This window comes from Haladaptatus ordinarius, assembly GCF_054177595.1.
The window spans coordinates 105,710-218,628 of record NZ_JBPEHH010000001.1; the positions used below are offsets into that span (position 1 = coordinate 105,710).

Here is a 112,919-nt window from a genome sequence, read left to right on the forward strand (position 1 = left end):
GGGCGTTCGCGCCGAGTTTGACGTTCTCGCCGATTTGCGCACACGAGCCGACCGTATCACAGGAGTCCACCAGCGTTCCGTCGCCGACGTACGCGCCGACGTTGACGAAACTCGGACTCATCAGGATGCAGTTCGACCCCACGTGTGCGCCCCGGCGGAGCACGGTGCCGTCGGGCGTGTTGCGGGTACCCCTGCCGGGCAGGTCGTCCGTCTGCCGGAGCGGGAGCACGTCGTGGTAGGTCACGTCGCCGTACTCGCGCCCCTCGATGGTCCGGAGACCGAAGTTCAACAGGATGCCCTGTTTCACCCACTCGTTCGCTTCCCACGTCCCCGAACGCCGTTCGGCGGCGCGCACTTCGCCCGCCTCCAGCGCGTCGAGGAACGCTTCGAGGGTCGCGTGTTCGTCCGCTCCCGCGTGCTGTGCGTCCAGTTCGCCGGCGTCGTATCGTCGCCACAGCTCTCGTATCTCGTCTCTCATTCGGCAATCACCTCGCTGAAGTCGTACCATCCCGGAGCCCGTCCGGCGAGCCACACCGCTGCGTCGAGCGCGCCGTCAGCGAACACCGCCCTGTTTCCGGCCCGGTGGACGAGTCGCAGTTCCTCGTTGTCGTTCGCCAGCAGAACCTCGTGTTCACCGCTGATGCCACCCGCTCTGCGCGCGTGGACGCCGACTTCGCCCGGTCGACGCGGTTGGTCCCCCTCGCGCCCGTGAACCTGCTCGTCGGGGCCGCCCGCGGAGGCGATGCGGTCGAGGAGCGTCTTGGCCGTGCCACTCGGTGCGTCGCGCTTTCCGTTGTGGTGGGTCTCGGTCAGTTCGACGTCGTAGCCGGGGAGGTCGCCGACCGCGCCTTCGACCGCCCGCAGGAGCGCCTGGACGCCCCGGGAGAAGTTGCTTGCCTTGAGCACGGGGACGTGGTCGCTCACCCGCCGCAGAACGGACTCTCCCTGCTCGTCGAATCCGGTCGTTCCGACGACGCAGGCGACGCCCGCTTCCGCACAGACCGCGACGTAGTTCTGGCTGCTCGTCGGGGTCGAAAAGTCGACGAGTGCGTCGGGGTCGTGCTCTCTCAGCACGGCTCCGAACTCCTGTACCGGTTCGGTGGGGACGCCGTCGATTTCCGCAGGCGGGTCGCGGCTCACGCCAGCGACAACCTCGACGTCGTCGCAGTCGGCCGCCACGTCGAGGACGGTTCGGCCCATCCGACCGGTGACGCCCGTGACGACCACCCTCGTCATCTGGCTCCCTCCAGTGAATCGAGTACCGCCGCCAGTTCCTCGCGGTGTTCGGACGAGAGCGGCGACAGCGGCAGTCGGAGGTCGCCCGGTCCATAGCCCCGCAGTTCCATCGCGGCCTTCACTGGAATCGGGTTCGTCTCCACGAACAGTTCGCGGAAGAGCGGGCCGAGTTCGTACTGCAGTTCGCGCGCCCGGTCGTAGTCACCCGAGAGCGCCGATTCGACCAGTTCGCAGGTGCGTTCGGGTTCGACGTTCGCCGAGACGCTGATGGTGCCGGTCGCGCCGAGCGCGAGCATCGGAAGGGTGAGCGCATCGTCGCCCGACAGCACCGCGAACGCCTCGTCCTGCGTTCGTTCGATGATTTCGCTTATCTGCCCGAGGTCGCCACTCGCGGCCTTGTAGCCGGCGACGTTCTCGTGTTCGGCCAGCGAGACGGTCGTCTCCACGTCGATGTTCCGCCCCGTCCGCGACGGGACGTTGTAGACGATTTGCGGGAGGTCGACCGCGTCGGCGATCGTTCGGTAGTGTCGTTCCATCCCGGCCGGTTCGGGCTTGTTGTAGTACGGCGAGAGAAGGAGGAGTCCGTCGGCCCCGGCGTCCGCGGCACGCCGGGAGAGTTCGAGCGCCTCGTGGGTCGAGTTGCTCCCGGTGCCCGCAATCGTCGGCACGTCGACGGCGTCCACGACCGCCTCGACGACTTCGACGTGTTCGTCGTGCGTCAAGGTCGCGCTCTCGCCGGTCGAACCGACGGGAACGAGACCGTCGACGCCGGCGCGTTCTAGGCGTCCGGCGTCGTTGCGGAGTTGGTCGAAGTCGATACTGTCTCCCCTGAAGGGTGTCGTCATCGCGGGATAGACCCCGCGGAACGGTGATTCTGTGTTCGTCATTGGTTTTCGGTCGGAAGTCGGTCGTCGCGCGGTACAGAACGAAGATGGCTCGAAACGGGGACGCCACGCCCGCTACGAACCGGTTACGCCGCGCGTTTTGTGCGTTTTCCGACCGTGCTGTGGCTCACCGAACCAAAGTGGAGCGCGGTGAGCGTCACAGCACCTGGCATATGATACAGACCAGTTCCGTGAGGACTTATGTCTTGCGCCGTCGGCAGACGCTGCGAAACGCGCCGGGATAGATTCAAATACCTGTCAATCGTTCACCCATTCGTGGACTGGAATCTCATCGGCCGGTTTGGAGTGCGTTACTCGCTCGTCTACGCCGGGGTAGCGGTCGGACTCGTCTCCGTTTTCACGCAGTCTGGTCTCGCGTTTCTCTCGCTGTTCGGCGTCGGACTGGTCGTCTTACTGCTCGCGCTCGGGGGCACCGGAACGGTGCGGATGGGGGCGGCGATGACGAACGCGCAGGCGATGGGGTTCCGAAGCGCCGTCGTCGACCCGAAAGACCTGCAGGCAAAGCAGATGAGCCAGGACGTCAAACTCCTCTTTTTCGGTATCGGGCTGCTGGTGTTCGCCGCAATCGCGCTCGTCCTCGCCGGGTGACCGAAATCCGTCGGTCTTATCACGTCTCCGGAGATAATCACGGTCGATGCTCGTCCTCGGAGACGCCCACGCAGCCGACCCCGGAAACCGGCGCGCGCTCTTCGCGGCCTACCGCGAGGCCGATGCGGAGGTCGCACTGCAACTCGGCGACCTGATGTACTACGACCTGCCGATGCCGACGTGGTTCATCGCGGGCAACAACGAGGACTTCGATACCATCGCCGCACTGCGAAACGGGCTGGTTTCGAACTCGGACGTTCGAAACGCCAACCTCCTCGCGAGCACTGCCGTCGACATTCGCGGCGTTCGTGTCGCCGGCCTGTCGGGGAACTTCGCGCCGACGCAGTACGACCGCCCACGCGCGAATCTCGTCGGCGACCGTCGTCGCCACTTCACCCAGGAAGACGTAGAGCGTGCGATGGAACTGGCGTCCGTGGACGTACTCTTGACCCACGAGGCACCCCACGGGTTGCCGGTCGCCGAAGACTACGACGTCGGCTGTTCGCACGTCGACGACTTGCTCACGGCGCTGGACCCGGAGCTCTGTCTCGTGGGCCATCACCACCAGCACGCGGAGACGACCTTCGGCGACACCCGCGTCGTCAGTCTGGCCCCGACGTGGGAACGATATTACATACTCGACCCCGATTCCCTCTCGCTCACGTGGTTCGAAACGCCAGACAACTGATTCGTCCGGAGGAGGAACCTCTTTATGTGAGAAATTATCATACCTACGTATGACTGAGATTCATCCGGGACAGCGCGTCACGGTGCTCGCCGACGCGCAGAACCTCTACCACACGGCTCAAAGCGTCTACAGTCGGAACATAGATTACTCGAATCTGCTCTCGAAAGCGACACAGGACCGGGAACTGACACGCGCTATCGCCTACGTCATCCAGGCCGACAGTCCCGACGAGGACCGGTTTTTCGACGCGCTCATGGACATCGGCTTCGAGACGAAAATCAAGGCGCTGAAGACGTTCGGCGACGGGTCGAAGAAAGCCGACTGGGACGTGGGGATGTGTCTCGACGCCATCGCGCTCGCACCGAAAGTCGATACCGTGGTGCTCTGTACGGGCGACGGCGATTTCGCCCGCCTCGCCACGCACCTCCGACACGAAGGTGTTCGCGTGGAAGTGATGGGATTCGAAGAGTCGAGTGCGGAAGAACTCGTCACCGCCGCCGACGCGTTCATCGACCTCAGCGAACGGGCCGATACGTTCTTGCTCTAGACCGGGCGCCCGTCTTCGGCAGTGCCGAACATCAGCGCGCCGCCGGCGAGCACCAGCGTTGAGACGGCGGCGATGGCGTTCGCCATGAGCGACCCGGGCATCGTCGTGACGCCGACGATGAGGACGGTGCCGATGAGTAGTAACGCGATTCCGAGCAGTTCTTTCGAGTTCATGCACCTTCCTTGCACCTCATAACTAATAAATCGCTCTCAATTCGATAGCGTGTGAAACGGTACCGACCCACAATGCCACATGATAGCATGACAATCGGGACGATGTCGAAGGGCTTTCACACGACCACTGCGAATCCGACCCAATGACCGACGCCGAGGACCTGACCGCACTCCGCGTGACCGCCGACTACCAGTTCGGGGCGGGCGCTGGGAGTGCCCTCTTTCCTCCGGACGACGACCTCGAAATCCGACGGTCGTCGTCCGGACGGCCACAGCAGATACACGCCGACGGGTCACGTCTCGTCACCTACGCGACCGACGGTCGATTCACGCTCGGACTCGCCGGCGGACAGCGACTCGCCGACGCGCTCGACTCGCCGACGGGTCGCGTCGTCGTCGGCGACGAGAGCGAACCGTTCGTCCGCGACGGCAAGAACGTCTTCGCCAAGTTCGTCACCCAGGTCGGCGCCGACGTTCGCGCCGGCGACGAGGTGCTGGTGACCCACGAGAACGGCGACCTGCTCGCAGTGGGGCGGGCGGAACTCGACGCCGACGCCATCCTGAATTTCGACACCGGGATGGCGGTGAAGGTCCGCGACGGGAACAGCGAGTAAGTCGGCGCGGTTGCGTCACGTTTTTGCCCCTACGTTCCGACCATTCGCGTATGTTTGGAGGAGGCGGCGGCGGTGGACTCAATCCGCGCAAAATGCAGCAAATGATGAAGCAAATGGGCATCGACGTGGACGACGTCGATGCCGAAGAGGTGATTATCCGCACGGGCGACGGCGAGGAACTCGTCTTCAGCGACCCGGAAGTCACCCGGATGGACGCCCGCGGGCAACAGACCTATCAAATCGTCGGCGACGCCGAGACGCGCGAAGCGTCCGGCGATAGCGGTGCTGGCGGCGCTGACACGGACGACGCCGCGGCGAGCGACGTGCCGGACGCCGACGTGGAAATCGTCGCCCAGCGCACGGGCGCGAGCGAAGACGAAGCCCGCGAGGCGCTGGAGGCGACGGACGGCGACCTCGCGGCGGCGGTCGAGCGACTGGAGTGACGATACTGCTCGTTCACGGCGACCGGGAGTATCTACGCGACCCGGGCGAAGAGCTACAGACCGACCTCGGCGTTCTCATCGTTCCGGAAGACGTCGAACCCGGTGACGTCCTCTCGACGCACCTGGACGAGGAGTTCACGGTTCGCAGACTTCGCGGGCCGGACCTCTTTCATCACTTCGAGCGCACCGGTGCGCCGATGCTGCCACGCGACGTGGGGCTGGTCGTCGGCGAAACGGGTGTCGCCGCGGGTGATCGCGTGCTCGACGCAGGCACCGGAACCGGCGTGCTGGCGGGATATCTCGGCCGAATCGGCGCGGAGGTCGTCACGTTCGAGCGTAAACCGGAGTTCGCCGAGGTGGCCCGCGAGAACATGGTCATGGCCGACGTGACGGACGCGGTGGACGTTCGAACCGGCGACGTGACCGACCACCTCGCCGACCTCGGCGAGTTCGACGTGCTCACGCTCGACACGCCGGACGCCCCAGCGGTCGTCACGCACGCACCCGACCTGCTCGCCGACGGGGGGTCGCTCGGGGTCTACTCGCCGTTCGTGGAGACCGCCCGCGACGTCGCGGCGGCCGCACGCGAGGCGAATCTGGACGACGTTCGGACGATGGAGACCATCCAGCGCGAGATGGACTTCGACGAGCGGGGGACGCGCCCGACGACGACCGGCGTCGGACACACCGGCTACCTGACGTTCGCACGGTCGGTGTGAGAACGGCACTCGGCGTTCGATAGCGTTCGGTGGGCGTCTCTTTTTCTCCGTCGAGACGGTTGCGAGAACGAACGTTGAACTACCCCGACGTCCAACGAACGGCCGTGACACGTTTCCAGAACACGGGACAGCCAGACTGGGACTGGTGGGGACGGCTGTGGCCCGACGTGAACGAGTTACTGCAGACGCTCGGCGTCGAACCAGGCGAGACGGTCGCGGAGGTCGGCTGTGGAAACGGCTACTTCGTCGTCCCGGCAGCCGAACGCGCCGAGACGGTGTACGCCATCGACCTGGACGAGGACTTGCTCGAAGAACTCCGAGAGAACGCCAAGGAAAACGACGTCACCGACCGAATCGAAACGGTTCGTGGCGACGCGCGAAACCTCACCGAACTGCTTCCCGACCCGGTGTCGTTCGCGCTGGTCGCGAACATCTTCCACGGTGTCGCCGACCAGGAGGCGTTTCTGGGCGAAGTTCGCCACGCGCTTCGGCCGGACGGACGAGTCGCGGTCATCAACTGGCACGACCGGCCACGCACCGAGACGACGCTCGACGGCGAGCCTCGGGGACCACCCACCGACCTCCGGATGTCTCCCGCCGAAACGACGGCCGTGCTCGAAGACGCCGGCTTTTCCGTTCGAGAGACGGTCGAACTCCCGCCGTTTCACTACGCCATCGTCGCCGAGCGAACGCAGTGAGCGAAGCGGGCAGACTACCTGCCGGAAGTCGGCCGGTGAGACGAACTCCCAAACGCTATTTCGGAGTACGTTCGGCGTTCGGAAACGGGACGATAGGTCAGGCAAGTAAAGCGGACGGAGACCCGTCTTCGAACCGAGAATTAAACCCTCCCCCGGCCCACACTCCGGGTATGCGAACCGTCCGTACCCTTCTCGTGGACGCTTTCACCGACGAACCGCTGGCCGGAAACGCGGCGGGAGTCGTCCCCGAGGCCGACGACCTGACCGACGACCAGATGCAGGCCATCGCCCGCGAACTCGCCGTGAGCGAGACGGCCTTCCTGCAGACGAGCGAGGAGGCAGACCGCCGAGTGCGCTACTTCACGCCGACGACCGAGGTCGACCTCTGTGGCCACGCGACAATCGCATCGCACGTCCACCTGCTCGAAGACGGCGTCGTCGAATCTGGGACTCACACCCTCGAAACGAACGTCGGCGTGCTAGACGTCGAGGTCGGTGAGGACGGCACGGTCTGGATGACGCAGGACGACCCGGAAATCGAGGTCGTCGAACTGGACTACGACCGCGTGGGCGAGGCCCTCGGCATCGACTCGGCGACGCTCCGCGACGTGGGTGCCGACCTCCCACTCGCGGTCGCCTCGACGGGACTGCCCTTCCTCGTCGTCCCCGTCAACTTCCTCGAACACCTCGGCGGCGCGACGCCGGACATGGCGGCGATCGAAACGCTCTGCGAGGAGGTCGATGCGGTCGGCGTCTACGCCTTCACCTTCGACACCATCGACCGCGATTCGACGCTCCACGGACGGATGTTCGCGCCACTCGCGGGCGTACCAGAAGACCCGGTGACCGGGACGGCCAGCGGGGCGGTCGGAGCGTATCTCAAAGAGTCAGACGCCTTCGACGACAGCGAGGCGCGTTGCGCCTCGAAGACGAGCGAGGAGCGAAGCGACCCGCGAGATTTCCCCGACGAGATGCGCTTCGAACAGGGTCACTTCGTGGACAGGCCGGGGCACGTTCGCGTGCGCGTGGACGTCCGGGTTCGGGTCGGTGGGCGTGCGGCCACCGCACTGGACGGAAAGTTAGCCGTTCCCGAAGCGGAAGACGACGGCATCATCGAGATTTGACTGGCCGATAGTGAGCGTCGCGTTGCACCGTACCGGTGTCGCCCTCGCCGTTGGCCGGTGTCCGTTTCGAGTGCGTTCCGGGCGATATCGTGCCAGGTGATAACCGATGACGTGGCGCTGTCTGGCACTAATTCGAAGGGTATCCGGTTCTGAGTTAACTATTTTCGGGCCTTTGGTCGGAACATTCTTTATGGGTCTGCTTGTTTCCCACCATACGCACATGGTTGTACTCTGGCTGGAAGAAATCAGTGCAGACGACCTCGAACTGGTCGGTGGCAAGGGTGCGTCGCTCGGTGAACTCACCGGCGCGAACCTCCCCGTCCCGCCGGGATTCGTCGTGACCGCCAACAGCTATCGGCGGTTCATCGAGGAGACCGGCATCGCCGACGAGTTGTTCGAAGTCGTCGACGTTGATACCGAGGACTCCGCAGCGCTCGCAGAAGCCGAGTCGCGCGCGGAAGAACTCATCCTCGGAGCCGAAATTCCCGACGACATCAGAGAAGGAATCCTCGGGGCCTACGATAATCTGGACGACGGGGAAGCATTCGTCGCGGTTCGCTCGTCCGCGACCGCAGAGGACCTCCCCGACGCCTCTTTCGCTGGTCAACAGGAAACGTTTCTCAACATCACCCGCGACGACCTCGTAGAGCGCGTCAAAGAGTGCTGGGCCTCGCTTTTCACACAGCGTGCTATCTACTATCGACAGGAGAAGTCCTTCGACCACGAGAAGGTGGACATCGCGGTCGTCGTCCAGCGAATGGTTGACGCAGAAAAGAGCGGTGTCATGTTCACGAGTCACCCCTCGACCGGCGAGAAGAAAATAATCATCGAGGCTGCGTGGGGACTCGGTGAGGCGGTCGTCTCGGGGTCGGTCTCGCCCGACAACTACGTCGTCGACCGGTCGTCCGCGGCGACGGAGGACATCACCATCGCCGACAAGAAGGTGATGCACGCGAAAGACCCCGAGACGGGAGAGACCGTCGAGCAGGCGGTTCCGGAGGACAAGCGAAACGCTCGCGTTCTCACCGACGACGACATCGCTCGGCTCGTAGAACTCGGCGAAGAGGTCGAAGACCACTACGAGACGCCACAGGACGTCGAGTGGGCCATCCTCGACGACGAGGTCTACATGCTCCAATCGCGTCCCATCACGACCATCAAAGAGAGCGGCGACATCGCGGCCGAGACCACCGAGGGCGTCGCCGACGGGAGCGGAGCGGTCCAAACCAAATCCTCGGGCAGTCACGAAGTTCTCGTCGATGGCCTGGGTGCCAGTCCGGGCATCGCGAGCGGCGCGGTGCGTATCGTGACGAAACTCGACCAACTCGACAAGGTCGGCGAGGGGGACATCATCGTCACCGAGATGACGACGCCCGACATGGTGCCTGCGATGAAGCGCGCGGCGGGCATCATCACGGACGAAGGAGGGATGACCAGTCACGCTGCCATCGTCTCGCGCGAACTCGGCGTGCCGGCGGTCGTCGGCTGTACCAACGCTACCGACTCGCTCGAAGACGGCCAGGTCATCACGCTCGACGGCGACAAGGGCACCGTCCGCGAGGGCAAGCCCGAGCGGGAACAGGAACGCGAACCCATCGAGGAAGCCCGCCCGAAGACCCCCGTCAAGCCGATGACGGCGACGGAGGTCAAGGTGAACGTCTCCATTCCCGAGGCCGCAGAACGCGCCGCCGCCACGGGCGCCGACGGCGTCGGACTGCTCCGACTGGAGCACATGATACTCTCGACGAACAAGACGCCGGAGCGGTACATCGAAGACCACGGCGTCGACGCGTACGTCGAAGAGATCGTAGAAGGGGTTCGCGGCGTCGCAGAGGAGTTCTACCCGCGGCCCGTGCGCGTCCGTACGCTCGACGCACCGACGGACGAGTTCCGGCAACTCCAGGGCGGCGAGAACGAACCGAACGAACACAACCCGATGCTCGGCTGGCGCGGCATCCGACGCAGTCTCGACAAACAGGACGTGTTCCAGCACGAACTCGACGCGTTCAAAGAACTGTACGGGATGGGCTACGACAACGTCGAAATCATGTTCCCGCTCGTCAACGACGCAGAAGACGTGTTCCGTGCACGTCGCCTGATGACCGAGACGGGAATCGACCCCGACAAACGCTCGTGGGGTGTGATGATAGAGACGCCCGCCAGCGCACTGCAGATCGAAGAGATGGCCGAGGCGGGCATCAAGTTCGCCAGTTTCGGCACCAACGACCTCACCCAGTACACGCTTGCGGTAGACCGGAACAACGAGAACGTCGCCGGGCGGTTCGACGAACTGCATCCCGCCGTGCTCAAACTCATCGGCCAGACCATCGATTGCTGTCGTGAACACGACATCAACACCAGTATCTGTGGACAGGCCGGGTCGAAACCGGAGATGGTTCGTTTCCTCGTCAAACGCGGCATCTCGTCCATCTCGGCGAACATCGACGCAGTCCGCGACGTCCAACACGAAGTGAAGCGCGTCGAGCAGAAACTCATGCTCGATTCGGTTCGCTGATCTCGGCTTCTAGATTTTTCGGGGCGATTCGTGACCCATCCGAAAAGAGAGATTCGTCCGAGAACGGAACCAATAAACCCAACGGCCCGAATTTCAGGCTATGCAGGTGGCCGCGCCGCAGTCGTTTCGCCGGGTGCTCTCCTCGATGTGTACCGAACCTCATCCGGCGGCCCGTGACGCCGCCGAGCGATTTCTGGCGTCGAATCCAGGTGACCCGACGACGTATCCCACCGTCTCGGCACTCGAAGAAGAGACGGTCGAGGTACTGGGTGAGATTACCGGACTCCAGAATCCACACGGTTACGTCGCCAGTGGCGGGACAGAGGCGAACGTCCAGGCGGTTCGAGCAGCGAGGAATCTCGCGGAGACGGACGCTCCGAACGTCGTCGCACCCGAGAGTGCACACTTCAGTTTCCAGAAGGCCGCCGAGGTGCTAGACGTCGAACTCCGTCTCGCGGCGACCGACGACTATCGGGCCGACCCGGAGGGGATGGCCGAACTGGTGGACGAGGACACCGTTCTGGTCGTCGGTATCGCGGGGACGACCGAGTACGGGCGGGTCGACCCGATTCCGGCACTCGCCGAAATCGCCCACGACGCCGAGGCGCTGTTCCACGTCGACGCGGCGTGGGGCGGGTTCGTCCTCCCGTTCACCGACCACGAGTGGCACTTCGGAGACGCGGCGCTCGACACGATGACCATCGACCCGCACAAGATGGGACAGGCGGCGGTTCCGGCGGGTGGGTTCCTCGCGCGGGAAAAGCGGGTGCTCGACGCACTGGCGGTCGAGACGCCGTATCTCGAATCGACCTCGCAGGCGACGCTGACCGGAACGCGGAGCGGTGCGGGGGTCGCCAGTGCCTGGGCCGCGATGGACGCGCTGTGGCCGAAGGGCTACCGTGAGCAGTTCGAGCGGTCACAGGCCAACGCCGAGTGGGTCGCCGACGCCTTCGAGTCGAGCGGTTACGACGTGGTCGACCCCGTCTTACCGCTGGTCGCGGCCGACGTGCCTCGGGAGACGGTCGAGAAACTACAGACCCGAGGGTGGCGGGTCTCGCCGACGGGGTCGGGTGAACTCCGAATCGTCTGCATGCCACACGTCACTCGCTCGATGCTGGAGGAGTTCGTCGCCGACCTCGAATCGCTCTCCGACCGCGACGCGCTATAGATCTTCGACGGGGGCACCGAGGGCGTTCCGTTTGACGCTCTCGATACCGTTTTTTGCCGCCCGTTTCGAGGAGTAGCCCTCCCCACCGTCGGCGATGACGTTTCCGTTCCGGTGGACAAGTCGCCAGCGCCACTCGCCGCTCCCGTCTTCGTACACCTCGAAGGTGGCCTGGGTGGGCGGACGGAGTGCCTCAACGACGCTTCCGTCGGTCTGTGTCACCGCGATGGGCCAGGACTCGGGTTCCGGCGTTCCGGTTCGGTCGGTGAGTCGGTCGGTGGCGGCGGCGAGTTTCGTCCCGACTCGTTCGAGCAGTTCCAACGAGACGTCTCGTTCGAGAAGCGATTCGCCGTCGGACGAGACGCTGATTCGCCGTCCTCGGAGTTCGATTCCGTCGGTCGGGTCCGTCCACGTTCCGTCGCGTCGGTAGTCGACCGTGACGGTTATTCCCCCATCGTCTGCGTCGTAGACCACCCGTGCCCGAAGATTCGGATGGATGGCGACGCGATATTCGCTGTCCGGGTTCATATCCCCCGTTCGTCCTGTTTCCGTATGAGTCTGTTTGCCAACAGAAAATTCCATAGCGGGTGTTCGGATGTTAAAGCTTACATCGGTCTACCACTGAGAGACTCCTGTGCCAGGGTTTTTCGCGTCGTTGGTCTCGTTCGCCGACCCCCTCTCGAACGTCGTCGTCCTCGGGTCGTTCGGATGGCTCGCGGAAGCCGTCGAGAACGCCACGGGGTGGCCAGGACTCGTCCTGATTGCCATCTACTCGTTTCTCATCTCGTTCGTCCTCCCGCTTCCCAGCGAGGTCGTGTTGCTCGCACAACTCGAAATCGGGTTGGGTGAGGTCGGACAGTACACCCTCATCATCCTCGTCAGCGGACTCGGCAAGGCCGCCGGGAGCGTGTTCGCGTTCCACATCGGGCAGGAGGCGAAACACTCCGGACCGGTCATCAGAGCACTCCGCAACTCGCGGTTCAACATCGTTGAGTGGTCGGAGAAGAAGACGGTCGCGCTGGCCCGGAAGTGGGGGTATCTCGGCCTCGCGCTGGCGCTGTGCGTTCCGTTTTTCCCGGACACGCTCTCTATCTATGCGTTCTCGATTCTGGAGGAGGACTACGCGAAGTTCGCCGCCGCGACGTTCGCGGGGAGCGTCGGCCGACTGTTGCTCACGCTGGGACTCGGTGCCGGCGTCATTGCGTTGAACGTCTAGGGACGATACCACCTGCACCCTACCACTGTCAGTCGCCCGCAACGGCGTCTCTCTCGGCCGAGAGTTTATATACCGTCACGAACCAATCGTTCGACATGCGCCGGCCGGCCCACGCCGTCGTCCACGCTATGCGCGGTCAGCAGTAGCGCCGGGTGGATCCTTCTGGGCCCGATGGCAATCGGATTTTTCGGGGGTGAAACCCGGCAGTTCGGGTATCGTTTACGAGCACCTGCTGTCCCGCGACCGAAACACGACCACCATGACGAGACACCGAAACCGGCGGGTTTTACACCCGCACAGAAGGAGATGGTAGTATGAGCCACGACGACTATCCCACCGAAGAACCCGCGGTGGTGACCTGTGGACTCCCCTACGCGAACGGGGACCTCCACCTCGGTCACCTGCGGACGTACGTCAGCGGCGACGTTCTGGCACGGGCGTTCAGGCAACTCGGCCAGCAGACGGCCTTCGTCTCCGGGTCGGACATGCACGGCACGCCGGTCGCCGTCAACGCCGAGAAAGAGGGCGTCTCACCCCGCGAGTTCGCGCTTCGCCACCACGAAAAGTACGAAGCGACGTTCCCCAGGTTCGGCATCGAGTTCGACAACTACGGCCACACCGACGACGAAACCAACACCGAACTCACCCGCGACATCGTCCGGAAACTGGACGACGAGGGCTACGTCTACGAGAAGGAAATCAAGGTCGCGTGGGACCCCATCGAGGACGACCCGCTCCCCGACCGCTACGTCGAGGGGACCTGTCCCTACTGCGGCGCGAAGGCGCGCGGCGACGAGTGTGACGAAGGCTGTGGTCGCCACCTCGAACCCGGCGAAATCGAAGACCCGACCAGCGTCCTCACCGGCAATCCGGCGGAGTACCGCGAACGGACGCACAAGTTCTTCCGCGTCTCGGAGTTACAGGACTACCTCCAGGAGTTCATCGACCGCCTCGAAGGGACGAGCAACGCCAAAAACCAGCCCCGCGAGTGGATAGAGGGCGAACTCAAAGACTGGTGTATCACCCGCGACATGGACTGGGGTATCGACTATCCCGGAGCGGAGGGTGACGAAGCGAGCGACGACCTCGTCCTCTACGTCTGGGTGGACGCCCCCATCGAGTACATCGCCAGCACGAAACAGTACACCGAGCGCGTCGGTGCGGACACCTACGACTGGGAGGAGGTGTGGAAAGACGACGGGGAAATTGTCCACATCATCGGACGCGACATCATCCAGCACCACACCGTCTTCTGGCCCGCGATGCTCCGCGTCGCAGGGTACAACGAACCGCGCGCGGTCATGGCGAGTGGCTTCGTCAACCTGAACGGCGAGGGGTTCTCGACCAGCCGAAATCGCGCGGTCTGGGCGGACGACTATCTGGACGAGGGCTTCGACCCCGACCTCTTGCGCTACTACCTCACCACGACCGGCGGCTTCGAACGCGACGTGAACTTCTCGTGGGAACAGTTCCAGGAGCGCGTGAACGGCGAACTCGTCGGCACGGTCGGCAACTTCGTCTATCGAAGCCTGCTCTTCGCTGCACGGAACTACGACGGCGCGCCGGACGCCGAGGTGAGCGACGAGGTGCGCCACCGTATCGAGTCGGCCATCGACGACTTCGCTACGGCCCTCAACGACTATTCGCTCAAGCAGTTGGGCGACGCCGCGACCGCGCTCGCCGGGTTCGGCAACGAGTACATCCAGCGCAACGAACCGTGGAAACTCACCGACGACGACCCCGACCGAGCCAAGCAGGTCATCTACGACTGCGTGCAGGTGTCGAAGGCGCTCGCGGTGCTGTTCACTCCCGTCCTGCCCGGCACGGCCGAGAGGCTCTGGTCGCAACTCGGCGAGGACGGGTCGGTTCACGACACCACGCTGGACGACGCACTCGCCGCGCCGCGCGGCGAGTTCGAGGAACCGGACGGACTGTTCGAGAAGATAGAAGACGAGCGTGTCGAGGAACTGAACGATAAACTCGACGCGCGTATCGAAGCGGCTACGTCGGAGGACGACGAAGCCGATGACGAAACCGTGAGCGACGACATCGAATCCATCACCGACGACCGTATCAGCTTCGACGAGTTCAAAGACCTCGACATCCGCGTCGGGCGAATCGAAACCGCAGAACCGATAGAGGGTGCCGACGCGCTCGTTCGTCTCGAAGTGGACATCGGCGTCGAGACGCGTCAAATCGTCGCGGGCATAAAACAACTCCACGACGTAGAGGACCTGCCGGGGACGAAGATAATCGTCGTCGCGAATCTCGAGAAGGCCGAACTGTTCGGCGTCGAGAGCAACGGGATGCTGTTGGCGGCGGGCGAGCAAGCAGACCTCCTGACGACCTACGGCGACGCAGAACCCGGAACGAAGATAAAGTAGTGACCTCCTCCCCCACCCTAAATGGCGTGGCATCCCACCATGGGATATCGGCCAGCGGCCTTCGAGGTTTTAACCCGCACTCTCACAGGAACCGGCGGCACACCGGGGGAACCTCTCGGTTTGACTCCTGTGATAGGGCTATGGCCCGGTCACACAGGCCCCATCTCCGACCGAGTCATCGGCAGATGTATGTTCTCTGGTCTGACTCTCTCAGTCGGAGTAGCAGGCGAAATACGGAGTACAGCCGCTTAAACGTACTGCCAGTCGATATCCGGCCCAGCCACCGACCGCAGTGTGTCGGCCCGGCCGATCGTTCGACCCGCGCCTGAAGACGCGGGTATGCACTACAAACTACTATCAGAGGTCGTCGACGAGACCGGCGAACTCCGCCATCGGGATTATCTCCATCGTCTGCATGTCGAGACCGTAGCGCTCGATACACAACGAGGCCTGGTAGGCAGTGTCCCGGCTCTCGGCGTCGATGACGAGGAGGAAGTCGTACTCGCCGAGGATGGCGTATGTCTCCTCCAACACCGCGTCGTGTTGTTCGAGTTCGTTCCGAACGTCGCCCCAGATAGAAGCGAGCTCCTGGACGTTCTGATAGTTCTGTTCGACGTTGACGAGCGATGCGTACTTGGACATATTTTCCCGGTTTAGAGGGGACACAAATAGCGGTTGTGGCCAGCGCGTACAATCGTGAAACTCGCACACGAGTTAACTACAGGTTTTTTTGCAGGGACACGCGAACTTCCCGCCATGAGAAACGCGAAGATCGTCTGCACCCTCGGCCCTGCGTCGAATTCACAGAGCCGAGTTCGGGACCTGGCGGACGCCGGAATGACCGTCTCTCGGGTCAACGCGAGCCACGGGTCGCGCGCCGACAGAAGCGAACTCGTCGAGACGATTCGACGGGTGGACGAAGCGACCGAGAATCCACTCGCGGCGATGCTCGACCTCCAGGGGCCCGAGATTCGGACCGCCGAGGTCGACGAACCGATTACGCTCGAAACCGGTTCGACGGTTCGGTTCGTGGAAGGTGAGGACGCGACGCCCGAAGAAGTCGGCCTGTCGTATGAAATCACGGCCGTGGAACCGGGTGACGCTGTCCTCTTGGACGACGGGCGAATCGAGACGACGGTCGAACGAGTCGAGGACGGCGCCGTCGTCGCCCGCGTCGAGAGCGGCGGCGAACTCAGCAGTCGGAAAGGCGTCAACGTCCCCGGTGTCGAACTCGGAATCGACCCCGTCACCGAAAAGGACCGCGACGACCTGCAACTCGCCGCCGAGGAGTGTGTCGACTTCGTCGCCGCGAGTTTCGTCCGCGACGCCGACGACGTGTACGAGGTGAACAGGGTGCTCGAAGACCACGACGCCGACATCCCCATCATCGCCAAAATCGAACGTCGTGGTGCGGTCGACAATCTGGCAGAAATCGTTGACGCCGCCTACGGCGTGATGGTCGCTCGTGGCGACCTCGGCGTCGAGTGTCCGATGGAAGACGTGCCGATGATTCAAAAGCGCATCATCCACACCTGCCAGCAGGCAGGGGTCCCCGTCATCACCGCCACGGAGATGCTCGACTCGATGATGCACTCGCGCCGACCGACGCGGGCCGAAGCGTCCGACGTGGCGAATGCGGTGCTAGACGGAACCGACGCCGTGATGCTCTCCGGGGAAACCGCAGTCGGTGACCACCCCGTCCGCGTGGTCGAGACGATGGACAAAATCGTCCGCGAGGTCGAAGGGAGCGAGGAGTACGCCGAGACGCTCGAACAGCGCGTCCCCATCGCCGAAGACACCAGAACGGACGCCATCGCACGCTCGGCGCGCTATCTCGCCCGCGACATCGGTGCGAGTGCGGTCGTGGCGGCCAGCGAATCCGGTTACACCGCGTTGAAAGTAGCGAAGTTCCGTCCCGGCGTCCCCGTCGTGGCGACGACGCCGAACGACCGCGTCCGGCGAAAACTCGCCCTCTCGTGGGGTGTCAACGCCCAGTATACCGCCCTCGGCGACAGCGTCGAGACCATCATCGAAAACGGCGTACAGGCGGCACTCGACGGAGACGTCGCCCAGAGCGGGGATACGGTCGTCGTTCTGTCCGGCATGATGAGCGAACTCGACGGCTCCGACACGGCGAACATGCTCAAAATCCACGTCGCCGCCGAGACCATCGCGACCGGGCGAAGCGTCGTCCGGGGACAGGTCGCCGGCCCCGTCACGCGGAGTTCGACGGGTGACCTCTCCGACGTTCCCGACGGGACGGTTCTCGTGCTCGAACCGGACTTCGACGGCGAGTTCACGGGCGATACGTCCCGTCTCGCAGGTATCGTCGACGCTCGTCCGGGCATGACCGGCTATCCGGCGCTCGTCGCCCGCGAACTCGACATTCCGATGATAAGCGGCGCACCGCTCTCCCCGAGCATCGAGGATGGCGACAAGGTAACGATCGACGCGGAGCGCGGCGTCGTCTACGAGGGCGACGTTCGCTCAGGCGACCGGTCGTAGCCAGCCTTTTGTTACCGCGGGCCGTATCGGTGACTATGTCCGACTGGAAGTTCGACGTGGACGACGTCGGTGAGGACGGCGACGCGAGTGGAGAGGGTGACGACACACCGACGACGTTCGAGTCTATGGAGGAACCGGTCGAACCGGGCTCACCGTCGACGGAGAACGCGGTGTTCGTCCTCCTCGGTGTCGCCACGACCGTCTTCGTCTTCCTTCGTCTGCTCGGGGTCGCCTGACCCACAAACCCTTAATCGTTCGACACCAAGTCCTCAGCATGGCATCGCCCCTCGATTCGCTCCCGCTCTTGCTCGTCCTCGCGGGTGCGGGGCTCACGCTCGCGGAGGCGCTCATTCCCGGCGCACACTTCATCGTTCTCGGCGTCGCGCTCCTGTTCGCCGGACTGGTCGCGCTCGCCGTTCCGCCACTGGCAACGCCGTTCGTACTCGCCGCACTCGTCCTCGTGTTCGGCGGCGTCTCCCTATACGCGTACCGCGAACTCGACCTCTACGGTGGGAAGGGGACGGGTCGAACGAAAGACTCCGACTCCCTGAAAGGAGCGACGGGCCGTGTCACGGAACGCGTCTCTCCCTCGGAGGGACAGGTGAAACTGGAAGACGGCGGGTTCAACCCCTACTTCGCCGCCCGCTCGATGGACGGCGAGATTCCGGAAGGAACCGAAGTGATGGTCATCGACCCCGGCGGGGGTAACGTCGTCACCGTCGAACCCATCGGCCACATCGAAGACAGCATCGACCGCGAACTCGCACGCGAGCGAGCGAGACGCGAGCGAGAGACCGAAGAGTTCTGACCGAGAGCAACACGATTCGTGGGTTCGAATCTGTCCGAATCCACCATTCTGTGACCGACGACTCCGCGAATCACGAAGTCGTGTCGAGCGCAGTTTCCAACTGTGCAACGACAATTAGCAGAATACTTAACAAGTATCTCTCCTAACACTCAGATATGCTGCCCGCAGTACCACTACAAGTCGCCCCCGGAAGCGGATTTACGATAGTCGCACTGCTCTTTCTCGTTCTGGCTATCGTCACCATCTGGTCCGCGGTCGAAATCGTACAGGCGACCGAAAAACGTGCGCTGACGGTGTTCGGCGAGTACCGGAAACTGCTCGAACCGGGTATCAACTTCGTGCCCCCGTTCGTCAGCAAGACGTATCGCTTCGACATGCGGACACAGACGCTGGACGTGCCGCGACAGGAAGCGATCACGCGCGACAACTCCCCCGTGACTGCAGACGCCGTCGTCTACATCAAGGTGATGGACGCGAAGAAGGCGTTCCTCGAAGTCGAAGATTACAAGCGCGCCGTCTCGAATCTCGCCCAGACGACCCTCCGTGCCGTGCTCGGCGACATGGAACTGGACGATACGCTCAACAAGCGCCAGGAGATCAACGCGAAGATTCGACGTGAACTCGACGAACCCACCGACGAGTGGGGAATCCGCGTCGAGAGCGTCGAGGTCCGTGAGGTCAACCCCTCGAAGGACGTCCAGCAGGCGATGGAACAGCAGACCAGCGCAGAGCGCAAACGCCGTGCCATGATTCTCGAAGCGCAGGGTGAACGCCGGAGCGCCATCGAGAAAGCGGAAGGTGACAAGCAGTCCAACATCATCCGCGCACAGGGTGAGAAACAGAGCCAGATTCTCGAAGCGCAGGGTGATGCGGTTTCGACCGTGCTCCGCGCGAAATCCGCCGAATCGATGGGTGAACGCGCCATCATCGAGAAGGGGATGGAGACGCTCGAAACCATCGGCCAGGGCGAGTCCACGACGTTCGTCCTGCCACAGGAACTGTCCTCGCTGGTCGGTCGGTACGGCAAGCACCTGACCGGAAGCGACGTGTCCGTCGACGGCAAGCAGGACCTGGAGAGTCTGGAATTCGACGAGGAGACGCGCGAACTGCTCGGACTGGACGACATCGACGAGATTCTGGGCCAGATAGACGAGGAAGCAGAGATGGACGTCGAAGCGATGGAAAAAGAAGCGCAGGCGATAAAGGAAGGCGAGGACACGGCGAGCATCCGGAGTGCCGACGAGGTCATAGAGGAGATGGACGCCGAGATGGACGACGAGGAACTCGAAACCGAAGTCGAGTGACGACCGAGACCACTCGGTTGTACCTGTCGCCCTAAACGAAGCTATTTTACGTTGCCCAGTCGTATAGTCGTGCAGATGGTTGAACAAGGCAACGTGGATGAAAATAAGCGTGCTACGCTCCGACGCTTCGCGGTTCTCGGAGCAGCGACCCCGTTGACGAAGCTCGCGGACGGCAACCGCAAAGGCGAGGGAAGCGAAGCACGCGACGCGATTGCCGGATACGTCACGACCACGCCGGGTGCCCACTTCTCGAAGGTACGTGACGACCTCCAACTCGGGACTGGCGAGACACAACACCACCTCCGTCGACTGATCGAGCTAGGTGTCGTCGAGAGCCACCGAGACGGGGACTACCGGCGCTTTTTCCCCGCCGGGAAGTTCTCCGCGTTCGAGCAGGTGGCGCTCAGTTACCTCCGGCGTGACACCGCACGCGGGATGCTCATCGAACTGCTCCGCAACCCAGCGGCGACCGGTGGGGAACTGGCGACCACGCTCGACGTGTCACGGCCGACCGTGAGCAAGTACGCCGCGGATTTAGAGGAGAAGGGACTCCTCTCGCGCGACGACGGCTACGCGGTCAGACATCCCGAGACGCTCATCACCCTGCTCGTTCGCTACGCCGACTCGTTCGACGCGAACGCGGAGACGTTCGCGAGCGAGGCGGCCTCCCTGATTTCGTTCGACCCGTAAACCGCCGTCGATGCGAGGCGTAAACTGATTTTCTTCGAGTGCCAACGTGGAGACGATGCAACTCGACCACGCCGCCCGCTCGTTTCGCTACTATCGCAACGCCGTCGAACGACACTGGGACCCCCACGACGTGGACCTCACCGACGACGCGGGAGTCGTCGCCGAGATGGACGACGAGACGTTTTTCGGCCTCCGACAAGCGCTCGCCCGGTTCGGCGCGGGCGAGCAGGCGGTCACGGAAGACCTCGCACCGCTGGCCGTCGTGCTGGAGGGCGTCGAAGACCAGTTGTTTGTCACGACGCAGTTGTACGAGGAGGCAAAACACACGGATTTCTTCGACCGCTACTGGCACGACGTCGTCAACGTCGCGGAAGACGAACGGGGCGAGACGCGGTCGTCACCGACCGAAGACCGCTGGTTCAACGAAGAGTACCTCGACCTGTTCGAACGCAACGAGGCCGCGATGGCCCGACTGTTGGACGAGGACACGCCACAGAACCGGGCGACGGCGTACTGTCACTATCACCTCACTATCGAGGGGATACTCGCACAGACGGGCTACTACGGACTGACTCGCGCGTACGACGAGACGACGTATCCGGAGATTCCCACGCTCCCCGGACTGGTCGCCGGACTGACGAAGATTCGCGGTGACGAGGGGCGTCACGTCGGCTTCGGGATGGCGAAGCTGAAGGAACTCGTGGCGTCGGATGCGGTCGATTTCGAGCACGTGCAGGCGACCATTGGCGAACTCCTGCCGCTCGTGCAGGCGACCATTCCGGAACGCGAGGCGGACGACGTCGGACCGTCACCGAGCGAACTGGTCGCGTACGCGACCGAAAAACACAGCCAGCGGATGGAACAGATTACGACTGGGAACGTCCCCGCTGTCGAAGAGCTGACGAGTATCGACTAGGCGCTGACCTTCCACGTCGTCGATGAAGAGTAACCCCACTTCTCCACGTCCACGTCGAAGTTCCCGTCGGCGATGGCGGTCATGTTCGTCCCGACCTCTTTCGCGGTCAGTCCGAGCTCTTTGCCGATGAGTCGGGACTTGAAGTAGGTCTTCGTCTCTCCGTTCTCGCGCAGGTAGCGAAGGATGCGTTGTTGTTTGTCGGTGAGGGTGGTCGTGCCAGCAGTCGTGGTGCTCATATTACTCCAGAGAACCGACACACCCTTATTGAATTTGGTACGAGCGGTTAACGCAACGCCGTCTTGTGATTTCCCTCTAAATTTGTATGAATTTAATCCCCCCTGTGGGGTGGGTTGGTACGGTTGGTTAACGCGCTCTTTCGTGACAGCGATGGCCCAGAAGCTACTTACGCCGTGGCGGAGTGAGAATTTGATAATGAGCGGTGGTTCCGTAGAGGTTAGTGTCGTCCTCCCAGCGTACAACGAGGAGACGACCATCGAAAACACCGTCGAGACGACTCTCGACACGCTGGAATCGTTTCTCCCACCCGACAGTTTCGAGGTGATTGTGGCAGAAGACGGGTGTGACGACCGAACTCCGGAGATAGCAGACCGGATGGCCGAACGAGATAGTCGCGTCCGCCACTTCCACAGCGACGAGCGTCTGGGACGGGGTGGTGCACTCAATCGCGCGTTCGAGGCCGCAGACGGCGAGACGCTGGTCTACTTCGACACGGACCTGGCGACCGACATGAAACATCTGGAGGAACTCGTCGAGAGCGTCCGCTCCGGCGAGTACGACTTCGCTACCGGGTCGCGGTGGATGCCCGAAAACGTGGCCGACCGCCCGGCGAAGCGAGATTTCGCCAGTCGAGGATTCAACGGTCTGACGCGATTTTTCCTCAGTTCCGACCTGCGCGACCACCAGTGTGGGTTCAAGGCGTTCGACCGCCAGGCGCTGTTCGACGTGCTGGAGGGCGTCGAGGACAACCACTGGTTCTGGGACACCGAGGTGCTCGTGCGTGCCCAGCGCAAGGGCTACCGAATCAAGGAGTTCGCGGTCGACTGGACGCCGAAAGGCGATACGAAAGTTGACCTCGTGCGCGACGTGTTCGGCATGGGCGGCCAGATAGGACGCTGCTGGTGGGAGTTTTCGGTACAGCCACGCATCACCCGCCGGGTGTCCATGGCGGTCGGTGTTCTGCTGACGGTCATGGCCGTCGCGCTGATGAGCCTCTACCTCCCGATGGGCGAAGTGCTCGAACAGATGGGGAGAGCGAATCCGGCACTCGTCGGGGTCGCGGCACTCATCTACGTCCTCTCGTGGCCGGTTCGCGGTGCTCGGTACCGTGACATCCTCGAAGAACTCGGGTTCACCGAGCGTGTCGGCTTCCTCACCGGCGCGATATTCATCAGTCAGACCGGGAACCTCGTGTTCCCTGCTCGCGCCGGTGACGCGGTGCGCGCCTACGTCGTGAAGGCCCGCCGGGGGATTCCGTACCCCTCCGGATTCGCATCGCTCGCCGTAGAACGCGTCTTCGACCTGCTCACCATCACGGTCATGGCTGGCACCGTCCTCCTCGGCCTCACGGTGACGGGGCAGGCCGCAGACATCGTCTCTGCCATCACGGGTGCCGAACAGCGACAGGCCGCGCGCATGGCAGTCTACGTCGCAGCGGGTGTCGGTGGGGCCGCGATTGCGGCAGTCGCGGTCATCGTCGCCAGCGCGCGTTCGGACCGGAACCTCGTTCGGGAAGCCGTAACGAAAGTCAGTTCCGACTCCTACGCCGACCACGTGGCCGGTATCATCGAGCGGTTCACGGGCGACGTGCAGACGGTGGCGAGTGACCGCGACGCTTTCGTTCGCGTCGGTGGAAGTAGTCTCGCCATCTGGACGCTCGACGTGGTGACGGCCATCCTCGTGCTGACGGCGTTCGATGGCGTCTCACTCGACCCCGTGACGCTGATCGCCGTCGGGTTCTTCGCGGTGAGCGTCGGGAACCTCGCGAAGGTGCTCCCGCTCTCGCCCGGTGGCGTCGGCCTGTACGAGGCCGCGTTCACCGTCTTCGTCGCCGGACTGACCCCCGTCACGTGGCCAGTTGCGCTCGGCGCGGCCATCCTGGACCACGCGGTGAAGAACATCGTCACGCTCGTCGGCGGTGTCGGTTCGATGTTCTCGCTCAACGTCTCGCTCACGCAGGCGGTCGAAGAGGGACGCGATGTCTCGGTCGAGTCCAAAGAGGCCGCCTCGCTCGACGACTAGTAGAAATCGGTGACGAAGGGGGCGAGCGCCCCCGCGACTGCGTGTTCTAACGCTTCTTGTCGGTCGATGATACCGTCCGTGAGCGCGCCCGCTGCACCCTGTTTTTTCGCCACGTCGGACTCCCCCAGCACGTCGTCCATCACGGGGCCGAGTTCCTCGCCGTTCCGAATCCGGCGGGCGACCGACTCGGGGAGCAACAGTCGCGGGCCGCTCCCTCGCCCCATCGTCTCCCCGTCGGTCACGGCGGCCCACATGGTCAGGTAGAGTCCGTCCGTGTCGGGGACGTCGGTGACACCGCCTTCGAGTCCGACGCCCAGGTCGCGCCCCGACAGGGCGTGGCGGGCGCGATTCTCCGCACCAGTTATCGTCTCGCGTTCGCCGAACGGTTGCTCTGGGACGCCCGATTCGACCGCGACCGATTCGACCGCGACCGACTCTCGCCGTGTTTCGCGGGCGTCGAGCACCGTCTCGACGGCGGCGACTTTCACCGGATTTCGACTGCCGACACCGACTCGCATGTTCGTCTCCAGTTTCCGACTCGACTTGGAGATTTCTACTCGACGGCCTCCGGATGGAGCGTGGCGGCCATCGTCTCGATACCCGCTATCAGTCGCGGACTCGGCTGGTTGAGCGCGGAATCGTCCAGGACGTGAACCGCTCCGCGCTCTATCGCCGGAATCGACCAGTCACGCTCCAGTACCGTTTCGGGGTCGCTTCGCTCGCCACGGCCACAGACGTGGAGGAAGACGTGTTCCGGTCGAGCGTCTTCGACCGACGCCGAGTCCACCGCCCGCGAGCGCTCGCCCGGCACGAGAAACGGGTATCGACCACCGGCGACGGCCACCGCGTCGGGAACCCAGTTTCCGGCGGCGGTGGGCGGGTCGGACCACTCCTCGCAGTAGACCGTCGGTCTGTCGCATCCCGCGACCAGTCGGCGGACGCGCCGGATTCGGTTGCGGGCGCGCCACGCGAGGTCGTGGCCGGCACGCGCGCGCCCGACCGCCTGCCCGAGCGTGGCGAACGATTCGACGACCTCGTCGAGCGTTCGGGGTTCGACGTGGACGACTCGCCGCCCCCGTTCGCGGAGTTCGTCTCGGACGTCCGCCTGCAGTGGGTCTGCGGTGAGCACGAGGTCGGGGTCGCACGCCTCGACCGCTTCGAAGTCGGGGTTCAGCCACCCGCCGACGCGAGCGGCTTCGACCGAACAGTGGTGCGTGACGCCGACCAGTCCGTCGGTCGCACCGAGCGCTCGAAGGGTCTCGGTCGCACTCGGCGCGAGTGAGACGATACGGTTCTGAGCCATCGAAGAGTGCTCGATGCGGGACGGAGTAAACGTTCCCTTACCGGACGGTAATGCCTCCTTAAACATTTCGCTCGTCTGACGCTGGACGGCTATTTCACGGCGTGTGTGACTGGTTCACGAACACAAACTCCACCGAAAACGAAGCACTTAAGTACTTTTCGCCATAACGGCAGGTTAAGACTAGCTGCGTCCGGGGTTTTCAGGTTGTTCCCTGCCCGGTAGCTCACGCGCTCTCACACTGGAGTGTTCACTATGCCAAATACGTCGATCCGAACGAGAACCGAAGAAACGGAAGTAGAAAAGCACGGAAACGAAGGCCAGAGCTGTCCCGAGTGCAGCGGCAACCTCATCGCGGGGCAGGGCGAGACCATCTGTGAGGACTGTGGTCTCGTCGTCGAGGAGGACAACGTGGACCGCGGGCCGGAGTGGCGCGCGTTCGACGCCAAAGAAAAGAACGAGAAATCCCGCGTCGGCGCGCCGACGACGAACACGATGCACGACAAGGGGCTCTCGACCAACATCGACTGGCGGAACAAGGACGCCTACGGCAACTCGCTGGGGTCGCGCCAGCGCGAGAAGATGCAGCGTCTCCGCAAGTGGAACGAGCGCTTCCGCACCCGCGACTCCAAAGAGCGCAACCTTAAGCAGGCGCTCGGCGAAATCGACCGCATGGCGAGCGCGCTCGGACTGCCGGACAACGTCCGCGAGACGGCCAGCGTCATCTACCGCCGCGCACTGAACGAAGACCTGCTTCCGGGGCGTTCCATCGAGGGTGTCTCGACCGCCTGTGTCTACGCCGCCGCGCGACAGGCCGGCGTGCCGCGCAGTCTGGACGAGATTACCGACGTGAGCCGAGTCGACAAAAGCGAGGTGGCGCGCACCTACCGGTACGTCGTGCGCGAACTCAGCCTCGAAGTCAAGCCCGCCGACCCCGAGAGCTACGTCCCACGGTTCGCGTCCGGCCTCGACCTCTCCGACGAGTCCGAACACCGCGCTCGCGAACTGCTGCGAAACGCGAAAGAACAGGGCGTCCACAGCGGGAAGTCGCCGGTCGGGCTGGCGGCCGCCGCCGTCTACGCCGCCGCGCTCCTGACGAACGAGAAGACGACCCAGGCGGAAGTGAGTGAGGTTGCAGACATCAGCGAGGTCACCATCCGCAACCGCTACCACGAACTGCTCGAAGCCGAGGAAGGCACTGTCGCGCTGTAATTTTTTCCCGACGCGTTTGAAAAGAGGTTTTTGCGGTGCGCCGATACGTCTACACAGCAACTGCAATGGAGACCGAGCACGAGATAAACGTCGGCGACGCGCGCACGAGTTCGCTCCCGGACGATTCTATCGACCTCGTCGTCACCTCGCCGCCGTATCCGATGATAGAGATGTGGGACGACCTGTTCGCCAGGTCGAACCCCGACATCGAGTCGGCGCTGGCGCGAGGGGACGGCGACGCCGCGTTCGAGTCGATGCACGAGGAACTCGCGCCCGTCTGGAAAGAGATCGCCCGCGTCCTGAAACCCGGTGGGATAGCGGTGGTGAACGTCGGCGACGCGACGCGCAAAGTCGATGGCACCTTTCAGTTGTTCCCGAATCACGCGAGGGTCGTCGAGGAACTGCGGAACTGTGGTCTGTGCTCGCTCCCGGACATCCTCTGGCGCAAGCCTTCGAACCGCTTGACGAAGTTCATGGGGTCGGGAATGCTCCCGCCGAACGCCTACGCCGCGCTCGAACACGAGTACTTGCTCGTCTTTCGAAACGGTGACCCTCGTGAACTCGAACCGGGTTCGAATCGGCGCTACGAGTCGGCGTACTTCTGGGAGGAACGCAACGACTGGTTTTCGGACCTCTGGGAGGAGGTCCGCGGCGAGATACAGGAACTCGACCACGGCGACCTGCGCGAGCGGTCTGCGGCGTTCCCGTTCGAACTCCCTTACCGACTCATCTCGATGTTCTCGGTCTACGGCGACACCGTCCTCGACCCCTTCTGGGGGACGGGAACGACCTCGCTCGCGGCGATGGTCGCGGGACGAAACTCGGTGGGGTACGAACTCGAAGCCGAGTTCACGACCGTCTTCGAGGAGCGAATCGAGTCGGTTCCCGAACTCTCGCGTGACGTCGTTGGCAAGCGACTCGACGACCACCGCGAGTTCGTCCACGAACACGACGGAGCGCTGGCGTACGACGCCAACCACTACGAGTTCCCCGTCAAGACGGCACAGGAGCGTGACATTCGATTCTACGAAGTGGTCGACGTTTCCCGCGACGGGAATCGATTCTTCGCCACACACGAACCGTACGCCGAGTGACGGGTCGCTCTGGGCCCGGCTCGCGAGCATCTCCCGGAGACCGTCGTCCGAGTAGCCTTTTGGTCCGGCGGTCCGACCATCCGTCATGGAGTTCGACTCGTTCGTTCTCGCGGCGAGCGCGACGGCCCTCACACGAGAACCTCGTGCCCGCGACCACGCCGACGTCGTGGAGTTTCGCATGGATTTGGCGGACGACCCGCTCGACGCGCTTTCTACCTACGGCGGGAAGCTACCGATTCTCGCCACGAATCGAGCGTCGTGGGAAGGTGGCGAGGCACACGGCGACGACGAACGACTGGACGTCCTCGCCGCCGCCGCCGAGTACGACGCGGTCGCTGCGGTCGACGTCGAACTGGAGAGTCTGCTCACGGAACGGGGGGCGAGCGTGTCGGCCCACGCCCGCGAGAACGACACTGCGGTCGTCGCCTCGATACACGACTTCGAGGCGACGCCCGACCGAGAGGAGATGCGCGAACTGCTGGTAGACGCCACCGACCACGCCGACGTTGGGAAACTCGCCGTCACCGCAGAGACCCGCAGCGACGTCCTCGATTTGCTCGCGGTCACCGACACCCTCACCGAGCGTGGCCGACGCGTGGCGACCATGGCGATGGGCGAGGTCGGTAGACACTCCCGAGCGGTCGCGCCGCTCTACGGGTCGAAAATCGGCTACGCGCCGCTGGATTCGGCGGATGCGACCGCACCGGGGCAGTACGAGTTGGCGACGCTCTCGCGACTCGTTCGAGAACTGCGGGGGTGACGGAGAGCGGAAATCGGTTCCCAGCGACGACGTAGCTCGTGTTCCCGCCGGGTCGTCGAGGGAACGGCGTTCACGCTTCGCAGTCCGGTACGAAACGGAAAAAACGGTGCATCTGGGCGTACTGAAAGCAATCCGACTCGATTTCCCCTCCGGAACGAACCCCGTTAAAAAGCGTATCGGAAGAGTTTAACGGGACCCACCAACAATCCACGCATAGTGACGCGGAATCAAAAGCGCCCGTGGCTGGCGGCCCTGTTCGCCCTCGTCTACCCCGGTCTGGGGCACGCGTACCTCCGCCAGTGGCTTCGCGCGCTTCTCTGGTTCGCCTTCGCTATGGCGACGGCGATGGTGTTCATCCCAGAGAGCACGTTCCAGGGCCTCGAAACCGGCGGCTGGTCGGCCTACGTACAGGCCACGCAGAACCTGCCCATGAGCGTCGTCCTTCCGATTCTCGTCGTTCAGGCGTGTAACATCATCGACGCCTACTGGACTGCCCTGCGCGGCAATCGAGCAGCCGCGACTGGGGGGGACGGAGGGCAGCGCTGTCCGAACTGCGGTCGAGAAGTGGACGAAGAAATCGACTTCTGCCAGTGGTGTACCACGCCGCTCGACCACGACGCGCCCACGCAGTGAGACCGACCGTCTTCTATTACCATGCGGTGACTCGGCGTCGATTAACGCCGTAGTCCCATCTCGTCACTGTTCGATGATGCTCTCCTCGACGCGTTCGCCGAAGTGACGAGCGCCGCCTTCGAAGAAGAGTTTCACCTCGTCGCCGACTTCGAGGTCGGTCACCGCTTTGCGCCCGTCGCGCGTGGCGACCTTGATAGTCTCCGCGTTCTGCAGCAGCGTCTCCACCCGGTCGCCGTCCGGGGTCTCGACCTCGACGCGGAACATCGGGCGCTTTTCTATCTTCACCCGGCCGACGACCGCCTCGCGGGTGTTGCCGTCGGTATCGACGACCTGTACCTCGTCACCGCTCTGGAGTTCGGCGAGGTACTTCGTCCCGCCGTTGGGCGTCCGAACGTAGGCGTGAACCGCGCCCGCGTTCACCCGGAACGGGCGGGAAGCGACGTAGGGCGATTCGGCGGTCTCGGCGTGGACGAAAAAGAGGCCGCGCGACATCGACCCGACGAGCATCCCTTCGTCGTGGTCTAGCAACGACCCGGAGTCGACGCAGACGCGGTCGGCGCTCCCCGTCTGCTCGATGGTGCGCACCTCGCCCCACTCGAGGTCGAGCGTCTCGCGTTCGGCGGCGTCGCGAACGCCGACCGTCGCACGAATCTCGTCGGGGTCGTCGGTGTCCAGTAACACCGCATCTGCGCCGATTTCCAGCGTCTCGAACGCGGTTCGGGCTTCGTCCGCGTTCGTGACGCCAGCGACCAGCTCCGTCTCCTCGCCGATTCGCGCGATGAGGTTCTCCAGCGGGATGATAGTCCAGTCCTCGCCGACGACGATGGTGTAGTCCGCTTCCTGTGCTGCCGCCTCGGCGAACGCTTCGTACGACTCGCCGAGGATTCGGACGTAGGCTCCCTCTGCCGAGTCCTCGCGGCGAAGCGTCGAGAGGTCCGCAGAACCAGAGAAGTCCGTCGGGAGGTCGACCGTTCCATCACCTTCACCGTCCTTGCCGACGATTCGCGCGTCGGCTTCGGGCCGGTCGTCCTCTTCGGCGTCCAGGACGTGTACGTCACCGTCGGAGCGGAACGCTGCGACGTTGACCTCGCCGAGTTCGCAGACGCGCTCGACGTCGCGTTCGTCGACGAGCACCCAGTCGACGCCTGCTTCCAGTCCCGCCGTGATTCGTCTGCGCCGGTCGTCCCAGTCGCCGACTTCGGAGTCAGCTTTCAACCACACGGAGCGTGTCATATATTCACGGTCGAATCGGGATGGCTTCAACGTGGCGGATACGGCGACGCCTTCGAGGTGTCTTCAGTCAGAGTGTGGAACCGTAACCGAGGCGGGCGTCCTCAGACTTCCACGACGAGTCCGGCGTTTTTCATCGCGTCCTCGACGGAGAGGTCGTCGTGAACGACGCCGGCCACGGCCCGTGCGATGGCTTCCGGGTCGTCGTGCTGGAAGACAGATCGCCCGATGGAGACGCCCGCCCCACCGGCGTCCATCGCGCCGCGAACCGCTTCGAGCGTCGCCCGGTCGCCCTCCGGTTTGCCACCCGCGATGATGACGGGGAGGCGCGTCGATTCCACGACGTGTTCGAAGCTCTTGGCGTCGCCACTGTAGGCCGTCTTCACCACGTCGGCACCGACCTCCTCTGCGAGTCGAACTGCGTGACCGAGGCTCTCCGCGTCGTGTTCGTCAACCCCAGGCCCGCGGGCGTAGGACATCGCGAGAACGGGGATACCGAAGCGGTCTGCCTCCGAACACACCTGCGCGAGGTCCGTTATCTGCTTCGGTTCGTACTCGCTGCCGACGTTGATGTGAAACGAGACGGCGTCGGCACCGGCGCGGATGGCGTCTTCGACGGTTCCGGTCGTTCGTTTGTCGTTGGCGTCCGGGCCGATGGTCGTGGAGGCGTTCAGGTGAACGACGTACCCCGCGCCGTTCTTGTTCGAGTGGACGCGGGACGCGATACCCTTCTGCGTGAGGACGGCGTCTGCACCCCCCCGGGTGACGGCGTCGATGGTCGCTTCGATGTTCTTCAGTCCACGTACTGCTCCGAGCGTAATTCCGTGGTCCATCGGGACGACGACGTACCGTCCGTCGCGCCCGATGCGGTCGAGTCGTGCCGCAGTTCCTGTGTTCATAGTATGTGAATGTGTAGCAAGCGAGTTTCAAATCTGTTCCGATTCCAGTACTTCGTCTCTCCCTTCGCACGCCCCCAATTTGAGTTCCGCGGCTTTCGATTCGAGGCGGTCGGCGACGTTCTCGCCCGACGAGACTATGTCCACGAGGGCGCTACCGACGACGACGCCGTCAGCCCCCGCAGACACTATCTCTCGGGCGTGGTCGCCCTCGCTCACGCCGAAGCCGACCGCCTTCGGCAGGTCGCTATCGGCGAGGCGGGCGAGACTCTCGTGGGTCGCGGTACTCACGTCGGCCTGCGCACCCGTCGTCCCCAGTCGGGCTTGCACGTAGACGAACCCCGACGCCTGCGACAGGATTGTCGCCTCGCGCTCGTCCGTGGTCGTCGGGGCGACGATGAACACGAGCTCGAGTCCGTGCCGGTCACAGGCGTCCCTGAGAGGACCGCTCTCCTCGACGGGAAGGTCGGGAACGATGAGTCCAGCGACGCCGGCGTCCGCCGCCGCCTCCACGAACGGTTCGACGCCCTCCTCGCTTCCGTACTGATAGACGAGGTTGTAGTAGGTCATACAGACGATGGGCACGTCCACCTCGAGGTCGGCGACGAGTTCGAGATAGCGGTCGGGCGTCATCCCGGCGTCGAGCGCGCGCTGGATGGCGTTCTGGATGGTCGGTCCGTCGGCGATTGGTTCCGAAAAAGGGAGACCGAGTTCGACGACGTCCGCCCCGCCGCGCGCCAGTGCCCGGACGTGCGATTTCGTCGCCTCCGGGTTCGGGTCGCCCGCCACCAGGTACGGAATCAGGGCCGGGTCGTCGGCGAACGCCGCTTCCAACGTCATTCGAAGACCCCCATCTCGGGTGCACCCTCGATGTCGCGTCGCTCGCTCTCCTCGACGACCGTATCGAGGTCCTTGTCCCCCCGACCGGAGACGGTGACGACGACGAGGTCGCCCAGCTCTTCGGCGTCCTCTAGATACGCCAGCGCGTGACTCGATTCGAGTGCCGGGATGATTCCCTCCAGTTTCGAGAGGCGGTGGAACGCTTCGAGGGCGGCGTCGTCGCCGACGCTCACCGGCGTCACCCGCCCCGTCTCGACGAGGTGGGAGAGTTCCGGTCCGACACCGGAGTAGTCGAGTCCGGCGCTCACGCTGTGGGATTCGAGAATCTGTCCGTCGCGGCTCTGGAGCAGTTTTGTGCGGGCACCGTGGAGGACGCCGTCTTCTCCCGTCGAGAGCGAAGCCGAGTGGGGAGCGACGCCGTCGGCCTCGTCGATGGTCAGCCCGGACCCGCCCGACTCCACGGCGTAGAGGGCGACGTCTTCGTCGTCTTCTCGCGGGGCGTGCCCGCTCGAGTGGTCCGTGGAACTTCCATCCGCGCTACCGACGAAGTGGTAGAACGAGCCCATCGTGTTCGACCCGCCCCCGGCGCAGGCGACCACGCTGTCCGGCAGTCTTTCCGCCTGCGCTCGAATCTGCTCGCGGGCTTCCTCGCTGATGACCGCCTGGAAGTCTCGCACCATCCGGGGGAAGGGATGTGGGCCGACGACGCTCCCGATGACGTAGTGGGTGTCTTCGACGTTGGACGCCCAATCGCGCATCGTCTCGTTGATGGCCTCTTTCAGCGTCCCGGACCCGACGTCGACGGGATTCACCTCGGCGTCGTGGATGCGCATCCGGAAGACGTTCGGCCGCTGACGGTTGATGTCGGTGCGGCCCATGTACACCTCGCAGTCGACGTCGAGATAGGCGGCGGCCATCGCCGTGGCGGTGCCGTGTTGCCCTGCACCGGTTTCGGCGACGATTCGCTCTTTGCCCATGTACTTCGCCAGCAAGACCTGCCCGAGTGCGTTGTTCAGTTTGTGTGCGCCGCCGTGGAGCAAGTCCTCGCGTTTGAGGTATATTTCGCGGTCGTATCTATCGCTCAGTGCGTCGGCGCGCTGGAGTGGGGTCGGCCTCCCGCCGAAATCCCGCAGACGGCGGCGGAACTCGTCCATGAACCCGTCCTCGTTGTCGCGGACGTAGCGTTCGTAGGCAGACTCCAGTTCCTCGATGGCGGGCATCAGCACCTCGGGGACGTACTGGCCGCCGTACTCGCCGAACTTGGTCGCAGACCGCCTCTCGCCCGCTGGTTCACCCTCGCTCATGCTTCGACCAACCTCCGAGTGTTCTCGGTCACGTCCCCGTCCATTATCGCACTCCCGACGAGCAGGCCGTCTGCCCCTGCTTCTCGCATTCGACGAGCGTCGTCGGGAGTCGTGATTCCACTCTCCGCGATTAGCGTCACGTCGTCGGGGACGGCGGGGGCCACCGACTCGAAGGTGGCGAGAGTAACGTCGAGGTTCGTCAGGTCGCGGTTGTTCACGCCGACGATGTCTGCGCCGGCGTCTATGGCGTCGGCCAGTTCCTCGCGGGTGTGGACCTCCACGAGTGTCTGAAATCCCCGGTCGCGGGCGGCGGCGAGCAGTCCGTCGAGGTCGTCGACGAAACGGGCGATGAGGAGGACGACGTCCGCTCTCACTGCGTCCAGTTGCGCCTCGCAGAGAACGAAATCCTTGCGAAGGACCGGCACGTTCACTGCCGCTCGAACCCGACGGAGATTTTCGGGTGAGCCACCGAAGTGCGCCGGTTCGGTGAGCACCGACAGTGCGGCCGCCCCGCCGGCGACCATCGCTCGGGCCAGTTCGACCGGGTCGTCGGTTCGTTCCCCATCCGTCGTCGGACTGGTCGGTTTCACTTCTGCGACGAGGGGCACCTGCTCGTTTTCCTCCGCGCTCACGAGCGCGTCCGGAAGCGAGCGCACCGAACGTGCGTCCATGGAGACGCGCTCGGTGCGCGCGCCGTGTCCGCCCGGCGTATCGCGTTCTCGTGCGGCGCGAAGGATGGACTCGACCGCAGGTGCGAGTTCGCCTTCTGCGTTCATTACTGTACATTGACGGACTAGATTGTACATAAGACTTGCGTCCGGGTGACGAATCTTGAAGTTTCCGAGGGTCGTCTTGCTCGACATGGACGAGAGTGCTGGAATTTACGCGCAGGAATCGGCCTATCTCGACCGATTCGTACAGATAGGAGTCGCCAGCGGGCGCGTGCTTCGCGTGGCGTTCCCTCACGACGACGACGAGGACGCCGAGGAGAGCCACGCCGTGCTAGACCGAATCTTCGCGTATCTAGAGGGGGTAGAAGACGATTTCGAGGACGTGCAGGTCGCGTTGACGCTCCCGACCGACCAGCAGGGCGTCCTCGAATCGGTACGCAAGATACCCTACGGCGAACAGGTGAACGTCGAGACGCTGACCCGGATGACGTCCGGTCTCGACCACACGGAGGACGCGGACCTGCAACTCGCCCGGACTGCGCTGGACGCGAACCCGGCACCCATACTGATTCCCGACCATCGAGTGCGCGACGGGCCGAGTGCCGCGCCGCCGGAGACAGAACAGAAGTTGCGGTCGCTGGAAGGGCTGTAACCGGCTCTTCGAACGGCCTCACGTCCCGTTCGGCACGGCGGTTCGTCGGGCGAGCATGGTTTCGCTTTCGGGGACGGGCCGCCGGCGACGACCAGCGGGATGGATGACTTTTTGACGTTTGCGAGCGAATCGCTAGCCATGTACGTCCGGGATGCCAAAAACAGAGAGGAGGTCTGGTTGCTCGACAATATCGAGGCGATGGGACTGGACGAGACCGCCTTCCGGTCCCGGGACTACGTCGTCGCCATCGACGAGACGTCGGGCGAGAAGGCCGGATTCGGTCGGATTCGCATCCACAAACCCGACGACGCCCCCGACATCTGCGAGTTGACGAGCATCGGCGTCGTCCCCGAGTGGCGCGAACAGGGTGTCGGCGCGCACGTCATCGAGCGCCTCATCGACAAGGCGGGCGACGACGGGTTCGAGCGAGTGTACGCTCTCGTCGGCGTGCCCGATTACCTCGCGCAGTTCGGCTTCGAGGCCATCGACGTCGGCGACCTCCCGCCGAAACTCCGCGACCGCCTCGACACGAAGCGCGAGCAAACCGAACCCGACGCCGTGCCGATGATTCTCGCCGTCGGAGAGTTCGAGATGCCCGACCGGTTACGCGAACGGTTCAAAGACGCCCGGCCTCGTGAGACCGAATCCACGAATACCGACGACACCGACGAAATGGCCGAGGAGTTCGGCATCGACCCCGACAGTGCGACGTACAAGTACGACACGGGCCGGTGACCGCCATCGAGCGGTACGGAGACGTGATTTGCGATAACTCGCGAAGGGCGTTGGGACCCGAGCGACCTCCGGAACCGCTCTCCCAGCGTGTTCGTTTCAGAAGCGTGTTTTCTGTGACGCTGACGAACGGTTACCGTGTCATCCGTTCTCAATAGTTTTATGCCGATGGGGTGTTTCGATTCGTAATGATGATGTCGAAAACTGAGCGGGAGCAGATTGGTGATCTTCCTCCGAGCGCGAAACTCGTCTTCAAAGTACTCGAATACAAAGGAGCACTCACCCAGAAACAGATCGTCGACGAGTCGATGCTCTCGGCGCGGACGGTCCGGTACGCACTCGAACGACTCGAAGAAATCGGGGTGGTAGAAGAGGACATCTATTTCGCCGACGCCCGCCAGAATCTCTACGAAATCGCCGTTCAGACCGACGTCGATGCCGACCAGAGTGCGGACGCCCAGTGTGCAGAATAGCTGCAATCTCGGTGACACACGCGGCTCCTGATTTTCTATTATATTTCGACACTGCTCGACCTGTTGCGGTCGTCACCCCGCCGTTAGGCCGTGACGACCGTTATCTGTCGTTCTCGGTCGATGGCGCGCTCTAACTCTTCCGCGATGGCGCTGCCCCGCGAGACCTGGATGTCGCCGCCGCGCCCGACCGTCGCGGTAAAGAGGTACTCGCCGTCGGCTTGCACCTCCACCGTCTCTCCGGCGTGGCCGTCCAGCGGGATGACGACGTGGCGAGACGTGATTTCGGGGACGACGACGTCGCCGCGCGGTGTCGCCTTCGTCCCGCCGCCGCCGACCGAGGAGGGTTTCTCGTCGTGCGTTCGCACGTCGATGTCGATGCCGAGACGGTTCTCGATGTCGTCGATTCGCCCGCCGCCTTTGCCGATGACGTAGGAGATGTCGCTCTCGTCCACGTAGACGACGGCCTTGTTCTGGCCGTGGAGGTCCACGTCGACGTGACCGCGTGAGACCGACTGAATCTCGCGCTCTATCTCTTGTTTGGCGAGGCGGGAGACGCCGGTTTCGTCGCGGTCGTCCTCCTGGAGCGGGACCGTGACGACCTGCCGGTTGAAGGTGTAGATTTCGTACTCCGGCGTGCCGGTCTCGAACTCCTCGACGAGGATGACCGGCCGTGCGAGGTCCTCTTCGGTCATCCCTGCCGGCACCTTGACCTCCGTTCGGACGTCGTACACTTTCTCTATCTGGCCGGCTTCGATGTAGACGACGGTGTCCACGATTTGCGGAATCATGCCCAGTTCGACACGCCCGATGAGACGCTGGAGGGCGTCGATGGGTCGCGTGGCGTGAACGACGCCGACCATGCCGACGCCCGCGAGGCGCATGTCGGCGAACACCTCGAAGTCGTCGGTCTTGCGCACCTCGTCGTAGATGGTGTAGTCGGGACGAACCATCAAGAGGGAGTCGGCGGTCTTCTCCATCTCCCCGGCCAGGGCGGTGTACTGTGTGACCTCCGGCCCGACCTGCAAGTCGCGGGGTTTTTCCATCGTCTTCACCGCGAAATCGTTGTTCGCCAAAAACTCCGCGACGGCCTGTGCGAACGTCGATTTTCCGGCTCCTGGTGCACCCGAGATGAGAACGCCGCGCTGGCGTTCGAGCAGTCGACTTTTGAGTTCGTCGGAGTGCTCGTAATCCTCCATGTCCGTCTTGACGATGGGGCGGACGGCGGTAATCTCCCACGCGTCGGCGAAGGGCGGTTCCGCGATGGCGATACGGTAGTCGCGGAACTGCACGATGGTCATCCCCGGTTCGTCGATTTCGATGAACCCCTCGTTGCTCTGTTTCGCACTCTGGATGATCTCCTGGGCGTACTCTTTGAGCTGGGCGTCGGTCGACGGGTCGTCACGAATCTCCTGATAGTGCATCTCGCCGACCTCGCCTCGTTTCGCCATCGGCGGAACGCCCGCGCGGAGGTGGACGCTCATCGTCTGTTCGTCGAAGAAATCCTCGATGCTCAATCGTCCGACGTCGGGCGTCTTCGGTGCGATGTACTCCACGTCCAGGCCCTTCGCCTGTGCGACCTCGCTCTGCACGAGGTCGCTGGTGACGAAGGTAGCGTCGTGTTCGTCCGCGAGTTCGCGGATGAGGGCGTCGATTTCGCCGCGATGGGCGTACCCCTGCTCTTCGGGTTTGGGTCGCATCCCCACGTATTCGAGGTCGATGTCACCCGCGTCGGCGAAATCCGCGAGTCGCTGGAGCTCAGACAGCCCGTTCCACCCGCTCTCTTCGCCTCTGTTCGCTTGCGATTCGAGTTCACTGACGACGGCCTCGGGGATGAGTATTGTCGCCCCGGCAAAGTCGCCGTCATCGACTTTCTGCGAGATGCGCCCGTCGACGACGGCGCTCGTGTCCGGCACTACGTTCATGCGTGCTGATTCGGACGGTAGCCTGATAAGGGTTTCAGCGTCGGGGTCACGTTTTTGAGGCTCGGTATCGTATGCCATTCGATGCGACACGCCCATCTGGTACTCACCGTCGACGCCGACACCCGCGACCGAATCGAGGCCGACTGTGCGGACGAAACGATAGACGAGTGGGTGGTCGACGCCATCGAGCGGAAACTCGACCGACGCGGGGACTACGAGTTCGTCGACGACTGTTCGATATAGCATAGACCTTGCATTCTCAAGCGAGGTGGTTAGGCACCTCGTTCGATAACTCGTAGATAATGGTTTCCCCGGAGTCAGACACACTCGATACGGCGTTCAGCATCTTATCGAACCCGCACCGTCGGAGGCTTCTTTCGCACCTGGCCGACTCGTCAGACACCGCCACGACGGTCGAGGAACTCGCAGGACTGTTCGACGACCACGCCACCGAACTCCGTCTCAGGCACGTCCATCTCCCACTCCTCGACGCGACGAGCGCCGTCGATTACGACGACAGAACCGAAACCGTCCGCTATCGCGAGTCATCCCTCGTCGAGGAACTGCTAACACACTGTTCCGAAGACCAACGGGCGGCACAGTCCTGACGGCGGCGGCAAAGACGAACTGTCGAGACGCGAGCGACGAGTCGACGGCAGCGGTCGTCCGCTGGCGAGTGCGGAGAATTAAGCCACTGGGCGGATAGGGGGGTCGCATGGACGAACTGGTCGAAACGACCCGCGACCTCGTGTCGATTTCGAGTCACGAGGACGAGACGGCGGCGGGCGACTACATCGAAGACTGGATTCGAACGGAAACCGACGCCGACGTGACTCGCGACGGCGTCGGAAACGTCGTCGCTCGGAGAGCGGCCGATTCCCAGACACAGTCTGGGGGCGTCGGTCGCCGGGGGTCGGGGGCCTCGCTCGCACTGGTCGGCCACCACGACGTGGTGCCACCGGACGACTCGCAGGTCGAAGACGGCGAGTACGTCGTCGAAGAGCGCGACGGGCGACTCTACGGCAGGGGTACGGCGGACATGAAAGGCTCCGTCGTCGCGTCGATGCTCGCCTTTCGGGACGCGAACCCGACCGGCGAACTCGTCTTCGCCAGTTTCGTGGGCGAGGAGGTCGGTGGCACGGGCGCACGTCACGCCATCGGACACGGCTTCTCGCCGGACTACGCCATCGTCGCCGAAGGGTCGACGAACTACTCGAAACGGGACGTCACCGATGTCGTCGTCGCCCACCGGGGCAGGCGCGCGAGTACCATCACCGCACGCGGGACCGCGGCCCACGCCAGCGAACCGGAGGCCGGAGAGAACGCCATCTACCGGGCCTGCGACGCTGTCGACGTCGTGCGCGACTGTACGGTTCCGACGGTCTCCGTGCTCGGTCACGACCTCTCGGGAAGCGTCGTCGTCACCGAAATCGACGGTGGAAACGCGTGGAACGTCATCCCCGACAGCTGTGGCGTGACGGTAGACGAACGCACCGTCCCCGGCGAACGCGCCGACCTCGGGGCCGTCGAGGACATCGAGGGCGTCGAGTGGACGGTCGAGCAGGATTTGCCGCCCATGGAGTGCGACGACGCCGAGTTCGCCGAGACGGTGCTCGCAGCGGCCCACGACGCACAGCACGGTGAGCCCGAACACGTAACGAAGCCCCACGCGACCGACGCCGGGTGGCTCTCGCAGGCCGGAACCACGTGTGTCGTCTGCGGAGCGTCGGAACCCGGCGAGGCACACACGAAAGACGAGAGCGTCAGCGTCGACGTGCTGGAGCGCTGTTATCGAATCTATCGGAACGTCGCCGAGCGTCTGTAACGCGGCCGTCGAAAAAACCGCCGTCGGAGCGTTGGAGGCGTTTCGTTCCGAAACCCATTCATTGATGGTCGATGACACCAAACACGGACCAATGGCAACCGAAGCCGCCACAGAGAACGCCACGTACGAGGAGTTCCTCCAGAAGGTAAAGCGAATCTCGAACGTACAGAGTTCGGCGATGCTCTTGGGCTGGGATCAGGAAGTGATGATGCCGGAAGGGGGGACGCCCGCCCGATCACAACAGCGTTCTGCCCTGTCGGCAATCGCCCACGAACTGCTCACCGACGACGAGATGGGTGACCTCTTAGACGACCTCGAAGCACAGGAGTTGACCGACGAACAGGCCGCCGTCGTCCGCGAGGTGCGCCGCGAGTACGAGCGAGCGACTCGCGTCCCCGGGGAACTGGTCGAAGAGATTTCGCGAACCACGTCCGAAGCACTGCCGAAGTGGAAGGAGGCGAAAGCCGAAGACGACTTCTCTATCTTCGCGCCGATACTGGAGAAACTCGTCGAACAGAAACGCGAATACGCCGAACACATCGACCCCGACAAAGACCCCTACGAGGTGCTGTTCGAGGAGTACGAGCCCTACCTCGGTATCGAGACGGCGTCGGAGACGTTGGCGCGACTCCGCGACGAACTCGTGCCCCTCATCGACGCGATTCGAGAGAGCGACGTCGAACTCGCCACGCCGTTCGAGGGAACCTACGACACCGAAACGCAAGAAGAGCTCTCACGCGACGTGCTGGACACGCTGGGGTACGACTGGAATCGCGGCCGTCTCGACACGGCACCGCACCCCTTCTCCAGCGGGACGACGTTCGACGCGCGGGTGACGACGCGCTTCGACGAGGAAGACCCGCTCGGCGCGCTGATGAGCACCATCCACGAGTTCGGCCACGCGACCTACACGCAGGGACTGCCGGACGAACACTACGGAACGCCGCTCGGCCAGTCCCGCGACCTGACCGCCCACGAATCGCAGTCCCGCATCTGGGAGAACCACGTCGGGCGGTCGCGCGCCTTCTGGGAGCGGTTCCTCCCCGTCGTCGAGGAACGATTCCCGGACGTCCAAGACGCCACCGTCGAAGACGTGTACGAGGCCGTAAACCGCGTGTACGAGGACAATCTCATCCGCGTTGAGGCCGACGAGTTGACCTACCACATGCACATCGTGGTGCGGTTCGAAATCGAGAAGGCGCTCATCCGTGGCGAACTCGACGTCGAAGATGTCCCCGAACGCTGGAACGACAAGTACGAAGAGTACCTCGGTATTCGCCCCGACACCGACGCCGAGGGCTGTCTACAGGACATCCACTGGAGCCACGGGAGCTTCGGCTACTTCCCGACGTACTCGCTCGGCAGCGTCCTCGCGGCACAGCTCTACGACAGTGCCGAAGAGGAGATTCCGGACATAGAAGAGCAGATTCGAGCGGGCGAGTTCGAGGACTTCCACGACTGGCTCACTACGAACGTCCACCAGCACGGCAGTCTGTACACCACCGACGAACTCATCGAGCAGGCGACCGGCGAGTCGTTCACGGCGGATTACTTCCTCGACTACGTGAACGAGAAGTACGGCGCGCTGTACGACCTGGAGTAACGGGGTATCTCCCGTTCGCGTTTTCGTGATTTTCTTCGAAGGGTCGTGGAACCGAACTCGATAGCCGAGCGTCGTCTGTACATCCCAGAAGGTACAGACCGGTCCACAGGAAGATATACGCACGCACGTCGGTCCCGAAGAACGACACAGCAACCGAACCTCACCGCGTCTGTCGGAGCAGCGCTTGGATGTTGGCAGTGGAGAAAAACGACGTCGGCCTGTCCATGTGCACGCCAATCTCGCCCGACATCGCCCTGAGTCCGGCGGTCTGTACCGATTCCGGGAACGAGTACGCCCGTCGAACCCAGTGGCCCAGACGAATCTCGTTTTTCAACTCTTTTCGCCACGCACGTTCGTAGTCGGCAAGCGTTCCCGGGTCGTCGGGGTCGACGGTGCGAACCGCGTGGTCTGCCGAGGTCATCCCGTAGAGGATACCGCCGCCGGTGAAGGGTTTCGTCTGGGCGGCCGCGTCGCCGATGAGAAATCCGCGGTGGGCCGTGACGCTCGCCGGCGGACCGATGGGGATGATTCCGGCGCAGAAGTGGTCCGTCTCCACGTCGTACTCGGCGGTGAAACGGTCGAACAGGTCGCGGGCGCTCTCGCCAGGTGGGGCGGCCAGTCCGTACTCCACGCCCGCCGCACCGCGGGGAATCCGCCACGCGAAGAATCTCGGCGCGGTGAGATGGACGTCGACGAAGTTCCCGCTGTGGGCGTCGGGTGCGAACCCGAGGACACCCTGTAGCTTCTCGCCGGGTTCCGGCAGTCCGAGTTCGCGCCGGACGCGAGAGACCGGCCCGTCACATCCGACGACCATCTTCCCCCGGTACGTCTCCGTTCCGTCCGGAGTGGTCGCCGTCACGTCCACGTAGTCGCCGTGTTCGGCGACGTCCGTTACGCTGTGGTTTTCCCGCACGTCCGCACCCGCGTCGCGGGCGGCGTTCGCGAGCGTCCTGTCGAGACCGACGCGGTCGATGACGTTCGAAACGACGGTGTCCTTGTAGAAGGGATGTTCCCGAGAGTCGGGGCCGCCGACGTGGAAGCGCGCGCCGTAGATTTCGTTCTGGAGGAGGTGGTCGCGTGCGCCGTCGGGGGTAAACGACCAGATGTCAGTGCTCACGTGGCCAGAACACGCGAGCGGCGTCCCCACCCGTCCCCGTTCGAGAACGAGCACGTCGTAATCCGAATCAGCGGCCTGTCGGGCGAACCGCGACCCGGCAGGGCCTGCGCCGACAACCACGAAATCGTGCATTGTGACCGCTTACTGGTTCATAGGTCAAATACCTTCTTTCTCGTTTCAGAAAGTGAAGTCGCGACGAGCAGGGGTCGTTCGGACGAGAGACTGTGCGCCTATCGTGCCGACGGCGGCCGCTCCCCGGTTCCGAGTTGCCGCCGCCGGAGGTAGTGAACCAGCGCCGACAGCGCGAACGCGGCGACGATGAGCACGCCCCATATCTCGTCGGGAATCGCGGTAAATGGAGGAATACCGAGGAAATCCGCGAGGACGAGAACCGCGCTCGCGATGGCGAGTCCGAGGTAGTACCGAATCCACGGGAACTCGTCTTGCGGGCGCAGGTAGCCCTCCAGTTGTGCGGCGTTCTCCGACAGTTCGACGACGCCTCTGCTCTGGTTGTAATCTACGATTCCCGCGTCCGCGAGTTTCGGAAGATGCGTCTGATAGAGTGAGGTGTACACCGACTTCCGCTCGTTCGCGGAGAGTCCTTCCACCGTCGTATCGTGCTCCCACGCCGCCACCTGCTCTGCGAGTTCGCTCAACTCGACTGGGCGGCCCTGCTGCTTGAGGTAGTGGAGCGTGTATCGTCGTCGCCGATTTTTCAGAACGTCGAAGATGAGGTCTTCGGACAGTTCTTGTGGGGTTCCGTCAGTCGAACTCATACCACTCGTGGCCCGCAATCCGTTGTTGTACCGATGCACCGCCACCCTGGACGTAACACGAGTGCGAGATTACTGCGGACGGCACTTTGTTATCCAGTGCTTAGCTAATAGTAATTTTCAAATTATTTATGTGACGGCGATTTAAGCGGGCGATTCCTGGGGGTAACCCCGCCATTCTTTCGACGGAAATGCCACTCAGTCGTCAGTCGGTGCCGGTGCGGGTCTGTCGGCACGCGGGCCGTCGAGGTCGATGTCGGGAAGCTTATCCCGGAGGTAGCGTCCGGTGTACGAGTCCTCCGTTCGAGCGATTTCCTCGGGTGTTCCGCGGGCGACAATTTCGCCGCCGTGTTCGCCCCCTTCCGGACCGAGGTCGATGACGTGGTCTGCGTTCTTCACCAGGTCGAGTTCGTGTTCGATGACGACGACGGAGTTGCCCTTGTCTACCAGTCGCTGGAGCACCGAGATGAGTTTACGCTCGTCCTCGTGGTGAAGGCCGGTCGTCGGTTCGTCCAGTAGGTAGAGCGTGTCACCGGTATCTTTCTTGCCAAGTTCCTCGGCGAGTTTGATACGCTGGGCTTCACCGCCCGAGAGGGTGGTGGATGGCTGGCCGAGCGTCATGTAATCGAGTCCGACGTCTTTCAGCAGTTTCAGGCGACGACGGATGCGCGTGTCGTGTTCGAAGAAGTCGTGGGCTTCCTCGACGGACATATCGAGGACGTCGGAGATAGTCTTCCCGCGATAGGTCACGTCGAGCGTCTCGTCGTTGTACCGTGCACCGTCACACTCCTCACAGGGGACGTACACGTCCGAGAGGAAGTTCATCTCGATTTTCACAGTGCCCTGGCCGCCACACTCCTCGCAGCGTCCCCCTTTCACGTTGAACGAGAAGCGCCCTTTCTCGTAGCCGCGCTGTTTCGAGAGTTTCGTCTCGGCGAACAATTCGCGGACGTAGTCGAAGACGCCGGTGTACGTAGCGGGATTCGAACGCGGCGTTCGGCCGATGGGCGACTGGTCGATGAGTCGTACTTTCTCGATTTCGTCTACCTCTTCTATCGCGTCGTGGTCGCCGGGGTCGACCGAGGTGTTGTTGTTCATCTCGCGGGCCAGTCCCTTGTAGAGGATGTCGTGCATCAACGTGGACTTGCCCGACCCGGAGACCCCCGTGATGGCGGTGAACTGCCCGACCGGAATGTCCACGTCGAGGTCTTTCAGGTTGTGCTGGCGTGCACCCAGAATCGTGAGGTGGGTGTCGCTCTCCCGGCGGTCGCCCGGTACGGGGATTTTCTTTCGACCGGCGAGGTAATCGCCCGTGATGCTTCCCTCGTGGGCCATCACCTCGTCGACGTCACCCTGTACGACGACTTCGCCACCGCGCTTGCCGGGGCCGGGACCCATGTCGATGACGGTGTCCGCCCGACGCATTGTCTCCTCGTCGTGTTCGACGACGATGAGGGTGTTTCCTAAGTCTCTGAGTTCACAGAGCGTGTTCAGCAGACGGTCGTTGTCGCGCTGGTGGAGACCGATGGAGGGTTCGTCTAACACGTAGAGCACGCCGACCAGTCCCGACCCGATTTGCGTCGCCAGCCGAATCCGCTGGCTCTCGCCACCCGAGAGCGTCGAGGCTTCGCGGTCGAGCGTGAGATACTCCAGTCCGACCTCCTTCATGAAACCGAGTCGCGCACGAATCTCTTTTAGAATCTCTTCTGCGATTCGCTTCTCGCGCTCCGTGAGATTCGTTTCGAGATTCTCGAAGTGCTCCAGTGCGTCCCCGATGGACATCCGGTTGACCTCGGTGATGGCGGTGCCGTCGACGTACACCGACCGACTCTGGGGTCGGAGCCGGGTGCCGTCACACGCCGGACATTCGGTCACCGCCATGTAGTCCTCGATGTGGCCCCGGGCGCGGTCGCTGTCGGTTTCGACGTACCGCCGTTCGAGGTTCGGGATGACGCCTTCGAACGGTTCTTCTTTCCGCCGGATGCCGTTTTTCGTGTTCCACTTGAACAGCACGTCCTCGTCGGTGCCGGAGAGGAACGCCTCCCGTATCGCCGGATTGAGGTCTTCGAAGGGCGTGGTCAGGTCGACGTCGAAGTGTCTCGCGACCGAATCGAGCTGTCGGCGGTAGTACGTGCGCTGATAGCTCCACGGTTCGAAGACGTTCTTCAGCGGTTTCGAGGGGTCTTCAACGACGAGGGCTTCGTCTATCTCTTTCGTCTCGCCGATTCCTTCACACTCCGGACACGCACCGTGCGGGCTGTTGAACGAGAAACTGCGCGTTTCTATCTCGCGGAAGTCGATTCCACAGTGCGTGCAGGCGAGGTCTTCGGAGAACTCCACGACGAGTCGTTCGTCGCCCGTACCGCCCAGATCGCCCGTCGAGCGCGTCTCTACGCCCAGGTCCACGTCCTCCGGAGCGTCGGGGACGATGAGTTTCATCATCCCGTCTGCCTCTTCGAGTGCGGTCTCGACGCTGTCGGTGATGCGCGAACGAACCTCCTCGCTCACTTTCACCCTGTCGACGACGACGTCGATGGTGTGGTCGTAGTTCTTGTCCAGGTCCGGGCGATCGAGCGTCAGGTCGAACTCCTCGCCGTCGACTTCGACCCGGGAGTAGCCGTCCGAGACGAGGTCGTCGAACAGGTCGGCGAACGCGCCCTTCTGGTCGCGCACGACCGGTGCGGCGATCTTCGCTCGCGTTCCCTCGGGTAAGTCCAGCACCCGCCGAACCATGTTCTGGGCGCTCTGCTCGCCGACCTCCTGCCCACACTGCGGACAGTGTGGCGTGCCGACGCGGGCGTAGAGCAGTCGCAGGTAGTCATGGAGTTCCGTCACCGTCCCGACCGTCGAACGCGGGTTGTTCGCCGCGTTCTTCTGGTCGATGGAGATGGCGGGCGACAGCCCTTCGACGTTCTCGACCTTCGGTTTGTCCATCTGCCCGAGGAAGTTCCGGGCGTAGGCGGACAGACTCTCGATGTAGCGTCGCTGCCCCTCGGCGTACACCGTATCGAAGGCGAGCGAGGACTTTCCCGACCCCGACAGTCCGGTGACGACGTTGAACTGCTCGCGCGGAATCCGCACGTCGAGGTCTTTGAGGTTGTGTTCCTCGGCCCCCCGCACTTCGATGTAGTCCTTGCTCATCTATCAACAGACAGCGACTGAATGGGCGTATGCCTGTCGGTTGCAGATGAAAGCGGAGTGAAAGTGAAAACGAGGGTGGAAAGATGAGCCGTTATTCCCAGCCGGGTTCGGGTGATTCTCTCCCTACTGGAGAAGCAACGAGAGCTATATCTTTTTGCGAGACCTACACTATTAATGGTGGGGAACGATGACATCGGCACGACAGAGTAACGTCGAGATAGTGCAGAGTTTATACGAATCTTTCAACGAAGGGGACATCGAATCTGCCTTGGCCACGATGGGTGATGGTGTCGAGTGGATCGAGCCGGAGGGCTTCGTCTTCGACGGCACCTACCACAGTCCCGATGAAGTGCTGGAGAACGTCTTCATGCCGGCCAAAGAAGAGTTCGAAACGTTTCGGGTCGAACCCGACCGGTTCATTGACGGTGGCGACACGGTCGTTGCCTTGGGTACGTTCAGTGCCACGAACGAAGCGGGCGAGCTGATCGAAAGTCCTTTCGCACACGTCAATGACCTGCACGAGGGCCACATCACTCGTTTCGCGAACTACACGGATACCGCGCTGTGGCAGTAAACCGTCGACGTTCCGTACGGCGATGGTACGTCCCACACCCATCACCGTATTTCGATTATCGTATCGGCTCCAGGTACGACAACCACAACCACTCGATGATGTTTTCGACGTTCGAGGCTGTAGGCCTGACTCGACAGCTATCAAAGATTCTCGCCACCTAAACACACAAACCCACTGAACACCTAGAACCTTCGACCCAGGTGATACCATTCAGCCTCCGCAGCAGACTCCCTAACCTCTCGAACCCCACCGAAAATCCGATGTGGCGACTGTACGCAGAGTACGGTCGCACGCACGCAGGCGAGTTCTCACTGGGTATCGTCGCCACGACGCTCGGCAGGCTGTCGGGGTTGCTCCCGCCGTTCGTCCTCGGCCTCGCTATCGACGCGATATTCCTGAGTCGGCGTGCGTTTCGCCTCCCGCTGGTGCCGCCCGAGTGGATTCCCGAGACCCAGACCGGCCAGCTCTGGCTCTCTATCGCCGTCATCGCGGGGTCGTTTCTCGTCGGGGCGGTCTTCTCGTGGCTCTCGGGGTGGGGGTGGAACAGGTTCGCGCAAGGTGTCCAGCACGCGCTTCGGGTCGACACCTACGATACGATGCAACTGCTCGACATGGACTTCTTCGACGGCAAGCAGACCGGCGAGCTGATGTCCGTGCTCAACAACGACGTGAACCAACTGGAGACGTTCCTCAACGACGGGCTAAGTTCGGCGCTTCGAATCGGCGTGATGGTGGTCGGCATCGGGGCGCTCCTGTTCTCGCTGAACCCCTCGCTCGCGCTCGTCGCGCTCCTGCCGGTGCCGCTGCTCGCAGGCTTCACCTACCTTTTCGTGCGAACCATCCAGCCGAAGTACGCCGCCATGCGAGCGAGCGTCGGGGCGCTCAACTCCCGTCTGGAGAATAACCTCGGCGGCGTCCGCGTCATCAAGACCGAGACGGCAGAGGGGTACGAATCCGAGCGCGTCGCGGACGCCTCACGGGAGTACTACGACGCGAACTGGGACGCCATCAGGACGCGAATCACGTTCTTTCCGGGTCTGAGCGTCGTTACCGGTATCGGGTTCGCGGTGACGTTCACGGTGGGGGGATTCTGGTTGCTCTCCGGGCCGCCCGGCCCGTTTTCGGGCACACTCGAACCGGGCGAGTTCGTCACGTTCATCGTTCTCAGCCAGCAGTTCATCTGGCCGATGGCGCAGTTCGGACAGATAATCAACATGTACCAGCGAGCGAAAGCGTCGAGCGTACGGGTGTTCGGCCTGATGAACGAACGGGAGTCGCTCGAAGCGAGCGCCGACGAACCGAACCTGGTGATCACCGAGGGGAACGTCGAGTACGACGACGTGAGTTTCGGCTACGGCGACGAACGGGTCGTCTCGAACGTCGACCTCGGGGTCGAACGAGGTAACACTCTCGCCCTCGTCGGCCCGACCGGTGCGGGCAAGTCCACCGTGCTCAAACTCCTGTTACGGATGTACGACGTAGACGAGGGGGCCATCCACATCGACGGCACCGACGTTCGGGACGTGAACCTTCGGAGTCTCAGACGGGCTATCGGCTACGTCAGTCAGGAACCGTTTCTCTTCTACGGGTCGGTGAAAGAGAACGTCGCCTACGGGACCTTCGACGCGAGCGACGAAGAAATCGTGGCGGCCGCGAAAGCCGCCGAAGCCCACGAGTTCATCGAGAATTTGCCGGACGGCTACGACACGATGGTCGGCGAGCGCGGGGTGAAACTCTCGGGTGGGCAGCGCCAGCGACTCTCCATCGCGCGGACGATTCTCAAAGACCCCGCCATCCTCGTCCTGGACGAAGCGACGAGCCACGTCGATACGGAAACCGAGGCGCTCATCCAGCGCAGTCTCGCCCGACTCGTGCGCGAGAAGACGACGTTCGCCATCGCCCATCGCCTCTCGACCATCAGGGACGCGGACGAAATCGTCGTCCTAGACGAAGGGCGCGTGGTCGAACGCGGTACCCACACCGAACTCCTCGCGCTCGACGGTCTCTACGCCAACCTCTGGCGGGTGCAGGCGGGCGAAATCGAGTCGCTTCCCCGAGAGTTCATCGAGCGGGCGATTCGGCGTCGTTCCGAGGTGGACGGCGGGGATGTCTCCGCCGAGGGAGTCGAGTGAATATCGTCCGAAGTACGCTCAATTTTAAATACGATTCGGAGACAAAAGGGGGTGATGGAAGACCCAGCGCAAAAGAGCGGTGGCATCGGCGACATCGTACTATCGGGTGACCGATACACCATAAAGCAGAGTCTCGTCCGAAGCAAGTACAAGGTGTACGACGACACCGGAAACCTCGTCCTGAAATCGAAGAAAAACGCTTCAAGATGAAAGAGGAGTTCCCTTTCTTCGACGCGGATGGGAACGTCGCCTTCCGGGTCAAAGCGAAGAATCTCCTCGACGTGGCGGGCGATTACGTACTCACCGAAGCGGGTTCGGACGAACCGGTGTTAGTGCTCAGCAAGAACTTCACGTTCTTCCACCATCGCTGGACGCTCAAACGGCCCGACGGAACCGTCCTGGCCGAAATCGCGTCCCGAAGTGCCGTGCTAGAGGCACTGCGGTCGGTCGTCGACGTCCTCTCGTTCGTTCCGCACAAGTATTCGATTACGACGCCGGAGGGAGACGCCGTCGGTGAAATCGCAGGCCAGTTCTCGTTCCGTGACACGTACGACATCCGCATCGACGAACCCGGAGCGATACCGAACACGGCACTCGTCGTGGGCGCGGTCGCGATCGACGCACTGGAAGGGAACTAGACCCGTCGGAGCGAACCCCACCGTTCAAACCGTCTCGGGCACCCAGCCACCGTCTACTTCGACGTTTACGCCACTTAGGTAGTCACTGTCCTCGTCCAGAAAGAAGCGCATTGCCTGCCCAACGTCCTCGAAACGGGCGGGGCGACCACGCGGCAGGTCGTCGGGGAACACCTCGGAATTCTCGACCACGTAGGGAGAGACTGCGTTGACGGTAATCCCGTCATTCTGCGTGTCGGCGGCGAGCATCCGGGTGAACATCAGAACGCCCGCCTTGGCGATGAAGTAGGGTGCGTTCTTCGGGTTGACCAGTCCTTTCTCCGAACTCGCGTACCCGACGTTGACGACACGCCCGAACGACTGTTCGCGCATTCCGGGGAGCGCCCGTTTCGAACAGAGGTAGGTTCCGTTTACGTTCCCGTGAAGCACTGCGTTCCACCGGTCGAACGAGATGTCTTCCCAGTGGTCGGGTGCGAACGGCCCGACGTTGTTCACCAGCACGTCCACCGTTCCGAGGTCGGCTTCGACGGTCGAAAAGAGGTCGTCGACGCTGTCGGGGTCGGTCACGTCACCCTGCACGAGCGTCGCGTCCACCCCGCGGTCACGTGCACGCTCGACGACTTCGCGTGCGCTCTCCTCGCTCGACCGGTAGTGTACCGCCACGTCCGCACCACAGTCTGCGAGCGAGAGCAGCAGTTCCCGGCCGACGCCGGTCGAACTCCCGGTGACCAGTGCGACCCGCCCGTCGAGGTCCGGTGTTATCATGCTCGTCGTTTCGTACCGCCGGATGAACTATCTTGGTGTTCGTGTTTCTTCACTTCTGAGTTAACGCCCCCAACTTTAATATTCTGCGTGGAGAGGTAATACCATGGCAATCGAGACGATTCTGCTCGCCGTGGGACCGGGCGACGCAGACCGCACCGACAGACTCGCGTCGGCGGTCGCCGACGTGGCCGGGCCGACGGGTGCGACGGTGGTTCTAGCACACGTCTTCACGAACGAGGAGTTTGACGACGTAATCGAGCGCCTCGATTACGACCCGAGTGGAAAACCGAATCCAGACGAAGTGGCGGCGCGACACGCGACGATTCGCTCGCTCGCGAACTCCCTGGACGACGACGGCGTCGGCTACGCGATTCGTGGCGCAGTCGGCGACCACGGCGAGACCATCGTCGAACTCGCGAAAGACGTGACGGCCGACAGCGTCTTCGTCGGGGGTCGAAAACGCTCGCCCACGGGGAAAGCAGTGTTCGGGAGCACTGCCCAGGAAGTGATGCTCTCGGCACCGTGCCCGGTGACGTTCGTGCGAGACGACTGACCGCGGTCCGGCCGCACTCGCACCGGCCAGCCGTGCGTGTGAATGAATAACTCGATGGCGAGTAAATGCCTGTAGTTAAGTGTTCTCGGTAATCACTGTCGACCAGAAAATGGCCTACTACGCGGGTGTCGACCTGGGAGCGACCAACGTACGGGCAGCGGTCGCCGACAAGGAGGGCACCGTCGTCAGCGCGGACGAGAGTGGGACACCGCAGGGACCGACCGGCATCGCCGTCACCGAGGCGGTGCTCGACTGTCTTCGAAACGCGTGTGCCGATGCCGGTATCGCCCCCTCCGAAATCGTGGCGGCAGGTATCGGCAGCATCGGTCCGCTCGACCTCGCAGAGGGTGCGGTCGACAATCCGGCGAACCTGCCGGACACCATCGACCGGATTCCACTGACGGGGCCGGTCGGCAAACTCATCGACAGCGACCGGGTGTTTCTCCACAACGACACGAACGCGGGCGTCATCGGACAGCGATTTTTCAGCGAACGAAACCCCGACGACATGGTGTACATCACGATTTCGAGCGGTATCGGTGCAGGTGTCACCGTCGATGGCAACGTCCTCTCCGGGTGGGACGGGAACGCTGGCGAGGTCGGGCACATGGTGGTCGACCCGCAGGGGCGACTCACCTGTGGCTGTGGACACGACGGCCACTGGGAAGCCTACTGCTCGGGGAACAACATTCCCGAGTTCGCCCGACTGCTCGCCGAGGAAGACGGTCACGTTCAGACCGCACTCCCCCTCGAAGACCCGGATTTCTCCGCGAAGGACGTGTTCGACCACGCAGGCATCGACCCGTTCGCGGACCACGTCATCGAACAGGTCGCCCACTGGAACACCGTCGGCGTGACGAACGTCGTACAGGCGTACGCGCCGCTGGCAGTCTACTTCGGCGGTGCCGTGTCGCTCAACAACGAAGAACTGGTCGTCGACCCGATTCGAGAGCGCATCGAATCGCTCTTGCTCAACAACGTGCCCGACGTGCAGGTGACGACGCTCGGTGACGAAGTGGTGTTGAAGGGTGCAGTAGCGAGCGCGCTCACCGACGGGACCGGCGACCACTCGAAAGTCCACTGACCCCACCCCGGTCATCACCACCCGCGCTTTTATCCTTCTCGCGGCCAACTACGACGATATGCGCCGGCGAGAGTTCCTCCGTGCCGCCGCCGTCGGAACGGGAAGCGTAACGCTTCTCTCCGCTGGCGGCGTCACCGCCCGCAAATCCTACGAACCGCTGGGAGACGTGGCGATCAGAGACGCGAAAGAAGCCGTCGTCGGAGACGACGGGAAGACCGCCTTCGTGGCCGCGACGGACGGGTTCGCGACGGTCGATATTCGAAATCCAGCAGAACCGACCGTGTTGGCCGAGCGGCGTGACCTGCTGGCCGACCGGGCTGGCGGCCCCCTCTCGCAGATATGGGACGTGAAAGTCGACGGCGACCGCCTGCTCGTCGCCGGCCCGGCGAACCCGGTCGAGGGCGACGTCCTCCACGGGTTCTTGCTGTACGACGTGAGCGACCCGTCGATCCCGAAGCGGGTAGCGTTCCACGAGACGGAGTTTCCCATCCACAACGCCATGTTGACCGACGGAGTGGCGTATCTCACCGGAAACGACGGAGACGGCAACCCGCTCGTGCTGGTGGACGTGTCGAACGACAGTCCGGAGGAGGTGAGTCGGTGGTCGATGTTCGACGTCGATTCGGAGTGGTCGAAGGTAGACCCGTGGGTTCGGTCGCTCCACGACGTGTGGGTACAGGACGGGCACGCCTACCTCGCCCAGTGGGACGCCGGGACGTGGATAGTGGACGTATCAGACCCGAAAAGTCCGTCTCACATCACCCACTTCGGCGGCCGACCACTCGACGAACTCGCCGCGATTCCGTCCGAGAACGAGCGCGATGCGGTGCTCGGTCTCCCTGGCAACGACCACTACGTCAGGACGAACCAGGACGGGTCGCTACTCGTCCGGAACAAGGAGGCGTGGGATACGGACGGAAAGGGCGGCAACGGCCCCGGCGGAGTGGAACTCTGGGACGTATCGAACCCACGACAACCGGAGAAACGCGCCACCATCGCGGCCCCACAGTCGAACGACCCGACCTACGACCTGGGCGGACAGGGAGTTCTCTCCACGCTCTCGGGACTCGCCACCCGACTCGCACCCGTCGGCGTCGCCTCGGCACACGGGAAGTGTCACAAGTGCTCCGGCGGCGGTACGTCCGGGCAGTGGACGACCTCACACAACTTCGACATCGTCGGCGACCGGCTGTACACCTCGTGGTATCAGGGTGGCGTGAAGCTGTTCAACGTCAGCGACCCCGCCAACCCCCGCCAGCTCGCCTGGTGGCGCGACCCCGAGACGACCTCGTTCTGGACCGCCCAGCACGTCTCCGACGAGTTCTTCGTCGCCGGGAGCATGGGCAGGCACGGCGACGGGAAGGGGGCACTCTACGCCTTCCCGAACCGACCGGGCGAACAGCAGAATCCACCGACGCTCGCATCGGAAGGCAACGGCACTGGCGGTGCGATTTCGAATCCGGACGACGGTACGACGGCGGCGACGGAGACGAAACAGCCGGGATTCGGCGTCGGCACCGCCGGGCTCTCCGTTCTCGGACTCGGTATCTTACAGCGCCTCCGAAAGCGGGACTAGCGTCGCGTACGTTCGAAACCCGGCGTTCGGAGTCGGAGTCCGTCAGATGGTATCGAGCACACCCAGCACCCGCTCTTCTGCTTCCCGACCGGGGTCGTGTTCGCTGCCGTCGCGGTCGCTCTCTACGTGTTCTTCGACCGTCCGGGCCATCGCCTCCTCGAGGGGTGTCGACTCCCAGCCGAGCGCCGCTAGTTTGTTCGTATCGAGGACGTGCGGATAGTCCCGGTAGAGGACGTAGTCGTCCATCGAGAGATCCGCCGTCGAGAGTTCGCGGTCGCTGGCGTGGACGAGTTCGACCGAGGTATCGAAGGCGTCCGCGAAGAGTTCGACCATCTCGTCCATCGTGACGAGTCGGCGGTCACCGACGTTGTACGCCTCGCCGGGTTTGCCGCGCTCCGCCACGATTCGGAGCGCGCTGGCGACGTCCTCGACGTAGGCGCGGTGCCAGAGGTTCTGGCCGTCGCCGGGGACGAGCAGTCGGTCGTACTCGTCGACGCGGTTGAGCCAGAAATCGAGGCGCTCGGTGTAGTCGTACGGACCGTAGACGATGCACGGACGGACGCTCATCGCGTTCACGCCGCGCGCTGCGGCCTCGAAGATGGCGCGGTCACCCTCCGCCTTTCGTGGACCGTAGGACTCGGGGGAATCGTCCGTCGCCTGTTCGGGCGTACAGTCATAGAGTATCGTCTCGTTCTCGCGCTTTGGAATCACTTCCTCGCCGTAGGCGCTCCCGCTGGAGATGTAGACGTAGCCGTCCCCGTCGGCGAAGATTTCGGTCGCCGCACGGACGTCGCGGGGTTCGTACGCCACGCAGTCGACGACGATGTCGGGGGCGACTTCCTCGGCGGCCCGTTCGAGCGCGCTGTCGTTCGTCCGGTCGCCTTCGACGTGGCTGACGCCGTCCGTCTCCGCGAAGGGATTGTCGTGGTTGCCCCGGTTGAAGATGGTCACGTCGTAGTTGTTGTCCAGCAGGTCGGTCACGAGGTGACGTCCGATGAATCGCGTCCCTCCGATGACGAGTGCGGTATCCATGCCAATTCGGTTTCGAGGCGGCGGGCAAAATGCTACCGAAGACGGTGAATGAGCCACTACAATGTTTATCCGTCGCGCCCCTATTGTTCAGGTATGCAGGTACGTGAAGCGAGAACCGAGGACATCGCAGGTATCAAAGATGTCGCGGCACGCTCCCTGTCGTCGTCGTACAGTCACTTCCTCGACGAGGAGGTCATAGAGCACGCGATCGAGGAGTGGTACTCCAAAGAGAATCTGGAATCGGAGATGCAGAGTCGCGGAATCCTGTTCCTCGTCGCGCTCGAAGGCGGTGACGTCGTCGGTTTTACTCAGAGCGATATGCTCCCCGACGTGCCGGAAGGCAACATCCTCTGGTTGCACGTCGACCCCGACTACCGTGGCGAGGGCATCGGAACCACGCTTCTCGGACGGACGCAAGAAGAGCTCAGGGAGAAAGGCGTCGAGACGCTGTCCGGACTGGTGCTCGCTGGCAACGAAGAGGGCAACGAGTTCTACGAAGAACACGGCTTCAGGAAGGTCAGCGAGCACACCGCCGAAATCGGCGGCCAGACCTACACCGAGAACGTCTACACGGAGACCGACCAAACGGTACTCGAACCGCGCGAGGTCGACGGGCGAACCCTCTACATCAACCGGGCCGAGAGCAGCCGCGGGTCGAAGGCGCCCTTCTTCGTTGTGTTCACCGACGAAGCCGGCGAGAACCGTTACGGCTACTTCTGTTCGAACTGCGAATCGTTCGACAACTCGATGGACAGCATGGAGCGAATCGAGTGCAACGAGTGTGGAAACACGCGGAAGGCGACGCGGTGGGACTCGGCGTATCTCTAATCTGCCGTCGCGACTTCCACTTTCGGACAGCTCCCAGCCGAGACGCCGGTTTCAGTCGTCCGACACGGCCTCGAATCCGGCCGATTGCCGACTCGACCAAACCGGGCTCGGTGGTGACGCGCGAACGTCCTCCTGGCCGTTGACGATGGCTTTCCGGTAGGCGTCCGGCATAACCTTCACGAACTGTTCTTTTGCGCTCTCCCAGTTTTCCAGCAGCGACCGTGCCGTCTCGCTGCCGGTGCAGGCGGCGTGGTTCTCGACCAACCGACGAAGCACGGCTTCGTCGCGGTCTTCCAGTTCGCGCGAGAGCGACACCGTCTCGGCGTTGACGTTCGCGGTGAACTCGGCGGTACCGTCTCCGACGGGCGAATCGTCCAGGACGTAGGCTACACCGCCGGTCATCCCCGCGGCGAAGTTCTCGCCCGTTTCACCCAGGACGACCACGACGCCGCCGGTCATGTACTCGCATCCGTGGTCGCCGACGCCCTCGACGACCGCTTTCGCTCCGCTGTTTCGGACGCCGAATCGTTCTCCTGCGACTCCGTTGACGTAGGCCTCGCCCGCCGTCGCGCCGTAGAGTGCGACGTTGCCGACGAGGATGTTCTCGGCGTCGTATCCCGCGTCGTCGGGCGTCTGGACGACGACGCGACCGCCCGAGAGCCCCTTTCCGACGTAGTCGTTCGCGGCCCCGGTCAGGAGCAGGTCGACGCCAGACTGGCAGAACGCGCCGAAACTCTGGCCCGCGGTGCCGTCGAGACGGCAGGTTATCGTTCCGTCCGGAAGTCCCGCCGTCCCGTGTTTCGCGGAGATACGCCCCGAGAGCAGGGCACCGACGGCCCGGTCGCGGTTCGAAATCGAGCGTTCGAGTTCGACCGCGTCACCGTCGTCGAGCGCGGGGCGGGCGTCTGCGAGCAGGTCGGTGTCGAAGTGGTCGTCCAGTTCGTGGTCTTGTGCACGCGTCTTGGTTCGGTCGTCGCCCACCGGGTCGGCCAGCACCGCCGAGAGGTCGAGGTGCCGAGCCTGGGGGTGGGTCGTCTCGCGCTGGCGAAGAGCGTCCACGCGTCCGACCATCTCCTCGACCGTCTCGAAACCGAGTTCGGCCATGTACTCGCGGAGTTCCTGTGCGATGAACGTCATGTAGTTCACGACGTGGTCGGGTTCGCCGGGGAACCGCGCCCGGAGGTCTTCGTCCTGCGTGGCGATGCCGACCGGACAGGTGTTCTCGTGACACTGGCGAGCCATCACGCAACCGCTGGTGACGAGACTCGCCGTCCCGAAGACGTACTCCTCGGCTCCGAGCAGGGCGGCGACCGCCACGTCCCGACCGGTCTTCAGGCCGCCGTCGACGCTGACCCGGATGCGCGAACGAAGCCCGGTCTCGCGGAGCATCTGGTTCGCCTCGGCGAGACCGAGTTCCCACGGCAGGCCGGCGTTCTTGATGGAGGTCCGGGGACTCGCGCCGGTTCCGCCGGAGTGGCCCGAGATGTGGACGACGTCCGCGTTCGCCTTGGCGACGCCCGCCGCGATGGTGCCGATGCCCGCCTCCGAGACGAGTTTCACGTTTACGTCGGACCCGTCGCTGGCCGCCTTGAGGTCGTAAACGAGCTGTTTCAGGTCCTCGATGCTGTAGATGTCGTGCTGTGGCGGCGGCGAGATGAGACCGACGCCGGGCGTGGCGTGGCGAACGTGGGCGATCGTCTCGTTTACCTTCGACCCCGGCAAGTGACCGCCTTCACCGGGTTTCGACCCCTGTGCCATCTTTATTTGGAGTTCGTCCGCCGCCTGGAGGTAGCGACTCGTGACGCCGAACCGGCCGCTGGCGACCTGTTTGACCGAGCACTCGCGCTCGGTGTCGAACCGCTCGGGTGGCGACCCACCTTCTCCGGTGTTGGCCTTCCCGCCGATACGGTTCATGGCGACGGCGTTGTTCTCGTGGGCTTCGGGCGACAGCGAGCCGAGACTCATCGCCGCCGTCGAGAAGCGTTTCACGACGTCTTGGACCGGTTCGACGTCTTCGAGGGGAATCGACTCGCGCCCGTCGGTGTCGAAATCGAGGAGCCCGCGCAGGGTCTGGAGTTGCTCTTGCTGGTCGTTTATGGCGCTGGCGAACTCCCGGTACTGCTCGTCGCTTCCCTGCCTGACCGCGCGCTGGAGCGCACCGACCGTCTTCGGGTTCCACTGGTGGTGGATACCGTTCGAGCGATGTTCGAACTCTCCCTGTCGGTCGAGTTCCGAATCGTCCTCGAACGCCGCTTCGTGGCGGGCGAGCACGTCGTCTTCGACCTCTTCGATACCGATTCCTTCGGTGCGGTTCTCGGTGCCCTCGAAGTACTCCGCGACGAACTCGCTGTCCAACCCGACCGCCTCGAATATCTGTGCGCCGCGGTAGCTCTCGACCGTCGAGATGCCCATCTTCGCCATCGTCTTCAGCAGCCCCGCCTCCAGCGCGGAGACGTACGCTTCGATAGCCTCCGATTCCGCCGCGCCGTCGGGTCCGGCGACGAGGTCGGCGATGGTCTGATAGGCGAGATAGGGGTTGACAGCGCCCGCTCCGTAGCCGACGAGCGTCGCGAGGTGGTGGACGGTACGGGGGTCGCCGGATTCGACCACGAGGCCGGTACAGGTGCGAAGCCCTTCGCGGACGAGGTGGTGGTGGACCGCACTCGTCGCCAGCAAAGACGGAATCGGGACGCGGTCGTCGCTCGTCCGTCGGTCCGAGAGGACGACGATTTCGGTGCCGTCTTCGACTGCGGTACGAACCTCGTCTCGGACTCGTTCGACGGCCGTCCGGAGGTCGGTGTTCGGGTCGAAGGTAATGTCCACGACTTCGGCGGGGAGGTCTGTCTGGTCTCTGACCGCCGCCATCTCCACGTCGGTCAACACCGGCGAGTCGAGGACGAGTTGCCGGGCGTGGGCTGGCGACTCTCCGAGCAGGTTGCGCTGGCGACCGAGACGGGTTTCCAGGCTCGTCACCAGTTCCTCGCGGATGTAGTCGAGAGGCGGGTTCGTCACCTGCGCGAACAGCTGTTTGAAGTAAGAAAACAGCGGTCGGTCGAACTCCGAGAGTACGGAGAGTGGCGTGTCGTCGCCCATCGACCCGACCGGGTCTTTCCCCTCGTTCGCCATCGGTTCGAGCAGTTGGTTCAGTTCGTCGTGGGTGTACCCCCAGACCGCTTGCTGAGTGCGGAGCGGGTTCGTCGAACTGGCCGGCGTCGGGTCGTCGACGTCGGGCAACCGTCGCTGTTCTTGCTCTACCCACTCGGCGTACTTCTCGTCGGTCAGATCGTCGAACACCGCCTCGTCGGAGACGACCCGTCCCGCTTCGGGGTCGGCGAGGAAGAGTTGGCCCGGTTTCAGACGTCCTCGCTCGACTATCCGGTCGTCGGGGACGTCGAGCGCGCCGGCTTCGCTCGCCATCACGAGGCGGTCGTCAGCCGTCACGTCGTAGCGACACGGCCGCAGTCCGTTGCGGTCGAGCACCGCGCCGACGCGTTCGCCGTCCGTCGCGGCGACGAGCGCGGGACCGTCCCACGGTTCGACCAGCGAGGCGTGGAAGTCGTACCAGGCGTGTCGGTCGCCGTCCGTGCGCTCGCGCCACGCCTCCGGCACGAGCATCCGGAGCGCGTGTGGCAAATCACGGCCGGACTGCAAGAGGAGTTCGAGGACGTTGTCGAGGCTGGCGGTGTCGCTCTGGTCTACGTGCGTGACCGGCGTGATGCGGTCGACGTCCTCGCCGAGTCGCTCGCTTTCGAGGTCCGTTTCGCGTGCAGCCATCCAGTTGACGTTCCCGCGGATGGTGTTGATTTCGCCGTTGTGGATGACGCGCCGGTAGGGATGGGCGAGGTGCCACGCACCGAGCGTGTTGGTCGAGAACCGAGCGTGAACCATGGCGAGCGTGGACTCGAACCGCTCGTCGGTGAGGTCGGGATAGTACTGCGGCAGTTGCTCGCCCGTCAACAGCCCCTTGTAGACCAGGGTCTTCCGGTCGAGCGAACAGACGTAGAGTGCGTCCTCGCCCGTCTCGACCTCGTCTTCGAGTGCTCGGCGAGCGACGTACAGGGTTCGGTCGAACGCGTCGAGCGACTGGTCGGAGGACGGTCGAACGAAACACTGGACGACGACGGGTTCGGAGTCGAGTGCCGTCTCACCTAGGTCGGCGTTATCGGTCGGCACCGTTCGCCAGTGGAAGACGGTCAATCCCTCCGCTTCGAGAACGGATTCGGCGGTTCGCTTCAGTCGTCGGCGCTCGCGGTCGTCGTCCGGGAGAAACAACTGCCCGACGGCGTACGTCTCGGGCAGGTTACGGTCCAGTTCCGCCGCGAAAAACGAATCGGGGCGCCGGACGAGGATTCCGGCCCCGTCTCCGGTGTTGGCTTCTGCTCCCGTGGTTCCGCGATGTTCGAGGTTGGCGAGCAGCGAGACACCCTCCGATACGATCTCGTGGCTGGCGTCGGCGTCGAGATCCATGACGAGACCGACACCACAGTTAGACCGTTGGTCAGTTGGGTTAGCGAGTCCGTGTGTCATTGTCTGGCTACATGCCAGACCAGTATAAGAGACTACTCCTGAAGGACTAAATGAATGTTATTGTCAATACTACCACCTTATATAATGGCCGCGCGTAGAGCTATTCACATTAAATCTGGTAATTCGAGAGATTCGAAGAGTAATTCGGCCCCATTCCACACCTATTCCCCACTCGAATTCGTCGTACGTACAGAGAGAGTCGAGTGCCGGCCGTCGAGTTCGTTACTCGTTCTCGACGAGATTCCTGAGGTCGTCGTCGTTGTAGTTGACGAGGAGGCGGGACTCGTCTTTGAACGTCCGTAACACGACCTGCGTCGACGAGTGTTCGACCCCGTCGGTGTGGATGATGTTGTCGATGAAATCCTGCAAGTGGTCGTGGTCGCGCAGGTGTGAGATGACGATGAACGACTTCTCGCCGAGCATGAAGTAGACGGTCTGAACGCCCGAGATGTCACAGAGTGCCTCACCGATGTCCTCGTAATCTGGCCCGTACTCGCTCCGAATTTCGGTGATTGCGGTGAGTTCGAGGCCGAGTTTTCGAGCGTCGAGTTCCGAGACGGTTCCCGAGAGGATTCCCTGTTTCCGATACTTGTCGAGTCGGTAGTACACCGTCGAGGTACTGATACCGAGTTCCTCGCCCACCTCGTCTACGTCGATATCACCCTCTCGATCCAGCCATCGAAGGATTTTGAAGTCCTTTTCGTCGAGATTAACGTCTGCCATATCTAACCAATCGAAGCCGTGTTTCTAAAACTTTGCTAAGAATTCCAGATTTGGATGAATCGGACTGCTATGGATTTCAACAGTTGTCGGGTGAGGCGATTGTTCCATTACGCCTCATAAACACGTGTGAAAGGTACGAACTGATTCTCTTATATTTTTCCTTTCCGAAAGAGTGAAAATTCGTTCGAAGGTGATTCGACCCCCTGGCTCCTCGTCGGACGAGCACCGTTCGATGGTGCAAACGGTCTCGCTGGTCGGTGAAACCCACGCGAGCAGATAAGCGATTTGTATTTACCGTCAGGTTCCCTCAGAGAGATATCGGTACGTATTCGCAGCAGTCAGTCGAGTTCGTCTACCGCGTCGACGACGCGAAGGAGAATCTTTCGCTGGGCGCGGCGGAGGTTCTTGGACACCGCCGGTTCCGAGACGTCGAACTGCTCGCCGATGGTCGAGAGGGTCGCCTCGCGTGGCGTATCGAAGTAGCCCCCGCGCACCGCCGCCGAGAGCGTCTTTCGTTCGACGTCGGAGAGTTCACAGCAGCCTTCGACGAGCGACATGCCCGCCTCGACGTTCTGTGCGAACTCCTGAAGCATGCTCATCTCGAGACGGTCGCGCGAGACGACGTCGAAGTCGTTTTCCGTTTCGAGTTTCGCGAGCACGTCGTCGGTCACGCGCGGCGAGTCGAATCCCACGTTCCACAGCTCGCTCCCGTTTTCGATGCTGAACGGGCCGGTGATGTAGCCGTCGTTGTCGCGGATTATCTCCATCGCGTTCGTCTCGCCGATGATGGTTCGAATCTGGGCCGTGTCTCCACGTTTCGAAAGTAGTTCGTACTCGTGTAGATTCTCGTGGTTCGTCAGGGCGTGGAGACCGTTCTCCAGCGTTCCTTGCGTCGCCCCTTCGACGACGATTCGCGTCTCGAGTTCGTTGACCCCAGGGTCGAAATCCCAGTGGAGCGTCGCGAACGACACGTCGTAGTCGTCACTGGTGTCGATGAACGGACAATCGTACTGCTCCATGTCCAACGCGATTGTAATCATGATACTTTCGGCGCTCTCTCACTGGTATGGCTTCACACCCCATATCGTTTTTCATCGGTCGATTCCCCAATATCAGCCGTCCGACCGCGAAATATCCATCACGTTAATCGATTAACCACCGGCTATTAGCGGTTGACACACCGCATATTCTGTGTGGTAACAGTTCGCAGTGGTCGGCCCGCAGGTGTCGATGTGACAACACTTGACGTCGTCCGACCATCGCTTCAGAACGGATTGGTGAGAGGATGCAATCGATAGACAACACGGAAGACGATGGAATCGAACGACGAACGATGCTAAAAGCGGTCGGTGGCACGGCACTCGCGGCCGCGCTGGCTGGGTGTTCGACGCTCATCGGCAACGACGAGAACGGTGGAGGCGGTGGTGACGCCGACGTTCCGGACAAGCCGATAAAAGCCGGTCTCCAGACGTTCACGGAGGGCGCAGCGTCGGTTCTGGGTCTGCAGACCCAGTACGGTGCCCAGTTGGCGGTCGAACGAATCAATCAGTCGGGCGGTGTCGCTGGCCGGAAGATAAACCTCGACGTCGTCCACGAGGGCGACAAACAGGTCGAGAACTACAAGCAGTTCGTCGAGGAGGGCAAAGACGTGACGTTCGGTCCCACGTCGAGTGGGGGCCACGCGGCGATGGCTCCCGAAGTCGAATCCCAGGAGGTCGTGAACGTCGGTACCGACGGGACGGTGACGACCCTGTACGAGGAGACGGTCAAAGACCCGACGTACTCGTTCCGGTTTCAGAACTACGACGTGATGGAGGCGTCGGCCGCGGCCCGCGAGGCCGTTCGTCGCCTCGGGAAGAAGAACGTCAACACCGTCGCCGGCATCAACCCCAACTACGCGTTCGGCAAGGACGAGATGGGCATCTTCAAGCAGACGATACAGAAGTTGACCGACGTGAAGGTCGTCTACGAGGGGTATCCCGACCTCGGTGCGAACGACATGTCCACGCACATCACCGAGATAAACAACAAGAAACCGGACGTGACGTTCACGAGTTGCTGGGGTGGCGACGTGACGACGCTCCTGACGCAGGGCAACGCGAACAACATGTTCGGCAATACCCAACTCGTCGGGTCGGTCCTCTACAGCGCGGTCAACGACCTGAAGAAGAACGTCGTACAGAAGGCCGAAGCCATCTCCGGGTCGCGCAACTTCTACTGGGGCGAACCCGACCTCGGCCGCTGGCAACCGGGAAAGCAACTGGTCGAGGACGTCCAATCGAAGTGGAACATCCTCCCGAGTGCCCACTTCATGAGCGGATACGGCGCGGTCGCGGCGTGGGCGACGGCCACCGAGAAGGCCGTCGACCTGACCGGTGGCTGGCCCTCCCAGAAGCAGATCGCTCGGTCGCTCGAAGGCCACGGCTTCTACACGCCAGCGGGCTATCACGTCATCTCCGACGACCATCAGGGGATGTCGAACACCTACTACGGGAAGATGAGCTATTCGAGCGAGTACGGGGCCGCGAAACTCGAAGACGTGAACATGTACAGCGCGCAGGAAGTTGCCCCACCGCCGGGCACGAAGGCCACGAAGTGGATCAACAGTTGGTGATGACAGACGAGATATCGGTTCGAGACGGCCACAGTACCGTTCCTCCATCCCAGCATCCACCATGATCGCATTCGAAAATTTCGTTACGCACACGCTCCACGGCCTCCAGTACGGGTTCATCCTGTTTCTCATCGCGTCCGGACTGACCGTCATCCTCGGCATCCTGGACGTGTTGAACCTCGCACACGGCGAACTGTTCGCGCTCGGGGCGTACGTCGGCTTCAGCGTCATCGGTTTCCTGACCGGAATGCTCAGCCAGCCGACGGACCCCGCCTCACAGGCGGTGTTTCTGGCGGTGGTACTCTTCGGTACGTTCCTCACCGCCCTCGTGTTGGTACCCGTCGGAGTGTTCATCGAAACGACCTTCCTCAGACCCATCTACGACCGCGACGAGGTGTACCAGCTCGTGCTCACCTTCGCGCTGTTGTTGCTCATCAAGGACTTCAACAAGTTCGTCTGGGGACCGGAACCGCTCCGCCTCGGGAACGTCTATCGCGGCATCAACACCATCCCGGTCGCGAAGTTCGTCGGAATCACGTACCCGACGTACAACGTCGTCGTCATCGTGGTTGGTGGCGTCGTCGTCGCGGGCCTGTTCTGGTTCTTCAACCGCACGCGGACTGGACGAATCATCCGCGCGACCGCCATCGACCGAGAGATGGCGACCGCCATCGGCGTGGACACGCACCGGACGTTCACGCTCGTTTTCGCCCTCGGCGCGTTCTTCGCCGGGTTCGCCGGGGCGATGGCGCTCCCACCGATGAACGCGAGTCTGGAGATGGGTGCGAACCCCCTCGTCCTGTCGTTCGTCGTCATCGTCATCGGCGGCCTCGGCAGTCTTCGCGGTGCGTTCGTCGCCGCACTGCTCGTCGGCGTACTGAGTCGGTGGGCGACGTGGCAGTACCCGCCCGCCGAACTGGCGGTTCCGTTCGCCATCATGGCCGTCATCCTGCTCGTCAGGCCGGAAGGCCTGTTCGGCACGTGGGGTGAGGTCCAATGAGCGCCGACACGGGGGGCCGTCGTCCCGGTCTCGTCAGTCGAGACGGGAAGACGCGGGTTCGGGTGATGCGTGGCCTCGAACTGACGAGGCGACAGGCGGGTCTCGCACTGGTCGGACTGGTGGTGTTGTTCGCCGTCCCGGACCTCGTGAAGTTGACGCCGAGTCTGCAGTTGAGCATCGTCCATCAGGGTATCGCGTTCGGACTCGCCGCGGTCGGGCTGAACCTCCTGTTGCGGCACACGCGACTCGTCTCGTTCGGTCACGCGGCGTTCTTCGGAACGGGAGCGTACACGACCGCCATCCTCGCGGCGAAGTTCGACGTCGCACCGATGACGGTGTTGCTGGTGGCGGCGGTGCTCGTGGCGACGGTGATGGCGGCCGTCATCGGCTACCTCTCGCTCCGTCACACCGGTCTGTACTTCTCCCTGCTCACGCTCGCGTTCGGCCAGTTGCTGTACGCGCTGGTGCAGGGTCAGTCATACCTCGGGTCAAGCGACGGCCTGCCCGTCCGTCCCGGTGACGCTCAGCGACCGCTCATCTTCGGGGTCCAGTTCGAACCGGACGTCTACGCGGTGTTGCTCTACTACGTCACCATCGTCCTGGTGGTCGTCTCGCTGCTCGTCATGTATCGCCTCGCACAGTCGCCGTTCGGAACCGCGCTGAACGCCATCGGTCAGGACCGGACCCGAGCACGATTCATCGGTATCCCCGTTCGTCGGTACGTCTGGCTCGCCTTCGTCATCTCGGGAATCTACGGCGGACTCGCGGGGTCTATCTACGCGATGGTCCAACAGCACGTCCGGCCGGGACCGGTGTTGTACTTCCTGCGGTCCGGCGACATCCTGTTCATGGCGATTCTCGGCGGATTCCAGACGTTGCTCGGTCCGCTCGTCGGGGGAATCGTCCTCGTGTTCTTACAGGACGTGGGGCGTGACCTCACGAACTACTTCGACGCGCTCACCGGTCTCGTCTTGCTCGTCATCGTCTTCGCGTTCCCGCGTGGCATCGTGGGGTCGCTCACGAGCGGTGGTCGCGTCCGCATCGCTCTCCGGCGGTTCCGCGACGATCCCAGCGTCGTGGCGAGTTGGGTCGGTCAAAGCGGTGGCGCGCTCGTGACGGCGACGCGGCGCTGGTTCCAGAACGTCCGTTCCATCCTCGGGGTGAGATAGTATGTTAGAAGCGAAGAATCTGCGAAAATCGTTCGGCAAGGTACTGGCGACCAACGGTGTCAGCGTCGAGTTCGGGCGCGAACCGGGCGAGATGGTGTTCATCGTCGGTCCGAACGGGGCGGGGAAGACGACGCTGGTGAACCTGCTCACCGGGCGACTCGACCCCGACGAGGGCGAGGTGTACTTCGTCGAGGGAGAGACCACCACGGACATCACGTCGCTGTCGCCCGACGAGCGCGTTCACGAGGGGCTCGTCAGGAGCTTCCAGGTCGTTCGCCTGTTCGAGGAGATGACTGTTCGGGAGAACGTCCGCACCGCCGTCCTCTCGGAGAAACGGCTAACCTCGAGCATGTTCAGCCTGCACGACCAACACGAGGCGGTCGAGGAGACCGTCGACGAGTTGTTGGCGCAGTTCGGACTGACCGACGACGCCGAGTCGGTCGCCGACGAACTCCCCCACGGGAACCGAAAGCTGCTCGACGTCGCCATGTCTTTCGCGCTCGAACCGAAGTACCTCCTGCTCGACGAACCGACAGCGGGCGTCTCGACCCGCGAGAAGGAGTACGTCATCGACACCATCGCCGAGGTGAGCAAGCAGGAGGGCGTGACGACGGTGACCATCGAACACGACATGGACATCGTCACCGAGTACGCAGACCGTGTCATCGCCCTCCACCGCGGGCAGGTTCACGGCGAGGGAGACCCCTCGATACTGGAGACGGACGACGAACTGCGTCGTCTGCTGTTGGGGGTCGAAGAATGAGTCTGCTCGACCTCCGCGGCGTGAACGCGGCCGTCGAAGGCCACCCGGTGACACACGACCTCGACCTCCGCGTCGACGAAGGCGAGGCGGTCGGTCTCGTCGGGCGGAACGGCGCGGGCAAGACGACCACCTTCCGCGGCGTCATGGGACTGACCGAGGTACGGAGCGGGTCGGTGCAGTTCCGCGGCGAGGAGTTGACACAGCGCTCGCCCGACCGGATTCCCGGACTCGGAATCGGCTATCAGCCCGAAGACCGGAAGCTGTTCACCGGGATGAGCGTGGACGAGAACTTCCGACTGCCCATCTGGTCGATGGGTGACGAACGCGACATCGGCGACGAGGACGCGGCCGTCGAGGGCGTGTACGACGTGTTCGAAGAGCTGTCTGACCGTCGCGACGCCAAGGTCGAAAACCTGAGCGGCGGGCAGGCGAAGATGGTCGCCATCGGACGTGCGCTGGCGCTCCAGCCCGACCTGTTGTTGCTGGACGAACCGCTGGAGGGGCTCGCGCCCGTCGTCGTCTCGAACCTGAAAGAACACATCCGGGCCATCAACGACCGCGGCATCGCGGTTCTTATCGCCGAATCGAACGTCACCCACGTCCCCGACATCGTCGACCGAATCTACGTCGTCGAGCGCGGCGAGATTATCGACAGCGGCGACCCCGACGAACTCGCCGAGGTCGAAGAGATTCAGAAACTGATGCAAGGAAGCGGCAACGAGTAGGCTGCGGTTTTCGTCTTCTCTACTCCGATATCTGCTCTTTCAACTGTTCTTCTCCCGACTGTCTCTCCCGGCTACTTCCCTGTCAACTCCCGTTCTCGCAGCTCCGTGCGCTGAATCTTCCCGGTCGTCGTCTGCGGGAGTTCCGAGACGAACTCGATCTCGCGTGGGTACTCGTACTTGGCGAGACGGTCGCGGACGAGGGTGCGAATCTCCTCGCGGAGCACGTCGGAGCCATCGACACCGGCCACGGGTTGGACGACCGCCTTGATTATCTCACCGCGCGTGTCGTCGGGAATCCCGATGACGCCGACCTGTTCGACCGACTCGTGTTCGAGGATGGCCTTCTCGACCTCGCCGGGACCGACGCGGTAGCCGCTGGTGATGATGAGGTCATCGTCGCGCGATTTGAACCAGACGTAGCCCGCCTCGTCCTGGACCGCCAGGTCGCCGGTGAGGTGCCAGTCACCGACGCGAACCGACTCGGTCTTCTCCGGGTCGTTCCAGTAGCCGTCGAATATCGCGGGCTCGGTCGGATTTCTGACCGCTATCTGGCCGACCTCGCCGCGTGGCAGTTCCTCGCCGGTCTCCGAGTCGACGATGGCGACGTCGTGGCCCGGCACGGGTTTGCCCATGCTCCCCGGCTTCGCTTCGAACCAGTCGTGACAGTTCGAGACAAGCAGGTTCGCCTCCGTCTGCCCGTAGATTTCGTTCACCGTGACGCCAGCCAGTTCCTCCTCTGCCCACGATAGAATCTCGGGGGTCAGCGGTTCGCCACCGGAGCTGATGGCGTCGAGCGAGAGGTCGTACGTCTCGGTCGGATGCTCGACTTCCATCATCATCCGGATGGCGGTCGGCGGGAGGAAGGTATCAGTGATGCCGAACTCCTCCATGAGTTCGAACGCCGTTTCGGGGTCGAACTTCCCCATCGGATAGCCGACGACCGGGCGGCCGTAGTGCCACGCCGGAAACAGCAGGTCACCGAGCGCGCCGATCCACGCCCAGTCGGCGGGCGTCCACGCGACCGTCTTGCCGACGACGTCTCGCTCGAAGTACATCGTGTACGCCGGGCAGTGGCCCAGCCACACCTTGTGAGTGTGGAGCGCACCTTTCGGCGGTCCGGTGCTCCCGCTCGTGTAGATGATGATGGCCGGCGTCTCCGGGTCGGTGTCGGCGAGTTCGAACGACCGGGGCTGACCCTCCAGGAGTTCGTCGAACGTCCGTGCGTCGCCTGCGGCGTCCCCGTCGACTTCGACGACGTGGTCGAGGGCGGCACAGTCGTCGCGGACCTCCTCCAGCGTCTCGCGCAACGACGAGTCCACGACGGCGACCGACGCGCCGCTGTCGTCGAGACGGTAGCCGAGCGCGTCCGGGCCGAACAGCACCGACAGCGGTACCGACACGGCACCGAGCTTCCAGCACGCCAGATGCGTTATCGGGTTCGCGGGTTTCTGCGGAAGGGCGATGGCGACGCGGTCGCCGAATCCCACGCCGAGGTCCGAGAGCGCGTTGGCGACCTGATTCGAGCGCACGTCGATGTCGTGGAAGGTGTACGTCTCCCGTCGCCCGTCGGGATAGGCCTGAAAGAGCGCGACCGATCCCTTCGGGTCGTCGTGTTTCCGGAGTACGTCCTGGGCGATGTTGAACGACTCGGGGAGGTTCCACGAGAACTCGTCTCGGGCGGATTCGTACGTATCGTAGTCGAGCGTGACATACCGCGGCATGGTATATTCTTTCGCACTCGCCCCCATCTAATCCGAGGTTAATATATTGCAGTCGGCGGAAAAACGTGGTGAAACGACCGAATTCTCAGTACGACTTGGCGAAGTAGGCCGTCTCCTCTGCGTCGTCGCCACAGACCCCACACTCGTCGTGGATGGGTTCTTCGTCGCGGTCGAGGGGAACCATCACGATCTCCGCGGAAATCTGGTCTTTGATTTCGGCTTCACAGTCCTCGTCGCCACACCACGCCGTCTTGACGTAGCCACCGTGCTGGCCGATGGTGCCGAGGATGTCGGCGCGCGAGTCGGCCTCGCGGACGTTCGCTTCGAGGTTCTCCTCGGCGGCCTCGTACATCTTGTCGTACACCACGTCGAAGTGGTCGCGAGCCGCGTCCGCGATACCTGCACGGTCTTCCACGACCGACTCGCCGTCGGGTCGGTGGACGACCGTCACCTCGTCGTCTTCGACTTCGTTCGGGCCGATCTCGAAGCGGACGGGGACGCCTTTCAGCTCCCACTCGTTGAATTTGAAACCGGGGTTGCGCTCGTCGCGGTCGTCCAGTTCGACGTGGACGCCCTCGGCTTCGAGGTCGTCGGCGATGCCCTCGGCGTACGAGAGCACCTCCTCGCGGTTCTCCTCCTGCCAGATGGGGATGATGACCACCTGTTCGGGGGCGATAGCGGGCGGGCAGACGAAGCCCTGCTCGTCGCTGTGGGTCATGATGAGCGCGCCGAGTGCGCGCCACGACAGCCCCCACGAGGTGGTGTGTGCCACGCGCTCGTCCTCGTTCTCGTCGGTGAAATAGAGGTCGTACGCCTCCGCGAACCCCTGCCCGAGGTAGTGGCTCGTCCCGCCCTGCACCGACTTGCCGTCGGGCATGAGCGCTTCGACGGTCGTCGTGGTGTCCGCACCGGGGAACTTGTCGTGTTCGGGTTTGCGTCCGCGCATGACCGGAATCGCCAGCACGTCCTCGTAGAGGCGTTCGTACTGTCCGAGGCGGGTCATCGTCTCGTCCCACGCCTCCTCTCTCGTCTCGTGGGCGGTGTGGCCCTCCTGCCAGAGGAACTCCTTGGTCCGGAAGAACGGCTTCGTGTCGGTCGCCTCCCATCGGATGACGCTACACCACTGGTTGAGGCGCAGTGGCAGGTCGCGGTGGCTCCGAACCCACTGGCTCATGAACGGCGTGATGATGCTCTCGCTGGTGGGGCGGAACGCGAGTCGCTCTTCGAGTTCGTCGTGCCCGCCGTGGGTCACCCACGCCACCTCGGGGTCGAACCCTTCGACGATGTCGCTCTCGCGTTCGAGGTAGCTCTCGGGGATGAGCGCGGGGAAGTAAGCGTTCTGCGACCCCGTCTGCTTGAACCACGAGTCGAGGTGGTCTTGCACACCCTCCCAGAGCGCGTAGCCCCGAGGGCGGGTGATGATGAATCCGCCCATGGGGGCGTAGTCCGCGAGTCCTGCCTTCAGTACCACTTCGGCGTACCAGTCACCGGGCTGGTGTTGTTTGCTCTTGGTGATTCCGAGTTCCTGCTCGTTGCTCATACTCGGAGGTCAGTCACGAGAATAATAAACCCGCTGTGTTCGATGTCAGGCGGTTCGTGAGAGCGGTCGTTTGTCTGGTGTCGGACGTCAGTTGGCCGGATGCAGAGAAGGCTATTTCAGGATGATGGTGTGAACTGATAATGTGGACATCCCAGAAAGCCCTCGTGGGCTAGGCCACCGGAAGACGTTCCTGCTCACTCCGTTGTGCGGGCGTGCGACTTCCGTGGTCACACTCACGTCCATTCGCGTGACTTGCGCGCCCCATGCTGCGCGCCTCACCTCACTCCGCTCGGTTGCGGTGTCTGGGTGGACTGAAAGGGGCCTGGGGCTTTCGAAGACACGAGCACCTCGTAGTGGAATCATCTCGAAGAGAGCTTGGAAACGTCCGAGAACCAGTCTATCGGCTCGTTCACGACCAATCCAACAACGTGTCCCCGCCGTCTCGAAAGCCGACGTCCGTCTCCAGTTCGTGTTCCAACAACTCCGCACCCTCCGCGTCGAACCGGAACCAGCCCGAAAAGGTCTCACCGGAGAACAGATGCGGCATCCAGAGGCAGTCGTCCTCCCATATCTCGTCGTAGGGGACGCTCTTGAAGTCGAACCACCGGGGGTCGGCCTCCGGTGGTTCCTGCGGTTCGCCGGCGAACTCCTCGGCGCGGAAGACGTGGACGAACATCTTCGGTTCGTGACCGAACACGAACTCGAACTCGCCGACTTTGGTCAGGTCGGCCACAGACACCCGAATCTCCTCCTTGACCTCCAAACCACGTTCTCGCGGGGCGTCTCACCGTCCTCATCTTCCCACCGGGGCCGACGAACTTCCCCTCGCCGAGCCCGCGCTTCTTTCGGCTGAGCAGGACGCGCTCGTTTCGGATGGGATAACAGAGCGTCGCGGGTTGCATGCCGATTCGCTGTCGGCCCACTCGTGTCTGTGTTCCGGAAATTGAGAGAGGATGGAATCCTCCAGGGACTGAGATACAGTTTTACGCCCAGTCGTCGAAGATATCGTATGCGAACGCCGATAATTAGCGCGCCCACGGGGGGTATGAAACGACGGTGGTTTCGCTGGCTCGGGGTGCTCGTCCTGCTTCTGAATCTGGGGTTTCTCGCCATCGTCGGAATCGACGTGCTGGCGGACGGATACCGACTCGCGCAGTTGGTGCTCGGGAGCCTCAGCGGTCTCCTCTTCGTGCTCTCGACCGTCGAACTCCCGTGGAGCGTCGAGTGGTATCGACTGGCCGGGGCAGGTTACCTCTGCTTTGCGGCGTCGTACCTGCTCACGAACCTCGCCACAGAGGGCGAACTCCTGTGGGTCGTCGTGACCGTCGTCGGGACGGCCGTGTTCGGCTTCATCGGATTCGACATCGCCCGTGGTGGGCGACACTTCGACCTCGACACCAACGCCTGATTCGTTCCCGACACCGGACTCACTCGACCGAAAACGGACTCTCCCCGTCCGTCCACGTCCACCCCGGCAATCGCGTCTGGAATCCGGCGGCCAGTGCGGCATCCAGGTCGTCTACTCCCGCTACCTCGTCGTCGACGTGATGGAGTACGTCCGCGTAGTGGAACGTCGCCTCACCCAGCAGACGGAAAGGTTGGTTGCCCGCGAGCATCCCGGCGAGTTCTCTCCCCAGGAGTTCGTCCACGACGAACCCCGGGTAGTCGTCGTCCACGTCGAGGTCGCGGAGGATGGCGACCAGACCGGCGACGTTCACCGCGAGGTCGCCGTCGGCGAAGACGGCGTCCACTTCGTCTCGGTACGTCGATTCGGTGACGCTCGCCACGTCCGTTCCGAACGTTTCACCGAGGTCTGCTCGGACGCGGTTGATGAGCGCCACTACGTCGGTTCGCGCTCGAATCCAGTCGTGTTGGTCGGCGACCGTGGCCGGAGAGAGGTGCATGGGAGACACGTTGGGCAGAGTAGATTTAGGAGTTTTGAGAAGGCTTTTATAATCCGACCGTTTACTGGGTGATAAGCGGGTTTTCCTGAGTCCCCCTGAACATTGGCTTTCGGAGACCAGGATTTCAGTACGCACGACAGTGCGAAATTCCAAAATCCCGCAGAAAATCGAGACAATCTATGTTGTGCTGTACGAGTCGTAGTGGTCACGGTGGTCGAACCCACCGTCTACGACGGCCGGGATATCGGACGGACAGCACACCGTCTCCTAACAGACGAGCGGACTGTTTTCACCATGAGTAAAGTAGAGCAACAACTCGAAGACCTCAAAGCAACGATCACGAGCGAACTGCCGAGTAACATTTCGGTGTCGGACGTAAAGTACGAAGGACCCGAACTGGTCGTCTACACGCGCCACCCCAAGAAGTTCGCACAGAACGGGGACCTGATTCGAAAACTGGCGAGCCAGCTTCGAAAGCGTATCACGGTTCGGCCAGACCCGGACGTACTCTCGCGCCCCGAGAGTGCCCGCGAAGATATTCTCGACGTCATCCCCAACGAAGCGGGCGTGACTGACCTCGACTTCCACGCTGACACTGGGGAAGTCGTCATCGAAGCCGGAAAACCCGGAATGGTCATCGGCAAGCACGGGAGCACGCTCCGCCAGATAACACAGGAAGTCGGCTGGACGCCGGAGGTCGTCCGCACGCCCCCCATCGAATCTTCGACGGTGTCGAACGTCAGGAACTTCCTGAAACAGGAACGCGAAGACCGACGAGACATCCTAGAGAAGGTCGGCAGGCAGATTCACCGCGAGGAGATGAGCAACGAAGAGTGGGTTCGTATCACGACACTCGGCTGTTGCCGCGAAGTCGGCCGAGCGAGTTTCATCCTCTCGACGCCCGAGACGCGTATCCTCGTCGACTGCGGTGACAAACCCGGTTCCGACGACGTGCCGTACCTCCAGGTCGAAGAAGCTCTCGGCGCGGGTGCGAGCACCATCGACGCGGTGGTGCTCACCCACGCTCACCTGGACCATAGTGCGCTCATCCCGCTGTTGTTCAAGTACGGCTACGACGGCCCGATTTACACCACAGAACCGACCCGTGACCTGATGGGGCTCCTCCAGCTCGACTACCTCGACGTGGCCGCCAAAGAGGGTCGCGTTCCACCGTACGAGAGCGAGATGGTTCGAGAGGCTATCAAGCACACCATCCCGCTCGAATACGGTGACGTGACCGACATCGCACCGGACGTGAAACTCACGTTCCACAACGCGGGTCACATCCTCGGCTCCGCAGTCTCCCACTTCCATATCGGAGACGGCCTGTACAACGTCGCGTTCTCGGGCGACATTCACTACACCGACACTCGCCTGTTCAACGGAGCGGTAAACGACTTCCCGCGCGTCGAAACGCTCGTCCTCGAATCCACCTACGGCGGGCGGAACGACTACCAGACCGACCAGGCAGACTCCGAGAAGAACTTGAAGAAGATAATCAAAGAGACCTACGAGAAGGGTGGCAAGGTCGTCATCCCTGCGTTCGCGGTGGGGCGGTCACAGGAGATGATGCTCGTCATCGAGGAGGCGATGCGCAACGGCGACATTCCGACCATGCCGGTGCATCTGGACGGGATGATATGGGAGGCGACGGCCATTCACACCACCTATCCCGAGTACCTCCGCGACGACCTCCGCGACCGCATCTTCCACGAAGACGAGAATCCGTTCCTCGCCCCGCAGTTCAACCACATCGACGGCGGCGAGGACGAACGACAGGACGTCGCCGACGGCGACCCGGCAATCGTCCTCTCGACCTCCGGGATGGTCACCGGCGGCCCCATCATGTCGTGGCTCGAGCATCTCGGGGGCGACCCGGACAACACGATGGTCTTCGTCGGCTATCAGGCACAGGGAACGCTCGGGCGACGCATCCAGACCGGCTGGGACGAGATTCCGCTCAACGGACGTGGCGGGCGCAACAAGACGCTCAGCCTCGAGATGGACGTCGAGACGGTCGACGGGTTCTCCGGCCACGCGGACCGCGCTGGCCTGATGAACTTCGTCAAGACGATGAATCCACGCCCCGAGAAGGTGCTCTGTGTCCACGGTGACGAGAGTTCGACACAGGACCTCTCCTCGTCGCTCTACCACGAGTTCAACATCCGCACCTTCGCGCCGAAGAACCTGGAGACGTTCCGCTTCAAGTGAACGCTCTCGCTCGGTGCTGACGCACCTCGCTCGCCCTTTTCACGTCCACCAGTGGAAGGCTGTCTTCCCTGGGTCGATTCGTCTTTTACGAGAGAGCGAAGAATCGAGCGATTTCGTTCCGGTTTATTTATGTTTCCGCTGCGATTCGAATGGAATCCATGCCCACCGAAATCAATCGCAGGGAGGTCGAAACCCGGATGGAGCGACTCCGAGGAGAGTATAGAGACGTGCCGGTCAAAACCAGACGTGGGAACGAGCGCCCGAGGTGTTCGCGAAAGTTCTCGACCACGCCCGCGACGGCTATCTCGGCGGTGCCTATGCGTGGGTCGTGCGGCATCCTGCGGACGCGCCGTCGCTGTCTGACTCGATGCCCGAGGACGCCCGCGACGACCAGTCTCGGGTGTTGATGATTCTCAGTCGCGGGGCCGAGTCGTGGGGACTGCCTGGCGGTGGACGAGAGGACGGCGAGACGTTCGAGGAGACGGCCATTCGAGAAATCGAGGAGGAGACGAACGTTCGCTGTTCGCTCGCGGAACCGTTCTTGCTCCGACAGGCGACAGTCGTCTCCGAGGGCGACCACGACGAGCGAATCCACCTCCTGTACGTCTTTTTCGACGCCGAGTATCGAGACGGCACGATAGCGATTCAGGGCGGCGAACTCACCGGTGCGGCGTGGTTCGCAAAACCACCGGAGAAGATGCTTCCGGCGAACGAGCGGCGTGCGGAAGACTGGTGTTAGTGCTCGACGAACTCGACGAGGACGCCGTCGGTCGATTTGGGATGCAAGAAGGCCACGTCGTGGCCCCAAGCGCCGGGGCGGGGTTCTTCGTCGATGAGTTCGACGCCGTGCTCGCGGGCCGTCCCCAGCGCGCGCTCGATGTCGTCGGTTCGGAGCGCGACGTGGTGGATACCCGCACCGTTCCGGTCGAGATAGCGCGAAATCGTCCCCTCTTCGATGGGTTCGAGCAGTTCGAAGTAGCTCCCGTCGAAGTCGAGGAAGACGACCTTCAGTCCGTCGAACGTCTCCTCGTGTGCGACGGGGGCATCGAAGAGCGTTCCGTACAGTTCGGCCAGTTCGCCCGCGTCCTCGGTTGCGATTCCGAGATGGTCGATTTGCATAGGTAGACCTCACCGTGGGGCGGTATAACTCCGGTGAAACGGGAGGAGAAGAGACGGGACAGTCGTGTCGATTACACCGCCGTTCCGGCCTGGTACTCCCCGAACACGTCCCGGAGGACGGTGCAGATTTCGCCGACCGTGGCGTAGGCTTTCACCGCGTCGACGATGTAGGGCATGAGGTTGTCGTCACATTCTGCCGCCTCGCGGAGCGCGACTAACGTCTCCTCGACTCGCGTTTCGTCGCGTTCCTCTCGAACCTCGTTCAGGCTGTCTATCTGCCTGCGTTCGTCTTCCTCGGTGACCTCCTGGATGTCCATCTCGGGCTCTTCGTCCACTTCGAACTCGTTGACGCCGACGATGATTCGGTCGCCCGCCTCTATCTCCTGCTGGCGGTCGTAGGCGACGTCCTGAATCTGGCGCTGTACCCACTGGCTCTCGATAGCGGGGAGCATCCCTCCTTTCTCGTCGATGGTGTCGATGAGGTCGAACGCCTCCGCTTCGAGGTCGTCGGTGAGCGCCTCGACGTAGTAACTCCCGGCGAGGGGGTCGATGGTGTCGGCGGCACCGCTCTCGTGGGCGAGAATCTGTTGCGTTCGGAGCGCGGTTCGAACGCTCTGTTCGGTCGGGAGCGCCAGCGCCTCGTCTTTCCCGTTCGTGTGGAGGCTCTGGGTGCCACCGAGGACGGCGGCGAGCGCCTGATACGCGACGCGGACGACGTTGTTCTCTATCTGCTGGGCGGTCAGGGTCGACCCCGCGGTCTGGGTATGGAACTTGAGCTGTTTCGATTTCGGATTCTCCGCACCGAACCGCTCCTCCATGATGGTCGCCCACATCCGCCGGGCGGCGCGGAACTTCGCGGCCTCTTCCAGGATGTCGTTGTGCGCGTTGAAGAAAAACGAGAGCTGTGGCGCGAAATCGTCGACGTCCAGTCCGGCGTCGAGCGCGGCCTCGACGTACTCGATGCCATTGCCGAGCGTGAACGCCAGCTCCTGTGCCGCCGTCGCTCCCGCCTCGCGGACGTGGTAGCCCGAGATGGAGATGGTGTTGAACTTCGGCGTCTCCTCGGCGCAGAACTCGAAGATGTCGGTGATGATGCGCATCGACGGCTCCGGCGGATAGATGTACGTGTTCCGGGCGACGTACTCTTTGAGCAGGTCGTTCTGGATGGTGCCCCGGAGCTGCTCGCGGGGAACGCCTTGCTCGTCGCCGACCGCGATGTACATCGCCAGCAGGACCGAGGCGGGCGCGTTGATGGTCATCGACGTGCTCACCTCGTCCAGGGGGATGCCGTCGAAGAGCGTCTCCATATCGGCCAGGGAGTCGATGGCGACGCCCGATTTTCCGACCTCACCGGCCGACATCTCGTCGTCCGAATCGTAGCCCATCTGCGTCGGGAGGTCGAACGCGACGGACAGTCCACTCTGTCCATTGTCGAGCAGGTAGTGATACCGTTCGTTCGTCTCCGCCGCCGTTCCGAATCCGGCGTACTGGCGCATCGTCCACAGGCGGCCCCGGTACATCGTCGGGTAGACCCCCCGCGTGTACGGGTCCTCGCCCGGGAAACCGAGGTCGTCGTCGTAGTCGGTGTCGGCGACATCGTTCGGCGTGTAGAGTCGGTCGACCGTCTGGCCGTGCGTGTCGGTCGTGAACTCGGCTTTTCGCTCGCCGAACCGGTCCAGCGTGGGGTCGAGCGTCTCGTCCTCCCAGTCATCTTTCCCCCGGCGGATTTCTTCGAGGTCGTCCGCGTCGAACATTGTCTGGAATGTTGCGGGGAGACGCCTTAAGGGTTGACAGACACGTTCGATACACCGCCGAGATGGTTCTCGCTACGCGGGTGTCGGCGTGAAACTGCGCTCCCGGCGAGTCTATCGAACGCGGTCGAAGACGGTGCTCTGGCACCGACTGCACTGACGGCGGTTGCGCCAGTACGTCTTCCCGCAGGCGTTGCACTTCCAGTTCGGCGTGAGAAAGTCGGGCTTCAGAGCGTCGAAGTTCACACTCGTTCTAGGCACTCGGCAAATAAACGCCTCACGCTCGCTCCGCCCGCCGGACCAGTCCGGCGATGCCGAAGAAGACGGGGAGTGCGAGCGCCAGCGTCCCCAGCAGGAGTCCCCAGTCGGCGAGAGTGAGCACGACGGTGCCGAAATACTCCCGAAGCGGCGTGTAGAGTACCGACAGATGGAGCAACAGCGAGACGCCGACCGCCGCGAAGAGCGTCCGGTTCGAGGCCAGCGGCGTCTCTTTCAACCACCGGACCGCGTACAGTTTCCCGAACTCGAAGACGACGAACCCGGTGAACACCATCGTCATCACGTAGGGGGTCACGGCAGGTGCGCCGTCCAGCGTGAAGAACAACAGCCCCAGCATGAACAGCGTCGTCGTCGCGCCGGCCCCGACGACGAACGTCAGCATCGACCGGTCGATGACGCCGTGGTCCTGCCGGGGCGAGCGAGTCATCACGTCCTCGCTCTCGGGGTCCGCGCCGAGCGCGAGTGCCGGGAGGCCGTCCGTGAGCAGGTTTATCCAGAGCAACTGGACGGCGGGCAAGACGAGGTAGCCGAACAGCGAGGCGATGAAGACGAGAAGCACCTCGGCGAGGTTCGCACTGAGGAGGTAGGCCACGAACTTCCAGATGTTGTCGAAGATGGTTCGTCCGCGCCGAATCGCCGTCGTGATGGTCGCGTAGTTGTCGTCCAGTAGCACCATGTCGCTGGATTGTTTCGCGACGTCAGTGCCACGGATTCCCATGGCGATGCCGACGTCGGCCCCCTTCAGCGACGGCCCGTCGTTGACGCCGTCGCCGGTCATGGCGACGACCCGTTCGTTCGCCTGGAGTGCTCGCAGGATGCGAACCTTGTGCGTCGGCGTCACGCGCGCGAACACATCCACGCGCTCGACGCGCTCGCGGAGCGTCTCGTCGTCCATCGCCTCGACGTCGCTCCCGACCAGCACGTCGGACTCGACGCCGATTCGCTCGGCGATAGCGCCCGCAGTCACGCGGTTGTCGCCGGTCAACATCTTCACGTCGATGCCGGCCCGCTGGGTCGTCTCGATGGCGCTCCGGACGCTCTCCCGCGGCGGGTCCGAAAGCCCCTGCAACCCGACGAAGACGAGATTCTCGTCCGGAGCGTCCCCGTCACCCGATTCGACACCGGTCCCCTCATCCAGCGCGTCACCCGTCCCGTCGCTCGGAGTGGTCCCGTCGCCATCTCGTGGTCGATACGCGACGCCGAGGACGCGGAGTGCGTCGCTGGCGAACGACTCGTTTCGTTCCCGCACTCGTTCGCGCGTCTGCTCGTCGAGCATTTTCACCCCATCGGCAGTGAGAACCTGTGACGAACGCCCTAGAACCACCTCGGGTGCGCCTTTGACGTAGACGCCCTTCTCGTGCATCGTCACCATCCGCTTTCGCTCGGCGGAGAAGGGCAGTTCGTCGATTCGCGGGTGGGCCGACCGAAGCGCGTCCACGTCGAATCCGGCGGCGGCGGCGGCCCGCACCAGCGCCTGCTCCGTGGGATCGCCGCTCTCCGCCGTCGCGTCGTTGCACACCGCGCCGATGGTCAACAGACGTTCGACGCGCCGGTCTCCCGTGGTCCGTTCCGCGTCGAGCGTGTCGAGACTGGTGGCGCTGTGAGTGCCCGCGTCGGGGTTGCCGACGTCACGGCCGTCGACGTCGGGCGTGCTCTCACTGTGGGCGGTCGTCCCAGCCGTGCTCGTACCGAGCGCGTCTCCCTCGTACACCTCGTCGTGAACCCAGACGCGGGTCACCGCCATTCGCCCCTCCGTGAGCGTGCCGGTCTTGTCGGTACAGATGGTGTCCACCGACCCAAGCGATTCGACGACCGGCAGTCGCCGGACGAGCGCGTTCTCGTCCGCCATCCGGCGGACGCCGAGCGCGAGCGTGAGCGTCACCACGGCCGGAAGTCCTTCGGGGATGGCCGCGACGGAGAGCGAAATCGCGGTCAGTGCGGCCTGGACGAGACCGATGCCGTTCCCGACGAGCAGTGGGACGAGGAGCACCGAGAGCACGACGACGCCGATGCCGATTCGTCTCCCGAGTCGGTTCAGGTCGTGCTGGAACGGCGTCGTCCGCTCTTCTGCGGCCAGCAGTTCGGTGGCTATCGCGCCCACCTCGGTGTCCATTCCGGTCGTGACGACGACCGCACGACCCTTGCCGCGTGCGACGTTCGTCCCCCGGAAGACGAGGGAGGTTTGTTCTGCGAGTTCAGTGTCGGCAGGGAGCGTCCCCGCCTCCTTCGTGACCGGGAGACTCTCGCCCGTCAGCGCAGACTCGTCGACTTCGAGCCCCGTCGCATCGATGAGACGGGCATCGGCCGGGACGGCGTCACCTTCGCTGAGGACGACGACGTCGCCCGGGACGAGGTCTCTCGCGTCCACTTCTCGTTCCGCTCTGTCGCGCACCACGGTCGCCGTCGGGGCCGCCATCTCGCGGAGCGCGCGGACGCTCTCTTCTGCCCGATACTCCTGAACGAACCCGAAGACGCCGTTGGCGACGACGATGATGGCGATGAGTGCCGCGTCCACCGTGTGGCCCACGGCGAAGGACAGCCCCGCCGCGACGAGGAGCACCCAGATGAGTGCGCTCTCGAACTGCGCGACGAACGTCCGGACGGCGCTTCTACTCTCCTGCGTCGTCAACTCGTTACGGCCACTCGTCTCGCGCCGTCTGTCCGCGTCGGCCGACGAGAGACCGTCGGGGCCGGTGTCGAGTTCGTCGAACACGTCGGGAAGCGGTTCGCTGTGCCAGTCCACAGGGGATATCGACAGCCCACAACTATTACTGATTCCCTCTCGTCACGAACTGACCATGAGTGGGGCCGAGTTCGGGTACGTCACACCCGACAACCTGGGGTTGTTCACCGACCTGTACGAGTTGACGATGTTACAGGGCTACCACGACGCGAATCACAATCCACGAGCGTCGTTCAGCCTCTTCTTTCGATCGCTTCCGCCGGAGCGGGGCTACGTCGTCGCGGCGGGACTCGAACAGGCCATCTGTGCGTTCGAAACGCTCACGTTCGGTGACCGGGCGCTCTCGTATCTCCGCGGGCGAGGGTTCGAAGACGACTTCCTCGACAGACTCGCGAACTTCGAGTTCACGGGCGACGTGCGCGCACTTCCGGAGGGGACGCCCGTCTTCCCGAACGAACCGCTGGTGGAGGTGACCGCCCCCATCTTCCAGGCCCAGTTGTTCGAGACGGTGCTGTTGAATCAGGTCGGCTTCCAGAGTCTGGTGGCGACGAAAGCCGCCCGGATGCGAGAGGCAGTCGAACGCTACGGCGACGACCAGTCGCTGGTCGACTTCGGCTCGCGGCGCGCCCACGGAACCGACGCCGGGATGAAAGCCGCACGCGCCGCCACGGTCGGAGGGTTCGACGGCACATCGCTCGTCTCGGCGGGCGAGGCGTTCGACCTTCCCGTCTACGGGACGATGGCGCACTCGTGGGTGCAGAGCTTCGAAAGCGAGCGAGAGTCGTTCGAAACGTTCGTCGAACAGTACGGCGACGACGGCGTCTTGCTCGTCGACACGTACGACACCGTCGAGGGAGCGAAAAAGGCGATGGCGGTCGCCCGCGAGTACGACGCGACCGTCGGGGTGCGACTCGATTCGGGCGACCTCGCCGTGCTCTCGAAGGAGGTCGAGACGGTCGTCGACGACGTCCCCGTCTTCGTCTCGTCGGGTATGGACGAGTACGAGATCGCGGACTTCCTCCGCGACGGCGGTGTGGCGACGGGGTTCGGCCCCGGAACCGCGCTGACGACGAGCGGAGACGCCCCCTCGCTCGACCTCGTGTACAAACTCGTCGCGGTCGATCGCGACGGCGAGATGCACCCGAGCATGAAATTCTCGTCGGGCAAGGTCACCTACCCCCACGAAAAGAGCGTCCGACGGGTCGAACGCGAGGAGCGCGAAAGCGACGAGAGGGGAAGTGCAGGTGAGACGGGAGACGATTCGAGAGGCGGTCGATACGAGAGGGACGTCCTCGCCCTACGTGGCGAGGACGCTCCCGGCGAGGAACAACTCGTCTCCGTCTTCGAAAACGGACGGCGAGTGTACGACCTACCGGGTCTCGACGCGATCGCCGACCGCGCTCGCGAGCGACGCCGCGCGCTCCCCGCCGACTGCCGGGACCTCCGCGACCCCGGTGAGTACACGGTCGAAATCGGCGAAGGACTTCGCACGGTGACGGACGAACTTCGGGCCGAGCTCGAACGGGAATTTCGTCCCGACCAGGAGTGATGGGACCCGCAGAGTCGCTCGCAGGGGTCGTCATCTGGCTGCTCGTGCTGGCCGTCGCGGCGTTCTTCCTGAACGGTTATCTGGTCGCCGTCTCGTTCGAGGTCGTCGTCACCCTCTTCGCACTCGGTGGGGTACTCACGTTGCTGGTGTTTTTGTTTCTGGGCTACTTCTGCACCGATTCCGTTTTCTGACCCTCGATTCGCGCACAGGGGGTGACGAGGTGCGAGTGCCGAAGTGCGTTCCTGGTCGGCCGCCGACCGTCAGGCCGAGTCGGTGACGTAGCCACCTTCGACGTGGACGTCGAACGAGTCACCCGGTGATTTCGGCACGGTGAGCGTCACCGCCACGTCACGGACGTACGTTTCTCCCCGTGCGTGTTGGTCGGTCAACTCGAAAGTGGTGCGGTCGCCGTCGACCCGTAACCAGCCGGTTCCGGCGGCGGTGCCGGACACCGTCGCAGTGGCATCGGTCTGCGTGCCCGGTTTCGGCGACCCCGCCACCGAGAACGATTCTAGCGACAGTTCCGGCCCCTCCATCGAGACGGTGACCGTGGTGTCGAACGTCTCCCGGTACGTGGGCGACCGCCCGCCACCGTCTCCGCCATCGCCGCCACCGCCCGATTCCTGTGTCTGCAGTTCGACACCTAGCTCGGATTCGACGTTTCCGATTTTATTGAAGATGGTCTGGCGCTTCGACCCGGCGAAGAGCAATCCGACCAGTTCACCGGACGAATCGAGGAAGACGGGCGACCCGCTGTCACCGCCTTTCGACATCGCACCCGCGATGAGCTGGTCGCGGAGTTTGAGCGTTCCCGCCTCGCCGAAGTTCACGCGAACGCTCGCACCGACGGCCCTGACCTTGCTCTGGGTGACGCCGGTCGTTCGACCCGTCTTCGTGACCGTCTTTCCCTTGAGCGAGCGATACTCGTCGCGCCGGATGCTCGTGGGCCACGAATCGTCCAGTTCGTGGTACGCCGACGATTCCCGCTTCGGGTCCGCAGACCGCGCCGCCACGTCCACCAGCGCGCCGTCTTCGACGGGGACGTACCCGCGAAGTTCTCCCGTCTGGTCGTCGGGGAGACTGCCGCCGTCGCGCGGCGAGGGCTGGACGATGGGTTCGCCGAGGTCGGCCTCGTTGACCCGAGCGTAGACGTGGTTGTTGCTCAGTCGGACGAGGTCGCCCTTCGAGGCGGCGTCGCTCCAGTTCGCCGTCGAGGTGTCGGTCACGCGGGCGGGGTACGGCCCGGCGGTGGCCGCGGTGGATTTCGCGTTGATTTCGCTGACGCCCCCGACGACGGGGCGGTGGCGTTCCTTTCGGTCTGCCTTGGCGTCGGGCATCGGCTCCACGAGCGAGAGGGCGTCGAACCCCGTGCGCTCTTCGCCGTAACCAGCGTCTTCGACGACGACGTCGACGCCGGAGACGCGCTTTTTCACGTTGTCCTCGTCGGAGAGTTCGCTGTCGGGGAGTTTCTGGGAGACGAAGACCGTGAGCGTGTTCGTCTCCTCGTCGTACTCGACGCCGAGGACGTTCTTGCAATCGAGGAGGTCTTCGAAGTCTTGGGTGTGTGTCATGGCTGGGGTGGTCGTTTCACGACTTCGTTCGACAATATTTAGTCCTCGACGATAATAGTGCTATTGGTTCACACACGACGGCGACGCGTCGCGAACGGCACACGACGACAGACCCCTGCTTTTGCAGGCGTGACGCCCACCTGTAAACCGTTAAGTGGGACGCCGCGCGACTCTCGGGTTGGTATGAGCGACCTTCCGGACGATTTCAAATGCACGATAACCAACTGGGACTACATCTACGGCCTCTGTCGGGACGTGAGCAACCAGGTGAAAGACTCGGAGTACGAACCCGAGGTCATCGTCGCGCTCGCGCGCGGGGGCTGGTTCGCCGGACGTTGCATCTGTGATTTCCTCGGACTGGACGACCTCACGAGTCTCAAGATGGAACACTACGTCGGCACGGCCCAGAAGTCGGGGGAACCCGAAGTCCGCTATCCGATGCCGGAAGGGAGCGTCGAGGGCAAAGACGTGCTCATCATCGACGACATCGCGGACACCGGTGGGTCCATCAAACACGCCCACGAGTACGTGGCCGACCGCGACGCAGGAGAAGTCAAGACGGCGACGCTCCAACTGCTCCAGACCAGCGAGTTCGAGCCCGATTACATCGGCGAGCAACTCGAAGAGTGGGCGTGGATCGTCTACCCCTGGAACTTTATCGAGGACATGATAGACATCACCAGCGGTGCGATGGACAGGGCCGACGACGAGACGTTCACCGAAGAGGACGTCCGCCACTACCTGAACGAGTACCACGACGTAGAGCGCATCCAGATGGAAATCGCACAACCCGACCGACTGGACGAAGTGCTCGCCGAGATGGAGCGCCGGGACGTCCTCGCGCGTGAGGGCGAGGGATGGCGACTCCTCGAAAACGCGTCCGGCGTTCAGTAACCGACGGCGAAAGACGCCATCGGCGCGCCCACCGTGACGGTCGCGCTGATAGACGAGCGCAGACGTGCTGGCGCGAACCGAACCCGTGTCGTTTAGGTGACCGCCGAACGCAGTTCGCGCCATGATAGGCTTCATCGGCGGGAGCGGTATCTACGACGCACTGCCACTCGAAGACACCCGTAAAGAGCACGTGACGACGCCGTTCGGCGACCCGAGCGCGCCGGTCACCGTCGGCGAGTTGGCCGGGAAGGAAGTGGCGTTCGTGCCCCGCCACGGGCCGGACCACCAGCATACGCCCACGGAAGCGCCGTACCGGGCGAACGTCTACGCGCTGAAGGAACTCGGCGTGGAGCGAATCCTGGCGAGCAACGCGGTCGGCAGTCTCCGCGAAGAGCTACCACCGCAGACGCTCGTGATTCCGGACCAGATATTCGACCGGACGAAACACCGGACGCCGACGTTCTTCGGGGACGGCATGGTCGTCCACATGCCCTTCTCAGACCCGTACTGTCCGCACATGGTTTCGCATCTCTCGGCAGCCAGCGACGAGGCGACCGACGCGAACCACGAATCGGGCGGTACCTACGTCTGCATCGAAGGACCGCAGTACTCGACGCGCGCCGAAAGCGAGTTCTACCGCGCACAGGGGTTCGAGATAATCGGCATGACCGCGATACCGGAAGCGAAACTCGCCCGCGAGGCCGAGATGTGTTACGCGACCGTGGCGGGCGTCACCGACTACGACGTGTGGAAAGAAGACAGCGAGGTCACCCTCCAGGAGGTGCTCGACAATGCCGCGAAGAACGAAACGGCGATCAAAGAAGTGGTCGAGCACGCAATCCGGACGATGCCCGACGAGCGCGAGTGCGACTGCGGACACGCGCTCTCCGGCACCATCAACACGCCGACGGAGGCCATCCCGGACGAGAAGCGCGAGAAGGTCGAACTCCTGGCTGGCGAGTATCTCTGAGTTCGTCCTGATACCATCACGGTTTTCGACTCGTTACCCTCTGGTTCCCAACTCTCTTCACGTCCGCTCTAACGCAGGGTTTTAGCCCCGGTCACGAGACCTACCTACCATGGACGAAACGCTCACCATGACGCCGGGACCGACCGCGGTTCCCGGGGACGTACGAGAGGCGATGGCCCGTCCCGCCGTCAACCCTGACGTAGATCCGTCGTTCGCGTCGTACTACGAAACCCTGTTAGACAAACTGGCGCGCGTCTACGACACCGACGACGAGATGGTCGTCCTCGGCGGCGAGGGAATCCTCGGTCTCGAAACCGCCGTCGAGTCCCTCGTCGCGCCCGGCGAGAAGGTGCTCTGTCTCGCCAACGGCCTGTACGGCGACGGTTTCGCGGACTTCGTGGAGATGGCCGGGGGCGAGGCCGTCGTCCATAGCGCAGAATACACCGAAGGGTTCGACGCCGACGCGGTGGCGTCGCTGGTCGAATCGGAGGAATTCACCGCCGCGACGATGGTCCACTGCGAGACGCCGACCGGTCTGCTGAACGATTTCGAGGAGATTCTGGCAACCCTGCAGGAGGCGGGCGTGCTCACTGTCGTCGACGCCGTCTCTTCGCTCGGCGGGACGGCGGTTCCGGTCGAACATATCGACGTCTGTCTCGGCGCTTCCCAGAAGTGTTTTAGTTCGCCGCCCGGCCTGACGACGCTCTCGGTGAGCGACGCGGCGTGGGAGAAAGTCGAGGAAACCGAGCAGGATTCCTTTTACACCAGTCTGGAGCCGTGGCACGACCCGGACTTCTCGTTTCTCCCCTACACCCACCTCGTCTCGAACCTGTACGGGCTGGAAGCCTCCCTCGACCGGATTCTGGACGAAGGACGACAGTCGGTGTTCGACCGCCACGAGCAGACGGCGGAGCGTTGCCGAGAGCGTGGCCGCGAGGTGGGACTGGAACCGTTCCCCGGGACCGAGTCGCTCTGTTCACCGACCGTCACGGCGTTCGAGATGGAGGGCCGGGCGAGAGAGGTTCAACAACGACTTCACGACGACCACGACATCCTCGTCGCGACCGGACTCGGCGAGATGGCAGACGACATCCTGCGCGTCGGGCACATGGGCTACAACGCACAGGGAGAGTGCGTCGAGAAGACGATGGACGCACTGGAGACGGTCCTCGCGTAGTCGGCTTCAGGCAGTTAGTCCGCGAGCAGTTCCGGCGTCTCTTCTTCTTTTTCGGCACCGCGAGCGTCCTGTACCCAGAGGTCACCGAACAGGTCGTCCTGGTCGAGAGTGAGGAATCCGCGGTGGGCCAGAAACAGCAGCGCGAGATAGGTTTCGACTCGTGTCGGGCCGACACCGTCGATTTCGGCGTACAACACTTCGGTTCGCCCGGCTTCGTACTGCGTGACGAGTGCGGACTGCACGTCGTCGATGACCGTCTCGATGTCCTCGTCGTGGGTCGTGCCGGTCACGTCGGACTCGGTCGGTTCGTCGTCGAATCGCATGTCGTCGCCCGAGTGGTAGTCTAAGGTCTGTGTCCCCCGACGGAACCCCTTCGGGGAGTTGCTCGTGTCGTACGTTCGTGACTCTTTCCACCACGACCCGCGCTCGCGCTCGCGCAGGTCGCGGACGAGTTCGTCCAGCGTCTCTGGATTTCCGCGAGCGTGTTTGCGCTCCAGTCGGCGCTCCATCTCGTCTTCGAGCGACTCCACGGGGTCGAAACCATCCGCGTCGTCCATGGCCATCGGGGCTTCCCACGGTTCGGGTTCCTCCTGTTCGGGTTCGTCGTCCGTGAGGAGCGCGTCGCTTTTCATCCGCAGGAGGACGCTCGCGTAGAACAGCGCGCGCCCCGACGTGCGGAGGTCGGCCTCGTCCAATCGCGCGAGGAACTTGTCCGTCACCTCTACGATGTCGATGTCCCACGGTTCTATCTCGCCTTCCTCCGCGAGTTGGACGAGCAGTTCGACCGGTTCCACTTCGTCGTCGGTCTCGTCGGGCCGGTTCTCGGGAGTGATTCCATCAATCATCGGCGGGTACCTCCTGTTCGCCGTCTAATCGAATCCCCGTCACGCTGCTCACGTTGTCGCCCTGCATCGTCACGCCGATGGCCCGCTCGGAACGGTCGAGCATGGCCGACCGATGCGAGACGACGACGAACTGGGCGTCGCCCGCGAGTTCGTCCACCATCTCGCCGACGCGCTCGGCGTTCACCGCGTCCAGGAAGGCGTCCACCTCGTCCAGCGCGTAGAACGGCGCGGGGTTGTATCGCTGGATGGCGAAGATGAACGCGAGGGCGGTCAGCGACTTCTCGCCCCCGCTCATCGCGTCGAGCCGCTGAACGGGTTTGTCGCCGGGTTGGGCTTTCATCGTCAGGCCGCCGTCGAAGGGGTCGTCGTCGTTCTCGAGGAACAGTTCGCCCGACCCCGCCGAGAGGCGCGTGAAGATGTCCTGGAAATGTTCGTCGATGGCGTCGAAGGCGTCCATGAACGTCGCTTTCTTCTGGGACTCGTAGGAGTCGATTCGTTCTCGGATGCCGTCGCGCTCTTCGACCAGCGTCGCCTTGCGCTCTTTCAGGTCGTTTAAGTCGCTCTCGACGTCGTCGTACTCGTCGATAGCGAGCATGTTGACCGGTTCGAGCGCTTCCATCTGGCGTTCGAGTCGGTCGATGTTCTCGCGCACCTCGTCGTGGTCGGGGACCGCCTCGGGGTCGTACTCGCCGACCTCCTCGCGGAGTTCGGCCACGTCCGCTTCGAGACGGTCCGCGCTGCGTTCTAAACTCTCCAGTCGGTTCTCGACCGCTTCGACCTGCTGTTGCTGGTCGTCGCGTTTCGCTCTCGCGTCCTGAAGCTCCTCTTTCAGCTCGCTCCGTTCGTCTTTGAGTTCCGCGAGTTCCTCTTCGAGTTCCTCGACCGCCTCGCGTTTCTCTTCTAACGTCTCCTCGCGGTCGGCAATCTTCGCTTCGAGTTCCTCGATGCGTTCTTCTTGCTCGGCTTTCCGATTCTGTGCGGATTCGATGTCGTCGTGGAGGTCGTCGATGGCGTCTTCGGCGTACTGCTTTTCGAGTTGCAGTTCGTTCAGCCGACCGTCCAGTTCGTCCATCCGGTCTTCGAGCGCGTCGATATCCTCTCGCACGTCGTCGGCCTCGCTCGTCAACTCGGGAATCTTCGAGTCCGCGAGTTCGGCTTCGAGTTCCGCGATGTCGCGCTCGATGTCGGCGATCGTCTCGTCGTGCGCCGCGACGTCCGCTTCGAGTTCCTCCATCCGGTCGTTGACCGATTCGCGCTCGGACTGGAGCTCCTCTATCTCCGTTTCGAGCGAGTCGATTTCGTCCTCGATGGATTCGAGTTCGTCCTCCTTGCGCTCGATGTCGTTCTCGATAGAGCGCACCTGGTCTTTTGCGTCGCTCTGGCGGTCGCGAGCGTCGTCCAGCCGTTCTTCGACACCGGTGATGGACTCGCGAATCGACTGGCGTTCGTCTTCTAGCTCGTTTATCTGCCGGGCGACGCGCTCCAGTTGTCCCTTGCCGGAGGCCGAAAAGGAGTACCGCGACCCGCTGGTCGAACCGCCGGTCATCGCGCCGCTCTTCTCGACGAGTTCGCCCGACAGCGTGACGAGACGGAAATCGCCCATCAGTTCGCGGGCCGTCTCCATGTCCTCGACGACGAGCGTGTCGCCGACGATGTAGGAGAACACGACCGAATACTCCGAATCAAAGTCGATGAGGTTGTACGCGAAATCGACGACGCCCGGCACGTTCGGCGCGGACGGAAGCCCCCGGTCGCGCATCTTCGTGATGGGGAGGAAGGTCGCACGTCCCGCGTTTCGCCGCTTGAGATACTCGATACACTGCTGGCCGACGTCGTCGTCGTCGACGACGACGTGCGCCATTCGGCCGCCCGCCGCCGTCTCGCAGGCGGTCGCGTACTGCTGGCTGACACTGCCTATCTGGGCGACCGTCCCGTGGACGCCGCCCATCTCTGCGTTCAGGATGGTCGAGACTGCTCGTCCGTAGGAGGAATCGCCGCTCTCCTGTGCGCGAGCGTCGAGTTCGGCGTACTCCTGTTGTTTCGACTGGAGTCGGTCCTCGACGGCGTCGAGGTCGGACTGGAGTTCGCGTTTCTCGGCTTTGAGGTCGGCGACCACGTCCTCTATCTGCTCGGCGTTCCGTTCGGCTTTCAGCAGTTCGTCCGCGAGGTCTTGCAGTTCGGTTTCGAGTTCGGGGATGCGCTCGCGGGCCACGTCGAGTTCGTTTTGCTTTTCGTTCACCGCGTTCGAGCGCCGTCGCGCCTCGTCCAGCAACCGGTCTTTTTCGCGCTGGCACTCGTTTTTCTCACTCTTTTCCTCTTCGAGGGCCTTTTTCCGCTCGGCGAGGTCGGCTTTCACCTCGTCGTACTCGGTATCGACGTTCTCGATTTCCGCTTCGATGTCGGCGAGTTTGGCCTCCTTCGTCCCGATGTCGCCCTTGACGGAGGCTTTCTCGATTTTGATGTCGCGGATGTCGCCGTCCAGTTCGTCGACCGTATCCTGTTTGCGGTCGATTTCGACGAACGCCTGTCTCCGTCGATTTTCGGCCTCCTGAATCTTCTCTTCGGCCGACTCTATCTTGTCTTCGAGGCGGGCGATTTCACCTTTGACCTCCTCGATTTCGCTCTTGATGGCGAGCTGTTCGTCCTCACCTTTGCGCTCGATTTCGGTGTTGAGTTCCTCTAGCTGGTCTTCGAGGCGGACGACGCGACCCTGTCGCTCGTCTAACTCGCGCTGGAGGGAGACGAGTTCTTCCTTGCGGCTCTCGATGTCGTCTCGGGTGGCCTCCAGGTCTGCGCGTTTCTCTTCGAGTTCCGCCGCCTTCAGGTAGCCTTCGTACTCTTGTTTCTCGTCGCGGAGGCCCTGATATTCGAGCGCCGTCTCGCGCTCGTCGCGCAGTTGGTCGAGGCGGTCTTCTTTCTCCTCGATGCGCAGTTCGGCTTCTTCCACGCGGTCTTTGACGACTTCGAGTTCCTCCAGTGCGTCTTCTTTCTTCGCGTCGAACTCCGCGACCCCCGCAATTTCGTCGATGATTTCGCGGCGCTCGTACGGCGTCATGTTGATGATGCCGGTCACGTCGCCTTGCATGACGACGTTGTACCCCTCCGGCGTCACGCCCGCCTGCGCGAGCAGGTCCTGGATGTCCGAGAGATTGACCGAGCGACCGTTCAGGTAGTAGTAGGAGTAGTAGTTGTCCTCGGTTTCCTTGACCCGACGTTTGATGGTAATCTCGTCCACGTCGCCGACGTTGTCCGTTCCGGCGGCGTTGACGACCTGCGACCGGTCTAACGTGCCATCGGAGTTGTCGAGCACGACCTCCACGGATGCTTCGAGCGGGCCGCTTCGTTCCGCCTCGCCCTCCTCGTAGCCGGGGTTGTAGATGAGGTCGGTGAGCTTCTCGGCGCGGATGCCTCGCGTTCGAGCGAGTCCGAGCGCGAAGAGGACGCTGTCGATGATGTTACTCTTGCCGGAACCGTTTGGCCCCGTAACGACGGTGAAGTCCTCGTAGAACGGAATCTCGGTCTTTCTGCCGAAGCTCTTGAACTTGTCGAGGACGAGCGATTTGATGTGCATGGATTGCCCGTGGAGGAGTCCCTACGCCACGATGATGTCGTCGGTCGGTTCGGACGCCTCGTCGTCTTCTATTTCCTCGTTGGACTCGTCGGTTTTAGCCTCTTCGGCCTGCATCGTTTCCTGTTCGGACTCCAACTCTCGGAGTCGCTGGTTCGCGTCCACCAGTTCCTCCGTGAGACCACGAATCGTCGCTTCGAGTTCTTCCACCCGCGATTCGAGTGACTCGATTCGGTCGCGCTGGCTAGTCATATCATGTATGCGTCACGGTTTCCTCATAAAGGTGCGTCAGACACTCGGCAGACAGTGGCCCGGAGACGAACCAATCGGAGCGAACGTCGAACGCCAGTTCGACTCGAAACTGACGAGTTTCCGCGTTGTTCGGCCCGTCCCGTAGGTTTTTAACGCGTACCGCACCAACCAACCAGCAATGACTGCTCAGGCTGTCCAGGAGGGTGAGCTCGTGGCCGTCATCGGTCTCGAGATTCACATCCAACTGGAGACGGACACGAAGATATTCTGTGGCTGTTCGACGGACCAGGACGACGCGGAGCCGAACACGTACACCTGCCCGGTCTGTCTCGGACTCCCCGGTGCGCTACCCGTACTGAACGAGGCGGCCGTCGAGTACGCCGTCAAGGTCGGGAAGGCCATCGACGCCGACATCCCCGAGGAGACGCGCTTTCACCGGAAGAACTACTTCTACCCCGACCTCCCGAAAGGATTCCAGATCACGCAGTACGACGCCCCCATCTGTCAGGACGGCGAACTGGAGTTCAGACACGAAGGCGAGACTCGAACCGTCGGTATCCACCGCGCGCACCTCGAAGAAGACCCCGGTAGCCTCCGCCACGTCCGCAACGGCAGCGGCGACGTCGAAACCCGCACCGTCGGTATCGACCGGGCGGACTACACCCTCGTCAACTACAACCGCGCCGGAACGCCCCTGATGGAAATCGTCACCGAACCCGACTTCCGCGCACCCGGCGAGGCCGTCTCCTTCCTGGAGAAACTGGAAGAGGTGCTCGAGTATCTCGGTGCGTTCGACTCCACGCGGGACGGCAGTCTGCGCGTGGACGCGAACCTCTCGCTCGTGTCCGCCGGGGACGTGAACGAGGACGGGTCTATCTCGGACGACGTGCTGGCGGACGCGAACCGAACCGAAGTGAAGAACATCTCCAGTCACAAGGGCGCAGAGAGCGCCCTCGCCTACGAGGAGAGCCGTCAGCGGAACCTCGTCCGACGCGGGAAGGCGGTCCAACAGGAGACGCGCCACTTCAACGAGACGCACGGGTCGACCGTCTCGATGCGCTCGAAAGAAGAAGAAAAAGACTACCGCTACTTCGGCGAGGCCGACCTCCCGCCCTTGCAGGTTAGCGACTGGAAGGAGAAACTCGAGATTCCGGAACTGCCGGACGCCCGGAGAGAACGTTTCCGCGAGGAGTACGGCCTGAGCAGAGAGGCGGCGAGCAAACTCACGTCGAGCAAGCAGGTCGCGGACTTCTACGAGGACGTGGCCGAGGAGTTCGACCCGGACCTCGCGGCGACGTGGGTCGCCGACAACTTGCTCGGGGAACTCAACTACCGCGACATGGAGATTACGGACGTGGAGGGGCGACTGGACGAGTTCACGACGCTCGTTCGGCTCGTCGCCGAGGGCGAGATTACGGTCAAGAACGCAGAAGAGACCGTCCTCCGCGAGATGCTGGACGAGGGCGACGACCCCGAGACGATTATCGACCGCGAAGGTCTCGGCAAGGCAGATACGGGCGAGGTCGAGCAGGCAGTACAGGAAGCCATCGACGAGAATCCGGACACGGTCGAAGATTACCACGCCGGAGAGGACGGCGCCATCAACTTCCTCGTCGGGCGGGTCATGCAGAAGACCGGCGGGAGCGCAGACCCCGGAAGCGTGAACGGGATGCTTCGTGAACGGTTGGACGAATAGAGAGTCAGGTCACTTCCCGGAGAAGGTACTGGAACTCCCGGTGGTCGGTCGGTACGGGTGCGTCGTCTAACTCACGTTCGACCGCCCGCATTTCGGCTTCTATCTCGACGACCGCAGCGTTTGCCTCCGACTCCCCGATAGGGGGTTCAGCAACGAGCACGGCTTGCTTGGCCGCCAGCGAGTAGTATCGGTTCAGCGTGTCGGCGTACGCAGCTCGTTCGTGGAGTCTTTCTACCGTCTCGCGGAGCGTGTCGCCGTCGACTGGTTTGGTGATGTACTCGTCGAACGGCATATTCACGATGTCGTAACTCGGCGCGACGGCGGTCAGCATCGCCACGCGGCAGTCGTACCCACGCATCCGAAGCTCCGATAGAACCTCGTCGCCGCTCATACCCTGCATCTTCCTGTCGAGAAGAACGACGCTCACTTCGTCCGCGTGGCGTTCGAGGAGGGACAGTGCTTTTTCGCCCCCGTTCGCGACGAACACGCGGTACTGTGAGAGCCACGCTTCGTACAGCGACGTGACCGCAGACTCGTCGTCTACGACGAGCACGTCGATGTCGGCGTCGGACATGTCGTTGTCCCGTCTATCTGTGAGCCGTTGTGTCGCTGCTGTGTCGTCTGTCTCCAGATTGAATTTCTCTTCTTTCATGCTTCTAACTCGACGGTGAGGTAAGAACGGACGAACTCCAGTACGGGCAACGGTACCTCTGGGGTCGTTATCCTCGAACCGCACGCGCCCTCGTATATATTCATCATTATCTAAGCAAAATAAAGACCGAATCCGAGCGTGTCACCCGCATCGGTCGTCATGTCTCGCTCGAAGACGGTCTCTTTCAGCGTGTCGGGGATACCCGGGCCGTTGTCGGTGATACGGAGTGTAACCACGCTATCACCAGACGAGATAGAGACCCCGATTTCGGGTGCTCCGGTATCGTTGTGGACGACCGCGTTCAGCAGGATGTTTTCGACAACCTCGGTGACGAGGTCGTCGCTCTGCACCCAGAATTCGGCGTCGGTGTCGGTGGTCACCGAGATCGGCTCGTACGTGTTGCGGACTTTAGCTACCTTCCGCTCGACCAGTGCCGTGAGGTTCACCGCTCTGAGCGTCTCCGCGTCGGTGTCGGTCACCGCGTCGATGGCTGAGCGAGTGCGTTTGGTGAGTTCGGTCATGTCGGTGGCTCACTCCTGGATTCGGTGGAGATACGCTTTACCCGAAGGACCGACGTGGTCTTCCAACAGGTCGGCGTTCCCACTGACGACCATCATTCCGTTCAGTATGTCGTGACGGAGGATGCCGTTGAAGAACTCGATCTGTTGCGTGCGTTCCGCCAGGCGTCGCTAGCTCTCACGGAGTTCCCGCTCCCCCTCTAGCCAGTCCAGTGCGGTCTCCGTCGCAATCGAGAGAAGCGTCACGAACCGGATGTCGTCGGCGTCGGTGTAGCCGTCGTGGTCGTCCGGCGAGCCGACGCCGAAGACACCGTGGTCACCGAGCGGGAGCACGAGCAGTTTCTCGACGGGAAGGTCGATGTACAAATCGAAATCGGCGTCACCGGACTCGTAGACACGGCTTTCGCTGGAATCGAATACGTCCCACACGACGCTGCTGCACCGCGGAACGACGAAACCGCGGTCGGCGTGGGTTTCGAGAGCGTCGCTCGACACAGCAGAGCTCAGCACGTCGTCGTCCGAGTCGTAAAACATGACTCCAGCGTACGGGTACTCGAGCACCTCGTCAGCCGTTGCGACCGCGATATCGGCTATCGACACCGCATCTTCGGCCTCGATGAACTGCCGGGTTGCCGATTGAAGCGCTTCGAGCGTCTCCTCACGTCGTTTCTGGATGGTGATGTCCCTGAGAACTACGAGCCGACCACGCAATATGTCGTGGTGGTCGTGAAACGACGTGCACTCTGGGTCGTAGACGCGCCGCGTGCCGCCGTCGGTTCGCACGTCGCCCGGGAGTGCGACGAACACGTCCTCGGCTCGTATCGCGTCTAGCAGCCCCGAAATCACCGATTCGAGTGGTTCACCCCTGACCTCTTCGTCTCCGTTCTCGCCATCGAACAATGCCTCGGCCGCACGATTGTAATCGACGACGACGTCGTTCTCGTCGAGGACGACGACCGGGTCGCTCATCTCTTCCAGAAGGACGTCGCTCGCGAGGGGAGCGACGCTCAGGAAGTCATAACGGTACAGTGCCCACCAGATGACGAACCCAGTCCCCACGAAGAACACCGGCGTGAGGTTGAGGTCGGGATGCGGACTCAGTCCGGCGAGAGAGAGAAAGGACGTTGCCGAGAATCACGAGGAAACTGCCACCGATTGTGACATCCTCCCCGTCGTAAACGACGGGGCTTCCCCGCACAGGAGGAAACCCGCCCCGGTGCCGAGCAGGTTTCAGGACCGTCTCTTTCGGCGTCAAAGGCGCGGGTTTCACGCCACCGTTCTTCCGAAAGCGTCCTGTGGCACTGCCACGGGTGCTCCCATCGCCAAGCATGTCATCGCCAACGGTTTTCAACCGTTGTCTCTCACCCAAGGCGTCAACCTCGCGGTCGAAGGCGGTTCGGTCACACTTAGCCGCCCAGTGGGTCGGTTTACCGTGCTTGCGAACGACGCGACCCCGCAACCGGTCACAGAACCGGCCCGTGGGAACCGACGCCCCGAAATATTCAGGACGCTGGTTTCAGCGCGTCTCGTACTTCCGTGCAAGTGCCGGAAGCCGACGTAACCCTTGATATAAGGTACGTCACGGTGTGTACTAAGCGTTTGGGTTTCGGCCAACAACCGACGCCGATTGCGTAATCGAGTGACACGATTCACGCCCGCCGTAAACGGCGGGATTCCCTCGCTGTTTAAAGATGGCACCGGCCTGTCGCCGAAATGGCGAACGCGTCCGTACGTAGAAGTTGAGCAACAGAAGAAAGCCGGTCAGCATAATCGCGTAGACGATAGCGACCTGTCCCCACGCGACCCACGTCAATCGTCGCGTGAACGAGCGTCAACGACCCGAACGAGGCGGGCGCTACGTCGGTGAACAGTAGCCCGTGGTACGAATTCGTAAACGCGAGCGCCGTGTAGACGGCCGCTTCGAACCAGAGCAGTGCCCACATCGTGCGCGAAAACCGGTCGCCGTAGCCGGTGTAGGCCACGGTGAAACGCAACCACTGAATCGTCACGACGTGAACCACACCGACGACGAACGGCCAAAGGGCCAGTGCCACCTGAAACGACGGACTGGTCAGAACGAACACGTACGATGTACACCAGACGCCGGTTGCGACCAGGAGTCCGGTGTAGGAACGCCCTGCTGGCGTCTCCCCGTACCGCCACGCGACGTAAGCGAGACTGAATCCCATGATGGCGCCCGCGACTATCAACACGAACGCTACCGTGGCGACGAAAGAGGAGTCGTGGAGCAGATATACACCTCAGTATAATTTTATGATATATATATAACGGTTCGATCAGAATTCTCTTCCCTGAGAATTTTCGGCGAATAAATTTCTTTTGGATGGCTTCATTTAACGACGGCTGGTAGAGAATACGTCAGTCGACCGGGGTGACGGCGGGTTCCGACTCGATGACGCCTCGTCGCCAGTGACCGAGACTGAACCAGGCCACGCCCACGACGAACGACCCGAGGGCCGATATCGACCACGCCCACCAGAGACCGCCGACGCCCCACGCCAAGCCAGAGACGACGACCGGCCCGATTTGCACCGTCCACTGGTAGGCGAACAAGAGTGCGAGAGGGATGCGGAGCATCCAGCGCGAGAGAAACGAGAGCGCCATCGCAACCCGCGTGTCACCTGCACCGCGAAAGCCACCCTGAATCACCATCAGGCCGCCGAAGAAGGAGAGAAACGGTCCGATGACGTAGAGGAAATTGACGCCCTCGGCGACGACGTTCGAGTCGGCGGTGAACACTCGCATCCAGACGGTGGGGAACGCGACCATCAACCCACCGGCGGCGAAGAGGACGCCTAAGGTTCCGACGGTCGCTTTCCACGTCACTTCGGCGGCCCTGTCGGGGGTCTTCGCGCCGAGGTTCTGGCCTACGCCCGTCGCGGTCGCCTGCCCGACCGCACCGGAGATCGTCCACGAGACGGACATCATCCGGACGCCGATACCGTACGCGGCGGTGGGGACCGGGCCGAATCGAGCGACCAGCGCAGCCATCGCCACGGCGGCGAAACTCCTGGCCGCGCCGTCGATGGTCGCCGGATAGCCGATGGAGACGAGTTTCTTCAACACCGGCCAGTCCGGGCGCAGGTCGCCGAGTCGGAGCTGGATGCCCCAGTCGCCACGGACGAGAACGTACACACCGACGACGGCCGTGAACACGCGAGCGACGAGCGTGGCGACCGCCGCCCCGCGAGTTCCCATGGCCGGGAACGGCCCGTATCCGAGGATGAGCAAGGGGTCGAGCACGACATTCAGCCCCGCCGAGAGCACCATCAGCCACATCGCGGTTCGGGTGTCGCCAGCGCCACGGAGGACGGCACGGAAGACGAAAAAGAGGAACGTGAACGGAATCGAGAGAAAGAGCACTTCGATGTACTGGAGTGCCTCAACGAACACCGCTCCCTCCGCGCCGACGAGTGAGAGGAGAGGGCGTCGAAAGGCGTAGCCAACCGACGCGAGGACGACGCCGAGGAGGACGGTCAGCAGGGTCGTCTGGGCGACGACGTTGTCCGCCGCACGGTCGTCGCCGGCGCCGACGTGCTGAGAGACGAGGGCGACCGACCCTGCCGTCAACCCCATCGCCAGCGAGACGAACAGCCACGAGGTCGGAAACATGAGCGAGACGGCGGCGACGGCCGCCGTGCCGACGTGACCGACCCAGAACATATCTGCGAGGTTGTAGAACGTCTGGAGGAGATTCCCGACGACCAGCGGCCACGCGAGGCTCATTAGTTTCGGCGTAATTGCGCCAGCAGTCATATCGACGCGGCTATCGGCTCGTCGAGACACGTTTGCATCGCCACATTGGTCGAACAGGTCTTAAACGCACGTGTTTCGGGTGCTCTCTGCCGGATTTCCCAGTGGCCGATGACGAACAGAATCGCGGTGTTAGTGGTCGTTCGAGGACGGAAACGTCGGCTTCACTGGCAGATTTCGCGGAGCACGTGCTGAAACTCGCGGTGGTCGCCAACGAGCGTACGGCGGACGGTCTCGATTTCAGCTTCGAGCGAGACGAATTCCTCGTTCTGACTGAGTTCCTCGCGGGGACGCTCGGCCACGAGGTTCGCCTGCTTCGTGACGAGCGAGTAGTAGTGTGCCAGTCGGTCCTTGTACCGTGCTCGGTCGTAGAGCGACCGTACCGTCTCCCGAAGCGTGTCGCCGTCGACGGGTTTCGTGACGTACTCGTCTAACACCGTATCGAGGATATCGTAATCGGGTGCGACTGAAGTTATCATGGCGATTCGACAGTCGTACTCACGCTCGCGGATGGCTCGGAGCACTGCGTCGCTGGATAGTTCCGGCTTCTTTCGGTCCAGAAGTACCACGTCGATTTGCTCGGCGAGACGGTCGAGTCTCGCAAGTGCTTCGGCTCCGTCGTTGGTGGTGTACGTACGAAACTCCGATAGCCGCTCTTCGTATAAATCGGTGACCGCCGACTCGTCGTCGACGATGAGGACGCTCACAGCCTCTGGCACGGTCATGTTTTCACTAACACTCCACGAAGAGTAATCAATAACCAATTATATATTTTGATTTATAATGACGTCAGACATGAGTTTAGATCCATTATTGTTGACACCACGAGAGACTGCCGAGGGTGCGACGATGACCTAAATGTCAGAATTGTTTCTAATATCTCGGAATATGACACAGCGCTTCTTCTCCGACCGGCCCGAATAATCAGGAGACTGCACCGTAGTCGAGCGATTCTCGTCGGCCGTGGTTTTCGCTGGCGAAACGTTTACCAGCGCCATGCCCGTAGCCGAGGGCGATGACTGACGCGAACCGGGGTGAGAGCTAAGTGGAACTCATCATCACCGAGAAGGACAACGCTGCGCGCCGAATCGCCGACATTCTCTCCGGCGGGAGCGCAGACGCCGACCGACAGAACGGCGTCAACGTCTACAAGTGGGGCGGTAAGCGATGTATCGGTCTATCCGGCCACGTCGTCGGGGTGGATTTCCCCCCGGAGTACAACGACTGGCGCGACGTGGAACCGGTCGAACTGATCGACGCAGACATCGAGAAACAACCGACCAAAGAGAACATCGTCCGCACGTTGCGCCTGCTCGCACGCGACGCGACGCGTGTGACGATTGCAACCGACTACGACCGCGAGGGCGAACTCATCGGGAAAGAAGCGTGGGAACTTGTCCGCGAGGTGAACGAGGACGTTCCGGTCAATCGAGTCCGGTTCTCCTCGATTACCGAAAACGAGGTCAAATCCGCCTTCGAGAACCCCGACGAACTCGACTTCGACCTCGCGGCGGCGGGTGAAGCGCGCCAGATAATCGACCTCATCTGGGGTGCCGCGCTGACCCGGTTTCTCTCGCTCTCTGCGAGACAGCTCGGCAACGACTTCATCAGCGTCGGACGAGTACAAAGTCCGACGCTCAAACTCATCGTCGACCGAGAGCGCGAGATTCAGGCGTTCGATCCCGAAGACTACTGGGAACTGTTCGCCGACCTCCGAAAAGCGAAAGAGGAGTTCGAAGCGCAGTACTTCTACCGCGACGAAGACGACAACGAGGCAGAACGGGTCTGGGACGAGGACGCCGCCGAAGAGGCCTACGAGACGCTCCGGAAAGCGACCGAGGTGATAGTCGAGCGCGTCTCGCGCCGGACGCGAACCGACGATCCGCCCGCGCCATTCAACACCACGCAGTTCATCCGCGCGGCCGGCAGTCTCGGCTACTCAGCCCAGCGCGCGATGAGCATCGCGGAGGACCTCTACACCGCCGGCTACATCACCTATCCGCGAACCGACAACACGGTGTATCCGGACGACCTGGACCCCGAAGAACTGCTCGACACCTTCGTCGGGGACTACCACTTCGGCGACGACGCCGAGAGTCTTCTGGAGCGAGACGACATCGAACCGACCGAGGGCGACGAAGAGACCACCGACCACCCGCCCATCCACCCGACCGAGGACGTCCCGACGAAAGGCGAGTTGAGCGACGACGAGTGGGAGGTCTACGAACTCGTCGTGCGACGCTTCTTCGCCACCGTAGCCGACAGCGCGAAGTGGGAACACCTCAAGGTGGTCGCAGTGGTGTCCGACCTCTCGCTCAAAGCCAACGGGAAGCGACTGCTCGAAGCGGGCTACCATGCGGTCTATCCCTACTTCAACACCAGCGAAAACTACGTGCCGAACGTCGAGGAGGGCGAGACGCTCGACGTGACCGACACGCGAATCGAGGAGAAACAGACCCAACCGCCCCGTCGATACGGCCAGTCGCGGCTCATCGAGACCATGGAGAAGATGGGCATCGGGACGAAATCGACACGCCACAACACCATCCAGAAGCTCTACGACCGGGGCTACCTCGAGAGCGACCCGCCGCGACCGACCCGACTCGCACAGGCGGTCGTGGAGGCCGCAGAAGATTACGCCGACCTCGTGGTGAGCGAGACGATGACCCGCGAACTCGAAGAGGACATGACCGCCATCGCCCAGGGCGACGCGGAGTTAGACGAGGTCGCAGACGAATCCCGGACGATGCTGGCGCAGGTGTTCGACGACCTGGAGGAATCGCGCGAGGAGATCGGCAAACACCTCCAGCAGTCGTTGAAAGAGGACAAGACACTCGGTCCGTGTCCGGAGTGTGGCGAAGACCTGCTCGTCCGCCAGAGCAGACGCGGGTCGTACTTCGTCGGCTGTGACGGCTACCCCGACTGTACGTACACGCTGCCGCTGCCGAACAAGGGCAAACCACTCCTCCTGGACGAGACGTGCGAGAAACACGACCTGCGAGAGGTGAAGATGCTCGCCGGACGCAGCACCTTCGTCCACGGCTGTCCGCTCTGCAAGGCCGAAGAGGCCGAGGAAGAAGAAGACCGCGTCATCGGCGACTGCCCCGAGTGCGGCGACGAACACGGAGGCGAACTCGCCATCAAACACCTCCAGAGTGGTTCGCGACTGGTCGGCTGTACGCGCTACCCGGACTGTGAGTACTCGCTTCCCCTCCCGCGCCGGGGGGACATCGAGGTGACCGACGAGTACTGCGAGGAACACGACCTGCCGGAACTCGTCGTCCACAGCGGCGACGACCCGTGGGAACTCGGCTGTCCCATCTGTAACTACCAGGAGTTCAAAGAGCGCGAATCGAAAAGCGGCCTCGAAGTCATCGACGGAATCGGCGCGAAAACCGCCGAGAAACTCGCCGAAGCCGGAATCCAGAACATCAAGGACTTGAAGAGCGCGGAGGTCGAGACCGTCGCAGAGAAGGTCAGCGGCGTGAGCGAAGACCGTCTGCGGAGCTGGCAAGCGAAAGCGGACTAGGGTGGATGCCAGTCCGAACCAGTTCCGTCGTCCACCTTTCGACGGTGTGCTCGTCGTGTCGGTCAGAGCGGTGGTCGGATGTCGACCGGTGACACGACCACCGAAAGCCAGTCGGTAACCCAACCGTCGAAAAAAGCTCGTTTCGAAGCTGTTTTAGCCGCCAATTCTGAAAAGAACGGTATGACCGCGCCATGGGACGACTGGAATCACATCATCAAACTCGACCCCGACAAGAGCCTCGCAGGTGACGACACCTTCGAGGACGTCTGCGAAACCGGTACCGACGCCCTCGAAATCGGCGGCACGCTCGACATGACGCGGGAGAAGATGCAGACGGTCATCGACGCCTGCGCGAAATACGACGTGGCGCTATACCAGGAACCGAGCAATCCGGCTGTCGTCGTCGACGACGACGCGCTCGATGGCTATCTCGTCCCGATAGTCCTCAACGCGGGGGACATCGCGTGGATGACCGGCTTCCAGAAAGAGTGGGTCAAATCGAGCGACGTCAACTGGCGAAAGACGACCACGGAGGCGTACATCGTCATGAACCCGGAGGCGAGCGTCGCCGAACTCACGTCCGCCGACTGCAACCAATCGGCCGAAGACGTGGCCGCGTACGCCGAGCTCGCCGAGCACATGTTCGGCCAAGAGATAGTCTACGTCGAATACTCCGGCACGTTCGGCGACCCGGAAGTTGTCGAGGCGGCACAGGAGGCGCTGGACGACGCGACGCTGTTCTACGGTGGTGGCATCCACGATTACGAGTCCGCGCACACGATGGCCCAGTACGCAGACACCATCGTCGTCGGAAACCTCGTCCACGACGAGGGCGTCGATGCGGTCCGTGAGACGGTCGAAGCAGCCAGAGACGCGAAGACGGCGCGCGCCGAGTCGGCGTAACCGAACTTTTCGACGCTCGTCGGCCTCTCCAGTGGAAACGCCGGGATTCGAATACACATTCGAGAGATTGACACGGTCGTTTTCGCGGTTAGAAAATATATGAACAATACATTCATATATTCATAGAACTGACGTTCAGGTGAGAATACTCATGGCGATTGTAGAGATAGACGGTTTGACGAAGTTCTACGGCGATACGCGAGGTATCGAAGACCTCACCCTCGCCGTCGAGGAGGGCGAGGTGTTCGGATTCCTCGGCCCGAACGGCGCCGGAAAGACGACGACGATTCGAACCCTGCTCGGTTTCATCGAACCGACGGACGGGAGTGCGACCGTGCTCGGCCACGACGTGCGCGAAGAGCGCGACCTCATCGAAGCGAAACGACACATCGGCTACCTGCCGAGCGACCCCGGATTCGATGAAGACACGACTGGCGAGCAGTTCCTCGACTATCAGGCGTCGTTGAAAGGCGACACGCGACGCGACGAACTGCTCGACCTGTTCGACGCCCCCATCGACCGGAAAATCGGTGCGTTCTCCCGCGGGAACAAGCAAAAACTCGCCATCGTCCAGGCGTTCATGCACGACCCCGCCCTCGTCATCATGGACGAACCGACCTCCGGACTCGACCCCCTGATGCAGGAACGCTTTTACGACTTCGTCCGGGCCGAACAGGAGCGCGGCACGACCGTTTTCTTCTCCAGTCACATCCTGAGCGAGGTGCGGAAGATCTGTGACCGCGTCGGCATCATCCGCGATGGACACCTCGTCACGACCGAACAGGTAGCGGTGTTGCTCGACCGGAGCGGCAAGCGCGTCCGTGTACACGTCGAGGAGCCGGTCGAACCGGGCGATTTCGACATCGCGGGCGTCCACGACCTCTCGCTGGACGGCGAGATTCGATTCACTTTCACCGGCGAGTACGACGCGCTCATCGACCATCTGTCGGCGTTCCACGTCGTCGACCTCGACGTGGAAGAAGCACCGCTCGACGAAGTGTTCATGCGGTTCTACGGTGGTGAAGCCCATGCTTGAAATCACGCGGTACGAAGCGTCTCGACGGTACAAGGGTGCGGTCGTGCTGTCGATACTGCTCGGCGCGATGGCGGTGTTGATGGTCGCTCTGTTCCCGTCCATCGAATCGTCCGGCGCGGACATCGACGCGTACTGGGATAGCCTGCCGCCCGCGATGAAGGCGGCGTTCGGCGCGTCGGGCGGCGGATTCTCGCTGACGACGATAGAGGGGTTCCTCGCGGTCGAAATCTACCAGTTCTTCTGGCTCCTCCTGCTCGGCATCTACGTGGCCTACGTGGCTGGCGGTCTCATCGCGGGCGACGTCGAGCGTGACCGACTGGACATCCTGCTCGCTACGCCCATCTCGCGCTCAAAAGTGCTGATAGAGAAATTCGTCTCACTGCTTCCGACGGTACTCGTCCTCAACGTCGTGGTCGGGGCGGTCGTGTACGGAAGCATCGTGGCCGTCGGCGAGTCCGTGTCGTTCGCCGACGTGGCGATGGTTCACCTGCTTTCGATTCCGTACCTGCTCACCTGTGGTGCCATCGGTCTCTTGCTGTCGGTGGTGTTCGACCGGGCCGACATCGCCCAGCGCGGCGGTCTCGGCGCGGTGTTCGCGTTGTTCTTGCTCGACTCGGTCGCCGAATCGGCGGGTATCGACTGGCTCGGTGCAGTGAGTCCGACGCGCTACTACGACCCCACGGCGATTCTCGTCGCCGGGGAGTACGACTGGACGGGAGCGGCGATACTGTTCGGTGGAACCGTCGCACTCGTCCTCGTGAGTCAAGCGCTCTTCCAACGGAAGGACATCGCGTGAGGAACGCGAAGGAGTGGATGTAGAATGAGGGGTTTCGACGAAAACGAACGGAAGCGAATCAGGGAGGGTTTGATAGCGACGGGCCGCGAGAAGTTCACACGGTACGGACTTCAGAAGACGACCATCGCCGACCTCACCGACCCGGTCGGTATCGCCAGCGGAACGTTCTACCAGTTTTTCGACTCGAAGGCGGCGCTTTACTTCGAGGTGATGCAGGTAGAGGGCCACGAACTGGCAGAAGAACTTGTCGCGAACTCGCTGGCGGCAGAAGACGACCCGGGACAGGCGATTCGAACGTTCCTCCACCTGCTGGTCGAAGCTATCGAGGAGAACGCCTTGATTCAGCAACTGGTCGTGGGTGACGAACTGGAACGCGTGATGCAAGCGATGGGAGACCTCTCGGACGAAGAACTCGAAGCGCGACGGTCGGCGTCGATGGCGTACCTCCGCCCGTACATCGAGGAGTGGCAGGCGGCCGGCGACCTTCGAGAGGGCGACCCGGCGGTCATCGCCGGGACGATGGGGATGGTGAAGTTCCTCCCCATCTACCGCGAACAGATCGGAGAGGAGTACTACGCCGCCATCCGCGACACCCTCATCGAAACCGTCGCGGATGGATTGACGCGACCGGCGGGCGAAAACGAACGCGTTTAAGGCCGCCCCGGAAGAACTGCGGCGTATGCAGAACCGAACCTACACCGCGGACGCCGAACCCGGCGACAGCGTCACCGTCGCCGGCTGGGTGCACGAGATCCGCGACCTCGGCGGCATCGCATTTCTCATCGTTCGTGACACGACCGGCAAGATTCAGGTCAAGTTCGAGAAAGACGACATGGACGAGGACCTCGTGGAGACGGGACTCGGCGTCAACCGCGAGAGCGTCGTGAAGATAACCGGCGACGTGAAAGAAGAACCGCGCGCACCGACGGACGTCGAAATCGTCCCGACGGCGGTCGAAGTCGTCGCTCCCGCAGAGCCGGAACTCCCGCTCGACCCGAGCGGAAAGGTGGACGCCGACCTTTCGACGCGTCTCGACAACCGAACGCTCGACGCGCGAAAGGAGGACGTGGAGGCCGTGTTCAAGATTCGCGCCGAAGTGCTCCGTTCCGTACGCGAGCAGTTCCGCGAACTCGGCTGTACGGAGATCAACACGCCGAAAATCGTGGCGACCGGGACGGAAGGCGGAACCGAACTGTTCCCCATCACCTACTTCGGCCGCGAGGCGTTCATGAACCAGTCGCCACAGCTGTTCAAGCAGTTGATGGTCGGCAGCGGACTGGAGCGCGTGTTCGAAATCGGCCCCATCTTCCGCGCCGAGGAGCACAACACCCCCCGCCATCTGAACGAAGCGACGAGCATCGACTTCGAGAGCGCCTTCTACGACCACACCGAAGCGATGGACGCCTGCGAGTCTATCGTCAAAGCCGCCTACGAGGGCGTCGCCGAGAACTGCCAGGACGAACTCGACGCGCTCGACGTCGAGTTCGAAGTGCCGGAGGGCGACTTCCCGCGTCTCACCTACGAGGAGGCCATCGAGCGAATCAACGCGACGGGCGAACTGGACGAGATGCTCGTCTGGGGCGACGACCTGCCGACCGAAGGCGAGAAAGCACTCGGCGAGGACGTGGGGACGCACTACTTCATCACCGACTGGCCGAGCGAGATAAAGCCGTTCTACATCAAAGACCACGACGACGACGAGGAACTCTCGACGGGATTCGACATGATGCACCCCCGGATGGAACTCGTCTCGGGCGGACAGCGTGAACACCGCTTCGACCGTCTCGTGGAAGGCTTCGAACAGCAAGGACTCGATCCCGAAGCCTTCGACTACTACACGAAGATGTTCAAATACGGGATGCCGCCACACGCAGGCTGGGGTCTCGGTGGCGAACGGCTCGTCATGACGATGCTCGGACTGGACAACATCCGCGAGGCGGTGTTGTTCCCGCGAGATCGCCAACGTCTGAGTCCGTAGACGAAGACGTTGGGAGCCAACGAGGCGAGCGGAGCGAGTCTCGTCGGACCGACAGCGATTGAGCCCGTAGGCGAAATCGCTGTCGACGAGCGGGAGCAGGGAGTGGATAGTCGAAGTCGAGTTTCGTTCGGTCGTCGAACCGATTCTCACGCAATACTGACAGACGACGATGTCGGGCGGCGATTGCGGACGTCGACCGCAAACGACGACGCCGAATTTTAAGGGTTATACGCTGTCGCCCGAAACTGCCGCGTATGAGCGAGGAGGCAGGTCGTGCGTTCGTTCCCGGACACGTTACGGGATTTTTCAGTATTCACGAAGCCGACGACAGCGAGCGGGCGGGGTCGCGAGGGGCAGGGGTAACGCTCTCGGAGGGAGTGACCGTGGCCGTCGAACCCGCAGCGGAGACGGCGATAGAACTGAACGGCGAGTTCGCGTCCGTCGAATCCGGCCGCCGGGTGCTCGACGCACTCGACGTGACGGCCCGGGTGACGGCGGAGACCGACCTGCCACTCGGGTCCGGATTCGGCGTCTCGGGTGCGCTGGCGCTCGGGACGGCACTCGCGACGAACGACGCGTTCGACTGTGGACGCTCCGAGAACGAACTCGTGACCATCGCACACAGCGCCGACGTCGAAGCGGGCACCGGACTCGGCGACGTGGTCGCACAGGCGCGCGGCGGGATTCCCATCCGACTGGAACCCGGTGCGCCGGAGTACAACCGTCTCGACGGGGTGCCGAAACGAGCGCGTATCGAGTACCGCTCGCTCGGTGAACTCTCGACCGCCGACGTGCTCTCGGGGAGCACCGACCGACTCTCGCAAGCGGGCGTGAGGGCGCTCGTGGCGCTGGTGAATGAACCGACGCTGGAGACGTTCATGCGCGAATCCCGCGAGTTCGCCGAGGAGACGGGGCTGCTCACCGACGAAGTGCGCGACGTCATCGAAGACGTCCAGGATTCGGGCGGTGAGGCGTCGATGGCGATGCTCGGCCAGACGGTGTTCGCGCTCGACAGCGGACTCAGCGATGCGGGATACGACGCGGAGGTCTGTCACACCCACCACGCGGGAGCGACGCTGGTCGACTGAACGGTTTTGCGTGACGACTGACGTTGAGGGTGCGATAGACCAGTAGGACTCATCACAGACGGATTCAGGACCACCGACCCGGGGGAGCCGATACGAAAGCGGCCGTCGTCGAATCGGCCTCACGACCGAATCGCGTCCGTTTTTGTCGGTCCGCCTCCCAACACCAGCCATGACCGACGAGGTGGAGATTCCGGAAGACCATCCACGATACCAGTCGCTTCTCACGCGCCACCGCATCGAAGCGGGCGTCGAGAAGGGCATCACGAGCAAGCAGGGCCTCATCGCAGAAGGACGGGGTGAGGCGTTCGATTACCTCCTCGGCGAGGAAACTATTCCGAGTGCGGACGACGCCGAACGGGCGGCGGCGGCCCAGCTGCTGCTCGCCGAACACGCCGTCATCTCGGTCAATGGAAACGTCGCGACGCTCGTACCCGACGAAATCGTCGAGCTCGCCGAGGTGACCGGCGCGGACATCGAGGTCAACCTGTTCAACCGAACCGACGAACGGATGCAGGCCATCGCCGAGTATCTGCACGATCACGGTGCCGAGAACGTGAAGGGTCTCACCGTAGACGCCCGCATTCCCGGACTGGAACACGAGCGGGGAAAAGTGGACGAAGACGGTATCTTCGACGCCGACGTGGTACTCGTCCCGCTCGAAGACGGCGACCGCGCGGAAGCACTCGCGGAGATGGGCAAGACCGAAATCGTCGTCGACCTCAACCCACTCTCGCGTTCGCCGCGAACCGCCGCGATTCCGATCATCGACAACATCATCCGGGCCGTGCCGAACGTGACCGCCCACGCGCGGGAACTGGCCGACGCTTCACGCGACGAACTGGAAGCCATCGTCGCGGAGTTCGACCGCGACGCCGCGCTCGAAGCCGCCGAGGACGCAATACGGGACGTCTAGAGCGTCGGCGAATGGTCTGGTGACGGAGTCGTCTCCCGGCGGGCCTCATCGAGACGATACTGTGTCGAAACCGCCTACAGGGAGAGTCGTTCCCTGGCGAACCGAGTCAGCAGGGGGATGTCGTTCAGGTGGAACAGTTTCGAGAGCTCTCGGAGGTCACCCGCGTTCGCGTTACTCAGCGTTCCACCGTCCAGTCGTTTCAAGTCCCGCATCAGGGTGTCGTAGCGGTCGTTCGAGGCGAGGTACAACAGCCGGGTCATCCACAACCGCGCTCGCATGTTGGGGGCGACGTCCTCGTGCCAGAGGTCGTTGTAGATGGACATGTTCTCCGCGGACGTATCTCGGTCATTGGACATGAGACATCGGTCCGCCGTTATCGCCGCAGCGCGGCCAGATTTCATCCCCGTGTGGATACCCTCGCCCCAGAGCGGGTCGATAGTCGGAACCGTATCGCCGACGGCCATGAAGTTGTCCGTGCTCAGGCTACCGGGCATCTGGATGTGCGCGGAGCCGCGGTGTTGTTTTCCGGCGATGCGTTCTGCGTTCTCGAACCGGGGGTCGGTGTCGAGCCAGTACTGAAGGTAGTCGTCGATACCCATCCCGTCTTTCGCGAACTCCTGGTGGCTCTCGTTCTGGATGTAACAGAGGCCGACCTTCGCGGTGTCCTCGCCCGTGTGGAATATCCACGAGTACCCGCCCGGCGCGATGTCGTGGTCCAGACGGAGCATCATCGCGTCGGTGAGGTCCGCGTACCCCTCGTGGTCGACGTCGACGCCGTCCATCTCGAACTCGACGCCGATAGCCTGGTTCTCGCGCTTGAGGTCGCTCACGCCGAGTTTCTTCGCGAGCGGTGCGCTCGGTCCGGTCGCGTCGACGACGACGTCGGCGTACACTTCCTGATTCCCACCGTATCGAACGCCGACGATCTCGCCGTTTTCCATCAGGGGTTTCGAGACGCGCGCGTCGAACCGATACTCGGCTCCCTCTTCTCGACTATCTGCGACCAGATACCGCTTGAAGTCGGCGAACTCGAGGACGGCCCCCGGTTGCGACTGCACGTAGTAGTCGTTTGGCGATTCGAGGACGACGTCGTCGGTGTAGTTCATCACGACGTCGTCGGGAATACCGAAGGCCGCCATCATCGACGCGAACGTGCCGGCCGTCGATTTGTTGCTCTGGCGTGGGAATCCGTCTTCGGACTCGGCTTCGAGGACCAGAACGTCGTGGCCTCGTTGGGCGATGTCCCGTGCACACTGTGCGCCCGCCGGACCGGCACCAGCGACGACGACGTCGTAGTGGTCTGTCATCGTGATACCTCTGTCTCGTAGAAAGACGGCGTTCGATTCACTGTACTAGAAACCCGAATTGTCCGCTCAGCAACGGCTGAACAGCTATCAGTAGTCTCACGGATGTCGTCGGTCGAGTTCACGTTGAACGTAGCCACGGGGGTGAATCGACTCCCCGCACCACCGACGATGTCACGTGTCTCCGCAGTCATCTTACTCGGTGTTACTGGTCATATCATAAAAAACAGACGCAAATGCACTGAGACAGAAGAATTCGTCGGGGGGATCGGGTCAGAAATATCGCGCCATCGTCGTGTTCCAGCAGAGAGCGGAATCGGGCAGCTATCACTGGTAATATCGAGATTGCGAGTAGAGGTTCGGGACTCGGTCACGTCCGGCGTCAGAACGGCCAACGTGAGAGATGCGGCGAACGGTCGTCGTACTCGCGTCGACGCCGCACGGCCAAAAAAGACCGGGATCGTTCGCTTCAGTAGAACTCGCGCACGAGGTCCATCGCGCCCTCTGGCGCACCGTCCGGAATCTCGGACATGTTGCCCTCGATGCCGTGGAGTTCGTGGTACGGGACGCTGTCTTCGTCCTGGTAGATGACGCCCTGATACTCCTTGCTGGCGTCGAGAATCTTGTCTTTGGCCGAGTCGTAGTCGGACGAGTCGTGGTCTTCGTCCGCCAGGTCGACGATGGAGTCGCGGAAGTAGTCGTAAGTGTCCACGTCGTTGAACGTGACACAGGGTGAGAAGACGTTCACGAAGCCGAAGCCGTCGTGTTCGATGGCCTTCTGGACGATTTCGGCGTGGCGCTGTGCGTCGGTCGAGAACGACTGGGCGATGAACGTCGCGCCGGCCGACAGCGCGAGCGCGAGGGGGTTGACCGGCGGCTGTTTCGGCCCCTCCGGCGTCGTGCTCGTCTCGAAGTCCTCGCGGCTGGTCGGCGAGGCCTGACCTTTCGTCAGCCCGTAGATGCGGTTGTCCATGACGACGTAGGACATGTCCACGTTCCGGCGAACCGCGTGGATGAAGTGACCCACACCGATGGAGTAGCCGTCGCCGTCGCCGCCCGCGACCATCACTTCGAGGTCGGGGTTGGCGAGTTTGACGCCCGTGCCGACCGGGAGCGCGCGCCCGTGAACGCCGTGGATGGCGTACGAGTGCATGAACGTCCCGATTTTACCGGAACAGCCGATACCGGCGACGACGAACGTGTCGTCGGGGCTGTTGCCGGTTTCGGCGAGCGCCTTCATCATCCCGTTCATCGTCCCGAAGTCCCCGCAACCGGGACACCAGGTAGGTTGCTTGTCCGACTTGAAGTCGGTGAATCGTACGTCAGAGCTCATGCTGTTACCTCCTCTCCGAGTTTCGATTTGATTTCGTCTGCCAGTTCGTCCGCCTTGAACCGGACTCCGTTGTACTTGTTTATCCGCTCGACGCGAGTGAGCGTGTCGTGCTCGATGAGGTCTGCGAACTGTCCCGTCGCGTTACACTCGACGACGATGGTCTTGTCCGCAGCCTCGATGTCCTCGCTCAGGTCGGGACGCGGGAAGATGTAGGGCACCGAGAGGAACCGAACGCTGATATCGTCTTCTTCGAGGAAGGTGCTGGCCTCGCGCAGGGCACCCTCGTTCGACCCCCACGTGATGACGAGCGTGTCGGCGTCCGAATCGCCGAACTCGCGTGGACTCCAGTCTTCTTCCTCGCGTGCCGTCTCGACCTTGCGGTTTCGCTTGTCCACCTGCTCAACGCGGATCTCGGTGTCTTCCGTCCGGCGACCGAGCGCGTTGTGTTCGAGACCGGTGGACATGTGTGCCCCTCCGGTCGTGCCCGGAAATGCGCGCGGACTAACGCCGTCGGCGGTCGGGAAGTGTGGCTGGAAGCGGCCCTGTTCGTCCGTCCAGGCTTCGATTTCGTCCTCGTCGACGACCTTCCCGCGGTCGATTTCGACGGCGTCCATGTCGAACTCCTCGGGGACGAACGTCTGTTCGGTGACCGCCATCGACAGGTCGGCGAGCAGGAAGACGGGCGTCTGGTACTTCTCGGCGAAGTTGAACGCTTCGACCGTCTTGTGGAAACACTCAGCGATGGTTGTCGGCGCGACGACGAACCGCGGAATCTCGCCGTGACCGCCGTACAGCGTCATGTTCAGGTCGCCCTGTTCTTGCTTGGTCGGCATCCCCGTCGATGGGCCAGAGCGCATCACGTCCACGATGACGAGCGGCGTCTCGCTCTGTGCGACGAGGCCGAACGTCTCGGTCATCAGGTCGATACCCGGCCCGGACGTAGCTGTCATCGAGCGCGCGCCTGCGCGGGCCGCGCCGAGCGCCATGTTGATGGCGGACAGTTCGTCTTCGGCCTGCATCACGGTCCCGCCGAAGTGGTCGATGCGGCCCGTGAGATACTCCATCACGTTCGTCGCGGGCGTGATGGGGTACCCGGCGTAGAACCGACAGCCGGCGGCGATTGCACCCATGCCGATGGCTTCGTCGCCGTTGAGCAGGACGTAGTCGTTGTCCGTCGTTTCGAGGTCGTAGCCGAAATCGTGGTCGTACTCGTCACTGACGAACTCCTTTCCGAGGCGCGCGGCCTCCTTGTTGTTCTCGACGATCGCCTCACCTTTGGCTCCGAACTTCTTGTCGAGTGCGCTGTCGAGGTTCTCGATGGGGAAGTTCGACACTTCGCAGGCCGCGCCGAGCGCGACGATGTTCTGCATGATGGCTCCGCCCGCGTCCTCGGCGAGACGGCGAAGGGGAACGGACAATCCGATCATCTCGCCGGGGATGTCCACGTCCTCCATTTCCGTGCGTTCCCCGTCGTAGATGATGACGCTGTCCTCGTGAAGTTCGTCGAGGTTCTCGTCGATAGTCCGCTGTGTGAGCGCAACGAGGATGTCCAGTCGGTCGACGACGCTCTCGACTCGGTCGGTAGACGACCGGATCTTGTACGCAGTGTACCCGCCCCGGATGCGGGAGGCGAAGTCCTTCGAGGTGAAGACGTGTCGCCCCGCGCGGGAAAGGGCCGTTGCGAAGATTTTCCCGGTCGAATCGATTCCATCGCCGGCTTCCCCGCCGATGGCCCAGTTCAGGTCTTGCATCGTTCCTAGGCTACCCGGTGGCAAATCAAAAGCCTTCTGAAGCAGTTCCAGTAGGACGGTACGAGACGAGAAGGGATTAGTGCCGGACGGGCAAACACATCCCCATGGAGAACACAGAAGTCACGGTGCGGACGGTGCGAACTGTCGGGGCGGACACGATTGCACTGGAACTAGAGACGCCACCGGAGTTCGAGGCCCAGCCGGGCCAGTTCGTGCAGGTCACGGGCGAGGTCGGTGGCGAGGAGATAGCCCGCCATTACACCCTCTCCTCACCCGACACCGACGAGACGTTCGAGATTACGGTCGGCATCGACCCGGACGGCGACCTCACACCGTGGCTCGCGGGACTGGAAGCGGGCGACACCGTCGAAGTAGCCGGGCCGTACGGACGCTCGTACTACGAGGGAGAGTCCAGCGTCGTCGTGCTCGCTGGTGGGCCGGGTGTCGGGCCAGCAGTCGGTATCGCAGAGCGTGTCGTGGCGGACGGTGGTACCGCAGTCGTCGTCTATCAGGACGACGAACCGGCACACGAAGAGCGCCTTAGCGCACTCGAATCGGAGGGCGTGACGGTACTCGTGACCGACGAGCCGGTGGACGAGAGCGACAAGGTACGAGACGTCCTCTCGGCGGCCGAGGGGCAAGTGTTCGTCTACGGCTTCGCCGACTTCCTGGACGCTGCGAACGACGCACTCGCCGCGACCGGCACCGACCCGGACGACGCCAAGAGTGAAAATTTCGGCTAGCCGCCGCAAAAAAGCAGTACTCTTTTATTACCCCGTGAAAATAACCCACACCTAATGGGTCTCAGGTGTTCGCTGCTGGGGCACGATTACGGCGAGTCCGAAATCGAGCGCGAGCGAGAAGAACAAGGCAACGAGGTGGTAGTGACGGTTCGAGAGTTCAAAGAGTGTGCACGCTGTGGCGACCAGTCGGTGGTCAGCGAGAACAAGGAGGTGACGGCCATCGAGGAACCGGAGCCGACACCCGAACCGATCGAGAGTCAGGAGCCAGAGCCCGAACCGGTCGAGAGTGAGTACCCGGAACCGGCGACCGAACCGATCGAAAGTCCGGAGTCCGAGGCGGCCGGGTTCAACGACGACGGCTTCGAACCGCCGGAGAGCGCGGAAGAAGACGACGGCATCATCCTCGAAGACGACAATGACGAGGAGGAAGAAGACGTCGGTGAGCGTGGGCACGGCGAGTGGCCCGACCCGGAGGATACGAACGTCGACGACACCG

Annotated in this window: 105 protein-coding genes and 2 pseudogenes (2 of these 107 running past the window's edge); 62 read left to right on the forward strand and 45 right to left on the reverse strand. The window is 63.0% G+C overall.

From position 1 onward, the window contains the following. The 3 genes in view from ACR3FF_RS00640 to dapA are tightly spaced (each overlapping or abutting the next) and all read right to left on the reverse strand, a layout consistent with a single transcriptional unit that may run on beyond the window. Window positions 1-478 carry the 5' portion of a 2,3,4,5-tetrahydropyridine-2,6-dicarboxylate N-succinyltransferase gene (locus tag ACR3FF_RS00640; protein WP_458185111.1) on the reverse strand. Its footprint begins 347 nt before the window's first position, so 478 of the gene's 825 nt are visible here — the first part of the coding sequence; it begins with the start codon at window positions 476-478; its stop codon lies beyond the left edge, outside the window. Beyond that, the gene (dapB, locus tag ACR3FF_RS00645) at window positions 475-1,236 is read right to left on the reverse strand and encodes a 4-hydroxy-tetrahydrodipicolinate reductase (RefSeq protein WP_458185113.1); all 762 of its coding nucleotides are present in this window, start codon (window positions 1,234-1,236) and stop codon (window positions 475-477) included. The genes ACR3FF_RS00640 and dapB overlap by 4 nt, the downstream gene beginning before the upstream one ends. Continuing rightward, the gene (gene dapA / locus ACR3FF_RS00650) at window positions 1,233-2,123 is read right to left on the reverse strand and encodes a 4-hydroxy-tetrahydrodipicolinate synthase (RefSeq protein ID WP_458185114.1); all 891 of its coding nucleotides are present in this window, start codon (window positions 2,121-2,123) and stop codon (window positions 1,233-1,235) included. Before dapA ends, dapB begins: the two co-directional genes overlap by 4 nt. Before the next feature lie 273 nt (window positions 2,124-2,396). Between dapA and ACR3FF_RS00655 the strand changes: the two genes are divergently transcribed. From ACR3FF_RS00655 to ACR3FF_RS00665, 3 genes are read left to right on the forward strand one after another with little or no spacing between them, the layout of a single operon-like run. Beyond that, the gene (locus tag ACR3FF_RS00655) at window positions 2,397-2,729 is read left to right on the forward strand and encodes a DUF8070 family membrane protein (protein ID WP_458185115.1); all 333 of its coding nucleotides are present in this window, start codon (window positions 2,397-2,399) and stop codon (window positions 2,727-2,729) included. A gap of 46 nt (window positions 2,730-2,775) precedes the next feature. Beyond that, window positions 2,776-3,417: a metallophosphoesterase family protein gene (locus ACR3FF_RS00660; RefSeq protein ID WP_458185117.1), complete on the forward strand. Its 642-nt coding sequence runs from the start codon at window positions 2,776-2,778 to the stop codon at window positions 3,415-3,417. Between the two features lie 49 nt (window positions 3,418-3,466). Beyond that, window positions 3,467-3,964 (forward strand): LabA-like NYN domain-containing protein, encoded by a 498-nt coding sequence (locus ACR3FF_RS00665; protein WP_458185118.1) that lies wholly within the window; start codon window positions 3,467-3,469, stop codon window positions 3,962-3,964. Here the strand turns inward: ACR3FF_RS00665 and ACR3FF_RS00670 are convergent. Further along, window positions 3,961-4,137 (reverse strand): DUF8178 family membrane protein, encoded by a 177-nt coding sequence (locus tag ACR3FF_RS00670; RefSeq protein WP_458185120.1) that lies wholly within the window; start codon window positions 4,135-4,137, stop codon window positions 3,961-3,963. The genes ACR3FF_RS00665 and ACR3FF_RS00670 overlap by 4 nt on opposite strands. Before the next feature lie 143 nt (window positions 4,138-4,280). On the opposite strand from ACR3FF_RS00670, the gene ACR3FF_RS00675 reads away from it, so the two are divergent. From ACR3FF_RS00675 to mfnA, 7 genes are all read left to right on the forward strand, one after another. Further along, window positions 4,281-4,751: a PUA domain-containing protein gene (locus tag ACR3FF_RS00675; protein WP_458185121.1), complete on the forward strand. Its 471-nt coding sequence runs from the start codon at window positions 4,281-4,283 to the stop codon at window positions 4,749-4,751. A 50-nt stretch (window positions 4,752-4,801) separates the two neighbouring features. Continuing rightward, complete coding sequence (locus ACR3FF_RS00680; protein WP_458185123.1) at window positions 4,802-5,194, forward strand: nascent polypeptide-associated complex protein; 393 nt, start codon at window positions 4,802-4,804, stop codon at window positions 5,192-5,194. Next, a complete protein-coding gene (locus ACR3FF_RS00685) occupies window positions 5,191-5,913 on the forward strand; it encodes a methyltransferase domain-containing protein (RefSeq protein WP_458185124.1) in 723 nt (240 codons plus the stop codon). The genes ACR3FF_RS00680 and ACR3FF_RS00685 overlap by 4 nt, the downstream gene beginning before the upstream one ends. A 104-nt stretch (window positions 5,914-6,017) precedes the next feature. Further along, window positions 6,018-6,611 (forward strand): class I SAM-dependent methyltransferase, encoded by a 594-nt coding sequence (locus ACR3FF_RS00690; RefSeq protein WP_458185125.1) that lies wholly within the window; start codon window positions 6,018-6,020, stop codon window positions 6,609-6,611. A gap of 170 nt (window positions 6,612-6,781) precedes the next feature. Further along, window positions 6,782-7,735, forward strand: a complete 954-nt coding sequence (locus ACR3FF_RS00695) for a PhzF family phenazine biosynthesis protein (RefSeq protein ID WP_458185127.1) — start codon at window positions 6,782-6,784, stop codon at window positions 7,733-7,735. A gap of 220 nt (window positions 7,736-7,955) precedes the next feature. Further along, a complete protein-coding gene (gene ppsA, locus ACR3FF_RS00700) occupies window positions 7,956-10,250 on the forward strand; it encodes a phosphoenolpyruvate synthase (protein ID WP_458185129.1) in 2,295 nt (764 codons plus the stop codon). A gap of 100 nt (window positions 10,251-10,350) precedes the next feature. Then, a complete protein-coding gene (gene mfnA / locus ACR3FF_RS00705) occupies window positions 10,351-11,418 on the forward strand; it encodes a tyrosine decarboxylase MfnA (RefSeq protein ID WP_458185130.1) in 1,068 nt (355 codons plus the stop codon). Here the strand turns inward: mfnA and ACR3FF_RS00710 are convergent. After that, the gene (locus ACR3FF_RS00710; protein ID WP_458185132.1) at window positions 11,413-11,943 is read right to left on the reverse strand and encodes an HVO_2922 family protein; all 531 of its coding nucleotides are present in this window, start codon (window positions 11,941-11,943) and stop codon (window positions 11,413-11,415) included. The genes mfnA and ACR3FF_RS00710 overlap by 6 nt on opposite strands. Before the next feature lie 127 nt (window positions 11,944-12,070). Between ACR3FF_RS00710 and ACR3FF_RS00715 the strand changes: the two genes are divergently transcribed. Further along, complete coding sequence (locus tag ACR3FF_RS00715) at window positions 12,071-12,631, forward strand: YqaA family protein (protein ID WP_458185350.1); 561 nt, start codon at window positions 12,071-12,073, stop codon at window positions 12,629-12,631. 314 nt (window positions 12,632-12,945) lie between these two features. Further along, window positions 12,946-15,015, forward strand: a complete 2,070-nt coding sequence (gene metG / locus ACR3FF_RS00720) for a methionine--tRNA ligase (RefSeq protein WP_458185134.1) — start codon at window positions 12,946-12,948, stop codon at window positions 15,013-15,015. A gap of 357 nt (window positions 15,016-15,372) precedes the next feature. On the opposite strand, the gene ACR3FF_RS00725 is transcribed toward metG, so the two are convergent. Beyond that, complete coding sequence (locus ACR3FF_RS00725) at window positions 15,373-15,657, reverse strand: GYD domain-containing protein (protein ID WP_458185136.1); 285 nt, start codon at window positions 15,655-15,657, stop codon at window positions 15,373-15,375. Window positions 15,658-15,771: 114 nt separating this feature from the next. On the opposite strand from ACR3FF_RS00725, the gene pyk reads away from it, so the two are divergent. The 6 genes from pyk to ACR3FF_RS00755 all read left to right on the forward strand — a co-directional run bounded on the left by pyk (window position 15,772) and on the right by ACR3FF_RS00755 (window position 21,238). Next, complete coding sequence (gene pyk / locus ACR3FF_RS00730; protein ID WP_458185137.1) at window positions 15,772-17,520, forward strand: pyruvate kinase; 1,749 nt, start codon at window positions 15,772-15,774, stop codon at window positions 17,518-17,520. Between the two features lie 35 nt (window positions 17,521-17,555). Beyond that, window positions 17,556-17,756 (forward strand): DUF7312 domain-containing protein, encoded by a 201-nt coding sequence (locus ACR3FF_RS00735; protein WP_458185139.1) that lies wholly within the window; start codon window positions 17,556-17,558, stop codon window positions 17,754-17,756. A gap of 38 nt (window positions 17,757-17,794) precedes the next feature. Beyond that, window positions 17,795-18,328, forward strand: coding sequence for an NfeD family protein (locus ACR3FF_RS00740; RefSeq protein ID WP_458185141.1), 534 nt, complete (start codon window positions 17,795-17,797; stop codon window positions 18,326-18,328). 155 nt (window positions 18,329-18,483) lie between these two features. Beyond that, on the forward strand, window positions 18,484-19,632 hold the full coding sequence (locus tag ACR3FF_RS00745; protein ID WP_458185143.1) for an SPFH domain-containing protein: 1,149 nt from the start codon (window positions 18,484-18,486) through the stop codon (window positions 19,630-19,632). 75 nt (window positions 19,633-19,707) lie between these two features. Continuing rightward, complete coding sequence (locus tag ACR3FF_RS00750; RefSeq protein WP_458185145.1) at window positions 19,708-20,322, forward strand: winged helix-turn-helix transcriptional regulator; 615 nt, start codon at window positions 19,708-19,710, stop codon at window positions 20,320-20,322. 55 nt (window positions 20,323-20,377) lie between these two features. Further along, window positions 20,378-21,238 (forward strand): ferritin family protein, encoded by an 861-nt coding sequence (locus ACR3FF_RS00755; protein WP_458185146.1) that lies wholly within the window; start codon window positions 20,378-20,380, stop codon window positions 21,236-21,238. Here the strand turns inward: ACR3FF_RS00755 and ACR3FF_RS00760 are convergent. Next, window positions 21,235-21,474, reverse strand: coding sequence for a DUF7123 family protein (locus ACR3FF_RS00760; protein ID WP_458185148.1), 240 nt, complete (start codon window positions 21,472-21,474; stop codon window positions 21,235-21,237). The genes ACR3FF_RS00755 and ACR3FF_RS00760 overlap by 4 nt on opposite strands. Before the next feature lie 196 nt (window positions 21,475-21,670). On the opposite strand from ACR3FF_RS00760, the gene ACR3FF_RS00765 reads away from it, so the two are divergent. Continuing rightward, complete coding sequence (locus tag ACR3FF_RS00765) at window positions 21,671-23,497, forward strand: flippase-like domain-containing protein (RefSeq protein ID WP_458185150.1); 1,827 nt, start codon at window positions 21,671-21,673, stop codon at window positions 23,495-23,497. On the opposite strand, the gene yjjX is transcribed toward ACR3FF_RS00765, so the two are convergent. Then, window positions 23,494-24,015 carry an inosine/xanthosine triphosphatase gene (gene yjjX / locus ACR3FF_RS00770; RefSeq protein ID WP_458185151.1) on the reverse strand — a complete coding sequence of 174 codons (522 nt, stop codon included), beginning with the start codon at window positions 24,013-24,015 and terminating at the stop codon, window positions 23,494-23,496. The two genes, ACR3FF_RS00765 and yjjX, sit on opposite strands and share 4 nt — an antisense overlap. A gap of 35 nt (window positions 24,016-24,050) precedes the next feature. Next, the gene (locus ACR3FF_RS00775) at window positions 24,051-24,800 is read right to left on the reverse strand and encodes a cobalamin-binding protein (RefSeq protein WP_458185153.1); all 750 of its coding nucleotides are present in this window, start codon (window positions 24,798-24,800) and stop codon (window positions 24,051-24,053) included. A 252-nt stretch (window positions 24,801-25,052) separates the two neighbouring features. On the opposite strand from ACR3FF_RS00775, the gene ACR3FF_RS00780 reads away from it, so the two are divergent. From ACR3FF_RS00780 to ACR3FF_RS00795, 4 genes are all read left to right on the forward strand, one after another. Continuing rightward, window positions 25,053-26,009, forward strand: coding sequence for a transcription initiation factor IIB (locus ACR3FF_RS00780; protein WP_458185154.1), 957 nt, complete (start codon window positions 25,053-25,055; stop codon window positions 26,007-26,009). A 65-nt stretch (window positions 26,010-26,074) separates the two neighbouring features. Next, window positions 26,075-27,103 (forward strand): DNA-methyltransferase, encoded by a 1,029-nt coding sequence (locus tag ACR3FF_RS00785; protein WP_458185156.1) that lies wholly within the window; start codon window positions 26,075-26,077, stop codon window positions 27,101-27,103. An 85-nt stretch (window positions 27,104-27,188) separates the two neighbouring features. Continuing rightward, the gene (locus ACR3FF_RS00790; RefSeq protein ID WP_458185158.1) at window positions 27,189-27,863 is read left to right on the forward strand and encodes a type I 3-dehydroquinate dehydratase; all 675 of its coding nucleotides are present in this window, start codon (window positions 27,189-27,191) and stop codon (window positions 27,861-27,863) included. 216 nt (window positions 27,864-28,079) lie between these two features. Further along, window positions 28,080-28,496 (forward strand): DUF7575 domain-containing protein, encoded by a 417-nt coding sequence (locus tag ACR3FF_RS00795; RefSeq protein ID WP_458185160.1) that lies wholly within the window; start codon window positions 28,080-28,082, stop codon window positions 28,494-28,496. 63 nt (window positions 28,497-28,559) lie between these two features. On the opposite strand, the gene ACR3FF_RS00800 is transcribed toward ACR3FF_RS00795, so the two are convergent. The 5 genes from ACR3FF_RS00800 to trpC all read right to left on the reverse strand — a co-directional run bounded on the left by ACR3FF_RS00800 (window position 28,560) and on the right by trpC (window position 33,542). Next, window positions 28,560-29,729, reverse strand: a complete 1,170-nt coding sequence (locus ACR3FF_RS00800; RefSeq protein ID WP_458185162.1) for a 3-dehydroquinate synthase II — start codon at window positions 29,727-29,729, stop codon at window positions 28,560-28,562. 101 nt (window positions 29,730-29,830) lie between these two features. Then, window positions 29,831-30,625, reverse strand: coding sequence for a 2-amino-3,7-dideoxy-D-threo-hept-6-ulosonate synthase (locus tag ACR3FF_RS00805; RefSeq protein WP_458185164.1), 795 nt, complete (start codon window positions 30,623-30,625; stop codon window positions 29,831-29,833). Between the two features lie 27 nt (window positions 30,626-30,652). Then, the gene (gene trpA / locus ACR3FF_RS00810) at window positions 30,653-31,462 is read right to left on the reverse strand and encodes a tryptophan synthase subunit alpha (RefSeq protein ID WP_458185166.1); all 810 of its coding nucleotides are present in this window, start codon (window positions 31,460-31,462) and stop codon (window positions 30,653-30,655) included. Beyond that, window positions 31,459-32,766, reverse strand: a complete 1,308-nt coding sequence (trpB, locus tag ACR3FF_RS00815) for a tryptophan synthase subunit beta (protein WP_458185168.1) — start codon at window positions 32,764-32,766, stop codon at window positions 31,459-31,461. The genes trpA and trpB overlap by 4 nt, the downstream gene beginning before the upstream one ends. Continuing rightward, window positions 32,763-33,542: an indole-3-glycerol phosphate synthase gene (trpC, locus tag ACR3FF_RS00820; protein WP_458185170.1), complete on the reverse strand. Its 780-nt coding sequence runs from the start codon at window positions 33,540-33,542 to the stop codon at window positions 32,763-32,765. The genes trpB and trpC overlap by 4 nt, the downstream gene beginning before the upstream one ends. An 85-nt stretch (window positions 33,543-33,627) precedes the next feature. Between trpC and ACR3FF_RS00825 the strand changes: the two genes are divergently transcribed. From ACR3FF_RS00825 to ACR3FF_RS00835, 3 genes are all read left to right on the forward strand, one after another. Further along, on the forward strand, window positions 33,628-34,089 hold the full coding sequence (locus ACR3FF_RS00825) for a methylated-DNA--[protein]-cysteine S-methyltransferase (protein WP_458185172.1): 462 nt from the start codon (window positions 33,628-33,630) through the stop codon (window positions 34,087-34,089). Between the two features lie 138 nt (window positions 34,090-34,227). Next, window positions 34,228-34,824 (forward strand): GNAT family N-acetyltransferase, encoded by a 597-nt coding sequence (locus tag ACR3FF_RS00830; RefSeq protein ID WP_458185174.1) that lies wholly within the window; start codon window positions 34,228-34,230, stop codon window positions 34,822-34,824. A gap of 191 nt (window positions 34,825-35,015) precedes the next feature. Continuing rightward, window positions 35,016-35,294 (forward strand): winged helix-turn-helix transcriptional regulator, encoded by a 279-nt coding sequence (locus ACR3FF_RS00835; RefSeq protein ID WP_458185176.1) that lies wholly within the window; start codon window positions 35,016-35,018, stop codon window positions 35,292-35,294. An 83-nt stretch (window positions 35,295-35,377) separates the two neighbouring features. Here the strand turns inward: ACR3FF_RS00835 and ACR3FF_RS00840 are convergent, their stop codons facing one another. Beyond that, window positions 35,378-37,216 carry a PINc/VapC family ATPase gene (locus ACR3FF_RS00840; RefSeq protein ID WP_458185178.1) on the reverse strand — a complete coding sequence of 613 codons (1,839 nt, stop codon included), beginning with the start codon at window positions 37,214-37,216 and terminating at the stop codon, window positions 35,378-35,380. Window positions 37,217-37,297: 81 nt separating this feature from the next. On the opposite strand from ACR3FF_RS00840, the gene ACR3FF_RS00845 reads away from it, so the two are divergent. The 4 genes from ACR3FF_RS00845 to ACR3FF_RS00860 all read left to right on the forward strand — a co-directional run bounded on the left by ACR3FF_RS00845 (window position 37,298) and on the right by ACR3FF_RS00860 (window position 40,644). Beyond that, the gene (locus ACR3FF_RS00845; protein WP_458185179.1) at window positions 37,298-37,459 is read left to right on the forward strand and encodes a hypothetical protein; all 162 of its coding nucleotides are present in this window, start codon (window positions 37,298-37,300) and stop codon (window positions 37,457-37,459) included. Between the two features lie 59 nt (window positions 37,460-37,518). Further along, entirely contained in the window at window positions 37,519-37,824 is a 306-nt protein-coding gene (locus ACR3FF_RS00850) for a DUF7344 domain-containing protein (protein ID WP_458185181.1), read from the forward strand. 107 nt (window positions 37,825-37,931) lie between these two features. Continuing rightward, entirely contained in the window at window positions 37,932-39,041 is a 1,110-nt protein-coding gene (locus tag ACR3FF_RS00855) for a M20 family metallopeptidase (protein WP_458185183.1), read from the forward strand. 91 nt (window positions 39,042-39,132) lie between these two features. Then, on the forward strand, window positions 39,133-40,644 hold the full coding sequence (locus tag ACR3FF_RS00860; RefSeq protein WP_458185184.1) for a carboxypeptidase M32: 1,512 nt from the start codon (window positions 39,133-39,135) through the stop codon (window positions 40,642-40,644). Between the two features lie 160 nt (window positions 40,645-40,804). Here ACR3FF_RS00860 and ACR3FF_RS00865 read toward each other — a convergent pair whose 3' ends face one another. The 3 genes from ACR3FF_RS00865 to uvrA all read right to left on the reverse strand — a co-directional run bounded on the left by ACR3FF_RS00865 (window position 40,805) and on the right by uvrA (window position 45,675). After that, window positions 40,805-41,893, reverse strand: coding sequence for a geranylgeranyl reductase family protein (locus ACR3FF_RS00865; RefSeq protein WP_458185186.1), 1,089 nt, complete (start codon window positions 41,891-41,893; stop codon window positions 40,805-40,807). A 98-nt stretch (window positions 41,894-41,991) separates the two neighbouring features. Next, complete coding sequence (locus tag ACR3FF_RS00870; protein WP_458185188.1) at window positions 41,992-42,537, reverse strand: DUF7344 domain-containing protein; 546 nt, start codon at window positions 42,535-42,537, stop codon at window positions 41,992-41,994. A 195-nt stretch (window positions 42,538-42,732) separates the two neighbouring features. Next, window positions 42,733-45,675 (reverse strand): excinuclease ABC subunit UvrA, encoded by a 2,943-nt coding sequence (gene uvrA / locus ACR3FF_RS00875; RefSeq protein ID WP_458185190.1) that lies wholly within the window; start codon window positions 45,673-45,675, stop codon window positions 42,733-42,735. Between the two features lie 187 nt (window positions 45,676-45,862). Between uvrA and ACR3FF_RS00880 the strand changes: the two genes are divergently transcribed. From ACR3FF_RS00880 to ACR3FF_RS00895, 4 genes are all read left to right on the forward strand, one after another. Further along, window positions 45,863-46,249 carry a nuclear transport factor 2 family protein gene (locus ACR3FF_RS00880; protein ID WP_458185192.1) on the forward strand — a complete coding sequence of 129 codons (387 nt, stop codon included), beginning with the start codon at window positions 45,863-45,865 and terminating at the stop codon, window positions 46,247-46,249. Window positions 46,250-46,509: 260 nt separating this feature from the next. Then, window positions 46,510-48,381, forward strand: a complete 1,872-nt coding sequence (locus ACR3FF_RS00885) for an ABC transporter ATP-binding protein (RefSeq protein ID WP_458185193.1) — start codon at window positions 46,510-46,512, stop codon at window positions 48,379-48,381. 54 nt (window positions 48,382-48,435) lie between these two features. Continuing rightward, on the forward strand, window positions 48,436-48,591 hold the full coding sequence (locus ACR3FF_RS00890) for a hypothetical protein (protein WP_458185195.1): 156 nt from the start codon (window positions 48,436-48,438) through the stop codon (window positions 48,589-48,591). Continuing rightward, complete coding sequence (locus ACR3FF_RS00895) at window positions 48,588-49,019, forward strand: LURP-one-related family protein (RefSeq protein WP_458185196.1); 432 nt, start codon at window positions 48,588-48,590, stop codon at window positions 49,017-49,019. Before ACR3FF_RS00890 ends, ACR3FF_RS00895 begins: the two co-directional genes overlap by 4 nt. A 24-nt stretch (window positions 49,020-49,043) precedes the next feature. On the opposite strand, the gene ACR3FF_RS00900 is transcribed toward ACR3FF_RS00895, so the two are convergent. Further along, window positions 49,044-49,781 (reverse strand): SDR family NAD(P)-dependent oxidoreductase, encoded by a 738-nt coding sequence (locus tag ACR3FF_RS00900; protein ID WP_458185198.1) that lies wholly within the window; start codon window positions 49,779-49,781, stop codon window positions 49,044-49,046. Between the two features lie 103 nt (window positions 49,782-49,884). Between ACR3FF_RS00900 and ACR3FF_RS00905 the strand changes: the two genes are divergently transcribed. The 3 genes from ACR3FF_RS00905 (at window position 49,885) to ACR3FF_RS00915 (ending at window position 52,994) form a co-directional block, all read left to right on the forward strand. Beyond that, a complete protein-coding gene (locus ACR3FF_RS00905; protein ID WP_458185200.1) occupies window positions 49,885-50,334 on the forward strand; it encodes a universal stress protein in 450 nt (149 codons plus the stop codon). Window positions 50,335-50,443: 109 nt separating this feature from the next. Beyond that, entirely contained in the window at window positions 50,444-51,418 is a 975-nt protein-coding gene (locus ACR3FF_RS00910; RefSeq protein ID WP_458185351.1) for an ROK family protein, read from the forward strand. A gap of 58 nt (window positions 51,419-51,476) precedes the next feature. Further along, complete coding sequence (locus ACR3FF_RS00915) at window positions 51,477-52,994, forward strand: LVIVD repeat-containing protein (protein WP_458185202.1); 1,518 nt, start codon at window positions 51,477-51,479, stop codon at window positions 52,992-52,994. A 42-nt stretch (window positions 52,995-53,036) separates the two neighbouring features. On the opposite strand, the gene ACR3FF_RS00920 is transcribed toward ACR3FF_RS00915, so the two are convergent. After that, window positions 53,037-54,026, reverse strand: a complete 990-nt coding sequence (locus ACR3FF_RS00920; protein WP_458185204.1) for an NAD-dependent epimerase/dehydratase family protein — start codon at window positions 54,024-54,026, stop codon at window positions 53,037-53,039. Window positions 54,027-54,119: 93 nt separating this feature from the next. On the opposite strand from ACR3FF_RS00920, the gene ACR3FF_RS00925 reads away from it, so the two are divergent. Next, on the forward strand, window positions 54,120-54,854 hold the full coding sequence (locus tag ACR3FF_RS00925) for a GNAT family N-acetyltransferase (RefSeq protein WP_458185206.1): 735 nt from the start codon (window positions 54,120-54,122) through the stop codon (window positions 54,852-54,854). Between the two features lie 51 nt (window positions 54,855-54,905). Here ACR3FF_RS00925 and gltB read toward each other — a convergent pair whose 3' ends face one another. The 3 genes from gltB to ACR3FF_RS00940 form a co-directional block, all read right to left on the reverse strand. Further along, window positions 54,906-59,381, reverse strand: coding sequence for a glutamate synthase large subunit (gltB, locus tag ACR3FF_RS00930; protein ID WP_458185208.1), 4,476 nt, complete (start codon window positions 59,379-59,381; stop codon window positions 54,906-54,908). Window positions 59,382-59,603: 222 nt separating this feature from the next. Then, window positions 59,604-60,104 (reverse strand): Lrp/AsnC family transcriptional regulator, encoded by a 501-nt coding sequence (locus tag ACR3FF_RS00935; protein ID WP_458185210.1) that lies wholly within the window; start codon window positions 60,102-60,104, stop codon window positions 59,604-59,606. A gap of 338 nt (window positions 60,105-60,442) precedes the next feature. After that, window positions 60,443-61,144: a helix-turn-helix domain-containing protein gene (locus tag ACR3FF_RS00940; RefSeq protein WP_458185212.1), complete on the reverse strand. Its 702-nt coding sequence runs from the start codon at window positions 61,142-61,144 to the stop codon at window positions 60,443-60,445. A gap of 293 nt (window positions 61,145-61,437) precedes the next feature. Here ACR3FF_RS00940 and ACR3FF_RS00945 point away from each other — a divergent pair, with 293 nt between their 5' ends. The 5 genes from ACR3FF_RS00945 to ACR3FF_RS00965 all read left to right on the forward strand — a co-directional run bounded on the left by ACR3FF_RS00945 (window position 61,438) and on the right by ACR3FF_RS00965 (window position 66,375). Next, on the forward strand, window positions 61,438-62,718 hold the full coding sequence (locus ACR3FF_RS00945; RefSeq protein WP_458185353.1) for an ABC transporter substrate-binding protein: 1,281 nt from the start codon (window positions 61,438-61,440) through the stop codon (window positions 62,716-62,718). A 61-nt stretch (window positions 62,719-62,779) separates the two neighbouring features. Then, window positions 62,780-63,718, forward strand: a complete 939-nt coding sequence (locus ACR3FF_RS00950) for a branched-chain amino acid ABC transporter permease (RefSeq protein ID WP_458185214.1) — start codon at window positions 62,780-62,782, stop codon at window positions 63,716-63,718. After that, window positions 63,715-64,887 carry a branched-chain amino acid ABC transporter permease gene (locus tag ACR3FF_RS00955; RefSeq protein WP_458185216.1) on the forward strand — a complete coding sequence of 391 codons (1,173 nt, stop codon included), beginning with the start codon at window positions 63,715-63,717 and terminating at the stop codon, window positions 64,885-64,887. The genes ACR3FF_RS00950 and ACR3FF_RS00955 overlap by 4 nt, the downstream gene beginning before the upstream one ends. 1 nt (window position 64,888) lies before the next feature. Continuing rightward, window positions 64,889-65,650 (forward strand): ABC transporter ATP-binding protein, encoded by a 762-nt coding sequence (locus ACR3FF_RS00960; protein WP_458185218.1) that lies wholly within the window; start codon window positions 64,889-64,891, stop codon window positions 65,648-65,650. After that, complete coding sequence (locus ACR3FF_RS00965) at window positions 65,647-66,375, forward strand: ABC transporter ATP-binding protein (protein WP_458185220.1); 729 nt, start codon at window positions 65,647-65,649, stop codon at window positions 66,373-66,375. Before ACR3FF_RS00960 ends, ACR3FF_RS00965 begins: the two co-directional genes overlap by 4 nt. A gap of 71 nt (window positions 66,376-66,446) precedes the next feature. Here ACR3FF_RS00965 and ACR3FF_RS00970 read toward each other — a convergent pair whose 3' ends face one another. From ACR3FF_RS00970 to ACR3FF_RS00980, 3 genes are all read right to left on the reverse strand, one after another. Beyond that, window positions 66,447-68,096 (reverse strand): AMP-binding protein, encoded by a 1,650-nt coding sequence (locus ACR3FF_RS00970; protein ID WP_458185222.1) that lies wholly within the window; start codon window positions 68,094-68,096, stop codon window positions 66,447-66,449. An 85-nt stretch (window positions 68,097-68,181) separates the two neighbouring features. Next, window positions 68,182-69,636: a proline--tRNA ligase gene (gene proS / locus ACR3FF_RS00975; RefSeq protein WP_458185224.1), complete on the reverse strand. Its 1,455-nt coding sequence runs from the start codon at window positions 69,634-69,636 to the stop codon at window positions 68,182-68,184. Between the two features lie 409 nt (window positions 69,637-70,045). Further along, complete coding sequence (locus ACR3FF_RS00980; RefSeq protein ID WP_458185226.1) at window positions 70,046-70,399, reverse strand: NUDIX hydrolase; 354 nt, start codon at window positions 70,397-70,399, stop codon at window positions 70,046-70,048. Window positions 70,400-70,645: 246 nt separating this feature from the next. On the opposite strand from ACR3FF_RS00980, the gene ACR3FF_RS00985 reads away from it, so the two are divergent. Continuing rightward, window positions 70,646-71,044: a DUF7994 family protein gene (locus ACR3FF_RS00985; RefSeq protein ID WP_458185227.1), complete on the forward strand. Its 399-nt coding sequence runs from the start codon at window positions 70,646-70,648 to the stop codon at window positions 71,042-71,044. Window positions 71,045-71,063: 19 nt separating this feature from the next. On the opposite strand, the gene ACR3FF_RS00990 is transcribed toward ACR3FF_RS00985, so the two are convergent. Then, on the reverse strand, window positions 71,064-71,540 hold the full coding sequence (locus ACR3FF_RS00990; RefSeq protein ID WP_458185229.1) for a DUF7984 family protein: 477 nt from the start codon (window positions 71,538-71,540) through the stop codon (window positions 71,064-71,066). A gap of 294 nt (window positions 71,541-71,834) precedes the next feature. On the opposite strand from ACR3FF_RS00990, the gene ACR3FF_RS00995 reads away from it, so the two are divergent. Beyond that, window positions 71,835-73,751 (forward strand): beta-CASP ribonuclease aCPSF1, encoded by a 1,917-nt coding sequence (locus tag ACR3FF_RS00995; protein ID WP_458185231.1) that lies wholly within the window; start codon window positions 71,835-71,837, stop codon window positions 73,749-73,751. A 265-nt stretch (window positions 73,752-74,016) separates the two neighbouring features. Next, the gene (locus tag ACR3FF_RS01000) at window positions 74,017-74,490 is read left to right on the forward strand and encodes an NUDIX hydrolase (protein WP_458185233.1); all 474 of its coding nucleotides are present in this window, start codon (window positions 74,017-74,019) and stop codon (window positions 74,488-74,490) included. Here the strand turns inward: ACR3FF_RS01000 and mce are convergent. The 4 genes from mce to ACR3FF_RS01020 all read right to left on the reverse strand — a co-directional run bounded on the left by mce (window position 74,487) and on the right by ACR3FF_RS01020 (window position 79,643). Next, on the reverse strand, window positions 74,487-74,870 hold the full coding sequence (mce, locus tag ACR3FF_RS01005; protein ID WP_458185234.1) for a methylmalonyl-CoA epimerase: 384 nt from the start codon (window positions 74,868-74,870) through the stop codon (window positions 74,487-74,489). The two genes, ACR3FF_RS01000 and mce, sit on opposite strands and share 4 nt — an antisense overlap. A 71-nt stretch (window positions 74,871-74,941) precedes the next feature. Next, window positions 74,942-76,624: an acyl-CoA mutase large subunit family protein gene (locus ACR3FF_RS01010; RefSeq protein WP_458185236.1), complete on the reverse strand. Its 1,683-nt coding sequence runs from the start codon at window positions 76,622-76,624 to the stop codon at window positions 74,942-74,944. Window positions 76,625-76,735: 111 nt separating this feature from the next. Continuing rightward, complete coding sequence (locus ACR3FF_RS01015) at window positions 76,736-76,867, reverse strand: hypothetical protein (protein ID WP_458185238.1); 132 nt, start codon at window positions 76,865-76,867, stop codon at window positions 76,736-76,738. Window positions 76,868-76,898: 31 nt separating this feature from the next. After that, complete coding sequence (locus ACR3FF_RS01020) at window positions 76,899-79,643, reverse strand: cation-translocating P-type ATPase (RefSeq protein ID WP_458185240.1); 2,745 nt, start codon at window positions 79,641-79,643, stop codon at window positions 76,899-76,901. 55 nt (window positions 79,644-79,698) lie between these two features. Between ACR3FF_RS01020 and ACR3FF_RS01025 the strand changes: the two genes are divergently transcribed. Both ACR3FF_RS01025 and ACR3FF_RS01030 read left to right on the forward strand, forming a co-directional pair. Further along, window positions 79,699-81,132 (forward strand): nicotinate phosphoribosyltransferase, encoded by a 1,434-nt coding sequence (locus ACR3FF_RS01025; RefSeq protein WP_458185244.1) that lies wholly within the window; start codon window positions 79,699-79,701, stop codon window positions 81,130-81,132. Beyond that, window positions 81,132-81,323, forward strand: coding sequence for a hypothetical protein (locus ACR3FF_RS01030; protein ID WP_458185251.1), 192 nt, complete (start codon window positions 81,132-81,134; stop codon window positions 81,321-81,323). The genes ACR3FF_RS01025 and ACR3FF_RS01030 overlap by 1 nt, the downstream gene beginning before the upstream one ends. Before the next feature lie 69 nt (window positions 81,324-81,392). Here ACR3FF_RS01030 and ACR3FF_RS01035 read toward each other — a convergent pair whose 3' ends face one another. Further along, window positions 81,393-82,703, reverse strand: coding sequence for a chymotrypsin family serine protease (locus tag ACR3FF_RS01035; RefSeq protein ID WP_458185255.1), 1,311 nt, complete (start codon window positions 82,701-82,703; stop codon window positions 81,393-81,395). Between the two features lie 183 nt (window positions 82,704-82,886). Here ACR3FF_RS01035 and ACR3FF_RS01040 point away from each other — a divergent pair, with 183 nt between their 5' ends. The 3 genes from ACR3FF_RS01040 to ACR3FF_RS01050 all read left to right on the forward strand — a co-directional run bounded on the left by ACR3FF_RS01040 (window position 82,887) and on the right by ACR3FF_RS01050 (window position 85,744). Next, window positions 82,887-83,597: a phosphoribosyltransferase gene (locus ACR3FF_RS01040; protein WP_458185257.1), complete on the forward strand. Its 711-nt coding sequence runs from the start codon at window positions 82,887-82,889 to the stop codon at window positions 83,595-83,597. A gap of 121 nt (window positions 83,598-83,718) precedes the next feature. After that, the gene (gene mtnP / locus ACR3FF_RS01045; RefSeq protein ID WP_458185259.1) at window positions 83,719-84,567 is read left to right on the forward strand and encodes an S-methyl-5'-thioadenosine phosphorylase; all 849 of its coding nucleotides are present in this window, start codon (window positions 83,719-83,721) and stop codon (window positions 84,565-84,567) included. 109 nt (window positions 84,568-84,676) lie between these two features. Beyond that, window positions 84,677-85,744, forward strand: a complete 1,068-nt coding sequence (locus tag ACR3FF_RS01050; RefSeq protein ID WP_458185261.1) for a pyridoxal-phosphate-dependent aminotransferase family protein — start codon at window positions 84,677-84,679, stop codon at window positions 85,742-85,744. Window positions 85,745-85,758: 14 nt separating this feature from the next. Here the strand turns inward: ACR3FF_RS01050 and ACR3FF_RS01055 are convergent. The 3 genes and pseudogenes from ACR3FF_RS01055 to ACR3FF_RS01065 form a co-directional block, all read right to left on the reverse strand. Further along, window positions 85,759-86,553: pseudogene (locus ACR3FF_RS01055) on the reverse strand (segregation/condensation protein A); the annotation flags it as partial. Between the two features lie 28 nt (window positions 86,554-86,581). Further along, on the reverse strand, window positions 86,582-90,160 hold the full coding sequence (gene smc, locus ACR3FF_RS01060) for a chromosome segregation protein SMC (RefSeq protein WP_458185263.1): 3,579 nt from the start codon (window positions 90,158-90,160) through the stop codon (window positions 86,582-86,584). Window positions 90,161-90,181: 21 nt separating this feature from the next. Next, window positions 90,182-90,409 (reverse strand): DUF7518 family protein, encoded by a 228-nt coding sequence (locus ACR3FF_RS01065; RefSeq protein ID WP_458185264.1) that lies wholly within the window; start codon window positions 90,407-90,409, stop codon window positions 90,182-90,184. Between the two features lie 178 nt (window positions 90,410-90,587). On the opposite strand from ACR3FF_RS01065, the gene gatB reads away from it, so the two are divergent. Continuing rightward, on the forward strand, window positions 90,588-92,105 hold the full coding sequence (gene gatB / locus ACR3FF_RS01070; RefSeq protein WP_458185266.1) for an Asp-tRNA(Asn)/Glu-tRNA(Gln) amidotransferase subunit GatB: 1,518 nt from the start codon (window positions 90,588-90,590) through the stop codon (window positions 92,103-92,105). Between the two features lie 4 nt (window positions 92,106-92,109). Here the strand turns inward: gatB and ACR3FF_RS01075 are convergent, their stop codons facing one another. From ACR3FF_RS01075 to ACR3FF_RS01105, 7 genes and pseudogenes are all read right to left on the reverse strand, one after another. Continuing rightward, complete coding sequence (locus ACR3FF_RS01075) at window positions 92,110-92,757, reverse strand: response regulator (protein WP_458185268.1); 648 nt, start codon at window positions 92,755-92,757, stop codon at window positions 92,110-92,112. A gap of 110 nt (window positions 92,758-92,867) precedes the next feature. Further along, the gene (locus tag ACR3FF_RS01080; protein ID WP_458185270.1) at window positions 92,868-93,278 is read right to left on the reverse strand and encodes an ATP-binding protein; all 411 of its coding nucleotides are present in this window, start codon (window positions 93,276-93,278) and stop codon (window positions 92,868-92,870) included. A gap of 168 nt (window positions 93,279-93,446) precedes the next feature. Beyond that, window positions 93,447-94,244 (reverse strand): GAF domain-containing protein, encoded by a 798-nt coding sequence (locus tag ACR3FF_RS01085; RefSeq protein WP_458185354.1) that lies wholly within the window; start codon window positions 94,242-94,244, stop codon window positions 93,447-93,449. Window positions 94,245-94,283: 39 nt separating this feature from the next. Then, window positions 94,284-94,391 (reverse strand): annotated as a pseudogene (locus tag ACR3FF_RS01090) (hypothetical protein); the annotation flags it as partial. A gap of 569 nt (window positions 94,392-94,960) precedes the next feature. Further along, window positions 94,961-95,485, reverse strand: coding sequence for a histidine kinase N-terminal 7TM domain-containing protein (locus tag ACR3FF_RS01095; protein ID WP_458185272.1), 525 nt, complete (start codon window positions 95,483-95,485; stop codon window positions 94,961-94,963). A gap of 169 nt (window positions 95,486-95,654) precedes the next feature. Then, the gene (locus ACR3FF_RS01100; RefSeq protein ID WP_458185273.1) at window positions 95,655-97,052 is read right to left on the reverse strand and encodes an MATE family efflux transporter; all 1,398 of its coding nucleotides are present in this window, start codon (window positions 97,050-97,052) and stop codon (window positions 95,655-95,657) included. A 161-nt stretch (window positions 97,053-97,213) separates the two neighbouring features. Next, complete coding sequence (locus tag ACR3FF_RS01105; protein ID WP_458185275.1) at window positions 97,214-97,774, reverse strand: response regulator; 561 nt, start codon at window positions 97,772-97,774, stop codon at window positions 97,214-97,216. A 320-nt stretch (window positions 97,775-98,094) separates the two neighbouring features. Here ACR3FF_RS01105 and ACR3FF_RS01110 point away from each other — a divergent pair, with 320 nt between their 5' ends. The 8 genes from ACR3FF_RS01110 to ACR3FF_RS01145 all read left to right on the forward strand — a co-directional run bounded on the left by ACR3FF_RS01110 (window position 98,095) and on the right by ACR3FF_RS01145 (window position 107,292). Continuing rightward, window positions 98,095-100,578: a DNA topoisomerase I gene (locus tag ACR3FF_RS01110; protein ID WP_458185277.1), complete on the forward strand. Its 2,484-nt coding sequence runs from the start codon at window positions 98,095-98,097 to the stop codon at window positions 100,576-100,578. A 180-nt stretch (window positions 100,579-100,758) separates the two neighbouring features. After that, complete coding sequence (locus ACR3FF_RS01115) at window positions 100,759-101,481, forward strand: phosphoglycerol geranylgeranyltransferase (protein WP_458185279.1); 723 nt, start codon at window positions 100,759-100,761, stop codon at window positions 101,479-101,481. Window positions 101,482-101,632: 151 nt separating this feature from the next. Then, on the forward strand, window positions 101,633-102,517 hold the full coding sequence (locus ACR3FF_RS01120; RefSeq protein ID WP_458185280.1) for an ABC transporter ATP-binding protein: 885 nt from the start codon (window positions 101,633-101,635) through the stop codon (window positions 102,515-102,517). After that, the gene (locus ACR3FF_RS01125) at window positions 102,510-103,313 is read left to right on the forward strand and encodes an ABC transporter permease subunit (RefSeq protein WP_458185281.1); all 804 of its coding nucleotides are present in this window, start codon (window positions 102,510-102,512) and stop codon (window positions 103,311-103,313) included. Before ACR3FF_RS01120 ends, ACR3FF_RS01125 begins: the two co-directional genes overlap by 8 nt. Window positions 103,314-103,337: 24 nt before the next feature. Next, on the forward strand, window positions 103,338-103,967 hold the full coding sequence (locus ACR3FF_RS01130; RefSeq protein WP_458185283.1) for a TetR/AcrR family transcriptional regulator: 630 nt from the start codon (window positions 103,338-103,340) through the stop codon (window positions 103,965-103,967). A gap of 25 nt (window positions 103,968-103,992) precedes the next feature. Next, on the forward strand, window positions 103,993-105,291 hold the full coding sequence (gene aspS / locus ACR3FF_RS01135; RefSeq protein WP_458185285.1) for an aspartate--tRNA(Asn) ligase: 1,299 nt from the start codon (window positions 103,993-103,995) through the stop codon (window positions 105,289-105,291). A 254-nt stretch (window positions 105,292-105,545) separates the two neighbouring features. Further along, window positions 105,546-106,379 (forward strand): pantoate kinase, encoded by an 834-nt coding sequence (locus ACR3FF_RS01140; RefSeq protein ID WP_458185287.1) that lies wholly within the window; start codon window positions 105,546-105,548, stop codon window positions 106,377-106,379. Window positions 106,380-106,548: 169 nt separating this feature from the next. Beyond that, complete coding sequence (locus tag ACR3FF_RS01145) at window positions 106,549-107,292, forward strand: 4-phosphopantoate--beta-alanine ligase (protein ID WP_458185288.1); 744 nt, start codon at window positions 106,549-106,551, stop codon at window positions 107,290-107,292. A 74-nt stretch (window positions 107,293-107,366) separates the two neighbouring features. Here ACR3FF_RS01145 and ACR3FF_RS01150 read toward each other — a convergent pair whose 3' ends face one another. The 3 genes from ACR3FF_RS01150 to ACR3FF_RS01160 all read right to left on the reverse strand — a co-directional run bounded on the left by ACR3FF_RS01150 (window position 107,367) and on the right by ACR3FF_RS01160 (window position 111,680). After that, window positions 107,367-108,599: a digeranylgeranylglycerophospholipid reductase gene (locus ACR3FF_RS01150; RefSeq protein ID WP_458185290.1), complete on the reverse strand. Its 1,233-nt coding sequence runs from the start codon at window positions 108,597-108,599 to the stop codon at window positions 107,367-107,369. Between the two features lie 466 nt (window positions 108,600-109,065). Beyond that, window positions 109,066-109,929: a 2-oxoacid:ferredoxin oxidoreductase subunit beta gene (locus ACR3FF_RS01155; protein WP_458185292.1), complete on the reverse strand. Its 864-nt coding sequence runs from the start codon at window positions 109,927-109,929 to the stop codon at window positions 109,066-109,068. Then, complete coding sequence (locus ACR3FF_RS01160) at window positions 109,926-111,680, reverse strand: 2-oxoacid:acceptor oxidoreductase subunit alpha (RefSeq protein ID WP_458185294.1); 1,755 nt, start codon at window positions 111,678-111,680, stop codon at window positions 109,926-109,928. Before ACR3FF_RS01160 ends, ACR3FF_RS01155 begins: the two co-directional genes overlap by 4 nt. Before the next feature lie 104 nt (window positions 111,681-111,784). Between ACR3FF_RS01160 and ACR3FF_RS01165 the strand changes: the two genes are divergently transcribed. Together ACR3FF_RS01165 and ACR3FF_RS01170 are read left to right on the forward strand one after the other, a co-directional pair. Continuing rightward, window positions 111,785-112,423: an FAD-binding oxidoreductase gene (locus tag ACR3FF_RS01165; protein ID WP_458185296.1), complete on the forward strand. Its 639-nt coding sequence runs from the start codon at window positions 111,785-111,787 to the stop codon at window positions 112,421-112,423. Window positions 112,424-112,477: 54 nt separating this feature from the next. Continuing rightward, window positions 112,478-112,919, forward strand: the 5' portion of a protein-coding gene (locus ACR3FF_RS01170) for a DUF7093 family protein (protein ID WP_458185298.1). The gene runs 389 nt beyond the window's last position; the window shows 442 of its 831 coding nt (coding positions 1-442); it begins with the start codon at window positions 112,478-112,480; its stop codon lies off the right edge, out of view.

Coding starts and splice junctions, on each gene's coding strand:
- dapB (WP_458185113.1), bottom strand. CDS start 1,236: ATGACGAGGGTGGTCGTCACGGGCGTCACCGGTCGGATGGGCCGAACC.
- dapA (WP_458185114.1), bottom strand. CDS start 2,123: ATGACGAACACAGAATCACCGTTCCGCGGGGTCTATCCCGCGATGACG.
- ACR3FF_RS00660 (WP_458185117.1), top strand. CDS start 2,776: ATGCTCGTCCTCGGAGACGCCCACGCAGCCGACCCCGGAAACCGGCGC.
- ACR3FF_RS00665 (WP_458185118.1), top strand. CDS start 3,467: ATGACTGAGATTCATCCGGGACAGCGCGTCACGGTGCTCGCCGACGCG.
- ACR3FF_RS00670 (WP_458185120.1), bottom strand. CDS start 4,137: ATGAACTCGAAAGAACTGCTCGGAATCGCGTTACTACTCATCGGCACC.
- ACR3FF_RS00675 (WP_458185121.1), top strand. CDS start 4,281: ATGACCGACGCCGAGGACCTGACCGCACTCCGCGTGACCGCCGACTAC.
- ACR3FF_RS00680 (WP_458185123.1), top strand. CDS start 4,802: ATGTTTGGAGGAGGCGGCGGCGGTGGACTCAATCCGCGCAAAATGCAG.
- ACR3FF_RS00695 (WP_458185127.1), top strand. CDS start 6,782: ATGCGAACCGTCCGTACCCTTCTCGTGGACGCTTTCACCGACGAACCG.
- ppsA (WP_458185129.1), top strand. CDS start 7,956: ATGGTTGTACTCTGGCTGGAAGAAATCAGTGCAGACGACCTCGAACTG.
- mfnA (WP_458185130.1), top strand. CDS start 10,351: ATGCAGGTGGCCGCGCCGCAGTCGTTTCGCCGGGTGCTCTCCTCGATG.
- ACR3FF_RS00710 (WP_458185132.1), bottom strand. CDS start 11,943: ATGAACCCGGACAGCGAATATCGCGTCGCCATCCATCCGAATCTTCGG.
- metG (WP_458185134.1), top strand. CDS start 12,946: ATGAGCCACGACGACTATCCCACCGAAGAACCCGCGGTGGTGACCTGT.
- ACR3FF_RS00725 (WP_458185136.1), bottom strand. CDS start 15,657: ATGTCCAAGTACGCATCGCTCGTCAACGTCGAACAGAACTATCAGAAC.
- pyk (WP_458185137.1), top strand. CDS start 15,772: ATGAGAAACGCGAAGATCGTCTGCACCCTCGGCCCTGCGTCGAATTCA.
- ACR3FF_RS00735 (WP_458185139.1), top strand. CDS start 17,556: ATGTCCGACTGGAAGTTCGACGTGGACGACGTCGGTGAGGACGGCGAC.
- ACR3FF_RS00740 (WP_458185141.1), top strand. CDS start 17,795: ATGGCATCGCCCCTCGATTCGCTCCCGCTCTTGCTCGTCCTCGCGGGT.
- ACR3FF_RS00745 (WP_458185143.1), top strand. CDS start 18,484: ATGCTGCCCGCAGTACCACTACAAGTCGCCCCCGGAAGCGGATTTACG.
- ACR3FF_RS00750 (WP_458185145.1), top strand. CDS start 19,708: ATGGTTGAACAAGGCAACGTGGATGAAAATAAGCGTGCTACGCTCCGA.
- ACR3FF_RS00755 (WP_458185146.1), top strand. CDS start 20,378: ATGCAACTCGACCACGCCGCCCGCTCGTTTCGCTACTATCGCAACGCC.
- ACR3FF_RS00760 (WP_458185148.1), bottom strand. CDS start 21,474: ATGAGCACCACGACTGCTGGCACGACCACCCTCACCGACAAACAACAA.
- ACR3FF_RS00765 (WP_458185150.1), top strand. CDS start 21,671: ATGAGCGGTGGTTCCGTAGAGGTTAGTGTCGTCCTCCCAGCGTACAAC.
- yjjX (WP_458185151.1), bottom strand. CDS start 24,015: ATGCGAGTCGGTGTCGGCAGTCGAAATCCGGTGAAAGTCGCCGCCGTC.
- ACR3FF_RS00775 (WP_458185153.1), bottom strand. CDS start 24,800: ATGGCTCAGAACCGTATCGTCTCACTCGCGCCGAGTGCGACCGAGACC.
- ACR3FF_RS00780 (WP_458185154.1), top strand. CDS start 25,053: ATGCCAAATACGTCGATCCGAACGAGAACCGAAGAAACGGAAGTAGAA.
- ACR3FF_RS00785 (WP_458185156.1), top strand. CDS start 26,075: ATGGAGACCGAGCACGAGATAAACGTCGGCGACGCGCGCACGAGTTCG.
- ACR3FF_RS00790 (WP_458185158.1), top strand. CDS start 27,189: ATGGAGTTCGACTCGTTCGTTCTCGCGGCGAGCGCGACGGCCCTCACA.
- ACR3FF_RS00800 (WP_458185162.1), bottom strand. CDS start 29,729: ATGACACGCTCCGTGTGGTTGAAAGCTGACTCCGAAGTCGGCGACTGG.
- ACR3FF_RS00805 (WP_458185164.1), bottom strand. CDS start 30,625: ATGAACACAGGAACTGCGGCACGACTCGACCGCATCGGGCGCGACGGA.
- trpA (WP_458185166.1), bottom strand. CDS start 31,462: ATGACGTTGGAAGCGGCGTTCGCCGACGACCCGGCCCTGATTCCGTAC.
- trpB (WP_458185168.1), bottom strand. CDS start 32,766: ATGAGCGAGGGTGAACCAGCGGGCGAGAGGCGGTCTGCGACCAAGTTC.
- trpC (WP_458185170.1), bottom strand. CDS start 33,542: ATGAACGCAGAAGGCGAACTCGCACCTGCGGTCGAGTCCATCCTTCGC.
- ACR3FF_RS00825 (WP_458185172.1), top strand. CDS start 33,628: ATGGACGAGAGTGCTGGAATTTACGCGCAGGAATCGGCCTATCTCGAC.
- ACR3FF_RS00830 (WP_458185174.1), top strand. CDS start 34,228: ATGTACGTCCGGGATGCCAAAAACAGAGAGGAGGTCTGGTTGCTCGAC.
- ACR3FF_RS00835 (WP_458185176.1), top strand. CDS start 35,016: ATGTCGAAAACTGAGCGGGAGCAGATTGGTGATCTTCCTCCGAGCGCG.
- ACR3FF_RS00840 (WP_458185178.1), bottom strand. CDS start 37,216: ATGAACGTAGTGCCGGACACGAGCGCCGTCGTCGACGGGCGCATCTCG.
- ACR3FF_RS00845 (WP_458185179.1), top strand. CDS start 37,298: ATGCGACACGCCCATCTGGTACTCACCGTCGACGCCGACACCCGCGAC.
- ACR3FF_RS00850 (WP_458185181.1), top strand. CDS start 37,519: ATGGTTTCCCCGGAGTCAGACACACTCGATACGGCGTTCAGCATCTTA.
- ACR3FF_RS00855 (WP_458185183.1), top strand. CDS start 37,932: ATGGACGAACTGGTCGAAACGACCCGCGACCTCGTGTCGATTTCGAGT.
- ACR3FF_RS00860 (WP_458185184.1), top strand. CDS start 39,133: ATGGCAACCGAAGCCGCCACAGAGAACGCCACGTACGAGGAGTTCCTC.
- ACR3FF_RS00865 (WP_458185186.1), bottom strand. CDS start 41,893: ATGCACGATTTCGTGGTTGTCGGCGCAGGCCCTGCCGGGTCGCGGTTC.
- ACR3FF_RS00870 (WP_458185188.1), bottom strand. CDS start 42,537: ATGAGTTCGACTGACGGAACCCCACAAGAACTGTCCGAAGACCTCATC.
- uvrA (WP_458185190.1), bottom strand. CDS start 45,675: ATGAGCAAGGACTACATCGAAGTGCGGGGGGCCGAGGAACACAACCTC.
- ACR3FF_RS00880 (WP_458185192.1), top strand. CDS start 45,863: ATGACATCGGCACGACAGAGTAACGTCGAGATAGTGCAGAGTTTATAC.
- ACR3FF_RS00885 (WP_458185193.1), top strand. CDS start 46,510: ATGTGGCGACTGTACGCAGAGTACGGTCGCACGCACGCAGGCGAGTTC.
- ACR3FF_RS00890 (WP_458185195.1), top strand. CDS start 48,436: ATGGAAGACCCAGCGCAAAAGAGCGGTGGCATCGGCGACATCGTACTA.
- ACR3FF_RS00895 (WP_458185196.1), top strand. CDS start 48,588: ATGAAAGAGGAGTTCCCTTTCTTCGACGCGGATGGGAACGTCGCCTTC.
- ACR3FF_RS00900 (WP_458185198.1), bottom strand. CDS start 49,781: ATGATAACACCGGACCTCGACGGGCGGGTCGCACTGGTCACCGGGAGT.
- ACR3FF_RS00905 (WP_458185200.1), top strand. CDS start 49,885: ATGGCAATCGAGACGATTCTGCTCGCCGTGGGACCGGGCGACGCAGAC.
- ACR3FF_RS00910 (WP_458185351.1), top strand. CDS start 50,444: ATGGCCTACTACGCGGGTGTCGACCTGGGAGCGACCAACGTACGGGCA.
- ACR3FF_RS00915 (WP_458185202.1), top strand. CDS start 51,477: ATGCGCCGGCGAGAGTTCCTCCGTGCCGCCGCCGTCGGAACGGGAAGC.
- ACR3FF_RS00920 (WP_458185204.1), bottom strand. CDS start 54,026: ATGGATACCGCACTCGTCATCGGAGGGACGCGATTCATCGGACGTCAC.
- ACR3FF_RS00925 (WP_458185206.1), top strand. CDS start 54,120: ATGCAGGTACGTGAAGCGAGAACCGAGGACATCGCAGGTATCAAAGAT.
- gltB (WP_458185208.1), bottom strand. CDS start 59,381: ATGACACACGGACTCGCTAACCCAACTGACCAACGGTCTAACTGTGGT.
- ACR3FF_RS00935 (WP_458185210.1), bottom strand. CDS start 60,104: ATGGCAGACGTTAATCTCGACGAAAAGGACTTCAAAATCCTTCGATGG.
- ACR3FF_RS00940 (WP_458185212.1), bottom strand. CDS start 61,144: ATGATTACAATCGCGTTGGACATGGAGCAGTACGATTGTCCGTTCATC.
- ACR3FF_RS00945 (WP_458185353.1), top strand. CDS start 61,438: ATGCTAAAAGCGGTCGGTGGCACGGCACTCGCGGCCGCGCTGGCTGGG.
- ACR3FF_RS00950 (WP_458185214.1), top strand. CDS start 62,780: ATGATCGCATTCGAAAATTTCGTTACGCACACGCTCCACGGCCTCCAG.
- ACR3FF_RS00955 (WP_458185216.1), top strand. CDS start 63,715: ATGAGCGCCGACACGGGGGGCCGTCGTCCCGGTCTCGTCAGTCGAGAC.
- ACR3FF_RS00960 (WP_458185218.1), top strand. CDS start 64,889: ATGTTAGAAGCGAAGAATCTGCGAAAATCGTTCGGCAAGGTACTGGCG.
- ACR3FF_RS00965 (WP_458185220.1), top strand. CDS start 65,647: ATGAGTCTGCTCGACCTCCGCGGCGTGAACGCGGCCGTCGAAGGCCAC.
- ACR3FF_RS00970 (WP_458185222.1), bottom strand. CDS start 68,096: ATGCCGCGGTATGTCACGCTCGACTACGATACGTACGAATCCGCCCGA.
- proS (WP_458185224.1), bottom strand. CDS start 69,636: ATGAGCAACGAGCAGGAACTCGGAATCACCAAGAGCAAACAACACCAG.
- ACR3FF_RS00985 (WP_458185227.1), top strand. CDS start 70,646: ATGCGAACGCCGATAATTAGCGCGCCCACGGGGGGTATGAAACGACGG.
- ACR3FF_RS00990 (WP_458185229.1), bottom strand. CDS start 71,540: ATGCACCTCTCTCCGGCCACGGTCGCCGACCAACACGACTGGATTCGA.
- ACR3FF_RS00995 (WP_458185231.1), top strand. CDS start 71,835: ATGAGTAAAGTAGAGCAACAACTCGAAGACCTCAAAGCAACGATCACG.
- mce (WP_458185234.1), bottom strand. CDS start 74,870: ATGCAAATCGACCATCTCGGAATCGCAACCGAGGACGCGGGCGAACTG.
- ACR3FF_RS01010 (WP_458185236.1), bottom strand. CDS start 76,624: ATGTTCGACGCGGACGACCTCGAAGAAATCCGCCGGGGGAAAGATGAC.
- ACR3FF_RS01025 (WP_458185244.1), top strand. CDS start 79,699: ATGAGTGGGGCCGAGTTCGGGTACGTCACACCCGACAACCTGGGGTTG.
- ACR3FF_RS01030 (WP_458185251.1), top strand. CDS start 81,132: ATGGGACCCGCAGAGTCGCTCGCAGGGGTCGTCATCTGGCTGCTCGTG.
- ACR3FF_RS01035 (WP_458185255.1), bottom strand. CDS start 82,703: ATGACACACACCCAAGACTTCGAAGACCTCCTCGATTGCAAGAACGTC.
- ACR3FF_RS01040 (WP_458185257.1), top strand. CDS start 82,887: ATGAGCGACCTTCCGGACGATTTCAAATGCACGATAACCAACTGGGAC.
- mtnP (WP_458185259.1), top strand. CDS start 83,719: ATGATAGGCTTCATCGGCGGGAGCGGTATCTACGACGCACTGCCACTC.
- ACR3FF_RS01050 (WP_458185261.1), top strand. CDS start 84,677: ATGGACGAAACGCTCACCATGACGCCGGGACCGACCGCGGTTCCCGGG.
- smc (WP_458185263.1), bottom strand. CDS start 90,160: ATGCACATCAAATCGCTCGTCCTCGACAAGTTCAAGAGCTTCGGCAGA.
- ACR3FF_RS01065 (WP_458185264.1), bottom strand. CDS start 90,409: ATGACTAGCCAGCGCGACCGAATCGAGTCACTCGAATCGCGGGTGGAA.
- gatB (WP_458185266.1), top strand. CDS start 90,588: ATGACTGCTCAGGCTGTCCAGGAGGGTGAGCTCGTGGCCGTCATCGGT.
- ACR3FF_RS01075 (WP_458185268.1), bottom strand. CDS start 92,757: ATGAAAGAAGAGAAATTCAATCTGGAGACAGACGACACAGCAGCGACA.
- ACR3FF_RS01080 (WP_458185270.1), bottom strand. CDS start 93,278: ATGACCGAACTCACCAAACGCACTCGCTCAGCCATCGACGCGGTGACC.
- ACR3FF_RS01085 (WP_458185354.1), bottom strand. CDS start 94,244: ATGAGCGACCCGGTCGTCGTCCTCGACGAGAACGACGTCGTCGTCGAT.
- ACR3FF_RS01100 (WP_458185273.1), bottom strand. CDS start 97,052: ATGACTGCTGGCGCAATTACGCCGAAACTAATGAGCCTCGCGTGGCCG.
- ACR3FF_RS01105 (WP_458185275.1), bottom strand. CDS start 97,774: ATGACCGTGCCAGAGGCTGTGAGCGTCCTCATCGTCGACGACGAGTCG.
- ACR3FF_RS01115 (WP_458185279.1), top strand. CDS start 100,759: ATGACCGCGCCATGGGACGACTGGAATCACATCATCAAACTCGACCCC.
- ACR3FF_RS01120 (WP_458185280.1), top strand. CDS start 101,633: ATGGCGATTGTAGAGATAGACGGTTTGACGAAGTTCTACGGCGATACG.
- ACR3FF_RS01125 (WP_458185281.1), top strand. CDS start 102,510: ATGCTTGAAATCACGCGGTACGAAGCGTCTCGACGGTACAAGGGTGCG.
- ACR3FF_RS01130 (WP_458185283.1), top strand. CDS start 103,338: ATGAGGGGTTTCGACGAAAACGAACGGAAGCGAATCAGGGAGGGTTTG.
- aspS (WP_458185285.1), top strand. CDS start 103,993: ATGCAGAACCGAACCTACACCGCGGACGCCGAACCCGGCGACAGCGTC.
- ACR3FF_RS01140 (WP_458185287.1), top strand. CDS start 105,546: ATGAGCGAGGAGGCAGGTCGTGCGTTCGTTCCCGGACACGTTACGGGA.
- ACR3FF_RS01145 (WP_458185288.1), top strand. CDS start 106,549: ATGACCGACGAGGTGGAGATTCCGGAAGACCATCCACGATACCAGTCG.
- ACR3FF_RS01150 (WP_458185290.1), bottom strand. CDS start 108,599: ATGACAGACCACTACGACGTCGTCGTCGCTGGTGCCGGTCCGGCGGGC.
- ACR3FF_RS01155 (WP_458185292.1), bottom strand. CDS start 109,929: ATGAGCTCTGACGTACGATTCACCGACTTCAAGTCGGACAAGCAACCT.
- ACR3FF_RS01160 (WP_458185294.1), bottom strand. CDS start 111,680: ATGCAAGACCTGAACTGGGCCATCGGCGGGGAAGCCGGCGATGGAATC.
- ACR3FF_RS01165 (WP_458185296.1), top strand. CDS start 111,785: ATGGAGAACACAGAAGTCACGGTGCGGACGGTGCGAACTGTCGGGGCG.